The sequence below is a fragment of the Companilactobacillus kimchiensis genome (genome assembly GCF_001438805.1).
Lineage (GTDB): Bacteria > Bacillota > Bacilli > Lactobacillales > Lactobacillaceae > Companilactobacillus > Companilactobacillus kimchiensis.
Window position 1 is genome coordinate 1 of record NZ_JQCF01000003.1, and the last position, 115,343, is coordinate 115,343.

A 115,343-nucleotide genomic window follows, 5' to 3' on the forward strand; every position below is an offset into this window, starting at 1 on the left:
CTCGAGAGCTAACCATGTTATGTTCCACTCTCATTTTTTAGTATTTCTATAAGCTAAATCAATCACATCATCAACAGTTTCAGTTAGGAAACCACTAACACGTTTCTTAAACGTCTTGCTAGAAATGAATCCGGTCATTTGACCAACGATAAAGTTCAATAATACTTTGGGAGCATGAAAGCCTGCTATTTTTCCCATTATAGTGTTCCTTTCCGTAATTTATTAAAAATCTTCTTGAGAAACTTACTATCGGAATTCTGAGCTAAATGTTCAAAGGCTAGATAATGTAGTTGTTGTTTGGATAAAGTAGGGGATGTCTTTAGTTGAGCAGCTAGATAGCCATATAATTCCTTGGGTTTAAAGTCGATATTTTGTGTTTTAGTAAATTGATCCATCTTTTCGTCGACGACAGCTTCAATTTGTTCATGAATTGCGCCATAGAAAAATCCCCTGGGAAGTATTTTCTTGTGAGTTTCCAACTCATGTTCAACGTGAAGTTTGAGATTTAATTTGGTTTCGTGATTAAAATTAGCAATTTTTTGACTGACAATATTTAAACTTTCATCAATATGATTCATTTTTACCGCCTCAATTAAAATAACTCTTATAAATTAAATTATAGGAGCTTTAGAATTGAATGCAAAAAAATAGTTCAGCCAAAATCGACTGAACTGTAGGTATTAAAAAAGCCTCCTTGCTAGGAGACTTCTTCTATATTAGGGAGGAAGGTTATATTAGTTCGTTTATTATATATATCTTCTGTGTTTTCACACATTAGTAAATTATCATTCTTGTTTACCAAGTACAATAATAACCGCTAAATGTGAAGAAAGTGTGAAATACGAAAATATAATTATAACTATTCCCAATTATTGTGTTACTGATGTTGCAAATTCAGGTTCGCTTGTAACATCATTTTGATCAGCACTTTGATTTAATTGCATATTTGAACTTGGTGCCCATTCGTTATTAGAAACTTGATAGAAAGTATAGCCATATTTGTTTTTAACCATTTGACCGACTTTCCACTGAGTACCATCTTCCAATTGACGTCCTGAGAATGAATCCATCGAAGTGTCATAAACATTGGCTGGACCATTCACAACTGTACCAACAGTTTCCTGTGGTTGAGTTGCTTGAACAGCTTGAGCTGATTGTTCCGCTGCCGCAGTATTAGTTGCATCACTGGCAGCTTGGACAACAGTTAAATTACTAGCAGCGACATATTCGTCAGTAGCGATTTGGACATATGATGCACCATTGAGCGTAACAGTTGTGCCCATTTTCCAAGCACTACCTGCAGGTAACATTACCCCACTGATAGCTTGACCTTGACTGTTGACTACGGATGTAGCCCATTTAACTGTACCTGTTTGACCAGGGGTAACTGCGTTATATGAACTAGTTTGAGCTTCAGCTTGTGTTTGGGCTGAAGTGTTGCTGATATTCAAATTATTAGCAGCAATCCATTCATTAGTCGAAACTTGATAATAAGTGACACCGTTGAATTGCTTCGTGCTGCCAAGTTTCCAAGAACTATTTTCTGGAAGGAAAGTACTTGTAATGGTTTGTCCTTGATCATCTACCAGAACACCACTACCGCTAACAGTACCTACTAAACCGATTTCTGTTGTATCTGCCGCACTTACGGTTTGAGGTGACAAATTAGACAGAACGGTTGGAGCAATTAATAATGCTAATGCCGAGCCGATTAGAGCTTTATTCTTTTTCATCGTTTTAACCTCCTCGTTCTCTTTTGCGGTTCATATTAAACCTATAATGCAAACTGAAATTAAGCAATGGGTTTAAGAAACAGTTAATAGAAACGTTATGGATTCTTTAGAATTAGATATCAAATAGTGTTTTGGAAATTATAGAAATTTTCTTTTTAAAAGATTCATCAATAGTTTCAATATATTTAAAATCTCTATTATTTAAATCTAAAGATTTTACTTGATCAATTAAAATTTTGCCGTCAGTTAGGCAGTTGTTCGGCAGTGATAAATAATATGGATAATTACGATCAGTGTGACTTATAGGACAACAAACCCAAACATTTGAAAATTCAGATACGAGTGGGTTACTGATAATTATGGCGGGTCGAAATCCTTGTTGTTCATGACCCAATGAGGGATTGAAATTAACCTTTATAATATCGCCTTGTTCCGGTTTACCATTCTTCATGTCCTTTTTTCTCTCCCCAATCAATTTCGTTAGTTTTAAATTCTTCACCATCGTAATCCTTAAAAAGATCCTGAATTGTAGCAGGAGTATCTTCTTCCTTTTTTAAAATTAATTCGTCACCTTTAACTTGCACGGTTAAAATATCTCCAATTTTAATATTTAAGGATTCTTTTATGTCCTTAGAAAGTCGTATACCAGCAGAGTTGCCCCATTTTGTAACTTTAGTTTCCATGACATATACCTTCTTTTTTTATGAAGTATATACTTTGTTTATACATTAAGCAATTCTGAAATTTGCTACTAAAGATAGATTACGTAAAGGATGCCGTCTTCTGTAAAAATTGGATTTGACGGGGATATTGTTATTTATGATTGAATTAAAAAATTCCTTATATTAATTGGATGTGTATACCAACTAATACAAGGAATTCATTATATTGTAAGTTTTATAGAATAAGATTTTTAATTCTGATTAAGCTATTTAATTAATCTACTTATTAATATCAACCGAACCAACACACACACTAGCCTGGAACAAAAATTGAAATTGGCTCAGTAGTGAAGTTGTTCTTAGTGGGGAACCCACTTAGAACAAGGCCGAGCTTGAAGACAACATGGTTTTCGTTGGCTCCAAGTCGTGCCCACTACGTTCCAGTCAAATTTCAATTTTTGTGCCAGGCGGCAAGAAAAGAACAAGCAAAAAACTACCCATGATAATTCAAAAAATTAGAAAAATCTGATGAATAGCCTTTAATTGAAAACTTGTGATAACTCTTCAAATCCCGATCAGCCAATTTGACGATAATCGAATTAGTAATGATGTCATCTTTAGTTCGAATCTGTGGTCTGATTTTATAAATCAACCCATATTCAGAAGGTTTCTTCATCTTATATACGCTGATTGAAACATCCTGATAATTTTTCCAAACGAAAGGACCATCTTTTTGATCAACAGCTGTCCGAGCCATTTTGATAAATTGTTGTTTCTGATATTTATTTAATTTGTGGGTTTTAGAACTCTCTAACGTAATTTGGGAACCTGATGAATAACAGTAGGGTGCGGAGTGATAATTGCGATAAATTTGAGGAATTCCAAAGGCCATCATTAATATTAAAATGCAGGTGATCCAAATAGCTCTGGTTGTATGTTTTTTTACTTTATCATCTTTCATGACGATCTCCTATTTTTCAATAACCTAAACATTATACTAATTATTCAATATAAAAAAAATACCTCACGGTCATCTGACCATGAAGTATCACGCAATTATTTTAAAACTGTTGTAGCGAAGTCTGGTTCCAAAGCAGCTGAATCGGTAATTTCTTGAGTGACCGCTGAATTGTTGAAGACGTAACTACTGATAGGAATCCATTCGTTGGTCGAAACTTTGGCAAAGTATTGACCAAGTCTATTTTTAACCGCTCCGGAAACTTTCCAGGAGGTTCCTGAACCAAGAGCTCGGCTCATTGAGTTACTAGCAGTATCGTAGAGCGGTACTTCGGAGTTTAAGGTTACGATTACCGGACCACTGGCAAAAGCGGAAGTGTTCTGATCAGTTGTGGCTAAAACCCATTCGTCAGTCGCAACTTGATAATATTGATGACCAGCGATGATCTTAGTTTGACCGATTTTCCAAGCGGAACCTTGTGGCAGCGTAACGTTCATACTTTGACCATTTCCATTCACGACGTTGGCATTGTAGCGAAGGGTGATCGTTTTTTGAATTGGTGTGGTTGGTGTAGCTGTGTTATTTGGTGTTGTCATAAGACTGGCTAAAACATATTCGTTAGTGGCCACCTGATAATAGTTATTACCATTAATAGTAATTGATTGTCCCAATTGCCAACTGGAACCAGCTGGTAAAGTCAAACCAGTATCCTGACCACCACTAGTGATAACTTTGGCAGCATAACCTAAAGTACCAGTCTTTGATATAGTTTGCACAGCTTGAGTGACCGTTGTTTGTGGATTGATCAACCGACCATCCAAGTTTCGAATATCGATTGAATCAGCAGCTAGATAACCATTAGATGAAACTTGATAATATTGGCTACCAGCAATTTGGACGACTTTACCGAGTTTCCAACTACTACCAGTAGCTAAATAATTACCAGTCGTATCACCATTCAAATCGACAGCAATACCACCACCTTGACGAATTGAACCAATCAAACCACCAGTTGTATCAGTGTCAGCAGCCGATGCACCGTAATTATCAATAACCATCGAATCTTTGGCAACATATTCGTTGGTGGCAACTTGATAATAGGTGATACCGTTGATGACTTGAGATTGACCCAGTTCCCAAGAGGTGAAGTTAGGTAAGATAACTTTCGTCGTATTACCATAACTATCAACCACACTACCACGATCACGACGAATCGTACCGATAGCAGTATCAGCGCGAACTATTCGTTGAGGAGCGACTGTATTCAAAACAGCCGGAGCCAACAGAATTGTCATTGTTGATATTAAGAACGTTTTTTTACGAGACATTAATATTATTCCTCCGTTGCATAAAATTTCCTAAATTAAATATAATCACACACAGCCATTATCTTATGAAACTGATGGAATAAGCAATGACATGTGGTGTGGCTTAAAGATAATTTATGAATTGGTTTTTTTGATGAACGAATAAAGAATGAAAATTGGAATGGTTCTCCATTCTAAATATTATTGATTCAAAATATTCACGAGAACCATTGAATTTTGTTAGTTTATACGTAATGTTTTTTAGAAACTGGATACATAGAAAATAGTTAATGGGACAGATCAAATGTTAGAGAACGTTGGGGGTGATGTTTAATTTAATTGAAATAAGATTTTCTGGCGAATATACTTGTAACATAAAATATAAAGAGGAGTGATTAGTATGGCTGGTGGCATAGAAAAAATGATATTAACAGAAGCGGGTTATAAAAAAATAATCGAAAGAATTACTAATCCAGTTTCCAACTCTAGAAAAGAACAATTGAAAAAGTCTGCAAAAAGAATTGATGAAAAGGCACCATTTATAGATACTGGGAATATGTTTAAGTAGTTATGAGTAAATATAAATTACTCAATATATTAGATAACGATATGATAAACCTATCTACCTTCAACTGTATCCCCGAGAAAAGTGGTTATAATGTTGAAGATTTTAAAAGAATAAATGAGTTTCTGTTTAATGAAAATAAAGCATTAAAATATGCTCGAGATAATATATATAAGACATTTTTGTTGATAGATACGGCGGAAGGGAGAATTGCTGGATACTATTCGATATGTACAGGTAGTAAAACGACATATAAGGCTTTTAAAAAAGAAAAAAAGGTTCCAACGATTTCTAACAATAAGGAATTGCCAACGATAGATGTTATTTGGTTTGGTATTGATAAAAAATATCAAGGACAACATTTAGGATCTGCTCTTTTAAGAATAATATGTAAATCAGTATTTAGGGTTTCGCATGATATTGGTATTTGCTTTTTGGCTGTTGATTCACTTTATTCTTCTAAGGAATTTTATGAAAAAATAGGATTTATGGATATCGGTGAAAGTCATAAAAAGAAAGAAGACCTTTGGATGGGGTGGACCATTCCGGAAATAGAAATCTTTTTGAATGAATGATCAAATAGATTTTTACATATACTATAAGTTGATCTCGTATCGTAATATAAAAAAAGTTCCCCGTGTTAGCTGATATAAACACCAGTTAATATGGGGAACTTTTTGATTTTTAAGTACAGATCAGAATCTAATAATAAAGCGAGGATACGAAAACTCTAGCCTGGAGCAAAAATTGGAATTGGCTCAGTAGTGAAGTTTTTCTTAGCGGGTACCGCTTAGAAAAAAGCCGAGCTTGAAGACCGTAGGGCTCCAAGTCGTGCCCACTACGTTCCAGCCAAATTCCGATTTTTGCGGAAGGCGGCATCCTTAATGATTCAAATTAATTAACGAACTTTGGCATCAGAAGGTTTAATAGTTGTACGACCATCAGCAGCGGCATTCTTGATAGCACGGACAATATCATTATCGCTCCAAGCCCCAACAGTTGTGACACCTTGATCAGTTAATTGTTGTCTAGCCTTGGCAATGTCATCGGCGGTGATAGCTTTACCATCGACCTCTTTCTTTTCAACATCGAAGTGACCTTTAGCAGCGGGGTTATTGCTTTGGTCGTCAGTCCCAGCGGCAGAATTTGTCGTATCAGTTGACGTGTTACTACTATTATTAGTATCGGTAGTATTGGCATCAGTAGTTGTACTTGTTGCAGGTAATGATTGGATCAAAGTATTAGCTTCAGTGTAAAGGTCTGAATAGTACTTACCTTTAGCACCCTTGAACTTGGTAACTTGTTCCAATAGTGAACGAGCTTGGTCATTAGTACCAGCCTTGATCAAAACCTTTGCATTTTTGATATCTAACTTGAAGTTGTTACGGTTAGTCTGAATGGTTTTAACTTGTGTCAACATCGTCTTAGCACGAGTTGTCATTTTTTTATTGCCATTATCTTGGCTCTTAGCAATGGTCAAAGCTTTCTTAGCATCAGCGAATTGACGTTGATTCATTGATTTTTGTGCTTTAACTAGATTAGTAGCTTGTTTTTCAGATGCTGTGGCTTTGTCAGTCTTCTTAGCATCAACAGCTGATTCAAAGTGATCAGCAGCCTTAGCGTAATTCTTATCAGATACGGCGTTGTTTCCCTTAGTCATTTCCGTATTGTAGGTGTTGTTATTATTGTTACTACTTTTGCTTGATGATGAAGAATTACTACAGCCGGCTAGAATCAGTGCTAAACCAGTTGTTGCAAGTAATAGTGCTTTTTTCATTTCAAATTCCTCCATATAAGTTCTGGCTGAATTATAACATGTTCCAAGAAATTGAAAAATGTATTTCCGTTTTCGGGGTTCCGACTCGTTACTATATGTGTAAGTTACTTAAGCCGGCCGGCAAGTTCTTACTAATAAGAAAAAAAGAGGGCAGACAAATGAACTGGAAGAAAACATCAATTATCGTAACCATGGGAAATGACAAATATCCTAAGAAAGTTAAAGCTACTACCTATAATAATATCGTTCAAGATCCAACTGAAGAACAAATCAAAGCATTCGTTGACGGATTACTTCTATTATCTGACGGAGATGTCTATTACAGCACACAAGTTATCAAACATGATTTAGTAAATGTAGCAGAATAGGAAGAGGAGAATAGATAATGAAGAAATTACAATTGAGATTTAAAACTGCAGAAGGTCACAAAAAGAACTTTGTCTTGAGTTACGTTAAGGCTGATCTTGATCCCAAAATCGTCGAAACAGCCATGGATAAGATCAGAGATAGTAAGATTTTTGAAAAAAACACTGTCCAATTGTATCAAGAAGTACTTGGTGCCAGCTATATTGACCGCACTGAAACCCCGGTATTTCCGGCTGATTCAATATCTAAACAAAATAATTAAACTTTTTAGAGTATAAACCTTGAGCCTACGACTTAATTCGATTAGAATAAGAGTAGGCTCTTTTGGGTTAACCAGAATTCATTGAGAAATTGCTTTTGCGGTGTTTGTAATACTTTTGTAATTTTACGATTATTTATAGTCAAAAAGTTGCATAATATTTATAATTAACTGTCTTAATGTTACAGGACTGTGATATTTAATACAGAAATGTTACAAAAACAATGACTTTACGTTTTTTGGTTGATTCGTAAGCCAGAGTTTCATATAATGGTTGTCAGTGGGATAGCCCCACTAAACAATTAAAAAATAAATTCTTGTAGTCCAGGGGAGGATTATACATTGAAAAAATCTATTAAATACGCAGGAATCGCTGCTGCAACACTTCTAGCTGTTGCACCTATCGCTGCTCCTGCACTTGCTTCAAACGTTACAGTTGCTCAAGCTGCTGATAACACAGATACTCTTAAAGCTAATCTTGCATCTGCTAAAAGTGATCTAACAATTGCTCAAGACAAGTTAGCAGAAGCTAACAAAACTGCTGCTGCTGATACAACCGTTGCTGCTGCACAAAAGGTACTTGATGCTGCTAATGCTGCTAATGCTGCTAATGCTGCATCTCCTGTAGTTCCTGCTGATGTAACTAAAGCACAAGAAGATCTTGATGCTGCTAAGGCTGCTGTTAAAGCACCCGTTGATGCTGCACAAAAAGATGTAGATACTGCTCAATCAGCCGTTGATGCTGCACAAAAAGATGTAGATACTGCTCAATCAGCTGTTGATGCTGCACAAAAGGCTACTGGTAAGACTGATTACCTTTCAGATTCTGCTGTACAAACAAGAGCTTTGAACAAGTTCAATGGTCAATTTGGTGATCAAACTGCATCTACATTCTCAAAGAATACATACCTTAACTCTGTTAAAGATTTAACAAATGCTAACAAGTATTCATACAATGCCTTCATGAGTTCATCTGTTGCTTACTTCTTGAACAACAATGACAACAACTCATCAGCTATTACATTGGATTCAGAGAATGTTAATGGTATCAAGGTTAACCTTAACGATGCTTTGAGCCAAGCTAACGGTAAAGTCGGCGCTGGTAACATGAGAGATATCTATGTTACTGCTAAGGTTGGTAACACAGTTCTTAAGACACAAACTGAATTGAGAAATGTTCTTAAAGACAATACTCAAAAAGAAGTTGTCTTCACAATTAACTATACATACACTGATACAGAAGGTGCTGAACAAACAGGTTCAACTACTGTTACAGCAACACGTCCTACAGATGGTATGACAAAGGTTAGTGCTGATTTCACAACACCTTACAAGGTTGCTCTTAACCAAACTGTTACTGATTCTAAATTAACTTCAGCAACTGACTTCTCACTTGTTGATCAAGATGGTAAGAGTCTATTGGCAGATAGCTACGCAAATCCTAGTGATTCATACTATCACACAGCTTCAGGTGCTTTAAACAATACTAATCCTATCAATGATTCATCAATCATTGAAACAGGTAAAACTTCAGATGGTGGTAACGCCAAAGCTGATGTCTTCAAGAAGGCTGGTAACTATTACCAAGCAATCACTGTAAAGACAACTACAAGTTCAGCATTGTATCACTTCATTGAAGCTGCTAAGCAAGATCCTGATAATAACCCATTCTACATCAATGGTACTTTGTTCAAGGGTATCAACACAAGCAACTTTAACGAAACAACTAACGATTCAGATGTTACATTGACATTTGCTCGTGAAATCAATGTTTCAAACTCAACTTCATCATGGACAACTACTGACCAAAAGGGTGTAGTTACAACTAAATCAGACAAGAACTACTACACATTAGTTAACACAGATGGTACTCAAGAACCTAACCGTGCTTTAGCTAAGAACAGTGCTTGGATTACTGATAAGGTTCGTACAGACCAAAATGGTAACAAACAATACCGTGTATCAACTGACGAATGGATTGACGCTGATAGTGTTACATTCTCAGACAAGGCTACTACTCCTTCAACTGGTGCTTTAACTGATATTACACCCGTTGATGGTAAAGTAACTACTGCAGGTCCTGCTTCATTCTTATACCTACTATATAGTGCAGATGGTAAACAATCATCACGTGCTCTTCCTGGTTTAAGTGCATGGCGTACAGATAAGAAAGCAACTGACGCAAATGGTAACACTGTTTACCGTGTATCAACTGACGAATGGGTCATTGTTGATGGTGCCAAAGCTGTTTTCACTGCTTACTAGACCTTAGTTTGTAGATAATTAAAAAGACTCGTTTATAACGGGTCTTTTTTTTATGCACAAATTTTTCTTAAGAATTAATAAGCTGCTAGCATAAAGGGTTTGATTAAGCTATGATGAAGTATGTAATTAATAAAACAAGGGAGCTTTTTTATGTCACGTAAACTAAAGAGAGTAGCTATTATTGTTGCCGCGTTTCTTTTAATTGTTGGCTCATTACCTTTTATGGGTCTTACGGCTAAGGCTGATACAACTGCTACTGGTAAATATGGAAATGATAAGATGGTACTTGGTGTTCTGAAGAACACTGCTTCTATTCCTGCCATTATGGGTGATGCTAGTGGTGATTTTAATAAGAACAATGCTTCTGTGGAAGTGAAAATCTATAATTCTAATAATGAATTGAATACGGCTATTAAAAATGGTGAGGTTAATGGAGCGGTAACGGATTTAGTAAGTTATGCTTCATTGGTTAATACTAAAGCTAATAAGAATTGGAAGATGGTCGGATCATTACCTGGCTATTCTGGATTAGTGGCTAACAAGAAATACAAGAGCGTTAAGAGTCTTAAAGGCAAAACAGTTGCCATCGATAAAAAAGATGCATCTAAACAATATCTTGTAAATATTTTGAAGAAAAATAAAATTAAGTATTCAACTGGTATTAAGGTTAAGCAAATTGATTCTGAAAACGATCGTGTTGCGGCCTTGAAGAATAACGAAGTTGATGCAGCTGTCCTAAACGATCCAGCCATTAGTAATGCTAAGGGTAATGGCGCTAAGATTCTTAATCGTCAAAAGACTAGTGTTGCTCATAGTAATATTTTCATCGTTAATAATTCATTTGCTAAAAAGAATGCTTCTTCAATGGGAATTATCGTATATGTTATGAATAAGGGTATTAAGACACTTAATTACAGTACGACTTACGGTGCAGCTGGTAATGCACTTCGTAAGATGGACTACAATGACAAGGGTGCTAAGTATCTAACTGATATGGAGATTGATTTCCCTAAGATTCACAAAGTTAAGAAGTCTGAATTCAATTCAGCTTTCAAGTATGCTAAATCACACAAACTTTACAAGGGTAAGGTTAACTACAAAGTTCATACCTTAAAAGTTAAGGGTGTTAAATAATTAAATGAAAAATCGTAAGTTAAAAATAACTTACGATTTTTTTATTTTTAATGAATTGGTCAAAACTCCTGATAAAATATTAGTATTAATGAAATAGACTTGGGGAAGAATTTTGAAGAAAAAACGGTTAGTCTATATCGATGTAATTCGATTTTTCGCGATGATCTTAGTGGTCTTGGCCCATTCCTGTGCAGCAGCGATTGGTCGAAAACAGGGTAATTTTAACTGGTCCATGACTAATTCGATTGTGGTCATTACGGAAGTAGCGGTACCATTATTTTTTATGATCAGTGGTTCGACTATCTTAAACAGTGAAAAAACTTATAGCTTAAAATATTTGTTTCAACACCGCTTGCCGCGAATTTTAGTACCATTCGTCGTTTGGTCGGTTATCTCAGCGATTATTAATGGTTTGATCAATAATCATTTGAAGGATGACCCATGGGAGAACATCTTAATGATGTTCCATCGGCCCATCTTGATTGCTTATTGGTTTATTTATCCGCTAATTGTCTTATACCTCTTGTCACCGTTGTTAAAGGCGATGGTTAGTCGGGTTGACGATGGTCTGTTAACCTACTTGCTGATATTATGGTTGATTGCTAATATTATTTTACCGGAAGTGGTTAAATCAACTCCTAGTTCAATCGGTACTTACTTTGCTGCTTATCCAAGTGGGCGAGTGGTTATCTCAGAGAGTTTAGGATATTTTATATTAGGTTATCGAGTTACTCGAGGTAAACATCGACGAATCAATCCATGGATCAATTTATTATTAATAGTTGTTCTTTTGACGATTAATATCGTAATTAGTTTCGTTAGCTTAAATAAACAATTTGAATATTTGAATATCTTAGCAGTAATCAATATTCCATTAGCAGCGATTCTGATTTATTTATCTCTTCGAGCATTGGAACCACATTATCCACGGTGGTTTGCCAGTGTGATCGAAGCCGCTGCACCGTTAACTTATGGAGTTTATCTGATGCATGGGATTACTATTTTAACGATTCAACGGTTTGTTGAATATACTAATGTTGGTTATATTTTTGCCTTGTCGTTAGTGATCTCTTTACTGACAATTTTAATTTTGCACAGTATTCCATATGTTAGAAGAATTTTCACTTAATAGAAGAAAGGGCTCTGTATTATTTGGCATTTACGTCAATAATACAGAGCCTCTTTTAATTTTCAATTGTTGTAAATTTACGTCCAGAAGTTAGATAGCCCTTATCTATTAAGGCATTGTAAACATTTTGATCAACCGGCTCATATCCAGAATCAATCAAGTCAGTTGTGTAAAGTTTATTGTAAAAAAACGCAAAAATAATATTAAAGAGAAATAATCCACCACCCCAAGTCCATACACCCAAAGCGAGTTCCGCAAAGGAAATGATGATCAACCATCGCCAGTCAGTTCTGAAAATAGCCGTCCAAAATCCAAAAAATACATTCTGTCCATGAAAAACCGATTTTGATTTTCTTTACCTGTTTGGTATGTTTATTGACCAGTGTAGCGTGCATGATTACCCTCCAACAAAATATTTGACCCTCGATTTCAGTATAACAAAAATTGAGAGTGCTGGATTATTTTCTGAAATAATGAATAAATCATGTTGCTTCAGGAACGTAAGTTCGATATAATTCTCATGTTCATAAGAACGATCTTGTTTTGTTCTTAGTATAAATTTGATACCATAGTAATAGTAGGAGGTTTGAATGATGACAGAAGAATACGTATTTAATAATAAAGAAGATATTGTTTCGTATGTGTACCATTCATTATCTAACCCAACACCAATTAAATTACAAAAAACATTGTATTTCCTATGGGCATTTTATTCGGCAACATATGGGAATATTGTTTATGATAAAAATTCGGAATTTGATAGTGATGCAAGATACCCTAAGAACTTATTTAATCCGGAGTTTGAAGCTTGGCGATATGGTCCAGTTGATAATCAGGTTTACAGTTGGGATAAGGGAAATGTAATAGAAACATTTCGAAATAATTTTCAAAATAAATTTGATAAAAATAATCGATCAGATAATAGTCAAGACATGGAAATAAAGCTATTCATGGATGATTTAATAAAACAAATAGATTTAGTAAACGATTTCGGTCTAGTTGATAGATCACATGAGGATAAGGCATATAAGGCTGCTTATAAAGAAGGAGCTTACCATGTCCCAATGAATCCTGAAGCAATCAAGGAGGACTATTTAGGCTATGTCAAACATCAAGCCGAGATTTAGTCCAGAATTAATTGATAATCAGAATATATTAAATGTAAAATCAGCACCGAAGTTAATGTTAAATAGTGAAATAAATGAACTTAAAGCTCGAAATTCTGAAGCAAAGGTTTATTTTATGTCGAATTGTGGATGGTCAATTGATTCACCAAGTTTAGAGTTTACTAATTTCATTTCTAAGGTCAATGATCCCATGATTACCGATTGTCTAAAGATGATATTGAAAGATCCTCAGTGTATCTCCATGGATGTGTCAGCAATTAGAATGGGACAAAATAATACTCAAAAGTTAAAATTGATTTTAAAACAATATATGAATCAGGAATTAATTGATAGAATCAATGATCATTTATATGAATCTAAAATAGTTTCTAAGAATATGCCGCTTACTTATAAGGGACCCTTTAGGGTTTTTGTAGTGCATGATTATTCGGATAAAATTGGTAATATTCTATATACGGTTTTTTATGATCCATATCATTTAGTTTTTGTTAATGACAAGTTTAAGGATTCATATTCCAAAAAAAAGGGTTACTTTAGTGGCACGGAAATGATATCTATTTATGATAAGTATCATTCTGGTGTTTCAACAGAATTAATTAAGGAATTTGATGGTTTGGTACGTCATCGTCAATGATTAAATGATTTTCATATTAAAGGGCTGATTTTTCAGCCCTTTTTATTATCCAATTAATGTATAATAAAAGCAGTATTAACTCAAAAGGTGGTATTACAATGCTTAAAAATGTACACGGTATTGTTAAGGTCAACCAAGACAGTCGTTATGTGGTCTTCTTGTTTGATACTTATGAAGTAAACCGTAAGATGTTACAAGATAAATATGTTAAAGGTGATACAGCTTGGTATACTGATGCCAAAGCTTCTGGTGAAGATGGTAAGGAATTTTATCGTATTGCTGAAGATGGCGAATGGATCGAAGCTGAATACGTAACTTACGTCGATATGAAAGATTAAGGTTCCAAATCTTTATAATTTACTAAAAAATGTTTAAGTATCGCCCATTTTCTTAAGGTTTTATTGAGGTTAATCCGTTTACATAGTAGTCTACAGTTAGTTATATTTCTAATTGGAGGGAGACAATTATGAATAAGAAATGGGTTGCCTCAACTGCTTTAGCTAGCTTTTTAGCAGCAGTGGGTGTATCTTCAAATACTTCTCCAGTGAAAGCTGCGGCTTCATCTGATGATGGTAATACGGATGATCAAGATCAAAAATCAACCGATACTAAGGATTCTTCTGTTGCGAGTGTTATGGATCAACAGGGGGCTCCAATCAATGAAGATGCAGCTGATGCTATTGAAGCAGGTGAAAAAGATTCTGGGGCTAGTAGCGTTTTACCTGCCAGTGCGGTTGCTGCTGTAACGCAAGCATCAAGTACTGGAATATCGCCAGCTCAACAACAAGAATTTATTAATAAAGTTGGACCAATCGCTCAACAAGCAGCTTCTAAATATAATGTCTATGCTTCAGTTATGATGGCACAGTCGATTATTGAGAGTTCTTGGGGAACGTCAACGTTATCATCTAAATACAATAATTATTTTGGAGTTAAAGGTGATTATAATGGTTCATATGTGAATTTTCCTACTAAAGAATGGAGTTCAGATAAGGGCTATTATACAATTTATGCTAATTTTAGAAGTTATCCTGGTATTTATGAATCATATGCCGATAACGCTAATTTGTTGAGAAGTGGTATCAGTGGTGCCCCTGAGTTTTACAAGGGTACTTGGAAAGAAAATGCTGCCTCTTACAAAGATGCTACTGCTTGGCTTCAAGGACGTTATGCAACCAGTCCAATCTATGCAGCAACTTTGAATAATATAATTGGGACTTATAATTTGACTAAATATGATAGTGAAGCCAGTACTAATGGTACTGGTGATAGTTCAGTCAATGGTACTAAAACAGCCATTGATGATACAGCAACAGTTACAAATAAAAAAGTGGCACCAATCTATGTCAATGCCAATCCTAATCAAGTCGCAGCCAATCGTGCGTTAGGACCAGGGACACAATGGCATGTTTCGTCTAAGGTGGTTAAAGCCGATGGTTCGGTTTATTATCAAGTATCCTCAAACGAATATGTTAATGCCGTAGATGTGCAATTAGCTTCACAAAAATCCAATCCTAAAGTGGCTTTGACTGACACAGCAATTATTATTAATAATGCTGGATCAACCGTTTATAGTGCAGCTAATAAGAAAGCTGCTACATCAAGAGTTTTACCATATCAATCTTCTTGGATCACAACTGGTTATGTCGTGGATGATGATGGCGATACTTTCTATTATGTTGGTAATAATGCCTATGTTTTAGCAAATGATGTAACGTTGAAATCACAACAAGCTAATGAAGAATACAAGAATGACGTTATCAGTCCTTATCCAGATATTGTTCACGTAACAGCTACTCCAAGTGCCAGAGCTTATGATTCAAAGCACAATGTGATGGCAGTTAGTTTATTGAATGGTACCGACTGGAAAATTGATCAAAAGTCGACGCATTCCGATGGTTCAATTTGGTATCGTGTAGCTAGTGACCAATGGGTCAGTGCTAACGATGTCCAAGTTAAAGGCTCAAATTACGTAACCTCAATTGATGGTATGGTTAAAATCAATTACATTCCTGGTTATGGTGTTAACGTTTATAACAGTCCAGCAGCTAATAATAAATTTACTGGAACACGTTTGGCAGATGGAACAACTTGGCGAGTAACTTCTAAACAAATTGTCGACGGACAAACTTGGTATGAAGTGAATTCCGGTTGGGTAAATGGAACGTATTGTATCTATAACGCAAACTAAAGATGTTTCTTACTCATGATGGGTTAAAGCGTAAGTATACTTAACTTCCCGTCTTCCGCAAAAATTGGGAATAGGCTGGAACGCTGGGGGCATCGTTTGAAGCCAACTCAGGTTCAGAGTTGTCTCCAAATCGAGCCTTTTTCTAAATTGGCTAAGTGCGCCAATTAAGAAAAATTTCCCGGCTGAGCCTATTCCCAATTTTTACTCCAGACTAAATCCTACGATTATTTAATTGTTTTCTTAATGAAAATAATAGTATTAAATTTCAAAAAGCCCATATCACCATAGGATATGAGCTTTTTTGATATAAATTTTAATAAACCAATATTTCTAAAAAAAATTAAACCAAACTAAAAACATCCATCAAGCGTAATTTCATCTCAGTCTAGTTTCCTTAAATTTATAAATATTTAGTAGATTTTAAATATTCAATATTGAAAATAAAAGATTAGCTCGGAGCAAGGAAGAAAAATAGCTCAATAGCCAAATTTGACTTAGCTGGCGGGCTTGGCCAGTTTAGTCAAAGGCCAAGCTTTAAGACTCTTGGAACAAGAGGCTTAAAGTTGTGCCGGCTATGTTCCAGCTATTTTTTCTTCCTTGTGGAGAGTGGCAGGTTAACAACAACTCTATTAACTTACGCTTTAACCCATCGTAAGTAAGAACAAAAAACTTTTTTGATTTTCTGTAAATTACGCTAAAGAATTGTAAATTGTGTCAAATATTGTTTCTTGAAATTTAGTTTTCTGATATATTCAAATCGTATCCTAAGTTGATGCAAAATAAATATTAACAGGAGTTTTTATGATTTCTTTATTTCAGTTTCAAGATATAGAGATTAGTAAAGAACGTCTATTAAATAATTGTTTGGGCAGTTTATATCTGTATGAACCGTTTGAGGTTGATAATCAGATAATTGCACTTTTGGATATTTCCCAAGATAAGGATTCTCGTGGTAATTCGTTGGTTGTCCATGAAAGGTTAGGCGTGTTCTTTGATTCAAGAACAACTAAGGAATTAGTCAATGAATTTTATAAGATCAATGGGACTGGTTTTGCAACTGGAAAAATTTTGTCAGGCATTTTTAAATTGAGGCATACGCCATTTGTTTTTGCCTATGTATCTTATATGCCAATGACGGGTGGCAGTCGGAAAAATGTTGACTGGATTGGTTTACAATTTATTGACCGATATTCTCAAAAAGAAAAATTTGCACATTTTGTAACAGTTCATGGTTTTGAAATAAAGTTATCTTTTCCTCGTGGTGATCTAGAAAAAAGAATTCACGATGTTTGTATGTTAAGTGAAAAATCGGTTCTATTTTTTGAGAAATTATTGACAGGTGGGTTAGCCGAATTGAAACCTTCTAATATAACTGGAGTTTTACGTAGATTTGAAAAATGTGAATGCTTACGTCACAAAAAGATTGTAAGGAAAGTGTTAAATATTAATTCTGCATGTGACAAAATTTTGAAATACTTATTAACTCATATGGGAGTTGAAGAACCAGAGGCTGAAACACTGATTTCCTTTTATCGCCAGAATATTAATAAATGTAAAAAACTATACTGAAATAATTCAAAAAGCGCTCAAGATGGGCGTTTTTTATTTTGCCTGAATTTTTAAATCCCATCAGAACAAAGATTCTGATTTATTTTGGCAACTAATATTACAATGCTAAATTAGTTATATTAATTTATGCCACAAGCGCTTGTGAGTAAATCAAAGGAACTCACAGATATGGCTAATCTCGAATCAGGTTTTCAACATGCTCTCGACAATCAAAAATTGATCCATGGTGTCTTAAAACGGGTTCATATTTTTACGACTCGTTGTGATTATGATGACTATTTTCAAGAAGCAATGATTCTTTATGCCCAAACCTATGTAAAATACTGTCAGCATGAAGACGATTTGTCTAAATTCAAGGCGTATGTTTTTCAAAAATTAACATGGCGTCTGACGGATATGTTGCGACAAGAGAAAAAATATTATGATGTTCATAGTTTGGAGGAATTCGATTTTCAACGAGTCCCGGAGGAAGATATTAGAGCTGATTTGGAGTTTGTGAATTTTGCCGAACTAACGGAAATGGACCAAATTATATTGCAGGAGCATTTCATAGAAGAACAGCCGCTAGTAATATTGGCGAAGCGTTATAACCATAGTTCACGTAACCTGAGATACTGCCGCAATAGGCTTTTGCAAAAATTACAACATATGAGCGTTCGTTGAATTTTACCATCTGGTTACAGGTGTATTACTTTTATCAAATTTGTGAAAAAACTTGTTATAATTTATACGTTAAGGAAATTAACGGCGGGAAGGAAATATTATAATGGTATCAAAAAAGAAGATTATGACAACCATGGTTACATCAGTAGCTTTGGCTAGTATCAGTTTTACAGCAGTAGGACAAGTTGTTCCGCAATTAGGTTCAAACGTTCAGGCAACAAAGGCTGCTACATCAGCAATCAATGACTATATAAATAATAACAACATTCAACCAGTTGGAATAACTAACCAAGAGGGTACATTCACTCAATGGAATGGTTATGAAAATGGTGTTGGTAAGCCAGAAGGTGTTGTTATTCATGAAACAGCTACACCTGGCGCTACAGCACAAAACGAAGCTACTTATTTTAATCGTGAATGGTCAAACATTTACACATATGTTCATGCTTTCGTCGATAACAATGAAATTTTGAATATTAAAAACACTGACTATACAGTTTGGGGCGCTGGTCCTACAGCTAATGCTAAATTTGTCCAAGTTGAATTGTGTGAAGTTTCAACTACTGACGCTTTTGCCAGATCAGTCGCTAACCAAGCTTTCTACACAGCTTCAAAATTAGTTCAATATAACTTGCCATTTACACCTGGCGTAACTGTTATGTCACATAATGATGTATCAAAGAAGTGGGGCGAAACAACTCACACTGATCCCGTTGGCTACTTTGCAAACTGGGGTTACAGCATGGATCAATTCTATGATCTTGTTGGTAAGTATTATAACCAATTAAAGGGAACAACTAGTGGTGGTACCGATACTACAGATACTAATTCAGGTGGTACTGATATTGGTAACTCACATAACATCAGAGTTAAGAATTCCAACGGTGGTTTTGTTAAATTAGTTAGTTTCAAAGATGATGGAACAGCAGTACCTGTTGAAGTTCGTGCTTTAGCTAATAATACACTTTGGTATACTGATCAAACTAAGGATTACGACGGTGTTACATATCATCGTGTATCTACTAACGAATGGGTCGACAATAGTTACGTAATTGGAAATAACTAAACTAGGCCTATAATTGATATACTTTAGTAATAAATTTTAATTTCATAAAAGAATATTACAAAAGACGCGCTGAAAAGCGGGTCTTTTTTTGCTATCATTATTCATTAATAGAGAGTAATGGGGAAGTTGTATAATTGTTGTTAGAGAAAGGGCTTGTGAAGTGATATGGGAAAGAAATTTTATATTGTTCTGAGTCTTTTGTGTCTATTTGCCGTAATTTTAGTTGGCTGTAAACCAAAAGAAACTTCTAACATTGTCGCCGCGGATAAAACTTGGTATTTATATCAAGACCAGGGTGAGAATGATACGGTATCAATTAAATTTTTGAAGAACCAACGAGCTGAAGTGAAGGATACTTCAACTATTGACGGTAAAGTGGGGATCAATCGTTTTAACAGTCAATTTGATAATCCACAATATGTGTTGGATCGTGACGGTAAGACTATCACCTTCAAGACTGCCAAGACTAATTTGGTTTTAAAAATCGTCAAAACTTATCATGAAAATGTTTATGGAAAACATATGAAGGGTTATTTGGTTGAATCGGGGGGACAGAACTACAAGTTCGCTTACATTACCAAACGTGATAAACAGTCGAATGTTAGTAAATCACAGAAATCAAAATCACAGACAATAGCATATGATCAATTACCAGATCATGTCTTAAACGTTGATAACGACACCACACCATTGACGGAAAATAATGCGATGGTTGGAAATTATGACTTTTCTACGATTGTTGATTATCGGCGGACAGATGGTAACTTAACGATTAATCAAAATGGAACTTATCAAATGACTTTGACAGAACATTCAGCACAGAAGTTGTCTGATAAAACTGACAGTAAAGTTGTTATGACTACTTTGATTGAAAGTGGAAATGTTCAAAGTCTGTATGGAAAGGTCTATTTAACGGCTAAAAATTTATTGACGATTGATTATTATTATCATGGTCAAAATCAGGATCGACTTTTGCCTAAAAGTGTTAATTTGAAAGTCAATTCCAAAGTGACTGGTAATCAAATTGACCGTTCCAAGATTCGGATGGAGGAGGACTCGGGACAGTTGTACTTGTTCTCCAGTGACTATACGGTGCGTGTGAAGGATGGTCAGAGCAATACGAAGGCAAATCTACTAACTAAGTCTGATAGCACGCAAACAAGCTTAAAAGATGCCATAACGCAAACGAAAGATTATTATGATAAGTATGAGAGCAATCCTTTGTCTTCTAACGCTGATCTGATGCAATTAGTGGGGGCTATTTCAGATGATCACAACAAGAAAATTGGTAGTATTGGCGTTAATTTTGGTGACCAATATGGTACTAATTTACAACCCAATGACTATCAAGGGATAAGTGTTAATGGCAGTAAACAGCCATTGATGCAGTATATGTTTTTGGTATCGCCATCAGCTTATGCAGAAAGTGGTCCAGCTGTAACAACCACTAAAGGTAAGTTTTTGATTTATGGTTCACTAGATAATAAATTATTCCTATTAAAGCAACCAGATAAAGATTCAACAACGGTGACATGGACGATGGTCAAAGATTTCCCATTGAATGTACCTAAATTGAAATTCAGCTTGAACTAAGCTGTGGAGGGAAATATGAATTTTTTATTGATGATTGCTGTCACAGTAATCGAAGCGTTGATTATTTATAAAATTAGATTTGTCTATAGTCGCCAGCCGACTTGGGCAATTATTTTATCAAGTTCAACAATTTTTATTTTTTATCTTATTTCCCGATTAACGGTCAACAAGTTTGTGCGGGCCTATACGTTTAACTTTGCGACAATCAATTTGATTTTTTTAGTTGTCATGTTGATATACATGTGGCAACTGAATCGTGACTTGAGAGATTTGCGGGCCATGAGTGGAACGGATTTTTTGATTGTATTAGGTAATAAATGTATGAGTTCGCATGTGCCACCAATTTTAGCAGGACGCCTTGATAAAGCGATTGAATTGTACAGTGATACCAAGACTAAACCTAAGATAATTGTCAGTGGTGGTAAGAGTTCTTTGAAGTTGGATACTGAAGCTTCATTAATGAGAAATTATCTCCTTGATGCAGGGATTCCTGAGGAAATGATCATTGCTGAGACTAAATCAATCAATACAGTTCAGAATTTGGAATTTTCCGCAATAAAAATTCGTAAAATTTGGCAAAAAGATACTCGTCCAAGGGTTATCATAGTAACTAGCGATTATCATATTCCAAGAACCAAATTTCATGCCAAACGTTTGGGTTTAAAAGTTCAATTTGCGGCAGCTGCGACAGTTGAAATGCTGAAATGGCCAGCAATGTTTCGAGAATTCACGGCCATCATTTGGTATCACCGTTATTCATTGATTACAGTTCTGGGTATGGATATACTATTTTCGTTAAGTATGTGTATGTGAGGAGTATTTTATGAGTTTGTACGATAAGTTCGTTGAAAATAAGCGTCTAAGAAGATTCGTCTTGCTACTATTGGTAATAGCGTTATTTTATCTATTTCGTAGCATGATGAGTCTTTTCTTATTGACGTTTACCTTTACTTTTTTATCGGTTCAGTTAGTTCGGACCGTACAAAAGAAATTTCCCCGAGTCAAGCCGATTTGGGTAATGGTGCCAGTGTACTTGATAATTATTGCTTTACTGATTTTTGTTATTACTAATTACGTGCCACAATTGATCAGTCAAACGGTCAAAATGTTTACTTCGTTACAACACTTTTATGAGAGTAAGGAAGTTCGTTCTAATCCATATTTGGATGTGATTTATAACTATTTACAACAGATTAATCTTGATAACCAGATCAAAGCAGCGGTAACGCAGGTTGTTAATTATATTAGTAGTGTTGGTGCGATTGGCTTTAACATTGTCATTTCTTTCTTACTGAGTTTCTTCTATACCAGTCAGGTCGAACAGATGAATGCTTTTGGTCGTCAATTCTTAGACAGCAAGTATAGTTGGTTATTCTCAGACTTGTTCTACTATGGTAAGAAATTTGTGAATACTTTTGGAGTAGTTTTGGAAGCTCAATTAATGATTGCGGTCGTTAATACAGCTTTAACAACTATCACTTTATTATTCATGAAGATGCCTGGGGTAATTGCTTTAGCAGCGATGGTCTTTATTCTTTCATTGATTCCGGTCGCTGGAGTAATCATTTCCTTGATACCATTGAGTTTCGTCGCTTATTCAGTTGGTGGCATTCGTTATGTTATTTATATTGTGATCATGATCGTAGTGATTCACTTGATTGAAACATATTTCCTAAATCCACAATTTATGTCTAGCATGACACATTTACCAATTTTCTTTACCTTTGTCGTATTGATTGTTTCGGAAGAGTTGTTAGGAACATGGGGCTTAGTCATTGGTATTCCAATTTTCGTGTTCTTCCTTGATATTCTGGGAGTTCATTCAATTAGTAGTGGTGGAACTAAAAAGAAACGATTTAAATTTAAGAAATCGTTATAAATGAATTTAAGGTATACTTGTCATATATAATGAAGTTAATGCAGTCAACTGACGTAGATGGGAGATTAAGTTATGTCATTTTTCGATAGAAAAAACAAAGATAACGATGATAATTATTCTGGTCTAAATGATTCTTCGTACCAAAATCCTCAACCGGATCAAAATAGTTTTGATCAAGCACAAAATCAATTTAATAATGCACCAGGGATGGGGACACAGTTCGCGCCTGATGATCAAAATTTCAATAATACTAACAATAATAATGCCAATAATGGTAATAATTATTTCTTTGATCAAAATCAACCACAGCAACCGGTTCAACCTCAACCACAGTCTCAAAACCAACAACCACAAGAGCAAGCTCAGCCCCAACAGTCCTCTCAACCAATGATGGATAATGGTAGTGATGAATGGCAGTATACAGAACAAAGTTTGCAAAGTACCTTGGATCAAAGTAGTGACCTAAAGGCACAATTGCGTAGTCAACTATTGGCTGACCGTAGTTATTGCAATCATATTTTACGTAATGTTGGTAGTGACCAAGTTGATGCCAGAAAACAAGCCACTGATCAAATCAGTTCTATCAACGCTTCTTTGAAACAGTGGTTTGGTACTGATGAAATGGCTAATGAAGTCTATTTGGATAACAACCGTGAATATTACGTCTTTACTGACGATATTGCAGCTAACCCAGATACTACCGTTAGTTCAATGTGGCAACAAATAACAATGACTTTATCTGATAAGGGATTGTTGGCTAATGCTATTTCCGTTACCTATAATGATCAAGTTGATCAGACTTGGATGAACTATCAAAATGCTGGTTTTGTTGATGGAAACTCATTCTTGTTGAATATGTACAATGAATTGCAAGGTCGTAATACGAATGTACCAGTGACTCCAGCTGAAATTCCATTCGATGCGGATTATCAAGTACAACATACTAGTGATAAAGTCGATAAAATTTTGGATGCTGATGATAAATTGGTTATGGAAGTTTCTAGAAGTGCTAATCATCAATTACAAATTATTCGCCATTACAAGAGCAATAGCTTGTTGAGTCGTGATATTTTTGATGTTAATGGAGTTATTTCCGCAACTCAATTCTATGATCATCGTAATGCTAATAAAGTCGTCCGTGAGAACTTTTATCGTCAAGATGGAACACTGGTCTTGATTAAGAGTTATACCGCTGATGAGCCTTATATCCAACTATTCAGTGAAGGTAATGTTTTGATCAGTACCTTTGATAGTGATGAAGAATTAATTGTTTGGTGGATGAAGAATAAGGCTTTGAAACAAACTGATGCAACTATCTTTATTTCTGTAAATTCAGAATATTATAAGAAGATGCTAAGTCTACGTGATAATGGTATTGAAGTTATCCCAATCGTTATGAAACAGAGTGAGAACGCTGATGCTGTTTCTGATTTGATTGAGGGTAAAGACAAGGTAGCTGCTGTATTCGTAGGTTCTGATCAAGTAAATACTTACTTGAATAAGAGTTCGAAGAATAAATTAGATATCACAACTTTAAAAGAAATCGATACACCAATTTATAAACAATAGAATTTAAACAACTCTCAAAAAGATAATCATATTTGAGAGTTGTTTTATTTTCGCTATTTTCGTGTAAATTGAAGGTCACTCTCTTTTTTTTATGACTCAAATCGTGTAAAATAAATATTGTTAAAGAAATGAAAAGAGGATCATTACAAATGGCAAAATTAGTTTTCATTCGTCACGGACAAAGTGAATGGAATTTATCAAACCAATTTACTGGTTGGGTTGATGTTGACTTAAGTGAAGAAGGCGTTAAGCAAGCTCAAAATGCTGGTAAACTTCTAAAAGAATCTGGTATTTTATTTGATCAAGCTTATACATCAGTATTGACACGTGCTATCAAGACATTGCACTATGCTCTTGAAGGTGCTGACCAATTATGGATTCCTGAAACAAAGACATGGAGACTTAACGAACGTCACTACGGTGCACTTCAAGGTCTAAACAAGAAAGAAACTGCTGAAAAATACGGTGATGAACAAGTTCATATCTGGAGACGTTCATACGATACATTACCTCCATTGTTGAAAGCTACTGACGAAGGTTCAGCTGCTAACGACCGTCGTTACGCTAACTTGGACCCAAGAATTATTCCTGGTGGCGAAAACCTTAAAGTTACTTTGGAACGTGTAATTCCATTCTGGGAAGACGAAATTGCTCCTAAGTTATTAGATGGCAAGAACGTTATCATCGCTGCCCACGGTAACTCACTACGTGCTTTGACTAAGTACATCGAAAACATCTCTGATGCTGACATCATGGACGTTGAAATGACTACTGGTGAACCAGTTGTTTATGACTTGGACAAAGACTTGAACGTTGTAAGTAAGAAGAAGCTTAACTAATTTTTGATTAGTTGAATATTGATAAGACCGCACATTTGTGCAGTCTTATTTTTTTATAATCATCTGATTAATGTGTACAATGGAACTTATGAGAGGGGGCAAATAATATGGCAATGAAACCCCAGAAAATTATCAAGATCCTGAGACAAAATGGATTCGTCAAGAAATCTCAAAATGGATCACATTTAAAAATGTATAACCCTGAAACTAACGTAACGCTGCCGGTTCCGATTCATCACGATAAGGAATTGGAACATGGTATTGAAAGTAAAATTTTGAAACAGGCAGGCATAAATCAGAACGATTTATAATTTGTTTTCAAGATGGGGGAATTGGTATGAATACGACTAAAAATATTTTAGCTTATCCAGTGATTTTACATCCGGAAGATGATGGCAATTATTGTGTGGAGATTCCTGATATCAATGGTGGGACTTGGACCCAAGGTGAGAATCAAAATGATGCTTTGTTGATGGCTCATGATGCGATTGGTATTATGTTGGACGACGTTTCTGAATATCCCCATGCTTCAAATATAGCGGATATAATTGTCCATGATTCTGATATTAAAATTATGGTTTCCATTGATATGAATGAGTATAAAAAAAATAAAACTACATTTAAAGTGTAGTTTTATTTTTTTACGAAAGTATCTATTCGTCACACAATGATCGTTCAATTAATTTATGGTCAATATGGGTATCACCCCAATTACAAATAGCATCTAATATCGGAAAAAGTGATTTTCCATTCTCAGATAATCGATATTCAACGTGTGGTTCAGCGGTTTTAAAATCATGGCGAGTTATCAAACCATCATTTTCTAATTCCCGCAATTGATTGGTCAAAGTTTTGTGCGAAACATCTTTGATATGATGTTGTAATTCTCCAAAGCGACGTTCATCAGTTTCAGCTAATTCATACATGATCATAATTTTCCATTTACCTTGAATCATGTGCATGGTGGCATCAAATTCATTCAAATATTTTGGTTCCATGTGAGTCCTCGAGTTTTCCACAGCCAGTAGTTACCTTCATGTGCGTACTTGTTGTTCATAATATATGCCATTATACTGTAAATCGTTGAAAAAAACTTTTATTAGAAATGAGAATAATATATATGAAAAAATTAGTTGTAATTACCGGTGCCAGTTCAGGCTTTGGGGAACAAATTGCCAAGATTTTTAACGCTGATGGATATCCGATGTTGTTATTAGGTCGTCGCACTGAAAAACTAGAAACTGTTGCTAAAGGAATGGATAATGTCATGATCGATTCAGTTGATGTAACTGACTATGATCAATTTGAAAAAGCCATTCGTAAAGCTGAAGCTAAGTATGGCAAAACGGATCTGTTAGTTAATAATGCAGGCGTGATGTTACTTGGTAACGTCCAAAATCAAAATCCCAAAGAATGGCAAACAATGCTCGACACTAATGTCATGGGTGTTTTGAATGGAACTCAAATTGTTTTGAACGATATGCGTGAGCGCGAACATGGAACAATTTTGAACATGTCATCAATTGCTGGCAAGAAAACTTTCGTTAACCACGCAGCTTATGTGGCTTCGAAGTTTGGCGTTCATGGTTTATCAGAAACTATCCGGGAAGAAAGTTCTGCTAAGAATGTTCGTATCATGATGGTGGCTCCAGGTGCCGCTGAAACTGAATTGTTAACTCATGTTACAAGTAAATCTGCTTTAAAGGATTATGCTGCTTGGGAAGAAACAATGGGTGGCGTTGTGCTTGATCCAAAATATGTCGCTGAAACAGTTAAGTTTATGTATGACATGCCCCAAGAAGTTAATATTCGTGAAGTTGATATTGCAGCTACACGTCAAGATTCATAAAATAATAATCAAATTCTGACTTCACAAATTGTTGTGAGGTCTTTTTTTTCGGTATAATTACAGTTAATAAATAATAGAAGGTCTCGCAATGTTAAAAGCTTTCAAAAGAACCACCTTATATTTTGTCTATGAAGTAATTGTTTTAGGCGTTATCTATGATGCACTAATCGTATTTAAAATGATGACTAAGAATGTTAGTGGTATCGGAATTTTGATTGGACTGTCAATTATTTATCTAGTTCAGTTAGGTTATTTTTACTATAAGCGTTAATTATTAGGTCGACATATTAATATGTTGATCTTTTTTGTAGTTCGCAAAATTGTTTAACTTTTTTGACGATGCTAAACTTAATATACTTCCTAGCAAACAATTAAACTAAAAAGTGGGTGGAAATTATGTTTTTGGCGATTAAAGAGATCTTACATAATAAAACAAGATACCTATTAGTGATTTTTACCGTATTCCTAATTAGTTATATGGTTTTTTTTTTAACCAGTTTAGCTGTAGGATTGGCTCGTCAAAATCGAACTGCCGTTGATCAATGGGATGCTAAGACGGTCGTAGTTTCCAGTTATGCTAATAAAAGCTTAACAGTCTCGTCAATTCCAGAAGCCAAGTATCAAAAATATTTAACTGATAAAGATGTGGCACCAGTCGGTCAAATGACAGTTGTTTCACAATTGCGCAACTCTAGTAATAAAATTAATACTAATGTTTTTGGCGTTGATTGGAATGATTATCTTAGTCCCAAATTGACAGAAGGTCGATTGCCACAGACTAATCGTGAAGTAGTCGTTGATGATTCGCTCAAAAATGATGATATCAAATTGGGTTCTCAGATAAAAATCAATGGGAGTGATGATTACTACAAAGTTGTTGGTCTGACCAAGGATAATAGTTTCTTTACAATACCAATTATTTTTACTAATATGAAAACTTTTCGAACTTTGAAATATGGTTCCAGTCAGGTTAAAAATATTAGTGCCTTGGTTGTCCGTAATGATAAAAAAATCACAGAGACTGGTTTAACTCAAATTACGATTAAAGATTTAATTAATCATATTCCAGGTTATACAGCTCAGGTAATGGTTTTTAGTTTTATGATTATTGCGATGATAGTCATTACTTTTTTAATCATCGGAATTTTTATGTATATCATTACTATTCAAAAGATCAGTCTGTATGGTGTGATGCGAGCCCAAGGTATCAGAACAAGTAAGATTATCGAATCTTTATTCTATCAAATTTTGATTTTAACAGCTGCAGGTGCTGCCTTAGCACTAATCTTTATGGCTATTACTCAATTATTCTTGCCAAAGACAGTGCCGTTTTATAGTGATTGGCTAGCATACTTAGTTCTAACTCTGGCGATTATGGTTATGGCCGTTTTAGGTGGATCACTATCAATCCAACGAGTTTTAAAAATCGATCCTTTATCCGCAATTGAGGGGGAATAATTATGTCTTTAATTGAAATGATTAATGTGAACAGACAGTATGGTTCCGGTCGGACTTTGGTTGAAGCTTTACACCCAACTAATTTTTCCTTAAATAGTGGTGAGTTTATTGGAATTTATGGACCCTCGGGTTCTGGAAAAACCACTTTTTTAACTATCTTGGGATTATTGCAATCGCCGACGCAGGGTAAAATTCTGGTTAATGGGAAAGATACGACCAAAATGAATTCTCGGACGAAAACTGATTTACGATTCGATCAATTTGGCTTTGTTTTACAGGCCTCTAATTTAATTCCATTTTTAACGGTTAAGGAACAATTTAAATTAGTTGATAAGCTTTCAACTTCCAAAAAAGAAAAAATGAATCGGAATACTTTGTTACATTTATTGGATCTGCAAAGTGTAGTTAATAACTATCCCAGTAATTTATCTGGAGGTGAACGTCAACGGGCTGCTATTGCCAGAGCATTGTATAATAATCCTAATATTATATTGGCAGATGAACCAACGGCCAGTCTGGATTCAAGTCGAGCACAACAAGTGGTAGAATTTCTCACTCAGATAGCGCATGAGTCACAAAAGGGCGTCATTATGATCACTCATGATACGAGATTATTAGCAGCAACCGATCATGTATATGAAATGCGAGATGGCTATTTGAATCAGCAAAGATAAAGGAGGTAAATTTTATGACATCAATTTATGATTTTACGGAGACAGAAATGAATGGATTTACGATTGATTTTAAAGATTATCAAGGAAAAGTTTTGTTAGTGGTCAATACGGCCAGCAAATGTGGCTTTGCACCACAACTGGAAGGTCTGGAAACACTTTATAAAAAATATCATGATCAAGGCCTTGAAGTGATTGGTTTGCCATCGAATCAATTTCATCAGGAATTAGATTCTGATCAAGCAACTAGTGACTATTGTCAGATGCATTATGGAGTAACCTTTCCAATGACGCAAAAGGTAATGGTCAATGGTTCTAATGCAGATCCATTGTTTAATTATTTAAAAGATGCGATTGGACACGGTCGAATCAAGTGGAATTTCACTAAGTTCTTGATAGGTCGAGATGGTCAAGTAATAAACCGTTTTGCACCAATTACTAAACCAGAAAAATTTGAACCAGAGATAGTTAATGCATTAGAACAATGATCAATTTATATAAATATTTAAATTAGTTTTGGATATTTGAACATGTTATACTAAAGGTGCAAAAAATGAAGAAGCATCAAAACACCAAAACCCGAAGCGAGTGTGATCGCTTCGGGTTTTATAGTGGGCTAGATTGCCTTTGTATTTTACTTGCGGTGTTTGTGTTCTAACCAATTAGCAAACCAAGCGGTTATCAAGCCGACTGCAAGGGGGCCAAAAAATGAAGTCCACGTCATCAACACCTCCAATCCTTGTCAGATTGGTAAGGCAACGGTGTGAGTATAGCATCAGAGTTCAACTTTTAGATATGAAGTATAGCAAATATTTCCGCAAAAAAATCACGTTGATTTCGTTATAAAAACGGAATTTACGTGATTTTTTCTATTCTTCAACCTGGGCTTCTAAGTTAAATAGAGAAGCGGTGTTACTAAAGATATGTTTAGCAGTATCGGATTTATTCATTGTGTAAAGATGAACGCCATTGACGTCATTCGTAACTAAATCAACAATTTGATCCACGGCATAGGCGATACCAGCTTCTTTAAGTGAAACGGGATTGTCTTTATATTTGTCCAAAATATTAATAAATTTCTTAGGCAAATGGGCGGCACAATTTTCAATAACATGAAGTGCCTGCTTACGGTTCACAATGGGCATAATACCAGCCAAGATGGGAACGTTGATGTCAGCAATCGCACATTCTTCTTGGAATCGATAAAATTGTTCATTGTCATAAAAAAGTTGAGTAATTAATTGGTCGCAACCGGAATCAACTTTTTCTTTCAAATGTTTAACATCATCGATACGATTTTTTGAATCCGGATGAACTTCAGGATAACAGGCACCAGAAACTTCAAAATATGGTTTCTGCTGTTTGATGAATTTTGTTAAATCACTAGCATAAGTAAAATCTGTTTCAGGAGTGTAGCCGTCAACGATATCACCGCGAAGAGCTAATATTTGATTGATATGCATAGCTTCGAGTTGGTCAAGGATACTACTGACTTCAGCTTTGGTGACATAGGCAGCAGGCATATGAACCATTGTTGGACAATCTAAAGTATCGTTGACATATTTAGCTAAGTCGATGGTAGTTTTTTCGTAATTTAATTTATGGTTACTAGCCGTTACACTGATAAAGCTAGGGTTTAAACCCTTTAATTGATCCAAAGTATCAGTTAATTTCCCAACACCAACTTCTGAATTGGGTGGAAAAACTTCAAACGACAGAGTTGGAAAATTTTTAGTTTCTGTCATGGACTAGCAACTCCTCTCGAACTTCCTTAGCGGCTTGGGTTAAGTTTTCAACACTAGCCTTAGCTTCTTTGATGCCTCGAGTCTTGAGCCCACAGTCAGGATTGATCCAAACTTTTTCTTCAGGAACTTTGGCTAGAATCTTATGGATAGTTGTTTTGATTTCTTCAACTGATGGGATACGTGGTGAGTGAATATCATAAACACCAGGACCAACTTGAAGTTGGAAATTCTCTTTTTGTAAAGCATCCAAGATCTCCAAGTTTGAACGTGAGGCTTCAAAGGAAATTACGTCAGCGTCCAAATTTTGAATAGCGGGGATGATATCAGTAAATTCAGAATAACACATGTGAGTATGGATCTGTGTTGTTGGTTGAACCTTACTGTGAACCAAACGGAAAGCAGGAACAGCCCAGTCAAGGTATTCTGAATACCAGTCAGTTTTACGAAGGGGTAGTTTTTCACGCAAAGCAGCTTCATCAATTTGGATGATCTTAATGCCATTTTTTTCCAAATCTAGGACTTCATCTTGGATAGCCAAAGCAATTTGGATAGTTGAATCCTTGATTGAAATGTCTTCACGAGGGAAAGACCAGTTCAAAATAGTTACCGGACCAGTTAACATACCTTTGACGATCTTGTCAGTTTTACTTTGAGCGTATTTTGACCATTTAACAGTGATAGGATGATTACGAGCAACGTCACCCCAGATAATTGGCGGTTTAACACCACGAGTACCATATGATTGAACCCAACCATTTTTACTGAAGAGGTAACCGTCTAAGTTTTGACCGAAGTATTCAACCATGTCATTACGTTCGAATTCACCATGAACTAAAACGTCGAGGCCAATATCTTCTTGCCACTTCAACCATTCGTCAATGTGACCAGCAATAAATTTATCGTATTCAGCTTGAGAAATTTCATCGTGTCGGAATTGAGCACGAATCTTTTTAACTTCTTTAGTTTGGGGGAAAGAACCAATGGTAGTTGTAGGAAGTAATGGTAAATTGAATTCTTGCTTTTGAATGGTAGCACGCTCTGCCAAAGCAGGATGTCTGACAAATGAATCCTTAGTTAACTTAGCAACACGTTCATGAACAGCAGGGTTTGGTTGAACACGTGGCTTTTCGAATAGTTGTTTGTTCTTAGTTTCAGCAACTTGGCCATTACCATTAAGAATAGCCTGAATATCATCAAGTTCAGTTAACTTCTCTTTAGCATAAGCAAAATGTTGTTTAATTTCAGTTGAAAAAGTTTCGTTTTCAATCGTGAAGGGAACGTGGAGTAAAGAACATGAAGTAGAAATTACGATATTTTTAGCAGGAAGGCTCTTAATTAGTTCAGTTGTTTCTTCATAATGATTACGCCAGATATTTTTACCATTAACAACCCCGGCAAAGAGAATTTTATCGTCAGGGAAACCTGATTTAACAAGTTCGGCGGTCTTACGTCCTTCGTGGAAATCAAGACCAATTCCTTCAACGGGTAGCTTGATAAGGTCAGAATAAACGTCACGAACATCACCGAAGTAGGTTTGGAGAAGAACTTTTAAACCGGATTTGTTTTGTAATAGTTTAGCGTAGATATCTTCAAACAAGGTTTTCTTATCGCCAGTGACATCTTTAACTAGTTCAGGTTCGTCAAGTTGGATCCATTGGGCTCCTTGCTGAGCTAACTTTTCGAAAACAGCTTGGTAAGCTTGAACTAAATCATCAACAAAATCAGTTGCTTTGACATCGTGGAATTCACTTAAACTAAGCAACGTGAATGGTCCAACGATAACAGGACGAGTAGTGATTCCAGCATCCTTAGCTTCTTGGAATTGGTCAAAAATTTTCGTATCAGTTAATTTAATGTCAGTATCTTTTGAAAATTGAGGTACTAAATAGTGGTAGTTAGTGTTGAACCATTTTTTCATAGGGAGAGCTTTGATATCACCTTCATCACCTTGGTAGCCACGAGCTAGAGCAAAGTAACGGTCTAATTGTGATAAATTCAATTTTTTAACAGCTTCAGGAATGATGTCGAAAAGATAGGCTGTATCTAGGGTTGTATCGAAGAATGAGAAGTCATTACTAGGAATACCGTCGATACCAGTATCTTTGATCAAGTTCCAGTGTTTTAAACGTAAGTCTTTCGCAAAACTCTGCAACTGATCTTCGGTAATTTCTTTACGCCAATATTTTTCAGTGTTAAATTTTAATTCGCGGTTTTCGCCGATTCTTGGAAATCCAATAATTGATGTAGTCATAAGAAAGTCCCCTTTGTGTTTGTGGTAGTTATTATTATTTCGTTGTTTATAAATTAACATTGTATCGAGATATTGAATAACTGATAAAAGTAATGATAGGTTATAGTTTGAAACTATATAGTGGATTATAATTAAGAAAAAACTTTTAGGGGATACTATGCGAATCCAACAACTACAATATTTGGAGACAATCGTTGAAACTGGTTCAATCAATGAAGCAGCCAAACAACTTTATTTAACCCAACCTAGTTTGTCCAACGCTATCAAGGAGTTGGAAGCCGAAATGGGAATTCAGATTCTTTTGCGGAGTAAATTAGGGGTCACTTTGACTGATGAAGGTCGGGAATTCATGATTTATGCTCGGCAAGTTTTGGATCAAGTCCAATTATTAAAGGGACGTTATGAAAAAGATACTACCGTTAAACAAGCTTTTTCAGTTTCAGCGCAACATTATGCTTTCGTAGTGCATGCTTTTGTTGAATTGATCAAGACAGTTAAGGCTGACGAATATCAATTTACTTTACGGGAAACTGAGACTGAGAATATTTTGAAAGATCTCTCAAGTTTTAAGAGTGAAATTGGCATTCTTTATTTGAATAGTTTTAACAAGCAGATCTTGCAGAAACTATTTAAAGAATACGATTTAGAGTTCACACCTTTGTTTAAAGCCTTACCACATGTTTTTGTTGGTAGTCAGAATCCTTTGACTAAAAAGAAACGGGTTACTTTGGAAGATTTGGTCGATTACCCTTATCTATCATATGAACAAGGTGATAATAATTCTTTTTATTTCTCAGAAGAGATTTTGAGTACTCTAGATAGGAAGAAAAATATCAAGGTCAGTGATCGGGCGACAATTTTTAATCTGATGGTGGGTTTGAATGGTTATACAATCAGTTCGGGAATTATCAGTAATAAGTTGAATGATGATAAAATTGTGGCCATTCCGTTGGACGTTGATGATTCAATGACCTTGGGGTGGTTGAAACATCGGCAGCTGGAATTGAGCCCAATTGCCAAGAACTATTTGGATATGTTGAAAGAACACATTCGAGGATATGGATTTGAAATTATTAGTGATACGGATAAATGATTTAGTATTTCAGTTCACTGCTGCCTTCCACAAAAATGTAATTTAGTATTACTTTATAACACATAAGAAATTTATTGATCATTATTAGTTTTAAACAAAAAATCACACTATATTATTGCGAATTTCTTAATTGAGAATTCATAAACAATAATGTAGTGTGATTTATTTTTGATTAATTAGTTTTATCAAACGAATATTAACAATGATTATCGAAATTCCTGCGAAAGTAACGCGGCCTTTTTTGTAGTTAATTGATTCTAAAGTTCCCTTCAAATGTTCATAATAACCAGAAGCCTCATTAAAGTAGTTCACGTCGACTTCTAAGGAATGTTTCTGTAGGTAAGCCAATTGCCGATTAATTTGGTTTTCCAATGCAAAATCAGAATATTTCTTGCGAGCATAATTGCTGGTCTTCTCTTGAATCAAATCTTTAAATCCTCCCAAAGCTCCAAATGGAGCGAACTGAAAAGCTCGGTCTAATTGATTCATCTGGGGATGTCTTTTAGAAGGTCGATAGGGTAGATCCATAATATCTTGATAAGCTGAGGTATCATTAAAGATTTTCTGTTCAATTAATTTTTTCTCATCCATTAGGCGTGATGTCCTCCTATTTGGTTGTTACGTTCAATTGTAGTGGAACCTTTTTCGAGATCAGACGCTTTGAGAATGACATTTTTATTATCAAATCTTTTTTGTAAATTCAAAATGGTTTCCTGAATTTTGCGATCCCGTTGACGTTTTATTTGCGCATTATTATCCTGAACAATTTCGGCTTCAGCGTTACCAAATAAATTGGTCTGTTTGAATTTGATAGTTTGAACAGCCTTGGATTCATCGACTAGGTTAGTAGCAGTCAGGGTGATACGTCGAATCAACATTTTAGGATTGGCTGTTGATTCATATAGAGTTTTGAAAGTTGACCATAATTCACTGGAAGATGAGGTCGCAACACTCAATTTAACATGAGCATGATCTGGTTTGGGTGTTTTACGGCCATAATAATCGGTGACTAACTTGCCACTAAAACCGCTGTTGATTTGCAAACTAGTAATATCATAATCAAGGATAATTCCAATACAAGTGGTAACGGACCTTTTCTGAACCAGATCGAGTGCCATGTTATCGCTCATACCATGAGTAATCTTTAGTCCATCCTCATAGGAAGTAGGTTTCATCAACACTTGGCTAGAATAAAGACCATGGTCGTCAGCTCGATAGTTTTTGATATCAGCTAAGGTAGCAGTTTCGTGTCCCCAAGCGTGGTCAATAAGTAGCTCCGCATTTTTACCAAATTCTTGATAGAGGACTTCAGCATTCTGGGAATCTGACAAACTGCCTAAGGAGCAGCGAACAATATCACCCATTGTCTTTAAACCTAATTTTTCTAATCGATTGGAGGTTCCACGACCAATCCTCCAAAAATCTGTCAAAGGTTGATGAGCCCAGAGTAATTTACGGTACTGTTGTTCATTCATTTGGGCAATCCGAACACCGTCTTCATCACCAGGAATATGTTTGGCAACGATATCCATCGCTACTTTGGCTAGATAAAGATTAGTTCCAATGCCTGCGGTGGCAGTGATACCAGTTTCTGCTTGAATTTCTTGAATGATAGTTTTAGCAAGGACATGGGCAGTGATTTGATGTTGCTCCAAATAATCAGTAACGTCCATTAGGACTTCATCGATTGAATAAACATGAATATTTTCAGCGGCAATAAAACGTAAGTAAATTCCGTAAATTTCGGTACTCTTGTGCATGTAAAAATTCATTCGTGGTTTAATAACTTTATAACCGATTTTAAGCGTAGGGGAATTAAGCAGATGTTGTCGATTGATGGAAGAATATTTAGTTAAGTGATGCTGTGGGGAATCGTTGAACCGTTGGCGATTTAGTTTATTAACAATTTGTTCCACTTGATACAAACGAGGTCGACCGGGGACATTAAATTTTTTTAGGGCTGGAGAAACGGCTAAACAGATAGTTTTGTCTGTCCGGGAATTATCAGCCACTACCAAATTAGCATTGAGGGGGTCAAGCTCGTGGTCAATACATTCGACTGAGGCATAGAAGGATTTCAAATCAATTGCCATATATGTCCGTTGTTTTTCCATTAAATTACCCCCTCGGGAAAATAAAAAAGACGCTGAATTAGCGCCTCTTTTATTGTTAGATTGATTAGTAAAATGCAAACATATGTTCACTAAAATATTATACCATGTCTAAAAATATTTTAGTGTTTAAATTAAAGAGTTTTTAGATAAAATCCATCCATCGCACCACTGTGTTGACTGGTTTCTAAAGGGCCGCCATTCAACTTGGTAAAACCAGCTTTAGTGTAAACATGAATGGCAGCCTTAAGATTATGATGAGTTTCCAAATAAAGCTTTTGATAACCGGATTTTTGAGCAAAGTCTTCCACTAAGGTGATTAATTGATAACTCAAGCCATGACCACGAGCGGCTTTTGCTAAGTAAAGTTTTTGGAGTTCAGCGATTCCTTTGTCCATGTTAAATTCGGCACAACCAGCGCCACCAAGTACCATCTCATGATCATCAACGACGACATAATAGGCCCGTTTGTCATTGGCATCATAGAACTGACTTAAAGTATCAAGATTTTTGTCAAAATAGGCAGTCCCAGGAATATCTAAACCGACAGCCTGTAAATCAGTTTGTAAAATTTGTTTGAGAGCCTGATTATCGGATACTTTGATAGGACGAATTTTCATAAGCATAACCTTCTTTAATAGTAGTAATTAATTTTCCATAATAGCACATAATAATTTTTACGGTATCTGATTATGACTGACCGTATAATTTTTTCTTTACGGAAAGCGACAGTTAACAAATTTAGCAAACATACAAAAAATTCCAAAAGATGTATGATAACAGAAGAGACTTTATAGGAGGCAAGTAGATGGAATTCACAAAAATTGATTTAAATACTTGGACTAGAAGTGAAGTGTTCAATCACTTTATTGATCAAAAAACGACATATAGTATGACGCATAACATTTCTATTGATAAAGCATTGAAGTTTGCTAAGACTAATAATTACAAATTTTATCCATTATTTATTTATTCAGTTTTAAAAGTGGTTAATTCAAATTATCTCTATCGAATGGGTTTTAATGATCAAGGAGAACTTGGCTATTGGGACAGCATTGTTCCATTCTATTCAATCTTTGATAATAAAACTGAGTTGTTTTCCAATATTGATACCCAGGATACTTATACTTTTGCGGAATTCCATCGTGATTACCTAGATGATATTCAAAAATATCAAGGTACCGGTAAAATGTTTCCTAAACAACCGGTTCCTGAAAATGTGGTTAATATTTCGATGATTCCTTGGGCTAGTTTTACTAGTTTTAATTTAAATATTAATAATAACGATAACTATTTAGCACCAATTGTAACGGCCGGAAAGTTTGAAAAACACGCCGATGGTATTAAACTACCAGTGACTTTTCAAATTCATCATGCTGTTTGTGATGGTTATCAAACTGCTCAATTTTTCAATAAATTAGAAACCATTATGGATCATCCTGATGAATTATAAAATTCAGACTTGTCTTAAAGTATGCTTTAAGGATTATAGTTAATTGTATGATTTATTAAAGAAGCATATACTTGAAAACAAGAGCATCTTTTCAGTAAACAACAAAATGTTACTTAAAGGGTAAGGCGCTGCACATCGTGTGGGTCTTATTTTTTATTGGTAAATTAGATAGGGGAAATCGGGGAATGAGTCGAAATAGAAAAATATTAGTTACTTTTGCGTTAGTTTTGTCTAACATGATGGCCGGACTTGATGCAACAATAATTAATACCGCGTTACCAGCAATCATTAGTGATTTGCATGGTATTCAATATATGGGGTGGATCGTAGCCATTTTCTTATTAGGAATGGCTGTTTCAACGCCGTTATGGAGTAAATTTGGTGAAAAAAAGGGAAACAAGGTTGCTTATATAACAGCGACGATTGTTTTCATGATTGGGGCATTATTCCAAGGATTAGCACCGAATATTATTTGGTTCATTACCGCTAGAAGTGTCATGGGTATTGGTGCTGGTGGAATGAACACGATTCCTTTTATTATTTATTCACAAATTTTTAAGAATATTAAACGTCGTTCTCAGGTTATCGGAATTGCATCCGCGGGCTTCAGTGGGACTTCAATTGTTGGTCCGCTAATTGGTGGTTGGATTGTTGATACATTCAGTTGGCATTGGGTCTTTTATATTAATTTACCTTTGGCCTTATTGTCGATCACAATTGTAGCTTTATTCTTCAATAGTAAAGAGAAGTTGAATCAAGAGAAAGTCGATTACAATGGTGCTATCTTGATGGTCTTAGGATTATCATCGGTCTTAGTTGGGATTCAGTTGTTAGGTGTTTCGTCGATTTTTGTCACTTTGGCCTTTATCATCGTGGGATTATTATTGATCTTTTGGATGTCACGAGTTGAAAATAAAGTTGATGATCCCATTGTTCCGAACCGTTTGTTTAAAAATGAAAAATTAGTTATTGATTTAATTCTTTTTGCTTTATTGTGGGGCTCATTCGTGGCTTTCAATATTTATATTCCAATGTGGGCCCAAGGTATTATGGGATTAAGTGCTTTAGTCGGAGGGATGACTCAAATTCCTGGTGCTATTGCAAACTTTTTTGGTTCTGAAATCGAACCATTGATGCAACGAAAGATGAGCCGTTATAAGATTATTGCTATTGGAACCTTTGCCTTCTTGATCTCTTTTGCCGGTTTATACTGGGCCAAAGAAACGGCCAGTTATACCTTCTTATTGATAATGGGTGTTTTTGAAGGCTTCGGAGTCGGTGTCTGTTTCAATGCTTTGTTGATTGCCGTGCAATTTGATGTTGAAACTCGTGATGTACCAATTTCAACATCATTTGCTTATCTAGTTAGAATCTTAAGTCAAACCTTTATGTCATCTATTTATGGGGTTATTTTGAATTTAGCCTTGATCCGTGGGGTTCGTGAAAGTCATGGTCACATTACCATGAGTATGATGAATAAATTGAGTAACGCTGCTGATGCTAAATATTTGCCAAAAGCTTTTGTACCTGAAATGAGAAATATTTTCTTCCAAGGGATTCATAATATTATGTTGACTGCACTGATTTTGATTGTGTTGGTTATTATTATTTTAGGTTACTTGTTTAGACGTGAGGCTGTTAAAGCTAAGCGTGATTAGAATAGATAAGATTGCGCTGGTGCGTGGTCTTATTTTTTTGCTCTTATAAATAAAATAATACCGATGTCATTTAATAACCGTATTGATCAAATTTTAAATTCTAGTATAGTTGTACTTAAAGAGTTTAAAAATTTTGTATTAAGGAAAAAAGAAAAATGACGTCATTTATTGAGATTCCACAACCATCAAGATTTAGAATTGGTGAGTTATTTAGAGATAATAATTTTTCAGTACCGCTATATCAAAGAAATTACGCATGGCAAAGTAATGAAATCGTAGATTTTTGGGATGATTTATTAGATTTGGTAATGGGAAAAAGGAATAGTCACTTTTTTGGACAAATCGTTACCTACAAAAACGATGATGGCAATCAAGAAATCATTGATGGGCAACAACGTTTGACGACAAGTACTATTTTTATGGCTGCTATTCGGGACATATCTCAGAAACTATATGATGATAATTTTAAAGGTTCTAAGGATGAGGCTGAGTTAGATGTCGGAGATACTTTGCGTGATATTAAACGAGAAGTGAATAAATCAATTCGTGGGGTTAATGGAGAACAATCTTCTTTAACGGTTCAACAGAATCTTAAAAATGAAAAACAAGATTTACAGTCATTCTTTTATGATTTAACACATAGTATCTTGACGGCTCAATCGGAATCAACTAATTCTGAACCTAAGCAAAATATGCAACATGCTTATCGCGATATGACATTATGGATTAATAATTATCTAAAACAATATAAACAATTGGGTGAGCGGATCACAAAGCTGCAACTAATATTTGATTCGTTTTTTAATAATTTTTATATTGTTATGATTTCAGCACCAAGTAGACAGGATGCTTTTACAATTTTTGAAACCTTGAATAGTCGTGGTAAAGATTTGATGGCTTCAGATATTATCAAGAATCATTTGTTATCTTTGATGGGTAGTGATATTGAAGAAGGTAATGAAAAATGGAATAAATTAACTGATAAATTAGATAATAATAGTGGACGTATTACCCGTTTTATTCGAACTTGTTGGGCATCAAAAAAACGTATTGTACCAGAATCGAAATTATATCGAGAGGTCAGTACGGAAATTAATAATTTAAATGATGCACAGCTACTTTTAAATGATCTGGATAAATTAGTTGATCTGTATACAGTTTTGGAGTATCCAACTAGTCCTAAAGCACATTATGAATTTTTTACGAATAACTTAGTAACCGAAAATATAGATGTCCTTAGTCGCTTGAATGTAAAATTGTATTATCCGATTGTAATGGCGATGTACTATAAGAATTACCGAGAAGATGATATTTTAAAGGTTATTAATAAGATTATTTCAGTCTTTATTCGTCATCGTACAATTATTAATGACGGAACTAATAAGTTGGAAACTGGTTTTTCTGATATTGCGCATAAAATCTGGAACCTTGAATTGAAAAGTGTTGATGATATAAATACTGAATTAAATATAAAACTATTACCATCAGCTGAAGCAACTCATGCCAGCTTTACTGTTTTGAAAAAGAATGGTGGTCAACGTGGGGCAAAAAAATGGACCTTGGTTTACTTATTATCAGAACTATATAGTGTTGAGTACGAGGACTTTGAAGAAGGTAGCTATCAAAAGGTATTTAATGATGATGATTACCGTTTAGTACAAATCAGTACTGTTAGTGAATTGGGCGAACATCAAGATTTTATTGGAAACTGGATTATTATTGAAAAGAGCCTAAGTAAAGTAGATTTTAAAGATACTGATGAATTAGTTCAAAAATTATCTCGTTCAGGTTTAAAGGGAAATAAACAATTAGCTCAATATATTGGTGAGAATGGTTGGGTACAGGAAGATATTGATAAAAGACAATCAGCATTTTCTGAAGATGCTACGATAATTTGGTAATTAAAAAAAGGTAAAAAAAACAACGATGAGATTACTCATCGCTGTTTTTTTATCCACAGGTTAATAACTTCTAATGATTATAGATTTTTTTCAAACCATTCAAATCAGCTTCCGATAGTTTAGTTACACCCTGATCGATTGGATACATGACTGAATTAGTGTAAGAACTGTGTCCTAATCCTAAAGCATGTCCCAATTCATGCATGGCTACAGAATTCTTAACTGACATATTGGGGTAAGTCATATTTAGTCCAGCTCGTCCGCTATTAATAGCATAGTTATTTAATTGTAGGGCTGATGGACCGCCGTTACCCAATTCGACAGTGCTGGAAGTAATATTTTCAATCTTTTTATGATAAATAAAGAAGATAATATTATTCTGATTTGGTTCAGCTTTTTGAGGAATTAATCTGACAATGCCGGTACTATTATAAGAATAAATGGCATTTTGAAAAACCTGACGAGCATTTTGGGGAACATTATTTTTGAAGTGATAATAATAGGTATTAGCGGTATTCATATTTTTAAGTGGTTCTTCAATGGGAGTGGCAACTTTCCCGACCTGACGCTCATTAGTAGTTTTGGTGGTAGTGCCACTGATAGTTTTATCAATATTTGATTTAATTAAAAAAAGGTACGGTTGCATCTTGGTACTAGTAGTTTGAATTTCGTTTTTAACTTTAGGGACAATTTGAGGATGTGTTTCAACAACGACAAAAACCCCAGCAAGTAGGATTAACCAAGTAATCCATGAATGTCTCCTCATAATTACTCCTTAAAAATTCATTTTATAATCCTAGTAATCATAGGTTGTTCGGCGGCAATTGTCCACACAATTGTTCATATATGAAACTATTTATTATTTTGTAGGGAATGACGTTTGGGACTGACCCAGGTGCCCGAGCCAAAGCCCAGAATGGTTTTTAGTGCAGGAACGAAGGTGGCTACAACGGTAATAGGATTGATCATCCAATAGAACAACATATATAGTGGTGCAAAAAAGGCATATTTTAATTTGGCAGCCTGATGATCAAGTAATAGCGCGGTTAGTAACTGCAAGCAACCAGCCATTATTTCGAAGGTGACAAAGATAAATGAAATTACAAAACCATGGAATAATCTTTCGTAATTTCCGTGCAGGGCAAACCAAATCATGGTAATTAAGAAAATTACTGAGGTGATCAAAAAGAAAAATGACCAGATAATTGACAGGGTAGAATCAACAAACATCGACATTTGGTAACGCCTTTTAATAGGATGAAAGAGAAATTTTTTAAGGTTAGTCAGCCATACTTCAGTGCCACCTTGTGCCCAACGTTTGCGTTGATTATAAAGATCCTTAATAGTTTCAGGAACATTCATATGGAAGATTATATTGGGAGCAAAGCGTGGAACAGCTCCCATGGTTTGATGATCCCAAGCAATACTGATATCCTCAGTGGCTCGGTCTTGTCGAAAACCACCAACGTCAATTAAAAAATCTTTCTTGTATAGAGTATTAGCACCACTATATGCGTACATTGAATCGTTGATTGAAGTTTGACTTCGTTTGATAACACCAACAATGCTAGAAAATTCAACAGTTTGAGATTTTCCTAAAAGGGTACTTCGGTTTTGAACGTCCATATTAGCAGTGACCGCTGAAGTATTCATATCACGAGCATGAATAAAAAAATTCATATATTTCATCAAAGCATCAGGCTCAGGAAGTGTATCTGCATCGTTACTGAGAATGTATTCGCCTTTAGCAAAATGCATACCAATGTTAAAGGCATGAGCTTTACCCTTATTCTTGATGATATTGATTGTTCTTAAACCGGGGTAAGTTATTTGTAGTTGCTTGATAATATCGGCTGTGGAGTCGGCTGAACCATCATTCATTACTAAAACTTCGAAATTATCGTAATTTAAATTATCAAATAAATAAGTAATAGTTTCTTCAATTACGACTTCCTCGTTGTGAGCTGGAATCATGATCGTAATCATTGGCTGTTTATTCTTGGGTAGGATTTCCCAATCAGTATCATTTTTATTTGTCTTCAAAAAACGATAGCAAAGAGCCCCACTGAACCAGAAGAAAGAACCAACAATCGGATACAAACAGAGAATGAGTAGGCAAACATTGATTAGAGTAGCCATGGGGGTATTGCCAATGATGTGATCGATAAAAATATTTGTCATGTTTACTCCTTATTGATTTCGTCTAAATTATTTTGCGCATATAATTTTTGGATTTGATGGGTATCTAAGTTTTGTTCTGGCTGAACATCGTAAGTTTTAACATTCTCTCGAAATTCTTGATTACCAAAACGTTGATCAATAAAATTATCGATTGTCTGTTTACGTTTCTTTTGGTTAATGGGATTGAAGGTCGGCCATTGTTCCACAACTCGATCACGTTTCCGATTTTGGATCAGAGTCATACTGATTGAAAAAATTGTAGTCATTATCCACAAAAATATTAAGAGAATTCCGATAAATTTAATTTCGTAAATTCCTTCGTGATAGGACCAAATATGTGGGATTCGATTATCAAAGCTAGCCCAAAATGAAGTGATTGTAATAAGAATGGGAATAATTACAGCCAACCATCCCACAATGGAGATGAGAAATTGGCGGATTTTGAGTAAGAGATGGCCCTTTTCAAAATATTTATCAGTATATAGTTGTTGTCGTTCTTGATTGTTTTTCTTTTCCATGATTAGTCCTTAAAGTGTTTGGGGTTACGGGGATGTCCAAAAAGGTAGCCTTGACGAGTTTTAATATTTAATTGTTTTGCCAAAGCAGCATCATTTTCATCTTCAATTCCCATCAAAATTAAATTGATATTATTATCTTGAGAGATTTTATTCCAGGATTGTAAATTAAGATCTAGCCAAACATTGGGATCATCCTTTCTAAAATCACGCATTGAACATTTGATATTATCGACAAAAGGTAACATCCACTCAATGTCCTTCAAGCTCTTCAAATCAGAGCCAACGTTATCAATTCCAAATTGCATATTGTACCGCTGAGCTTCTCGAATACGTTTTTCAAATAGGCGTCGATTGGGGAATCTGGCGGTATTTCCAGTAGTATATTCAATTGATAATTTCATTGGCTCGATTTTTGAGATAGCCCAACGAACGAAATATTGAAAATCAGAACTGATGATTTGATTATATTCAAGATTGATTGAAAGCGTAATCGGTTCTGATGGTAGGGCCTTGAAGGTGTTTTCTAGCAAAAAAACGATTCGTTGTAAGGGAAGTGAGTCCAAATTGGAGGGTAATGACCAAGTGGCATCCGTATTTTGTTGACGCAGCAAGCATTCATAGCCAATGGTTTTTCCAGTGTAATCGACTTGTTTTTGGATAAAGTAACGTAATTTAAGTTCCTTATTCTCTAAATAATTATTATTGGATTTGCGAGAGCGCCAATAAAAAATAACGATTGTTACCGCCGCAATAATAATTGAGGCAATAACTAACCACATTAAGATTAATTCGAACTGTATAAAAGTCATATTTGTCCCCTAATTAATAAATATTATTACTATTATAGCGTATAGCTCATGAGTGGATGATGTTTTTTGCTTTAGTTGAAAAATGTTTAAATAAGGAAACTAAAATGTATTCGAAAATTAATGATAAATTAGTTCGAATAAAAATTGACTTCTAACCTGTATAAACATATACTGAAAGCGTAATCAAAATAATGTTTTATTAAAAAGGAATGAACGTTATGAATGATCAAACATTGATTTCATTAGCAGCACCCGCTGATGGTAAACTTTTGACCTTAACCAAAGTGCAGGATCCAGTTTTTTCACAAGGTTTGATGGGTCAAGGCTTTGCAATTGAACCCACGTCAGGTGATATTGTCGCTCCAGTTGATGGAACTGTGACATTAGTTTCAGAAACTAAGCATGCTTTTGGTATTAGAACCAAGGATGGCGCTGATATTTTAGTTCACTTGGGAATTGATACTGTTGAATTGAAAGGGGAACCTTTTGAAGTCGCCATTAAACAAGGCGATAAAATTGTTGCTGGGCAGCACGTGATCACGATGGATCTTAAGATGGTCAAAGATGCTGGTAAGCAAACAACAATTATTTTAGCGATAACTAATAGTAATGATATTTTAAAAGAGTTAATGACGACTGGTTTTGATAAGACAGTTGTTGCTGGTACGACTGTTGCAGTTGCTTCAGTTAAAGATGTTACCAATACTGTGGAAACAAAACCTAAGAATACTGGTAGTAAATATGATGCTTTAGCAGCAGATATTGTTAAAAATGTTGGTGGAGTAGAAAATATTAACAGTGTTATCCACTGTATAACTCGTTTACGGTTTTATTTGAAAGATGATAACAAAGCAAACGATGCAGTTATTGAAAATCTTGATGGGGTCATTACAGTGGCCAAAGCCGGTGGGCAATATCAAGTTGTGATTGGTCAAACGGTGGCGGATGTTTATGATGCCGTGATCGGTCAAATTGGTAGCAAGTTTTCAAATGACACAGCTACAGCTGAGGCAGTAGCAGAAACTACCAAGGACGCTAATAAAGTTCATGGGTTCTGGCCTAATGTTAAACAAGGAGCCAGCAATTTTATTGGAGTTTTAACGGCCTCAATGATTCCCATTATTGGGATCTTAGCTGGCTCTGGTATTTTGAAAGGTATTCTAGCAGCCTTAACCGGATTCAAAATTTTATCCACAACTAGTGGAACTTATGTAGTTTTAAATGCCATTGGTGATGCTACATTTTACTTTTTACCAATTATTCTAGGATTTACTGCCGCTAAAAAATTGGGTTCTGATCCGATCGTTATTGCCATTGTTGGTGGTATTTTAATTTATCCACAAATTGTCTTATTGGCTGGTAAAGCAGCGACTGCCAGTACTAATTTCTTGGGTATACCAACTACTTTGGTTTCGTATACATCTTCAGTTTTTCCCATTATCGTAGCTGCCTGGTTAGGTAAGTACATTGAGAGGTTCTTGAAGAGGATTATTCCAACTTATATTAGAAGTGTCTTTGTACCAATTTTAGAAGCTTTAATTCTTAGCTTAATTATTCTTATCGGAGTTGGACCCATCATCACACTCTTGAGTAAGGGACTTTCTAATGGTCTAGTAGCCATTTATAGCTTCAGTCCAACACTTTCCGGATTTGTTTTGGGTGGTGTTTATCAAACTATGGTTATCTTTGGTTTACATTGGGGACTTATTCCAATTGTTATCAATGATATTGCTACTAATGGTCACAGTTATATCAACTCAATTCTTTCAATTACAATGGTTGCTCAAGGTGGTGCCGTTCTAGCAGTCTTCTTGAAAACCAAGGATAAAAAACTGAAAGAAATGTCATTGGCCGCAGCCATCTCAGCTTTCTGTGGTGTTACTGAACCAGCACTTTATGGTGTAAACTTGAAATATAAGAGAATTTTTGTAGTTGCTAGTATTGCTAGTGCCTTAGGTGGTGCCTTGACTGGATTCTTACGAGTTGATAATTATGCATTGTCTGGTGCTTTGATCGGATTCCCAGCTTTTATCACTCCAGGTGTCGGTATTGGTAGCAACTTCTACAGCTACTTGATTTCTCATTATGGAACATTGTTAATTTCTGTAGTCTTAGTTTATCTCTTTGGATTTACTGATAAGATGTTAGCTAAGAAAAACGATCCAATGAATCTTAATAATGTAAAACTTGCTTAATAGTTAAGGAGATACAAGGATATGGAAACAAAAGAATACAATCTAGCTATCTCTAATCATGATTTTAAAGTTAAAGGTTATTGGCTTGATCAAGTCGAAGATTTTGGTCAAACCGTTGATTATCCGATAGTGATAATCTGTCCTGGTGGAGGATTTACCTTTCATTCTCAACGTGAAGAAGAACCAATTGCTTTAAGATTCAATTCATTTGGGATGCACGTAGTGGTTTTAGAATATAAATTGATTGATGATACACCAGTTTTTCCAACTGCTTTGCAGGAGATGGCCAAAACAATCGATTGGATCAATCAACAACCAGCATCACGTCATATTGATAAAAAACGAATTATTTTAGCCGGATTTTCAGCCGGTGGGCAAATTGTTTCGGCTTATAATGGGATTGGGACAGATCCTAAATTACGTAAAAAGTATCAAATTGATCAGTATAGTGGTGATTTTGCAGCAACAATTTTGGGCTATCCTGTTGTTGATATGACCGTCAAAGGCAGTTTTCCTGCAGATGATAAGATCAGACAACAGATCAGTACAGATGAAACTTTCTGGCAAACTCAGAATTATTTGAATGGAAATTCTAAACCAAGTTTTGTTTGGCAGACCCGAACGGATGAATTGGTAAATATTTCTAATTCATTGATGTATGTTGGTAAAATGAATCAATTGAATTTACCGGTTGAATATCACTTGTTTGGTTCAGGAATCCACGGACTGGCCTTAGGTACGTACGTTACTAAGAAACCGGGCAAAGATAAATACTTGAATGCTCGGGCGGCCGGTTGGATTGATTTGGCTATGAGCTGGCTGGAAATGATGAAATTATTAGGTTAATTAATGGGCTCCAGTTAATGGAGCCTTTTGTTGTGTTAAATAATATTGGGATAGTATTGTTTGATTTGAATATAAGTAAAATAAAGGTCGATGCCAACATTTGGGAAAAGGTTGGTATCGACCTTTTAATGTAAATTCTATGTAAATTCGTCTAAAAATGGTTTCTTGGAATAATTTTTTTTGATAGATTTTAAACAGAGGATTGGCTTTATGTCGCTAACGACATGGGTATAAATTTAATTCTATTAAGCAAGTTTTATGCCAAATAGAAGTATATTAAAATATTTCTGTTTATAATGTTATACTTATCCCGTTAACCATAAGGAAGGTGAATATTTATCGTTAATTGACAACGTAATATTTCGGCTATTTGCGAGAATAGCGTAGCAATGAATTCTGATTGAAATCAAAGCGAAGGGAAATATTACAAAAAATGTCTAAAAGAGTTTTAGGATCCATAGAATTAAGCATTGCCGCAGTTATTTGGGGCGCAATGTTCGTTGTAGTAAAAGTTATTGTTGATGAGGTACACCCAATCCAATTAGTTTGGTTGGAGTACTTGATCTCGTTAGTATTCTTAATAGGATATTCACTTATCAAAGGTGAGAAATGGCATATCAATTGGCCTGATTTGAAGTTGATCTTCTGGATCGGAATAATTGGAAATACTATTTCATTAGTTGCCCAAGAAATGGGTACCGGATTGTCAAATGCTCAAACTGGCTCCGTTATCACCTCAACTATTCCGGCTTTTATGATTATTTTTGGCTGGTTAGTTTTGAAAGAACCACTTGATAAAGTTAAGATATTCTCAGTTATCATCGCCGTTTTAGGTGTCGTGATGATCGTTGGACTAAAGATGTCAGGAACAAATGTTGTTTTAGGAGTTATTTTATTAATTCTTACAGCTATCACTTGGGCCCTGATGTCAGTTTTAATTAAAAAGGTAAAGACGTATAGTTCTTTACAAATTACTATTATGTCAACTGTAGTCGCTGTAGTCTGCTTGACGCCATTTATTCTAAGTGACATGTCATCATTAACAAGTATCAATTTCTTAGAGCCCAAAGTTATCTTCAGTTTGCTTTACATCGGAGGAGTTTCAACCGCTGTAGCTTATGTTATGTGGAACAAGGGTCTCAAAGTTATTAGTGCCAGTGCTTCAGGTGTGTTTTACTTGATTCAACCAATTGTGGGATCATTTCTAGGTTGGTTATTATTGGGTGAACAAATCTCTGTTGGGTTTGTTATCGGTTCAGCTATGATCCTAGCAAGTATTTGGATCTCAGTTAAATTCGAAGACAACAGTGCTGAAGCAATGCTTGCTGGAGACAGTCTTTAATCAAAAACTTAATTGAATCATTGAGGTGAATCCATCTGGATTCGCCTTTTTTAGTACGTAATTTTAAATAGAACAATTAGAAAAGGATAATAAGATGAACTTATTAACTCAATTAATTATTGCCTGTTTAAAAATACATCATGTGGGACCAATTAGTGTACGGAATTTTTTGAAGGAAAATTTAAATTTTGAAAGTGTCTTAAATGATTTTGATATGTTGCAAAGAAAATCTAAAGGAGCAATTCAACGTGCTATTAAGCAAGGAGATTTAGATGTATCTATTTGGAAAAGTTATGTTCAGGGAGCTCAAGAGGAGATTATCCTTGCTAAAATAGAAGGCATCCAACTGGTTAATTATCAGGAATTAAGTTATCCACAGCGCCTGTTAACTCTGCATAATTTTCCAGTAATTATCTATGCTAAAGGTAATTTGAAGTTATTAAATGCCAAAAGAAGTGTGGCAATTATCGGAACAAGAGAACCCAGTAAATTTAGTTTGGAAAGATCTCAACTGATTATTCAATATTTTGTGAGCAAAGGTTATGTAATTATTAGTGGTTTAGCGCAAGGATGTGATACGTACGCGCATCAAGTGACACTGGCTAATAAATGGAAAAACGATGGCTGTGTTGGCTGCCGGATTAGATCAGCCGATTTATCCACCAGGTAATATTGAATTAGCTCCTAGAATCATTCAAAAACAAGGATTGCTAATTTCAACTTATCCTTTAAAAACCAAATTATATGCTAAATTTTTGGCTGCTCGGGATGAATGGCAGAGTGGCCTGAGTGATGGCGTAATTGCATTAGAAACTAGACCCAACAGTGGAACAAATATTACTCTGGCATATGCTAAAAAACAAACTCGGCCAATAATGATTGTTAACGAGAATATCTCAATCGTTGATTTAGAACGATTTCAAAAAAAGATGTTATCAAATTTGTGATACAATTATTATCCATTAATGAAAAGAAGGTGTTCTTATGATCTATTCACCATTAAATGAATGTGATGTTCCAGCTGTCCGTTAATCAACGGATAGTTCCGTTGGTTAATTTCAGAAGAAATTAAAAGACGGAAGGAAATTTTTCATGAATTCAAATAAAGTATTAGGCTCAATTCTATTAAGTATGGCTGCCTGTATCTGGGGTGGTATGTTTGTTGTCGTTAAAATCATTGTTGGAGAAATTCATCCGATTCAATTAGTGTGGTTACGTTATTTAGTAGCAATCTTATTTTTAATTATTGTTTCAATCATTAAAAAAGAGCAATGGCATCTTAATTGGAAGGATTTACGCTTAGTTTTTTTGATTGGAATTATCGGTAATACAATTTCAATTGTGGCTCAAGAAACAGGAACTTGGTTATCTAGTGCTCAAACTGGAGCAGTGATAACTTCGGCTACGCCAACGTTTATGGTGATTTTTGCTTGGTTGATTTTAAAGGAAAAATTGAATCGAGTTAAAATAATCTCCGTTATTATGGCTACCTTAGGCGTGATATTGATAGTTGGGATTCATCTGACTGGAAGTAATATTTTGTGGGGAGTATTGTCATTGATCGTAGCAGCATTAACGTGGGCCTTAATGTCGGTGCTGATAAAAAAGGTCACTAGTTATAGTTCTTTACAGATAACGATTATGTCGACAATTGTGGCAATTATTTGTTTAACACCATTTGTGTTGACGGATACAGCATCACTAGGACGGATTAATTTTTTTGAACCTAAAGTGATCTTGTGTTTACTATATTTAGGTCTTATTTCAACAGCAATGGCATTTGTGATGTGGAATCAAGGTTTAACGATGGTTAACGCCAGTGCTTCGGGATTGTTCTTCCTATTACAACCAATTGTCGGGACCTTATTAAGTTGGTTATTGCTAGGTGAGAATATTACGATTGGTTTTATCATCGGAACAATTTTGATATTAGGCAGTGTCTGGGTCTCAATTAGATTTTCAGACTAAAAAAGACGATCTCTTCGGAGGTCGTCTTTTAAAATATCTTAATTTTCAGCATCATGAATTTCACTGAGAATATCCCAATCAGAGAAATCATAATTCATATAGTCTTTATTATAAACTGGTAAATGTTGTTCTAAAGTATCGAATTGTTGCAACTCTATTTTACCAGTGGCACCACCAAAGCCTAAGACATGACCGCCAAAATCATGAGCATCAGACATAAAGTGATGATGAAAACCACCAACAGCTGCACCATCGAAAATAGCAGGTGAGTAATAGCTTAATAAAGTTCCTTCAACTGATTCTTTGAGAAAAATACTTTGATTTTCAGCAGTTTTGCCAAGAGTAGCATATGGTTTGTGGGATTTTTTAACTGCTCGAGTTTTGATGTTGGTGAAGGTACCATGCATTCTAATGGAAAAGAAAGTATTGGCACTGGTCATTCCCAAAATTTTATCATCAAGTTCCTTTTGAGAAAGTTCAGTGACATCAGTCAAATTCCGATATTCGGCAAAATGACTGTTAGCAAAAGGTAAAGTGAAATCATCGGAAACAACGTTAACTTTTCCATCACTATCAACTTGATAGGGAACACCATCGAGGATAATTAATTCACCATCAAGACCTTCACCAGTACCGATTCCTGTATCGCCATGTTCTAAGAGTTCTTTCATGGTAATGGTACCGTCTAATAGGCCTGGTACCAATAAAGCAAGCGTTCCGTGTTGATAAAGCGTATGATTTTTTGACATAATTAACTTTCCTTTCTGATTAGTTCAAGACATCGTCAACAAGTTTAGATGATAGGGTGATGTTATCAGAGTAATCAACTGGAATATGTAGAACGACTGGTCCCTTAGTAGCAAAGGCCTTAGCAAGCATTGGTTCAAGATCTTCAGTTCTTTCAACGCGCATACCAGTGGCACCAAAACTCTCAGCATACTTAACAAAGTCGACTGAACCCAATTTTACTCCAGCATCATGACCATATTTAGCAATTTCTTGGAAACGAACCATATCATAATAACCATCGTCCCAGATTAATTGTACGATGTTTAATTTTAGACGAACAGCGGTTTCAAGTTCCTGTCCAGAAAAGAGAAAACCACCATCGCCGGCAACGGAAACTACTGGTTGTTCAGGACGTTCCAAAGCGGCTGCAATGGCCCAAGGAAGTGCTACACCGAGTGTTTGCATACCATTACTGAATAAGAGGTGACGTGGTTTATAACTTCTGAAATGACGAGCCATCCAGATATAAAGCGACCCTACGTCAACAGTAACAGTGGTGTCATCATTAACTTGGTTTTGAAGTGCATGGATAATTGCTAAAGGATGAATTCCGTTTTTGTCAGAGTGATTTTCAGGAATAGCATCTTTCTTTGTAAATTTTTCCTGTTGATCGACTAAATGTTCATGCATTTCAGGTGTCAAATCAATATCAGCAGGTAATTGTTCACTGATCTCGTCTAAGGTTTTAGCAATATCAGCTTGAACAATTAAATCAGGCTGATAATCATTAGTTATTTCAGGAGTAATACTATCCAGGTTGATAATTTCGCCAGTACGACCAACATTCCAATTACGGGCTTCGTATTCGATAGGATCATAACCGACAGCAATGATCAGATCACTTTCTTTGAGGACTGTATCACCGATTTGATTGCGGAATAAACCAACTCGTCCGTAGTAATTTTTTTCTAGATCTTGAGAAATCACACCGGCTCCTTGGAAAGTTTCGACCACGGGAATGGAGAATTTATGCAAAAATTTATGAATTTTATGAGTTACTTCATTGGTAGATGAACGCATACCAGCTAAAATTACAGGTAATTTAGCATGTTCAATTTTTTCAATGATTCGATTAACTGTTTCCTGATCAGCACCACCTTGAGTAACTGGTGAAAGAGTTCTGATAGTAGAACGGGAAACTGAGTCATTTAAAACATCTTGAGGAATAGAGATAAATGTCGCTCCGGCCTTAGGTGCGACTGCTGTTTGGTAAGCATTGGCAAATGATTCAGAAAGATTGTTGGCATCTTGAACTTCAACACTGTCTTTAGTAGCAGCAGATAATAGTTCTTTACTTGAGATGCTTTGGTGCGTTAATCTAGCAATATCATTACGAGGTACTTGACCACCAAGAGCAATCACAGGATCCCCTTCAGCAGTTGCAGTAATCAAGCCGGTTGCTAGGTTCGAAACACCAGGTCCAGATGTGGTTGCGACTACGCCGGGTTTACCAGTTAAACGGCCGATACCAGCAGCGATAAATGAAGCGTTTTGTTCATGTCGGGTAATAATTAATTTAGGAGTTTTAGGATTGTTATTGTGTTCCAGAGATTCAAAGAGTTGATCGATTTTGGCTCCAGGTAATCCAAAAACATACTTAACTCCTTGATTGATCATAGTTTGAATCAATGCTTGAGCGCCATTTGGTTGTTCTGTCATTGTTTCTGACCTCTTTTTATATTTAGTTTTGTTCTATAATTAAACTATTATAGCTAAAAAATAAAGCATTGGTGTTGAATTGTCAACACGAAAGTCTTTTCATTGGAGTGAAAGCAAATGAAAAATATCGGTTATTTAGCACAAGACATTTCTATCTTACATAGACAATATTACAAGGATACAAGGGACAAATTCAATCAAATCAACTTAAATCCGACCGCAGCTTGTATTTTATTAGCTGTGAGTGATTATGAAAATATTAGTCAAAACCAGGTGGCACGTTCTTTGGTTATTGATAAGGGTTTGGCAACTCGCGAAATTAATAAAATGGAAAAATTGAATTATCTGACTAAAGCTGATGGGGCAGGGAAAACTAAGATTTTAAACCTGACACCTGAAGGTGAAAAAGTAATTGATACTGTCCAAATGATTCGCAGTCAGTGGTGGGAAGATCGATTTGCTAAATCAGGTATCACTCCCGAAAGTCCACTAGTTTCTTCGATTGAAGCAGTTGTTTCTACTATTGTAGGTCCAATTAACGAGTAATTGTTTTCAAAGTAAAAAAATTCGGTTAAAGATTCCGTCTTCCACAACAAAGCTGATTTGGCTGGAACGCAGTAGGTCGACTTGAAGCCAATCAGCTTTGCTGTTCCAGACTAGATAGCTGGTTGATTGTGATTTATGTGGAGATGTAATTCATTTAATAACCGAACTTGAGTAAGAACAAAAAAAGAGCGTTTGACAACGCATGATTTTTTATAATCATGTGTCCTCAAACGCTTTTTTGCATTGCTGTGACTTTTTCAATGCGAATCATCTTAGTAATATTCTTAGGTAAAATTTGTTTCAAATTATTGCGTAAATTAAGTACTACCATTGAATGATCGTAACTGTTGATGTTCAAAATACGAATATCATCAGTTAATTTGATATCAATATTACTCAAAATTTTAAAGAGATAGTTATCTTCCGTGAAGTTAACTATTTTGAAAGTAGCATCCGAGATCTCCTGACTAGATAGGAGAGAATACTTTGTAAATTCAGGAATCGAGCAATTGATTGGGATGATATTCCCGTGTGGGCAAGTTTCTGGATATTCCAAATAGATATTCAATCGGTCGATTAAGAGTGAATCTGGATGATCGGACAGTTTAGCTGCCTTTTCATAAACCTCATTCAAAGGAATCTCCAATTTTTGGTAAAGCCACACTTCAAGCAACCGATGTTGTTGAACCAATGGAATAACAGCATTGAGTCCCTTTTTAGTCAGCTTAGTACCGTAATATTTCGTATATTTAACCAAGCCTAACTTTGACAAATGTTGCGTTCTATCTGAGATAGAAGCCTTACTGACATTAGCTTTGACAGCTAGATCGATGTTATTAACATTTTGAAAACTGCCACCTAATTCAAAGATTAATCTTAAAAAATTTAAATCGTTCAAAATTATTCACCACTTTTTTCTAATTAAACTGTTTCTTCTATAGAAGGGACGTTTTTTATTTGGAATGTCCTTTAAAAATTCGGTCATCAGATAGTAGTAAGTTGGTGAAGACCCTTGAATACATGCCAATCAATACCTCCGATGTGATCCAATTATTAGTTAGATACTCTTGGTCAGTGACATCGTTTATTACTTCTTCATTCGTATTATTCTTCATAATATATCCCCCGTAAGTAAATGAGCATGGTTAATTACTTAGTCGAACCTAATAACAATGGTAAAAAATAGTTGAAATTGCCTATCTATATACCCCATGTCTATAAAAAGATTGTTATTGGATTATTAAATAACCATAAACCCCGTCGTTAACGTTTTTAATATAGCATATTTATTTTAAATAAAATAGTTAAGTAGGGGGTAATCTTTTTGAAATATACCTCATTATTTTGTTGAATATCCCAGTATTATGGGCAAGTAAACGATTTCAGATTATTTTGAAAAATAATCGTTAAATATATTTTTTTATTAGGTACCCTTAAAAAATAGTTTACTTCTCTTTAAAATGCGGTAGAATGAATTTTGGAAAGACGAGCGGAACCAGATCTTGTCTTAAGAAAATATATTGGAGGACAGACCAATGACGAAGCAAAATACCAAGTTTGAACGTGTTCTAGTCGGTGTTGATGATTCAGATGATGCACAGTTGGCATTTAGATACGCAATGCACCGTTGTATCAAGGATGAATCAACACTAATCATTACTTCCATTTTGGAAAGTGACGAGATGAATGTTTATCAAGCACTTACTAGCGATTATGTTCATGGGGAACGTAAAGAACTAGAAGATCACTTGAGAGAATACAGTCAAGTCGCAGAAGATGCCGGAGTTAAAAAGGTAGAACTTATGGTTGCCGAAGGGGATCCCGGTGAAACAATTGTGAAGGATGTTATTCCTAAGTCAAATGCCGATCTTTTAGTAATCGGTTCAGTTTCAAAAAAAGGTATCAGAAAGTATTTCGGTTCTCAAGCCGCATACATGGCGAAATATTCACCTATTTCAATTATGATTATTCGCTAAAAACAAATTTATATAATAAGGGGAGATTAATATGGCTGAAAAACGCAAATTAATCCAATATGCCAATGGTCCTTCACTAGAAGAGATCAATGGTACGGTCGATGTTCCAAAAGATAAAGGTTTCTTCAAAACACTACTAGCATATTCAGGACCCGGGGCTTTAGTTGCCGTTGGTTACATGGATCCAGGTAACTGGTCAACATCAATCACAGGTGGTCAAAACTTCCAATACCTACTAATGTCAGTTATTCTTATGTCTAGTTTAATTGCCATGTTGTTACAATATATGGCCGCTAAACTAGGGATCGTGAGTAAAATGGATTTGGCACAAGCAATTCGTGCCAGAACAAGTAAGTCATTGGGTATCGTATTATGGATTTTAACTGAATTTGCCATTATGGCGACAGATATTGCCGAAGTTATCGGTGGTGCCATCGCTTTGTACCTATTATTCAATATCCCACTAGTAATTGCCGTATTTATTACTGTTGGTGATGTTCTAGTATTGCTATTATTGACAAAAATCGGTTTCAGAAAAATTGAAGCTATCGTTGTATGTTTAATTCTTGTTATTTTATTCGTTTTCATTTACCAAGTTGCTCTATCAGATCCTAACTGGGGAGCTGCCATCAAAGGCTTAGTACCCGTTAAGAAGACTTTCGCAACTGGTCCTACAATTGGTGGTCAAACACCTTTAACAGGTGCCTTAGGTATCATTGGTGCCACTGTTATGCCTCATAATTTATACCTTCATTCAGCTATTTCACAAACACGTAAAGTTGATCATTCTGACGAAAAATCAGTTGCACAAAATGTTCGTTTCTCAGCATGGGACTCAAATATTCAATTAACAGCTGCATTCTTCGTTAATGCTTTGTTACTAGTTATGGGTGTTGCCGTATTTAAGAGTGGTGCCGTTAAAGATCCATCATTCTTCGGTTTATACCAAGCTCTATCAGATACATCTACTTTAAGTAATGGTGTTTTGATTGCCGTTGCTAAATCAGGTATTCTTTCAACATTGTTCGCCGTTGCCTTGTTGGCTTCAGGTCAAAACTCAACTATTACTGGTACTTTATCAGGTCAAGTTATCATGGAAGGTTTCGTTCACATGAAGATGCCTTTATGGTTACGTCGTTTAGTTACACGTCTATTGTCAGTTATCCCTGTTCTTATCTGTGTTATGTTAACAAGTGGTAAGAGTTCAATTGACGAGCACGTGGCTTTAAATGATTTGATGAATAACTCACAAGTATTCTTGGCTTTCGCTTTACCATTCTCAATGTTGCCACTACTTCTTATGACAGATAGTGCTACAGAAATGGGTAACAGATTTAAGAATGCTAATTGGATCAAAGCTTTAGGTTGGTTCTCAGTTATTGCTTTAACATTCTTGAACCTTTATGGTTTACCTGGTCAAATCCAAGCCTTTTACGGTGACAAGATTACTTCTGCTCAAACACTTCAAGCTAACATCATTTCTTGGGTTTTGATTATTGCAGTTCTTGCCTTACTAGTATGGACTTTGGTTGATATGTATAAGGGTAATGAAAGATTGAAGACAGAATTAGCTGCTGAACATGTTGATTCAACATATGCTCACTTGGCTAAGTTATCCGCTGAAGCAGGTTCATCTGAAGAATTCGATAAAGAAGCTACAGAAGAAAGAAATGCTGAACAAAGATAATTTAATGTAATTAAAAAGACAATCGGAATGATTGCCTTTTTTTGTTGTAAATTTGTTCAATAATATATAAATTTATTTAAATAAATAAAACCCATTTGTTCGCAAAAATATGTTATGAGGTTAGCGTTTCCATATGATATATTCATATTCGGACAAAATTTCTAATGGGAGAAAAAATGAAGAAATCATTATACACATCAATTATCCTGGGAGTTGCAATTTTAGGATTAGGAACACAGATTACTAGCTTAACAACTGTACGTGCAGCTGAAGAAGTAAATGAATCACAGTCGCAGAAGGTCGTAAGTGAAGCGAAAGGAAATGCTGAAGTTAGTGATGTTAATGTTGTCAGTACCCCAGTAGAATCATCAGAAGAAAAAAGCGATGATACTGAATCACAAGAAGAACCACAAGCAACTGAATCACAAGAAGAACCACAAGCAACTGAATCACAAGAAGAACCACAAGCAACTGAAACAATTGAAACAACTAAAATAAATGAAAAAGATGTTTCTATTGATGAAGAAAGGTTTGATGATAAGGCTTCAAAAGAGAAACAAGAGAAAATTTCTGATGTCAATGTATATGGGCAGGCAAAGGATGATTCAGGTAACACATCACAACCAAGAACAGAAACAAAGATTATTAAAGTCAGGCCATTGAATATCAAGTTAGCAAATATTGATGATCCTTCAGATAAGGGTGATTTACTAGTACCTTATAAAATACGTGGGAATAGTGCAGTATATGTTTTAGATGAAAATAATAATCCAATCGAAGATTCTTCAAATGAAACAGGATATAAGATGAGATTTTCAGGTGATGTCTATAAAGATGATAATTTACATAATATAAGTGACCCTTATATGGGTGAAATCTATAGTGCAGGTGGCGATTTGGAAAAAGCACCACAAACCTCTAAAGTAAAAAAATTATTATCACTGGTCAAAGAAGCTAAATTTTTTATGGAATTTAGAAACTATGGTTATAGCAATGCAGCCGAATTAACTCAGTATATTAATGATTATCATGATGTTTATGCAAGATTAAATGCTCTAGGTGATGATGGTAATCCAATTTCGAAACCAGTTAAAGAATCAGTTAATGACTCAGTTAATATAGTTACACCTATTAAATCAAATACAACCACTAAAAGTAATAGACATAATAGTTACAAAACTGTTATTAATAATTTAACTATTACAACCATCAGACGAGCTCAATTGTTTACCGAAGATGGAAAATTAGTTAATGACAGATGTCTTGAAAACAATAGTACTTGGCAAGCTGATAAAATTTTAACCATCAATGGTCAAAAAATGTATCGTATTACCCCAACCGAATGGGTTAAAGCCAGTGATGTTCAATAGTAAATAATTCAAAGGCGACATTAAAGGTCGTCTTTTTTGTTGAAAAAAATCAATAATCAAAAGATATATTTCACCTAGAAAAAACATTACAATATATTTCATATTTACCTATTAAGGGAGCGTTATTGTATGGTATATTTTTTTAATACGAAAAAAATCCTTATAGGGGGAACTGTGAAACTATACTACAAACCAATTGTACTTGGCCTTGCAGCATTAGCTTTAGGATCACAAGTAATTAATACAACAACTGTTTTAGCTGGGGAAGTTGAAACAGACACAACTGATAAGAGTGATTTAGCAGAAATTGCCGCTGCTAAGTTGGCATTGAAAGAAAAAATGGACAAAGTAAGTGACTCATTAAAGAACCTTAATGGCTCTACACCTGCTACAACTACAATGGTAGGTTTATTAACTTACATACCACGTACAGTTTTGGATAAGGATAATAGTTCTTTAGCAACTCTCAAGAATCAAACAGCTAATTTTAATGAGACTTTGAACAAATATACTATCAATGACATTAAACTTTCAAATAATGGACAAGATATTATTTTGGCAAATGTACCTTTACAAGAAGGCTATACAACAATTGTTAAAGATGTTCCAGCCGGATTAGTACCTGATAATATGCATATTGAAGTTACTTCAAGTAAGACAGCTGATGGTCAACCTACAACAACAGTTGTTATGGTAGCTCAACATGTTATGGGACAAGATGATTCAAAAAGTATTTCTAAGATGGAAATTTCAGACGTAACAGTTTCTCAACAACCAGTAGTTGGGGTAGATCCTGCTACACCAGTAACTCCAGAGGAAAAACCAGTCACAGATCCAACGCCAGAAACTAAACCAGAATCAACTAAAGAAAATGAAAAACCAGTAGTAGAACCAAACAAACCTGCTAAAAAGCATCATACTACTACAGTTACTGCACCAAAGAACCAAAAGAATGATGATAAAGTTACTGAACCAACAGTTAAACCAGCTGACAACAAAGTAGTCGTTGAACAACGGACTGTTTTTGCCACTTCAGCGACCGATAATGTTTCTCTTTATAGTGAAGATGGAACGCTTGTTACTGGTCGTGCTTTAGGTAAAGATTCAGCTTGGGTTACTGATAAATTGATGACTTTAAATGGCGTTAAATACGTCCGTGTTTCAACTAATGAATGGGTTAAGCTAACTGATGGACTAGAGGATGAAAGCATTGATACAGCCATTAATACGAAGACTCAAGCTAGTCTATTTACTGCTAAGGGTGAAAGAGTCACTGACCGAGCCCTTGGTGCTGAGACTGCTTGGCGTACAGATAGATCAGCCATGATTAATGATCAAAAGATGTACCGCGTTTCAACTAATGAATGGGTTAAAGCAGCAGATATCCAATAATTTAGACAAATAAAAAGACGATCAAGTTAAGGTCGTCTTTTTATTTGTCTAAATAATAATACCTTCACAGTGGTCAATCTCATGCTGAATTATCTGGGCAATGAAATTGGAAAACTCTTGAGTATGTTCTTTGAAATCAATATCAAAATATTTTACCGTAATTTGTTTATAACGTTTGGTTGAACGTTCACCAGTTAATGAAAGACATCCTTCAGAAGTTGTATATTCATTTTCCTTACTTACAATAGTAGGATTTAACATTACAACATTCATCATTCCCATTGAAAAAATAACGATTCGTTTGTTAACGCCAATCATATTAGCCGCCATACCCACACAAACTTCAGCGTTATCTTTGAGGGTATCTTGTAAGTCTGTAACGACGTTATGGTCAGCTGGAGTTGCCAATTCAGCCTTCTGTGCTAAAAAAGTTTGGTCATGGTTAATAGGTTTAATCATTTATTTTCTCCCGTAAGATGTATTCACTAGTATAATTTACCATAGAAGGAATCTAATAGGAGGGGGAACCAATGAATTTACTATTTGCAATCGACGATAGAGTGACAGAACAACTGATTACGACCTTATATTCAATTAAGGTCAATTCGTCTACTAAGAATTATTCAGTGTATATACTTCAGGATAAGAAATTAACCGACACACCAAGAATCATCCAAGTCTGTAAGAAGTTAGGGATGACCTATCATCCATTGATCATTCGTGATAATCAATTTGCTAATGCACCTGTAACGGATCGTTATCCAAAAACAATTTATTATCGGTTATTAGCTTATAAATATTTGCCTCAAAATATGAAACGGATTTTATATTTAGATGTTGATGTTTTAGTTATCAATGATTTGAAAAAACTTTACAATATGGATTTTGATGATTATTGGTACGCAGCTGCTAGTCATGTGGCACTAGATGTCACTGATGCACTTAACAAAATTCGGCTAGGTAATTATGAAGCTGATACTTATTACAATTCAGGAATGATGATGATGAATCTCCCTGCTATTAGAGAACATGTTAAGGCGGAAGATATTGTCGGTTATATCCGTATTAAAAATTTAGCTTTATTCTTACCTGATCAGGATATTTTGAATGGTTTGTATGGTCAACACATCAAGCAAGTTCCTGATGAATTGTATAATTATGATGCTCGGATGAATCCCTTATATTATGCCAAAAGTAATGGTGAGTGGGATTTAGATTGGGTGATTGAGCATACAGCAATCTTACATTTCTGTGGGCGTGATAAACCTTGGCGTTCAGAATATAAAGAACGTTTTTCAGGATTGTATAAGCATTATCAACACCGAGCTAAGAGAATAAGATAGAATTCTATCGTCCATAGCAAAGACGATTTTACTGCTGTTCCAGGTTAAGCAACTCGTTGACGGTTATTAATTTTAAATAAAAATAACACTATATTAGTGTGAATTTCTTAATTGAGGATTCATAACAAATAATATAGTGTTATTTGTTTTTTAGGCATAACTCATTTAAGCGGTTAAATCAGATATATTAATAATTTCCAAACAACTAGTGACAACTCAATATTTGACGTTTTGCCTATATCAAAGTGATATCACACTGATATAAAAGCGGTATAATAAGGGTATGGCAGATAAGATGGTTGCATTAAGACTAGATAAAGATTTATACGATCGCATCGCTGAGGATGCTGGACGTGAAAATCGGAGTGTTAACAATTATATTGTCACTAAATTAAGTGAGGCAGTACCGACAGATAATCTCGAACAGCGCCAAATAGTTGGATCTGTCGTTCGAGGGGACAAGATCAATATGGCAAACGACTTGCTCGAGGTTAAGGGTACTTACTATCGTTATGACTTATTGGCAAATGATTTGGTTAACAAGGATGGCAGTTATCAGATTGTCAAAGCAAATGGTAACATTTTGACTATCCAGGAATTAAAATCAGAAAAGTAGGCGGATGAATATGTTAGGATTTAAAACGGTACATCAAAATCATGTGGGGTTAGTTGAAACTTTAGGCAAGTATAGTCGTGAGGTTGGTGCGGGATTAAATTTATATCTCCCCATCTTTCAAAAAATTCGAATTGTTGATTTAGCAATGATTCCTTTGTCACTCCAAGGATATTCTGTAATCACGAAAGATAATGCTGAAGTACAAACAACCGTGACTTTGAATTATCATATTACTAATGCTAGAAAATTCGAATATGAAAATAGTAATTCTGTTGAATCAATGATTCAATTAGTTCGTGGTCACTTGAGAGATATTATTGGTAAGTTGGATTTGAATGAAGCTTTAGGTTCAACTTCTAAAATTAATCAAGATTTAGCTGCGGCAATTGGAGATTTAACTGATACTTATGGGATCAAAGTTGATCGTGTCAATATCGATGAATTGAAACCATCAGCCTCAATTACCGAATCAATGGAGAAACAAATTCGAGCTGATCGTGAAAAGACTGCCGCCATTGCTAAAGCCAATGGTGATGCTCGTAGTATTGAAATTGAAACTAAAGCTAAGAACGAGGCCACTGTTTCAACCGCTAAGGCTGAAGCTGCCGCAACAGTTGCTCGTGCTGATGCTAAAGCTTACGAAATTAAAAAATTAAATGATATGTTGGCTTCAGCTGATTCCAAATACTTTACTAGTCAACAGATTCAGGCTTTCTCTGATATCGCTAAATCACCAGCTAATACAGTGGTAATGGATAAAGATGCGATTGCTAAGTATGCTGATATTCCTGCTATGGCTCAAGTTATGAATAAACTTGCTAATAAATAATTTAAATTAAACATCTACTAAAATGGTAGGTGTTTTTGTTTTACGGTTGACATTATGTCGTTATCGACATATACTATTTATTGTCGATAACGACATTAGGAGACAATAAACTATGACAAAACAATTTAAAACATTAGATGATTTTTTAGGAACACACTTTATTTATACGTACGATAACGGTTGGGAATATGAATGGTACGCTAAAAACGACCACACAGCTGACTACCGAATTCACGGTGGAATGGTTGCCGGTCGTTGGGTAACTGATCAAAAAGCTGATATTTTGATGTTAACAGAAGGTGTCTACAAGGTTTCTTGGACCGAACCTACTGGAACTGATGTGGCTTTGGACTTCATGCCTAATGAGAATAAAATGCATGGTACAATTTTCTTCCCTAAGTGGGTTGAAGAACATCCAGAAATTACCGTTACTTATCAAAACGAACATATTGATTTGATGGAAGAATCACGTGAGAAGTACGAAACGTATCCTAAGTTAGTCGTTCCCGAAATGGCTAAGATTACATACATGGGCGATGCTGGTCAAAATAACGAAGACGTTATTAGTGAAGCACCTTATCAAGGGATGCCTGATGATATTAGAAATGGTAAATATTTTAACGAAAACTACCAACGTATCAACAAATAGCATAAAATGATATACAGAGATGTATATCATTTTTTTGTGGAGATAATTATGCCTAAGAAACGAATATTACCGTATGTATTGCTCGGTTTGATCAATAATAAAGAACGCTTATCCGGATACCAAATTAGTCAGGAATTTAAAAATGAGGTCGGGGATTTTTGGCATGCTTCACATAGTCAAATTTACCCCGAGTTGGCTCGAATGAAAGCTGATGGTTGGGTCTCGGACGATGAAAGCGATAATAAATCTACCTATTATATAGTTACTGATCAGGGATCTGAGATTCTTCGTAACTGGATGAGAGAACCATTGGATGATAATGAGGAGCTATTCTCATTGAAATTATATTTTATTAAAGATAAATCTGATCCGTTATTAAAAGACTTGATTACACAAGAATTAGTTCTGAGAAAGCTAAAATATCAATATCTTCAAGAGCGGTTAAAAACAGTTTTTACTGATGATAAAAAAATTAAAAATAATTTTGGTCACTATTTAATTCTTACTCGGGCAATTGAACGAGAAAGGAATCATATTCAGTGGTTGGAAGATAAATTATAGAAGTCCACTTAGTTGTGGGCTTTTTTTATGGAATATTAATTGAAAAATGATGTATTTAATTATAAAGAAACATTGTGGCACTTTGCCAATAGGACTATGATTTTTTTATCAAGTTTTTATTTATATTTGAACGTTTTATGTATATGTTGATATTATTTTTTATATATTTCGGAGGGAAAAGTGGAATCAGAACAAACTATTAGTATGATCCAGATTTTTGGAATACTGCGTAAGCATATTAGAGCAATTATAGAAACGACTGTTGTAGTTACTTTAGCAGCAGGTTTTATTACTTTCTTTTTCATGACACCAAAATACAGTGCTACGACAGAAATCCTAGTCAATCGTAAATTGTCAGCTGATATGCAGGGGGCACAGTTTCAACAAGTGCAGGCTGATGTACAAATGATCAGTACTTATAAGGATATTATTACTAGTCCAACTGTTTTGAGGGATGTTAATAAACAAATTAAGAATTATCCAGGCTATCCAGGTTCAATGAGTGCTTTGAAAAAGTCACTCTCGATTAACAACTCACAAAATTCACAGGTCTTTTCAGTTACGGCCAAATCAACTGACCCAGGGACTGCAGCAGCGATTGCTAATTCAACCGCCAAGGTTTTCAAGAAAAAAGTTGTCAAAATCATGAGTGTTAATAATGTTTCGATTGTTTCTGAAGCAGAGATTAACCGAAAAGCAGTTAGTCCTAGAAAAACTTTGAATATTTTAATTGGTTTGATTCTGGGAGTTATCTTAGGTATCGCCTTGGCATTCATTCGTGAATTGACTGATAGAACTATCACATCAAGTACCTTCTTGACTGATAATCTAGGTCTGACTAATTTAGGTATCGTCAATGAAATTGATCAAAAAGATATTGAAAAGACTGTTGAACATAAGAAGTTACAGATCAAAGTTGATAAAAATGAACTCAGTGCTAGAAATCATAGAAGGGTTTAGGTATGAGGATGTCGTTATTTAAACGAAAGAACAAAAAACTAGATAATTACAGTTTGAAACATGGTGTGGGACTGATTACCTATGATGATCCTTCCAGTACGATTTCAGAGCAGTTTAATACGATCAGAACGAATATCCAATTTTCGTCAGTTGATAAAAAATTGAAGTCGATTTTGTTTACTTCGTCAGCACCATCGGAAGGGAAGTCTACCATTAGCAATAACGTCGCGGTAACTTGGGCTAAACAAGGTGAGAAAGTTATTTTGGTTGATGCCGATTTGCGTCGTCCAACAATCCATAAAACTTTTGATGTCAGTAATCGAATTGGATTATCAAGTTATCTTTTGGGTAATGCGACCTTAGAGGAAATTATTCAACCAACGATGGTTAAAGACCTCTATGTTATTGCCAGTGGACCAATTCCACCTAATCCTTCAGAATTATTGGGAAGTATGCGAATTAAGGGCTTGTTTAAAGCTCTAGAAGACAAATTCGGATTATTGATTTTGGATGCTCCACCAACGAATGCTGTGACTGATGCGCAAATTTTAGCAGCCCAAGTTGATGGTGTGATCTTAGTTGTACCACAAGGATTGGCAGAAAAAGCTGGAGTAGCACATGCAAAACAGGCCTTGGATACAGTTCACGCTAATATTTTAGGTGCCATTATGAACCGTGTTACCAAAGCAGAGTCACAAGGCTACTACGGTGGTTATTATGGCGGTTATTACGGAGTTGAGAAAAAATGAATTTGATTGATTTGCATTGCCACATCCTGCCGGGAGTAGATGACGGATCAAAAGACATGCAAATGTCACTAGATTTAGCTAAAGAAGCTGTTAATCAAGGAATTACTAATGCACTGATGACACCACATCATATGGATGGTGATTATACCAATCACAAGAACGATATTGTCTGGAGAACGGCCGAGTTTCAATCAGAGTTGGCTAATCAGCAAATTCCGTTAAAAGTTTATCCAAGCCAAGAAGTACATTTGACCGGTCAACTAATGGATGCAATAAGCAATAATGACATTCTTTTTATGGATGAAACTAATCGCTATTTATTACTGGAGCTACCTCATGAGATGGTTCCCGAATATACAGCCGATATGATTTTTAATTTAACAACGCAAGGGATAACACCGGTCATTGCCCATCCGGAAAGAAATTTGGGTATTCAAGAAGATCCAGATAAGTTATATAAGTTTATTCAAATGGGCTGTCTGTCACAATTGACAGCCAGCAGTTATTTAGGAGTCTTTGGGGAAAAAGTTCAGACCTTAACTGAACAAATAATAAAGGCTAATTTAGGATTCATCTTTGCTTCTGATGCGCATAACTTTGAAGGGAGAAAGTATCTGATGAAAGATGCTTTCGCTAAGTTAGAGGCTGAAGAAGGCAAACGGAAAGCACAATTGTTTAACTATAATGCCAAAAATATTATCAATGGTGATGATGTGGCGGAAGTTGATTTTAGTCATATTACTTCATTGAATAAAAAGAAAAAAAGATTTTGGATATTTTGATTAGAGAGTAGTTCTGGGGGGCATCAAATAGATGGAATATTTTGATGGTAAAAATGGCAGCGATGTCATTAACGTCGGTTATCAAGATGGACGTTATATTTATAAATTTTTTAAAAGAATATTTGATTTTGTAGCTAGTTTTTTAGGCTTGGTCATTTTATCGCCATTATTTTTGGTTGTAGCAATTGCTATTAAGATTGAGGATCCTAGGGGACCAATATTTTATTCGCAAATGCGTTTAGGAAAAAGACAGGAACCATTCAAGATGTATAAATTTCGATCGATGGTCGTAGGGGCTGATGATCGTTTAAAAGAACTCTTAGCCGATAATGAAGTCGATGGAGCCATGTTTAAGATGAAGGATGATCCTCGTGTTACGGGAATTGGTCAGTTCATTCGCAAGTATAGTATTGATGAATTGCCTCAATTGTTGAACGTATTGTTGGGTGAGATGAGCTTAGTTGGACCAAGACCACCATTGCCACGCGAAGTGAAGGATTATACCAGTTATGATAAACAACGTTTGAGCGTTAAACCTGGTTGTACTGGGTTATGGCAGATTACTGGTCGAAATGACGTTGGATTTCATGATATGGTCGAATTGGATCTTAGTTATATTAACCGTCGAAGTTTTTCTTTTGATTTATATGTTTTGTTTAAGACCGTTATTGTTTTTGTTAAACCTAATGGGGCTTATTAAAGATAGAAAGGTTAATTTTATTTATGAAAGTTGGGTTATTTATTCCCACGTATAATGCTGGGAATTCTTTTGATAATGTCCTGAAAGATATTGATGAATCGATTCAAAATTCGGGTATCGAAGTGAAGAAATTAATGATTGATACTTTTTCCAATGATAATACCGTGGAAAAGGCTAAAAGGTATGGATTTGATTCATATGAAATAAAAAAAGAAGACTTTACACATGGTGAAGTGAGGAAAAGAGCTGCTAATTATTTTAATGGGTATGACTATATAATCTATATGACCCAGGATGTAAGGTTACATTTAACGGCAATTGGTGAGCTGATTTCTTTTATATCTAAAAGTGATCATATGTTAGTGGCCTATGGCCGACAGATATCTGACCCTGCAGAAAGCACAATTTTTGAACAAAAGGCTAGAGACTTTAATTATCCTTCAAAAAGTATTATTAAATCTAAAAATGATATTAAGGCGTTGGGAGTTAAAGCAGCATTTTCTTCTGATGCTTTTTCAATTTATAGAAGAGGTCTACTTATGGATGTGGGTTCCTTTCCATCCAATATATTATATTGTGAAGATGAATATGTAGCGGCCCAAGGCATCATTAAAGGATATGAGGTTGGCTATTGTGCTGAAGCAGTAGTAACACATTCGAACCATATGAATTTAAAACAACAATATAAAAGATATAAGAGTATAGGTGATTTTCATAAACAGAATCAGTGGATTCAAAGGGAATTTGGTAGTAATGAATCAGAAGGTGTAAAGTCGGTTTTATCTGAATGGAAGTATTTAACTAAGAATAAAAAGGCGTATTTGATACCCTATTCTTTTTTAATAGCTTCCATAAAATATGTCGCTTATAAATTTTAACGTTAGATGAGGTTTTTCAATGTCGGACATAAATTTTAAAATAGATTTTGTTGTAACATGGGTAGATGGTCAAGAACCAAAATGGCTTTCTGAGTATTCTAAGTATAGACAGGAAGATAGTTTAGATGTAAAAACTGCGCGATTTAGAGATTATGGCATATTTAAATATTGGTTCAGAGCTGTTCAAGAATATGCACCGTGGGTTAATCATGTCTATCTAGTTACAGATGGTCAAAAACCAGAGTGGATAAATGATAATTGTAATTGGATTACCATTGTAGATCATAAGGAAATTATTCCGGAAAAGTATAGACCCATTTTTAATTCCAGTGCGATTGAGTTGAATTTATATAAGATTCCTAATTTGTCAGAACATTTTGTTTATTTTAATGATGATATGTTTCTTAATAAAAAGGTCATACCTGAAGATTTTTTCTCAAAAAAGGGTCTTCCGAAAGATACTGCGGGATTAAATGCGATTCAACCGATGTATGATTTTGATTATATACACGTTAACAATGTAAAAGTAATTAATGAACAATTTAAAAAACGGGAAGTAATGAGGAAACAATTTTTTAAATTCCTAAATATGAAGAATATGGAATTGAATATTTATACAATTCTTTTATTCTTTTGGCCTAAATTTACTAGATTTTTTGATTTACATTATCCGTATTCAATTCTTAAGTCCGAAATGAGCAATGTTATTCATGAAAATCCAAAAGAATATGTCAAAACAATGAGTGATCGATTTAGGTGGAAGGACGATATAACTATATGGTTAGTTAGGTATTACTCATTGGTTACTGGAAAATTTTCTCCACGAACACCTAGAGTTGGGAAAATATATGATTTGTTTGATCAATTTGAAGATGCAACGAAAGATATAGAGAATGGAAACCATAAAATGATTGTAATAAATGATGATTCAAATATTACAGATAAACAATTTGAAACTATTGCACAAGAATTAAAAAGAATCTACCAAAGAAAGTTACCAAATGAATCAGTATTTGAAAAGGAAAGAAAATATTGAAAATATTAGATAAATTTTTTTTGTATATCTTTTTGATTTTGCAGGTCAATTTTTTTGATCTAATAAATATCCGTAACTCATTCTTAAATGGATGGTCTTCTTATTCACAAAAAAAATTATTTTTGATCTTTGTTTTTATATATATTTTTTTGAGACTTATCTTATATAATGCACACTTTAATCCTAAAATAATGAGGAGACACTTTAGTCCGTTTATTATCTTTTTATTGATTTCGGTAGTTATTTTAATATTCGGAACCCTGTATAAGTTTGATCAAACGTTATTCGCCACTATTTTAATAGCATATTATTTTTTTATATTGCTATTATATTTCCCCTTTAGTGAATATCTTAATACGTGGGAAAATTGGAGATATATAATAAGGCGATTTATCATTTTTTCTTCGATAGTTTCGATAATAAAATTGGTGCAATCTTACATATTGCTTCATTTTGGAAAACTCATATTCTATTTAAATACTAATTTTGACTATTCAACCGCCTTACAGCGTAATTTTAATGTATTAGGATTTACTAGAATAGCTTCTTCGGTAGATTTTGTAGCATTCTCTGTCTTTATTATGTTGATTTACAAGGCTATTAAGGGGGCTATTTTCTCAAAATTAAAGGATAATGTAATTCTATTTTTTAATGTTCTCTTTTTAATCTGTGTTGGGCAATCACGTGGGTATCTAATAATAATAGTTGTCATAATCCTATCCATCTTATTGATGAGAGTACTAAAAAGTGTATCAAAATCAATTCAAATATTTTTTTTAGTTCTTATTTTGTTGATTGCAATGGTATGCGTCGGGATTTTAATAGATAAGGTGTTTTTTGTTGGTTCAAGATCAATTTCTATGAGTATTAGACAATATGCATATCAATATTACTTGAAAAATATTTTTAATAATGGATGGTTTGCGTTTGGATTTGCAAGAGATGATCTTTATGGAAGTCTGATTCATGGGCAATCTATAAATTATAATGGTCAAATAATATCTGCTAATTTCGATGATGTTGGGATTATTGGATTTTTAGGAAAATTTGGGATGCTAGGAGTATTAAATATAATAGTATTTCTATGGTCTTCAATTCAATGTTTTGCAGAATCCAAATATAAACAATTAAGTTTTTTGACTTATATATTCTTGTTTGGCTGTTGGATTAGTCTGTCACCATTTGATTCGCAAAGAATATTTTATTTGCCAATAATTTTAGTGTTTTTAGATTTCTTAACTACTCGTGATAAAGGTGAGGTTGAACATATTTGAATAAAATAAAGACCATCTTTCAGTGTTTTGGAATTATTAAAGGATCCAAATATATTTTATTTAAACTATATGGCTTAATTTTAAGATGTGTTTTTGTTGGTCTTGGTCGCAAGCCTAAAAAAATGGCTAAAATTCTTAAGCAAACAGCGGAAATAACTGATCAGATGGTACGAGATTATATTTATTATAAGTATAAAGGTATTTACCATAAGTTTGATTTTTGCAGTGATGACGGGAAAATACCCGTAAAGAAAATTATTTGGACGGCCTGGTTGCAAGGGGAAAAAAATAAGCCATTTGTAATTGAAAAAAGTATTATTTCCATGCAAAAAAACTCTAATGATTATGACGTTGTAGTTATAACATTTGAAAATATTGATCAATATTTAAATATTGATGAAAAAATCATGAATCTCATTAACAATGGGAAAATATCATATGCCCATTTTACTGATTATTTAAGGATTAGTTTATTGAAAAAATATGGTGGAATTTGGTTAGATGCCTCACAGTTTATGATTAGATCATTTCCGAAAGAAGTATGGGATTCAAACTTGCTTCTTTGGAATACTGTATATGACATCACGGATCGTAATTTGTATGCTTCAATTCCCTTTGTTGAGAAATTTAATAATGGATTTTTAATAGCAAAAAAGGATTCTCTCTTTTTTAAATTTGCTGATGAAATAACTACTGAATTGTTATTTGATCCAATTCTAAAAATAGATTATTTTACGTTTTTTAAAGCCTACCTTGCTGCATTTGAACATATTCCAGTATTAAATGAGGAATGGAGGAAGATGCGAGTATTTAACCCGTATGGGTTGATAACTAGACAGTTGTGGAATAAACCATTAACTTTGAAAACAAAGAAAATAATAAATTTGCCAGAAAATTATTTTTTTACTATGACTTATAAAAAGGAATGGAAAAAGGAAATTGATGGTGAACCTTCCGTAGAAGAATATATTTTGGAGAAATTTGAGAAATGAATATAGGGATAGTTTTGAATTATAAAAATTATTCCCAGAGTATTGATTGTACTAATAATTTATTAAATTCAGATATGGATAAAGTGGTTATAGTTGATAATGCTTCGGGAAATGAATCGTATCAGAAATTAAAAGAATATTTTAGGAATAACAAAAAGGTACATATTATTTCGTCGGATGTTAATTCAGGATATGCTCAAGGAAATAACATAGGATTGATATATGTACAAAATAGATTTGGAATCTCATCGAAAAATATTGTTTATATCATAAATCCTGATAGTAGAATAGATTCTTCTAACGTTGATGACATTAGAAAACACATTATCAATAATGAAAATTCTGGAATGGTTACGGTTAATCTTAATAACGATATAAAAAATTCATGGCACCACTTATCAGTAAAAAATATTTTCTTTATAAATTTTTGGTCCATCAGATGGTTGTTATTTAAATTTGGCAAACGTGAAGGTGGTTATTATAAAAAAGGAAATACGGCGATTCAAAAAGTGGATGTAGTTTCAGGGGCTTTTTTTGGGATTAATCAAAAGGTATTCAAAGAAATTGGTTATTTCGATAAGGGTACCTTCCTGTATTATGAGGAGGAAATCCTATATTCGAAATTAATTCAAAATGGTTTTCAAAACTATATATTAAATACTTCAAGTTTTGATCATATTGGTCGCGGATCAACTAGTTTTAAAAAAGTTCCGTTTAAAAAGATAAATGATAAAAGTAGATTATATGTATTGAAAAAATATTATGGTGTTGGTCCGTTATATGTATCTTTTTCAAAGTTTATTAATGTTATTGATGATTTCTTGTTAACCGTTCTAAAACGTTAATTATTAGATAGATGAGGTATTACTTTTAAGTGAAAATAATAAAAAATTATCTTTATAACAGTTCGTATCAATTATTTTTAATAATATTGCCTATTATTACTTTGCCTTATTTGTCTAGAATCCTTGGCCCAACTTATATGGGAATAAACTCTTATACTTATTCAATTATTAATTATTTCATTTTGATTGCGGTATTGGGAACTACGACTTATGGGCAACGAGAAATAGCTTATTTAAAAAATGATTGGTTCAAAATATCACATCTTTTTTGGGAAATTGAAATATTGAATGTCATAACAACTGTTATTTCATACGCTATTCTCTCAATTGTTATTATTTCATCCGGTAAGTATCAAATTTTTCTATGGGCGTATTCAATAAGTGTTATAGCAAATGTATTTGATGTTTCATGGTTATTTATGGGATTGGAAAATTTTTCGGCTTTAGCACTTAGAAACTTTTTTGTGAAGATAATATCTGTAATTATGATTTTTACATTTGTTAAAAATGAAAATGATTTGTTCATATATATACTGATAAATTCACTCTCAATTTTAGTTTCTAATCTATTATTATGGCCTTATGTAAAAAAATGGAAAATATTTATTGGAATTAAAGACTTTAAAAGATTGCATCCTTTTAGTCATTTAAAAGGTACAGTAGCATTGTTTATACCTCAAATATCAATAACACTTTATACAGTTTTAGATAAAGTGTTATTGGGTTATATGGGGGATATTAAAGGGGCAAGTTATTTTGACAATTCAGATAAAATTGTTAGGTTAACATTTACTCTTTTGACATCAGCATCTACGGTGTTAATGCCAATGATTGCTACTGAAATTTCTAAAAGAAATCTAAAAAAGATGAATGGTGTATTAAAAAAATCATTATCTTTCAGTTTATGTATTTCAATAGCATTATTCGCAGGAATTATTGGTGTATCTGATAAATTTGTACCCTTATTTCTTGGTTCTCAATTTGATGAAGTAAAAATCATTTTAAAATTGCAGGCTTTTATTTTAATACCTATGTCCATTGCCAATGTAGTTGGGAATCAATATTTGATACCTTCGAGAAAAAGTAAACAATTAAATGTTTCTATTATTTCGGGGAGTATCCTGAATGTAATTGTTAGTATCCCTTTAATAAGTATGGATGGAGCTTTTGGAGCATCCATTTCTGCAATGTTATCTGAAAGTGTAGTTACGATTACTCAATTATGGCAGGTTAGAAAAAGTTTAACGTTTAAAGGGATCAATAGCGATATTGCAAAGTATTTAATAGCAGCGATTATAATGTTTTTATTCTTGTACTTTGAGCAAATGTTTATACCAGGTTGGATATCGATTATTATAGGTGTTCTTTTAGGATCAGTTATTTACTTCTCCATATTGATAATTTTGAAAGCAACCATAGTGGATTTCGCGTATAGAATACTTATAAATAAATTGAAATCGTAATATTAAAGGAGAAGTAAATGAAAGGAATAATTCTAGCTGGCGGATCAGGAACCAGACTATATCCAATAACTAAGGCAGTCTCTAAACAATTAATACCCGTCTATGACAAACCAATGATTTATTATCCAATGTCAACGCTGATGCTAGCTGGAATAAAAGACATTTTAATCATTTCCACACCAGAGTTTTTACCGCAGTTTAAAGAGTTATTTGGAGATGGAAAACAAATTGGCTTAAATCTGGAATATGCTGTTCAAGATGAACCTAATGGTCTTGCGGAAGCTTTTATTATTGGTGCAGATTTCATTGGAGATGATTCTGTCTGCTTAGTTCTAGGAGATAACATTTTCTTTGGAGCAGGTCTTTCAGAGATACTCCAGCACGCTAGCTCCAAAGAATCAGGTGCTACTGTATTCGGTTATCACGTGAACGATCCAGAACGTTTTGGTGTGGTTGATTTCGATAAAAATATGCATGCTGAATCAATTATTGAGAAACCAGAACATCCAACAAGTAATTACGCTGTGACAGGATTGTATTTCTATGACAATAGAGTAGTTGATATTGCTAAAAATATTAAACCATCAGAACGTGGTGAGCTTGAAATTACTGATATTAATAAGGCTTATCTTAAGAAAGATGAATTAAATGTTGAGGTAATGGGACGTGGATTTGCCTGGCTTGATACGGGTACGCATGACTCTTTACAAGAGGCCAGTAGCTTTATTGAAACAGTTCAAAAGAGACAGAATCTCAAAGTAGCCTGTTTAGAAGAGATTGCTTATCGGATGCATTATATAAGTAAAGAGCAAGTAATCAAATTGGCTCAACCGTTAAAGAAAAACGATTACGGCCAATATTTATTAAGATTAGTAGGGGAGAAGTAATGGGAAAATTAAAAATAACAACAACCAAATTACAGGATGTAAAAATTATTGAACCAGCAGTTTTTGGTGACAGTAGAGGCTTCTTTACTGAAACATACTCTGATCGTGATTTTAAAGAAGCTGGAATTAATTTTGACTTCATTCAAGATAATCAATCATTATCAGCTGAAACTGGTGTATTACGAGGTCTACATTTTCAACGTGGTAAAGCCGCTCAAACAAAATTAATTCGTGTTGTTTCTGGTGCTGTTCTTGATTTAATTGTGGATGTTCGTAAATATTCACCAACATACAAGCAGTGGGAAGGTTATATCATCTCAGCAAGTAATCATCGTCAATTGTTGGTACCCAAAGGGTATGCCCATGGTTTTGTTACTTTAACTGATAATGTTAATTTCTTATATAAATGTGATAATTATTATGATGCTGCCGCTGATGGTGGTTTCTCGTTTAAGACACCTGAATTAGGAATTCAATGGCCAATCGATTTTGATCAAGCTATTACGTCTGAAAAGGATGCTGCTCAACCTACATTCACTGAATTTGAAAAAGATAATCCATTTGTTTATGGTGAGATTTAATTAAAGGAGACTATCAATGAAAAATATTGTCGTTACAGGTGGAGCTGGTTTTATAGGCTCCAATTTTGTACATTATATTGTTGAAAATCATCCTGATATTCATGTTACGGTGCTAGATAAGCTAACTTATGCCGGAAATCGGGCTAATTTAGCTGGTTTGCCAGAGGACAGAGTTAGATTAGTTGTGGGCGATATTTTAGATGCCAATTTGGTTGATGAATTGGTTAGTAAGGCTGATGCAGTAGTTCATTATGCAGCTGAGAGCCATAATGATAATTCATTAATTGATCCATCACCATTTATTCAGACTAATATCGTGGGAACTTATACTTTGTTAGAGGCTTGCCGTAAATACGATGTACGTTATCATCATATTTCGACAGATGAAGTATATGGTGATCTTCCTCTGAGAGATTCTGAAGGTAATGGAGCAAAGTTTGAACCTGAATCTCGCTACAATCCAAGTAGTCCTTATTCTTCATCAAAGGCTAGTTCAGATTTATTAGTGCGGGCATGGGTTCGTTCATTTGGGTTACGTGCAACAATATCCAATTGTTCAAATAATTATGGACCATATCAACATATTGAAAAATTTATTCCCAGACAAATTACAAATATTTTAAGTGGGATACGTCCAAAACTTTATGGATCAGGGACTAATGTGCGCGATTGGATTCATACTAATGATCATTCACGTGCAGTATGGTCCATTCTAAATAAGGGCAAGATTGGTGAAACATATTTAATTGGAGCCAATGGCGAAAAAAATAATAAAGAAGTTCTTGAGATGATACTGGAACTGATGAATAAGTCCAAAGATGATTATGATCTTGTGAAAGATCGACCGGGTCATGATATGCGTTATGCTATTGACTCTACTAAATTACGTGAAGAACTTGGATGGAAACCTGAATATACTGATTTTAAATCTGGATTAAAACATACGATTGATTGGTATACAGAACATGAAGATTGGTGGAAAGCTGAAAAATCAGAGGTTGAGGCTAAGTACGCCAAAAATGGTCAATAACCATAGGGAGATTTCAGAATGAAGATTTTAATAACTGGTGCCACGGGCCAATTAGGAACAGAGCTATGTCATTTACTTGATGAAAAACAAATTAAATATATCGGTGTAGGATCAAAAGATTTAGATATTACTGATAAAATGGCAGTTGATGATTATTTTTCAAAAGTTCAACCTGAGTTGGTTTATCATTGTGCAGCTTTTACAGCTGTTGATGATGCAGAAGAAGAACCTGGTAAAACAACTAATTGGGATGTTAACGCTACGGGTACTGAAAATATTGCTAATGCTTCCGAAGAATCAGGAGCTACTTTAGTTTACATAAGTACTGATTACGTTTTTGATGGAACCAATGACAATATGTATAATGAAAATTCAGAGACTAATCCTCAAAATGAATATGGACGAGCTAAGTTGGCAGGTGAAAAAGCTGTCGCTAATATCATGAACAAGTATTATATTATTCGTACTTCTTGGGTCTTTGGTAAATATGGAAAGAATTTTGTTTATACAATGCTTAACTTGGCTAAAACGCATGATCATTTAACGGTGGTAGATGATCAGATGGGGCGACCAACATGGTCTAGAACATTAGCTGAATTTATGTTGTATGCTACTGATAAAAAAATTTCATATGGTTTGTATCAATTATCAAATGAAGGTTCATGTACGTGGTATGAATTTGCTAAAGAGATTCTGAAGGATACTAAGGTGACGGTTGCACCAGTAACATCTGCCGAATATCCACAAAAAGCATACCGTCCAAGGCATTCCTTAATGAATTTGAAAAAAGCGAAAAATACGAATTATCAAGTAATTACTTGGAAAGATGCCTTGGTGGAATTTACTCGGCAAATTGATTTATGACTAGTTTTTAGTTGAAGTAAATATATTCGGTAGTATATCGTGGATAGTACTGTAAAAAAACGATAATAAAGTGAGCGTAAGTTTATTCTTTAGGTTAAGAGTCTGGAATGATTATTTTCCTATGGCTAGAAAGGCGGTTTGTGTTCAGGCTCAAAGAGGTAATAAGGGATGCTAAGGCGTTGAAAAATAATAGCGTAGCTTGATACAAAGGGAGAAATAAATCTATGAGAATTAAGTATATTGACCGTTGTAAGGCTGTGGGAATATTTTTAATAATTTTTTATCATACTATTTTTTTACATAATTTTGCAGATTCAACCTATATAGTAAATTTTATTTCTTTAATAATGCTACCAATATTCTTTATCTTGTCAGGGATTTTGAAGAATATTCATCCTATTATATTAACGAAAAAATTTATAAGGAAAAGGGTAATTCAACTTTTTATTCCATATATAATTTTTAGTTTGATAAGTATTTTTATTAAAGTTCTTTTTTTTCATAATGGGAAAACTGTATTTGAAATAATAAAAAATGGATTTTATTTAACTTTTTCTTTTCGAGGAATTGATGTTTTATGGTTTATACCGGTTTTGTTTTTTTCCGAAATTTTGTTTTTAATGTTATTTGAGTATAATAAAAATTTTATTATAGTATCTATTCCATTCATTATTATTCCATTATATATTGTTGCTAATAGTCATAGATTTTCTAATTTCCTTGTAACAGAGTCTATGATTCCACTGGCATCATATGTTGCATTAATATTTTTACTTCTTGGATATTATTCACATTGGATTATTTCCTTAATTGAAAAGAATACGGGATTTCAAATTGTCATTATTTCTATGTATATATACGGTGTAGGGTTATTTAAATCAAAAATTGATTTGCACTATTTTTTGTTTGGAAATAATTTTTTGATGTATATTTTTTTAGGGTTTATAGGATCTTTAGAATTAATTGTGATTTTTAAAAGAACAAATAAAATGAATTTTAAATACCTAGATTGGATTGGTGAAAATTCATTATATTATATGTGTCTACATTTAGGACTTGGAATAACCACCATAGCAACTGGATTTATTTTAAGTGACGATACAACATATGTATTGGCGTTAGGAATTATTTATACGATTATCCAATGCATAGTTTTAGTTTATCCTACAATTGTTTTTAATTATATAATTAAAAGATGTACTCAATTTAAAATCTCTTAATTAAATTTGCGGTTTCTAAAGAAATAATAATATCAAAGATTTACTATTTTTGGAGTTTTTCATTTCTAGAATTCATAAATAATTTTTTTATAATTAATATAATTTCACTCAAAAATTATTAATAGAGTTAAAATGGTAAGAGTATAGTCGGTTTTTGAAATCGACAATTTGATTTAATAGGGAGGAAAGTTTTTATGCATAATAATAAAGCAAAAAAGCACACATTTAGAAATCTAAGTATGTGGTTTGTATTATTATTTGTTTTAGGTGGGGCAACATTTGGTATGACACGTTATCGTAGTGTTAAGAGCTCTGCAAACAGTTCTTATGTACCATCAGGGGTAACTAGCAAACGTAATGTAAGTTCATTACTAAACAATAGTAAACCTGTCTCAATCTTGTTAATGGGTGTCGCAACTGATCAAACGATTAGTAATTACAATGGTGACACTAATAGCATGATGGTTCTTACATTGAACCCAAAGACAAATAAAACTACAATCACAAGTATTTCTGATGATCTAGCTATCAAGGGATCAGCTAAGACAATTGGTGCAGCTTATGCTAATGGTCAAACAAAGGCTGCTGTTACAGCGGTTGAGAATACATTGAATGTACCTGTTGATTTCTATGCACTTATTAATATGGGTGGAATGAACAAGGCTATCAATGATGCTAATGGCGTTACCGTTACACCAAATGCTACATTCACATCAAATGGTTATTCATTTACAAATGGTGTTTCCACTCACATGAATGGTGACAAGGCTACTGCTTACTTAGCAATGAAGAACGGCGACGATGCTGCTCGTCAACAACGTCAAAGAGATGTGCTTTCAGCATTAGTAAGTAAGAGTGCTTCTATCTCAACCTTGTTCAATCAAGATCTTATTGATTCAGTATCAGATCAAGTACAAACTGATATGACATTTGATAACATGACAGCTCTTGCAAAGAACTATAATTCTGTTGGTAAAAATACTACAAATAACAGTATTGCAAACAGCTCTGATGTAAAAGCTGCTACAAGTGCTATTAACAGTAACTTAGGTCTATAATTAATCATTTTTGATAATGTTTAAATGGTCATTCTTAATAGGGATGACTATTTTTATTTGCTTTTCTGAACACCTGTTCGTATAATAAGAGCGTGGGCAGGATAATATGTCATATTTGGAAAGGTTAATTGGTCAAATTACCCTAAAATATCACTTAATCATTGTGTATGATAGATTATAGGTTTAGAATAACCTGTTCGACAAGAATCAATTCAAAGAAGGTAACACAGAATGAATAGTAAGTACGATACTGATACCGAAATGGTGCAGACATTCTTTGATAGTTATTATCACGAGCGTGACAAAATGAAGTTGACCGATAATAGATCAACAGTTAATCAGCAAGATAACCCTAAGCATAAGCAATCTGATGAACAAATTACAAAGTTCCTTATGCAATCATTTACGTATAATCAAATTATCAAAGTAAAATTAAATAGAAATAGCGAAAGAAAAACCGATTTAACTGGAGAAGTCAGTGATTACAATGACGATTTATTCCATTTAGATAATGGTAAGAAGTTTCGCTTGGCCGAAGTCAAAAATATTGAGATCGTCGCATAAGACAGGGAAACCTGTCTTTTTTTGTGCAACAAAAAAACTGCTAAAAACTAGCAGTTTAAAAGTCATTTTCGTCTTCAATAATATGGTCCTGAGTTTGTTTAAAAATCGTCAGAATATGTTGATCACTCAGACGATAGTGGATGTTACGTCCGCGTCTTGCGTTAGAAACAAGATTCAATTGTTTTAGGATACTTAATTGGTGTGAGATTGAAGACTGGCTCATATCAAGGGTATCAGCGATTTCACCAACGCTTAATGGTGTTTCTGACAAGGCAAGTATTATTTTTACGCGAGTCATGTCACCGAAGGCCTTAAAAATATTGACCATGGCATCGAGATCATCATCACTGGGAAGATTCTGTTTTAAATTATGAAGAGCTTGTTGATGCTCAACTTCAAAATTTTGTTCTGGCATAAATTGTCCTCTTGTGGAAATGGGTTGAATTTCATTACGACCTATTATATTATAATTTATATATGAATGATTGCTCATATATTCAAATGAACATGTAAACCTTTTCAAGGAGGAAAATCTCGATGAAATTATACGATGTCCAAACTGAATATAAAACTAAAAAGAAAATTAAACGAATTAAAACTGAATTAAGTAAGGAAACTAAGCTGACGATTATTCGCTTGTTAGTTTCTTTCATTCTACTACTAGTAGGATCAAGTTCACTTTTGCCAACACCGATTGACGTAATATTTTTCATAATGGCCTATCTGGTAATTGGTGCCCGCATCGTTTATACCGCAGTTAAAAATATTTTTCATGGTGAGATTTTTGATGAAAACTTTCTAATGAGTATTGCTACAATTGGGGCAATTATTTTGGGACAGTATCCTGAAGCAATTGCGGTCATGTTATTTTACGAATTGGGAAATGTTTTTGAAGATGTCGCGGTCAATCGGTCTAAGAAATCAATTTCCGCTTTGTTGGAAGTTAAACCAGCTTTTGCCACATTAAAGATTGCTGGAAAAACTAAAACTGTTGATCCTAGTGTGGTTCAAATTGGACAAATAATTTTGGTTAAACCGGGCGAAAAGATTCCTTTAGATGGCAAGGTTGTTCTAGGTCAATCGTCAGTTGATACTTCAGCTTTGACTGGGGAATCAATGCCACAGAATATCAAAGTGGGTGATGATGCTTTGAGTGGTTCAATCAATCAGAATGGAACTCTCCAAATTAAGGTTAACAAAGTCTATAATGATTCAACCGTTGCTAAAATTTTAGATTTGGTCCAAAATGCCACTAGCAAAAAGGCTGATACGGAAAAATTCATTACCAAATTTGCTAAGATTTATACACCAATCGTTGTTTTCCTAGCGGTTGCCTTAGCAGTAGTTCCACCATTAGTTGCTCAAGGCGCCTGGGATGTTTGGGTTTATCGGGCTCTGATTTTCCTAGTTATCTCATGTCCATGTGCCTTGGTTATTTCAGTACCATTGAGTTTCTTCGGTGGTATCGGGGCTGCTTCGAAACAAGGCATCTTGGTCAAGGGGAGTAATTACTTGGAAGCTTTGAATGACGTTGATACAGTTGCCTTTGATAAGACTGGTACCTTAACCAAAGGTCAATTCTCAGTTGTAAAAGTAGCACCTCAAAATGGGATTACTAAAGATGAACTATTACAGATGGCAGCCAGTGTGGAAAAAAATTCAACTCATCCAATTGCGGTTTCAATTTTGAATGCTTATACGGGTAAAATTTTGCCAGTTGAGAATGCAATGGAACAAGCTGGTCATGGTTTGAGTGCTGAAATTAACGGACAAAGGGTAGTTGTTGGTAACGCCAAAGCTATCAAGCAGGCTGGAATTGAATTCACGGAGTCGACTGCCTTGGGTACGATCGTTTATGTAGCGGTGGCTGGCAAACTCTGGGGTGATATCGTAATTGCTGACGAACCTAAAAAGGATGCAAAAAAAGCCATTGAATTGTTAAATAATCGTGGCATCGATCAGACAGTTATGCTGACAGGTGATAATGAAAAAGTTGGTTCAGCAATTGCTAAAAAGTTACATATGAGTAATGTCTACACGAACTTGTTACCTGAAAATAAAGTGGAAATCGTTAATGATTTGTTAAAGAAGTCCCACCAGGCTAATAAAAAGGTTGCCTTTGTCGGCGATGGTATCAACGATATTCCCGTCTTAGCAACAGCCGATATTGGTTTCGCTATGGGTGGTTTAGGATCAGACGCTGCTGTTGAAGCAGCCGATATTGTTATCATGGGAGACGAACCTTCCAAAGTTGCTCGAGCAATGAAGATTGCCAAAAAAACTCGTCGCATCGTGATCCAAAATATTTCCTTTGCCTTAGTCATTAAAGTGATGTTCTTATTGATGGGTGCCTTTGGAATGGTCGACATGTGGCAGGCAGTTTTCGCTGATGTTGGGGTAACCATTATTGCCGTGCTGAATGCGATTAGATTACAGTTTATTAATTTTGATAATTAGACACAAAAAAATCGAAACCTTAATTGGTCTCGATTTTTTTGCTATTTAGCAGGTAAAATATTGATCGTGTAAAGTAACAGAATAAAGACGAAGAAGAGAATATACATAATTGGAGTAACTTCCTTACGGCGTCCAGCTGCCCACATTGTTAGAGGGTAGAAAAGAATTCCGAAGGCGAATCCGTAAGAGATGTTATAAGTTAGCGGCATACCAACGATAGTTAGGAAAGCCGGCATAGCAATTTCGAATTTGCTCCAATTGATTTGTTTCATTGATTGAGCCATCAAGATACCAACGATGATCAAAACTGGTGCAGTTACGTTGGAGGTAACGACGGTCAAAAGTGGTGAGAAGAACATGGCAATTGCGAACATGATACTGACAACTAATGAGGTCAAACCAGTTCGACCACCAACAGCGATACCTGCAGATGATTCAACGTAGGCAGCAGTTGGAGTAGTACCCATAACTGCACCACCTAGCATTGAAATTGAATCAGCCATCAAAGCACGACCGATACGAGGCATCTTGTTGTTCTTCATGAAACCAGCTTGTTCGGCCAAACCAATCAAAGTACCAGCGGTATCAAAGAAAGCAACTAACAAGAAGACTAAGACGACCGCCCAGAGTTTTGGATCAGCTAAGTCAGGTAAATGAGCGATACCAACACCAAAGGTTGGTTTCATACTTGGAATAGTAGAAATGATTTGGTGTGGTAAGGGAATTAACTTAGTTACTAAACCTAAGATAGTTGTCAAAACCATACCAATGAAGATTGAACCAGGAACTTTTTTAGCCATTAGTAAACCAGTTACGACTAAACCAAAGACTGTTAACCAAGTAGTAGGAACAGTTAATGATCCCATTTCAACTAAGGTAGCTTTACTTCCAACAACTAGACCACCACCTTGAAGTCCAACAAAGGCGATGAACAAACCGATACCAGAAGCCATGGCTAATTTTAAGTCATGAGGAATTGAATCAATAACTAATTCACGTAATTTTAAAACAGAGATCAATAAGAATAAAATACTGGACATGAACACTCCAGCCATCGCTGTTTGCCAAGGAATTCCCATAGCTAAAACAACGGAATAGGTGAAGAAGGCATTGTCACCCAACCCTGGAGCAATGGCGATTGGATAGTTGGCTAGAAGTGCCATCAAAACGGAACCTAAAATTGCAGAAAGAGCAGTAGCAGTGAAGACGGCACCTTTATCCATACCAGCAGTACCTAAAACCTGTGGATTAACGAATAAAATGTAAGCCATTGAAACGAATGTTGTCAGTCCAGCTAAAATTTCACGTCTGACAGTTGTATTGGCTTCTTTAAGATGAAAAAGCCTTTCGACGAAACTAAGATTATTTGTATCAGTTTCCACGATTGATAACCCCCTAAGGTTTCTTGATTACTTAGTAAGTATTACAGAGATTATGAAAAATTACAACTAAAATACGATTAATATTAGCTAAATGTATTTTATTGTTCGCAAAATGTGCTAAACATTTATATTTTTATCAAATTAAATAACTTGATGAATATAAATAACGAATTATTTATAAAAAGAGGCATCTCGCAATTATTAATTTGTGAGATGCCTCTTTTCAAGGTACGATTTAATTTTTCTTCCTTGCTCCGAGCTAGTTTGTTGTTTTCAATGTTATGTAGTTGAAAACTATTAGTTATGTTTTAAGTAAATCTGGATGTTATTTATCCTAAACAGGTAAGGAATGGAAGTAACTATTCTATATATCTTTTTTGATAGTAAGAATTAACATCAAAACATTCATTCAATCTAGTTATAGAAATATCCAATCAACAAATATATTAGCCTGGAACAAAAATTGAAATTGGCTCAGTAGTGAAGTTGTTCTTAGTGGGGAACCCACTTAGAACAAGGCCGAGCTTGAAGACACTTGGAACAAGAGTCTTCAAGTCGTGCCCACTACGTTCCAGCCAAATTTTAATTTTTTGTGGAAGGCGGCAGTGAACCCCAAATCTGAATTATCTAAAAACGTCTTCAGCGGGTTGATCACCACTAGCAAAGGTATATTCTTTACCAATTGTAGTTGAATTTTGAATTATTAAAGCAATAGCCTTAGCAACGTCAACTCGAGGGATACTACCCATTTCATTAGAACCAAGTAGTTTGACCTTACCAGTACCATCATCGTCAGTTAAACCACCGGGATGAATAATTGTGTAATCAAGGTTAGTCCCACGCAAGTGATCGTCAGCGTAATGTTTAGCAATCATATAAGGCTTGATACCTGATGCGTCCCATTTACTACGGTTGTCACTGAAAATCGAACTAACCATAATATAACGCTTGATACCAATAGCTTCGGCAACCATCATAGTTTTGATAGCACCATCAAGATCAATCTGTAGTGTTAAATCAGAACCAGCGCCCCCGGCACCAGCTGAAAAGACAATTACGTCAGCACCTGAAGCTTCAATCGAATCCTTGATATTATCAAGAGAAGCGGTTAAATCAATAAATTGAGTTTCAATGTTATTTTCGTTATAGGCCTTGATTTGTTCTTGACTACGCAATCCAGCAACAAAATCGATATTCCGTGATTGTAATTCGCCAATTAGTAGGTGACCAACTTTACCGTGGGCACCAATTATAAGAACTTTCATATTCACAAAACCTCCTTAGTTAACCATACTGTAGCAACAATATTTTAATAAAGCTAGTGTTTTGAATCTTATATCACGTTATATTAGACTTATATACAAAGGGGACAATGCGTATGAAAATATTAGGGATATTAGCATCGCATCAAGAACATGGGTTAAATGCCCAAATACTCGATGAAGTTCTGAAGAATGTCGATGAAGGTGTTGAAACAGAAACCATCTATTTAGAAAATTACGATATTACACCACATAAATACCATGAAAAAAATCCAGTTTTGGATGAATTAGCCGATAAAATGGCTGAAAGCGACGTCTGGGTCTTTGCGGCGCCAACATATTTTCGAGAATTATCGGGTGTATTGAAGAATTTCTTTGATTGTATGCGACCAAAACTAGTTTATTTTAAAGAGAATGGCGATACGATTCCAGGTAAGTTCAAGAATAAGCATTACTTGAGTATCAGTTCTTGCTACGTTTCTACGACCGAGAACTTCTTAACCGGGGTAACTGATGAAGCATTCAAGACGATTGATCGGGTCATGTCAGCTGCCGGTGTAATTAAAACTGGTGAAATTGTTTTGCCAGGAACTTTTGGCATGAAAAAAGTTCCGTATAATAAGAAGAAACTGTGCAAAAAATATGCCAAAAAGATTTCAATTAGAAAGAGAAAGGATGATTCGACTGTGAAAAGATATATTCAGCTCTTCTTTATGATTGCCATAATGGCGTTAATAACTATGGGGATTCAAGTACCATTGTCACCATGGATCTCTGGTAACTTCTGGTTGAATTATGCTAGTTTTACTGTGATCTTCTTTGTGTTGTTGGGATGTATTTTGCATTTTGTTACTTTTGTTAAACATCGTCGGAGATAAGGTTTTGTAGTTAAGGATGCCGCCTTCCACAAAAATCGGTATTGGGCTGGAACGCTGAGGGCACAACTTGGGGTCTTTTGTTCCAAGGGCCTTCAAGCTTGACCTTATTCTAAGTGGGTTCCCCACTAAGAATAATTTTTCGGCTGAGCCCAATACCGATTTTTGTTCCAGATTAGGGTGTTGATTTGTTGTTAGACTTCCATTAGTGAGAAGAACTGTTTCTGGGTTAATGGTTATAAATAGATATAATAAACAACTTATAAGGAGTGCTAAGAATGAACTGTTCTGATAATATGTACTCGAAACAATAGACCTTGATATAACTATTCTTGGGTTGAACGTAAGTGTTCAGCCTTTTTGTATGTCTAGTGTTTAAGACAAAAGAAAAAACAAAGCCCAAATTGACTTTGTTTTAATTGCTATAGTTCCATATAACTACATATTTTTGTGGAAGGCGACATTACATTTGGTTAACTTGATCGAGTACTTGTTCGTAATCAGGTTCATCAGTTTGAACGGGCATGATTTCAGAGTAAATGATCTGTTGGTTTTGATCGACTACCCAAACTGAACGTGCTAAGATATCGAGATCAGTAACCCAAAGATTAGATTTTTTACCAAAGTCATGGTTAACATCTGAAAGCATCTTCATATTTTGAACGTTTTCAGCAGCACACCAATGTGATTGGTCTTCAACGGTATTAGTTGAAATGGTAACGAAGTTGATTTCTGAATGTTTGCCAACTTCCTCATTAAAACGCTTAGTTTGGATACTACATACACGTGTATCAATATTTGGAACTGTACTGATAAGGAGAGGTTTGTCGAGCAAATCGCTTAATTTAACCTCATTATTATCTTTATCCAGAACAGTAAACTCAGGGAAGGTATCACCTACACTTAATGGTTTACCAACTGTTGAAATAGTATTACCTTTAAATTCCAAATCCATAAAAATCACACCTTTCATTTTAACTAGATTTATTATAAGGTACGTCGATATAAAAACCTAGAAATTGGATTGCAAATTAACTTATTATGAGGTCATGAAATGCTACTAATAGGAAGAACTGTAAAGATACGTAATTTTGAAGAGACCGATTTCCCAGAATTCATGGAATTGGTTCAGGATGAAACTAACCATGAATTGGCTGGACTAGAGTACACAGCCGATGTAAAATTTGGTCGTGATCTCCTTGATATGTATCGGAGAAGAGATGGTGCCTGCGCTGTTTCTTTGAAGGACAATAACAAATTGATCGGGATAATTGAATTGAACAAACGTGGTGAATCAGCGGAATTGTTGCCAACTCGAGAAATTGGATTCGTAATAGATAGGAAGTTTCGGAATCATGGTTATGCCAAAGAAGCAGTTAAGATACTGATAGACCAAGGCTTTAGCGAAGAGAGCTTGACCGAAATCTGGGCTTCAACTGAAGTAGGTAACCTAGCACCGCAGAAACTTTTGGAAAAATTAGAATTCAAATATATTTACGAAGCAGATCAAGCGCTTCCATACACGGGGCAGCACAATGTTGTTAAATATTACCTTTTAAAGAAATGATTCATTTCTTGTAAGAAATTCTTAATTATTTCGGAGTAGAAGGGGAGTGTACAGATGGTATTATACTTTTTGTAAGGAGAAAACAGACAGACTTTTGATGAGAGGTTTTTGATATGAAGAGAAAAATGAGATCCAAGAAAAGTCTCACAATCAAAAAGCGAGTAGTCGGTTTCTTCGCAATTGCCGTTATATTGTTGGGTGTGATTGGAGGATTTGGCTTTACACATGTAATTGCCGAATCTAACAGTTCTACTGGAGGTGGCTCCATTAGGTCACAGGCGGTTGTCGCCGCTGATTCAGAAGGTTCATCTGATATTGGTAGCGGTGGTACTTCAGAAGCAAACGTGTTGATGTCTAGTGATAATACGGGTACAAGTACAGGTAATCAGAATAAGACTACCCAAACTGGATATACTCCGTCAGTAAACATCAGTAACATGTCAACTTACCCACAAACGGGTGATGCACGTGACACCGGATTGATCATTACTGGTTTTTCTATTTTGATTGGTCTATTCGCTTTTTATGGTTATAAGCTCCGCAAAAGCTTAAGTTTTATACGAGCTTCAAAGTGATTCAATTCTGACAAATAACTTTTACAAATTATGAAGTGTACAGCTTGTAAAATTTGTTATTATCTAATTGTAATCAAGAAAGACAAAAACAAAAAATAATTTTCTATATCAGGGAGGATATATCATGAAATTATCAAGAAATGTTCTAGTAGGATCTTTAGCAACAGCAGGAATGATTTTAGGGGCAGTTGCCCCAGCACTAACAGCACAAGCTGCAACAACATCAGGTAAGTTTGTTGATGGTAAATTAACACAAGTTACACCTAATGAAGATGTTAATGGTTTAGGTTCAGATAATGCTGGCTTAGCAATTGCTTACGATGCAGGAGATGGCTCAACTGTTGGTACCGCAACTGCAGAATCAAATGCTAACGTTAAAGTTGTTAGTGGTATCTTAACATTGAATGCTGTTCCTGATCTTGGATTCGGTACAGCTGCAGCTGGCTCAACTGTTAAGTTGCAAGATAATACTGCTACTAAGTCAGAAGAAGATAGTCAAAATCAAGGACTATTATCAGTTACTGAATCACGTGCCGGTGCACCTGGATTTACATTGAGTGCTGGTTTGACAGCATTTAACGATGGAACAACAGATGCAGCTGATCCATTTACACTACAACTTAAAGCAACACCACTTAAAGATGATGAAGCTAAGAATGTATCAACAGGTGCTGATTTGAACTCTCAAGATGCTTCAATTATTGCTGATGGTAAGAGTACTGGTGAAGTTATTAATTTAGCTAAGGGCACATATAATACTGGTGCTATCAATGCTTCATTTACAAAGGCCGATAATGATGCATTATTGAAAGTTACAGGAGCAGCAACGGGTGCTAAAGAAGCTACAAATAAGTCATACAATTCTAAGATTACTTGGACACTAAAGGCAACTCCTTCAACTGATTCAACAGTTACAGAATCTGGTAAATAAGATAGTATTTTAAAATTAAAATAAGCTTAAAAACCACTACTATAGTAGTGGTTTTTATTTTATAATAGATATGGTTAAAGTTTTCCTAATGTGGTGGGAGGTTCTTATGAAAAAGATATACGCAAAAAGCTTAATTTTATTTGCATTTTTAATGGCTATTATTGTGGGTTCAAATAATATTACTAATGTTTCGGCAGCAACTTCAGGTGAATATGCACTAAAAGTTGGTGGATCAAATAATGATAATTTGAATATTGATAATGGTAGCTATGTTGTTACAGGTGATCCTGGACAAAAAATTGAATTAAAGTTATTGGTTCTTAATAAGTCTAAGGTTACAAGACAATTTACATTTTATGGTAATACGGCCTACACGACAAATAGTGGAGAATTGGCTTACGATAAAACAGACGTTAAAGATAGCTCTTTAAAATATCCAATGAGAAAATTGATTTCTCCTAATAAGAGTGTATTTAAGGTTCCTGGGTCAACCACTGCAACGCTGACATTTCATGTGACGATACCTGAGAAGAATTTTAAGGGAACATTAATGGGCGGTGTAACTGTAGCTCCTTATAAAGAAAAGGCCAAGGGTACTGTCGGTGAAAATGGTACTTTGATAAAAAATAAATTCAGCTATTCTATTCCAGTTCAGGTACATCAAAAGGGTGCTGATAATGCTGAAGCTAAGTACTCTGTTACTACGGTTACTCCTAACTTAGTAAATGGTAATGATGGTCGTACACAAGGCGTAAATGCTAACGTACATAATTCAACGAATTCATATACAGGTAATCTAACTGCAAAAGCAATCGTTACTAAAAAGGGAGATAAAAGCTTTAAAATAACTAAAATTACCCAAAACCAGCAAATTGCACCAACGTCTAATTTTAACTTTGCTATTCCCTGGGGGAAAAGAAGCTTACAGGCGGGAAGCTATCATTTGAAACTAACGTATAGTACTGCTGGTGGAATTAAGAGTTGGGTTATTGATAAAGATTTCACAATAACTAATGATGATGCAGCTAAGTACAATAAACTTGCAGGAATTAAGCCTAATTATCTATGGTTATATATCTTGCTGGCAATTCTAGCACTAGCTATTATTTTAGGATTAGGAATCTACCTAGGTAGAAGAAATAACAATAACAATAAGAATAATAACGGAAATAATAATTCTGGAAATACTTCAAGAAGACGTCGTCGTTAATAAAAAAATAAATTAGGCTGTTCCAAGACTTGGAACAGCTTTTTTAGTATTATAGATAATAGACCACATGTGATATCGAGGATTATTATGAAGAAGAAATTTGTGCTTTTTATAGTTATAGGTTTATTTTTTAATATATTCATTTTTTTTAATGGATCATTAGATGTTAAAGCTGACATTAATGGGGTCACTGTAACTCCATTAATTGAAGATGATAGTTCTGGTGTTACTGATAGATTTCAAATTGTTGGAAAACCTGGTGAAAAGCGAACTGTTAAAATATCGTTGGGTAATTTTAGTATCAATAGGTATAGAATAATTGTTCAGCCAACAAATGCAACTACGTCTATGACTGGGCAAATAGTATTTCATGATATGGTAAAAAAAAATCAGTATGGACTAAAACATTCTTTTGCCGACATGACTCAAAAAAAAGAAGTATCAATTGGTCCCAATAAAACAAAAGACGTTAGTTTTAATATTAAATTACCTAAGTCTGAAATAGATGGTCTTATCTTGGGAGGATTTTATATCTATGTAAAGGGTGATTCGTCTAAGGGGGCAGCTAACGTACCAGTATGGATTACTGATAATAATAAGGCTGTTGGTGGAATACTGACATTACGCAATTTATCATTAGATGTAATTCAAAAAAAGCCACATATTTTTGTCAATCTACAAAATAAAGAACCAGGTATGATGAAGAAAGTTATAGTACATGCAACTGTAAAACGAAAAAGTTGGTTGGATCGTTTTAACCTAGGTAATAAGACAATGATTGCAGATCTTACATATCCAAAAGTCGCCCCCAATTCTCGTATTCCAGTAGATTTTGATCAAAATACAACACCGATTTCTGCTGGTAAATACGTAGTAAAAGGTGCAGCCCGCAGTGGTAAAGCTACATGGACATTCCACAAGACATACACAATAACTCAGGATCAAGCCAATAATATTAACAAACGTTGTAAGGGTTTGATATATAATAAGACTACAACATACATTCTAATTGTCTGTGTTCTGGTTTCATTGATCTTCCTTATTTTTTGGGCAATTTGGTATTCAGGTAGGAGTTAAAATTTATGAAGAAACGAATAATTGTATTTCTTTCAACATTATTACTATTAGTAGCAACGTTTTTACCTTTTGCAACGACGGTAAAAGCCGCACCTGACAAATCTTATGCGATTCAAGCAATTTTGCCAGATAATCAGGTTAACAAGGACGAATCCTACTTTGACCTCAAAGTTGAACCTAACAAGGAGCAGTCTCTGAAGGTCCTGATAGCCAATACGGGTAGTAAATCGATAACTGTAACGGCGGAGGTAAACAACGCTTATACGGCTGATTCTGGCGTTATTGGATACGATAAGTACAATGCCAAATTGTACAAGGGGAAGAATCCCTCTTTGACATCCTTAGTTGATGGTAAACGTAAGCAGGTGGTTAGGTTAGCTACTGGTGAAAATAAGACAGTTGAGTTTAAAGTTAAATCACCTGCGTCTGAATTTACTGGGATCATTCTTGGTGGTGTTACTACGACTGCTTCGGTTAGTCCCACTAAGTCAAAGAATATCAACATCAAGAATCAGGTTCGTTATGTCAAAGGTGTTGTCCTCCGCTCCAAAGATGATGGTGTGATGCCGGATGTTAGTTTGACTTCAGCTGCTCCTAAAGCTGTGGCTGGATCGACGGGTATCGCTTATACGCTGAACAATACTGCACCGATAAACATCAATAAGGTGTCTTTAAACGCTCAGATCACCAATGGTAGTCAAGTTACCAACTATAAAGCAGATAACCTGCAGATAGCCCCTAGTTCCCAATTTAACTACTTTATTCCAATCAAAAAGTTAGGTTCAGGAACGTATAAAGCTCATATTGTATTGAAGAATGATAATGGTTTTGAGAAGTCATTGAATTACAATATCACCGTTAAACAACGGGAAGTTGATAGCGTTAATGATTCAGCCCAACCTAAAACTCAATCGAATAATAAACAATGGATCGGTATTATTATTGGAATCATTGTTTTGATTGCAATTGTTGTTTGGATGTACCTCTATTACTCACAACGTAATAAGGGTGATGGACCTAAGAATGGTCGTGGTAAGTTCAATTTGAAATTACCAAAGAAACCAACTGATGATTCACCAAAGAGTTCTAGATCTGGTAGTACGAGATCTTCACGTCGTAAAAAATAATAATAGATAATTAACAAAAGACGATTCGAATTGATAAATTTGAACCGTCTTTTTATTTTGCTCAATTTAAATTTTTGTGAATAATGACAATTGATAATAAATCAAAATATTTAGATTTCAATTAAAATTAATTTATTTCAATAAATAGTCCTGAAACTATTAGATTTGTTTTAAATTGAGATTGGTATATGCCAAAAAATGAATGTAATTATCAATCGAAAATTTCCAATTAAGTTAAAAAATAATGAACTTTTGATTAATAGAAATCATAGGAAAATTAATAAATCGTGCGTCATTTCACAAGAAAGCTCTTATAATATTTTGAACCAGAATGCACTTCTATAGATGATAAGCTTACAAAATCATTTTATGAGAGGTGTTTTGTGTTTATGAGAGGGATGAGAATTGCTTTAATCTTTGCTAGTGTATGGTTACTATTTTCTAGTTGTTTGACTACCACAATTAATGCCGAAACAACAGAAAATGCACCAATGACCAGCGCTGGTCTAGAAACTATTATTAAGAATAAAGATAATACTGAAGTTACGATCAGTTATGTACTTGAAAATAAAAAAGAATTGATTTTAAAGACAGATCAGGCAAATATGATTGATCTATCGGCTTTGAAAGCTGAATTAGGTGCGGACAAGGTTAAAGAGGATGCTGATAAAAAGGAGTTGATTTTAACTTTAGATAAGCCTGAGACAATTGATTTCAAAATTATGGTTGATAAAAAAATGCCATTCTTATTATCAGTCTTGGATGCTGACAGAAACTTATTGTTCGATTACCAATTTAATCAGGCTGAAAAATATGATTTGATCCTAGATGATGACGATGATCCGTCAGAAGAGGCCACTTGGACTCAAACTGGGAAAAATCGGCTTAGTAAAGGTCCCATTTTGGAACACGCTGATGGTTCAAGCACGCAACCGTATCTCTATTTTGGAGATTATGAAGAGGCAGTTCGCTCAACAGCTACATTAGAGTCCAGTTGGGGACCTAGAGGGAAATCCCGCCAAAATAGTTTGACGGCTCCGAATTCGGCTATTTTATATGCGGAACCAGGTAGTCGAATTGAAGATGGTCCTAAGTCGGTGACTAATCACGTTTATACGAGTCATTATGGTGATAATCAAAGAATGGACAATAGTGTTTTGCCAGATGATGAAGATGATACTTTTGGTGTTCCAACAAGTTATACCTCCAATAATATCTTTAATGAAATTAAACATACAGATGATTGGAACGGACTAAGACCGGGGGTCTCAGGTCCTAATAAGGTAGGAAAGTCATACGCAATGATCGATACGCCGAAACTTTATTATCGGACTGATCAAAAAACTGGTTTGGAAGAACAACGCTTAGTTTATAAACAACGAGCTTATTGGGAAGACAAAAAGGGACGATACAATCCAGAGATTACAACTAGTATCAAATTATCATTTAGTAAGACGGGTAAAGTAATCACTAGTTTTACATTTAAAAACACTGGAAAAGAAACGTTTAGCAATTTCAATGCTTTTTCTAATCATGATCTGTCACTAAACAAAGATGGTAATGAAATTACTGATCCAACTGGTAAAAAAATTGGTAACTTTATCCCGATGCGTGCTTTAGGAAATGAACGAGGAATGTATTTCCAGTCACCAAATAATGAAATTAGAACAAGTATTTATATGAATCGTCAAAATATGCCTCATGCTTGGGCAGCACGTTCAGCTAGTCGTTCATATTTGGCTACTAAAGGATTTATGTATAATCCGGGTATTCTGGGATTGATTGCAGCATCCAGTGAAACTTATTATCCCTGGAAGGTTGGTAAGAGTAAGGGAAATAGTAACTTTTACGATAAAAAAGAAAAACATTATAAATTTCCCTATACTCCTAAAGACCATCGTAATGCTTTTTATAATCAGCTAGATATGGGAGACAAGGATCAAGGAAAGGGTGCTAATACTAGACTAGGTACTAATAGCGAAAGTGATCCTCAATGGGATGCTGGGGTAACGATGAGAACTAAGCCACAGGATTTGGCAGTAGGCAAAACTGTTAAAATGGAATACGGAACGATGACTGATGTACCGGGGACAACTTTTAATCCAGTGGTTGAATTTGATAATTTAGGGACGGATGATGAACCACAAATTTTACCGTTGGATACTGAGAATTTGACATTAAGTGGTAATTGGTATGATTTTGATAGTAATCATGTAACGCTTTATTATGGAATTGACAGTGACGAAGAAGATAATATGCATAATGTGTTATTCCATCAAATGCAGACTGATAAAGAGGCTGAGGGTGGTGCCCTGCATGATTTCAAAAATGATATTCGAATCAAGGGGCTTGAAAAGGGTGCCCATAAAATATATATAATTGCTATTGATGAGGATAGTAATCAATCAGTTTTACAGGAACATGCTTTTAAACTGATCAAACCAGCAACTAAGGAACCACAAATTGATGTCACCTCACCAAGTGGAACTAAGAAAGATCCGTATGCTCCAACGACTGATCATTTTGCTTTAAATGGTTTTTGGTCAGACAAGGATAGCAAAAAAATCTCCACTATCACTTATAAAATAGATGACGGCGAAGAGGTTAATTATTCTAAAAATTTGGATAATTCAAAACCAGGGTCATTAGTTCCTTGGCGAATTGAAGACTTGGATGTTAAAAAGTTTAATGATTTTAAAATTCATACGGTAAAATTTAAGATTACTGATAGTGACGGAAATGTCGGTACCACTGAATTTTATTTCCGCCATATCGGTGGTGGAATTAACTTAGTAGCGCCAGAAGAAATTGATTTTGGACAATTGAGTGTTTCACCAACTTCACAGAATCAAGTTAAACCAAATATGCAAGAGGGGAAAGTCCTCCTTGATGATTTTAGAGAGAAAGGTGCCAACCAGATTGGGGTCAGTCTTTCAATTGGAAAATTCTATAAAACCGATGATTCTGGTACCGGTGGGGATGATGGTGACGACGGAGATGATAGTGGTTCATCCGGTGATCTAGACAGGGATGATAATAAGGAATCGTTGTTACATAATGTTTATTGGGATGGACAATTAGTTGATAACTTGAATCTGTTGGTGGGTAAAACTGAAGATGTTAAGAATCAAGATTGGCGTGAGACAACTGATTTTACTGACGAAATCGTCAAGAAATTAAAAATCAACTTTCGAGCTGGTGAAAATGGGGCACCGGTTGGAAAATATGTTAGCCGTTGGACCTGGAATATTGTGGATTCAATTCAATAATTATTAAATTGGCCTTTTCTTATTCAACATGTTAGCAAAATAAAAAATGAGCCATATCTTGTGATATGACTCATTTTTTATTTTGTCGGAGTTAATCCTTTGACGATGAAATCCGTCACATGTTCAATTTCTGAAGTTTCATTCCATTCAGTAGTATCAACAATAATATAATGTTGAATCAAGTATCCTAAAATGTTTGAGGCGAGGAAACGGAAAATTTCCAGGTTATCCCAGTTGATTAAAAGTTGCTTTTCTTTTAATTCATCAAGAACCTCATTGAACTGTTTAAATGATTTTTTAGGTATACTTTCAACTAATCTGTCGTGAATCTGTCGATTGTAAATGAATTCATTCAAGAAGATTTTCATTATTTTATGATTGTACTTAAATAGTTTAATTCGGTCGTTAATCATAGTAGTTAAAAAATATTTCAGATTGAGATTGCCATCTTGATAAGTGGTACGGGAAAATTCATCTAAATCCTGGGGTAGGATCTCATGAGTCAATGGTTCAAGAATAGCCATCAGTAAATCTTCTTTATTTTTAAACTTTCTGAAAATACTACCTTCAGAAACTCCGGCATGTTCGGAAATTTCTTTGGTCGAGGTATTGGCATAGCCTTGGTCGGAAAATAGTTCAATGGCCGATTGAAAAATCAATTTTTGTTTAGGCGTTAATTTTTCAGTTTTTTCTGCTTCACGATAAATATCAAATTGATTATCCATAGGCTTTACCTCTAATTAATTTATTACTAGCTCCATTCTATCCTAAAAGGAGCACAAGAGGTGAAACATTTCATTAAGCATGCTTGATACTGTGGTTATTTCTGTAGCCGTAATAGAATTGTACAGCAGCAAGAACGACATTGACGTAATTTAGAACATTAAACCAAGTATCGATGCCACCGACTTTTGTAACACCAAAGTAAACCCAGAAACCGACGATAGCTGCGACCACATTGATCCAAGCAAAAGTCTTTTGAAGATTTTGATTATCGGTTACGAACCACATCCAAATAACATTGATAATAAACCAAGCCATTAAAATCCAAAACATTGTTGTAAACATAATATCCACTCTCCTTTTGTTGTGATAGTGAGTAATCACTATCAACTTACAAATACGAGTATAGTTCTTTAATTTTAAAATGCAACAAAAAAAGCAATTTGAAATTAAAAAAATTTCAAATTGCTTTTTTGATAGCCCTATAAGGCTTTTTTCTTTTTATTACTGTCAATTTTTCTTTTCATTTTTTTAACATAGACTTGGTTCAATGGAACTAATAACCAAATATAATCTGGTCTAGTAGAAGATATGTCCCAAGGAATTACTTTTAAATTTTCCGGATATTTTTTCTGCTCAATATCTAATGGTAAGACGTCCAAAGAAGTTATCAAAACATCAACATTTTTATAAATGACACTTGGTACGACATTTACAAAGCCTAAAGTTTTAATATTTCTCAAGACAACTTCAGCGGCCTGATTACCAGGATCAATCAAGACTTTGACATTAATAATATCTTCTTGTCTGATAGTTGAAATATAACTGGGAAGGACTTGGAAAAGATTTCTAGAAATCAATTCAGCAGCATTATAAACGCCAGGGAACTCGTTTTGGTCCACGTTTGAGAAGAACTTATAGATATCTTTATAAAGGTCAGTATAGGTTCTTTCCTCGTCATTACTGTACATGGTATCAAGATGCATGATGGAGTAAGGCGCCATGATGTAATAAAAGACAATATCACGCGTGACATAGGTCATAATGTGTTTCAAAGTCTTTTGATCATGGTAAACCGTCATATCATCGTGATAATGTTCTTTCAAGAAATCTATAAAGTGATAAACGAGCGCATAGAATTTTGGATTGATTCTGGCGTTAGCGTTGATCGGTTGTTCGAAAGCTGTATCACTAGGTTGAAAGGCTGTTTTACTAAAGAGATTAATCAATTTATTTTCACTATCTAAAGCATCAACAGGTACGATGGGGTAATCTTCATGAGTTAAAAGATCGCCTCCAAGCATTTGATCACCAAAAACAACACTGTAATAAGGTAAGTCATCAATATAGTTGCGCTTGATTAAACGAATTCTGGAAATGGCTAAGAAATATTTCAATTGGAAATGTACGATTAGATTATCGAAAGTGATTCCAGAACGAGCAATTATTTGATCAATTGAATTCTCTTGAATCAGACCGAAAGGCCATTCTTGACCGTGATATGTGTACCAATAGACATAATATGCCATCCAACGAATGTTCTTCTCATTACCCTTAATTTCAAGAGTTGAGTTGGAAATCTTGAGACCAAAGTTTTTAAGGAAGGCTCTGAATTTTGACATTCGACGATTGAGAGTTGATTTACTAGTAAAGTGATCATTACTAAAACTCTCAAACGAAGGATTAGCACTGGTCAAACCATAGTTGAAGGCTTGAAATACTACCGAATTTTTGACCAAATATAAACGGTAAGTATCAATTGAGATCTTACTAAAATTGATTGATTCAATTTTAGTATCGCTGGGGTCGATATCAGGGGCTACGTCAGCAAGATCTTCCAGCAGTGCTTGAAAAATGTTATATGTTTTTTGATATGTAAATTGTAGCCTACTACTGATATTACTTAAGTTTACTTCACGAGGAGGTAATGATTTTATTACGGTAAGCATGCGATATTTTTCCACATCTTGCTTAACTAAGAAAATTTGCTCCAACATTTGTCGTCCCCCGGTAACATTTAAATTAAAAACCTTAATAATATATGAAACACTACTTGCTACTATCTTAACATTTATTTATAATGTTTTGTAATCAGATAGAGGTGCAATCTTTATTATTAGTATTTTGGAGTGCGGATAGGGTACTTTGAAAAAATATGAAAGGAAAGTTTGCCGAAATCAATTATCCCTACTTGGTAATTTGATTGGGCTACTGCTTAATAGGTGGTGGACTGTCGTATTGTGGAGAGTTAAGAATAACGGGAACTTCCGAGGTTTACCTGACTTCTTAAAGTGGACATGCCATTTGTGTGCCATTTTAAGAATTTAGTAATAGGAAGAATTCATTGTTTGCAACTCGCTTCTAAACGTTGAGCTATTGATTAGGGATATTATAATCCTTATTATCGGTAGTTCCTCTGATAATATGGGTTTTTTTTGTGCCCAAAAAGGGGAATTAAAGATGGAAAATGATAATGATATGAATAGGTCGCTAAAGACAAGACATTTGTCAATGATTGCACTTGGCGGTTCTATTGGAACGGGGTTGTTTGTTGCCAGTGGTTCGTCGATATCAACCGCTGGTCCTGGGGGAGCCTTGATAGCTTATGTGGCTATCGGTATCATGGTTTACTTCTTAATGACTAGTTTGGGTGAAATGGCAACGTTTATGCCTGTTTCTGGATCATTTGCAACTTATGCAACAAAGTTTATTGATCCTGCTTTTGGTTTTGCTTTGGGATGGAATTATTGGTTTAACTGGGCCATTACTTTAGCAGTTGATCTATCAACCATTGCCCTAGTTGTGAAGTATTGGTTCCCAAGTTGGACCTCATGGAAGATTAGTTTAACTTTCATGCTAGTGCTTTTGGTTATTAATTTTATCTCGGTTGGTTCATTTGGTGAAACTGAATATTGGTTATCATCAATCAAAGTAACAGCTGTAATTATTTTCTTAATTGTTGGTATTTTAACTATTATGGGTATTTTAGGCGGACACGGTGCTGTCGGCATGTCTAACTATACTTATAAGAAGGCCCCATTCGTTGGGGGTATTCCGGCCATTCTGAGTGTCTTCGTTGTTGCTGGGTTCTCGTTTCAAGGAACTGAGTTGATCGGTATTACAGCTGGAGAATCAGCTACACCTGAAAAGAGTATTCCTAAGGCTATCAAACAAGTTTTCTGGAGAATTCTTTTGTTCTATATTTTATCAATTGCCGTTATTGGTGCTTTGATTCCTTATACAAGTCCTAACTTGTTGGGATCAGGCGCCGGCGATATTGCCATCAGTCCTTTTACCATTGTCTTCAAAAAGGTAGGGATTCCTTTGGCTGCTGGTGTTATGAATGCAGTTATTTTAACTTCAGTTATTTCAGCCGCTAACTCAGGACTCTATGCTGCCAGTCGGATGCTGTGGTCAATGAGTAAAAATGGCATGGCACCAAAGGCTTTCCAAAAAACCAATAGTCGTGGTGTTCCAGTCTTTTCATTACTTTTGACAGCTGTTATTGGTGGAATTGCTTTGTTCACAAGTTTGTATGGTGATTCATTCTACGAATTACTAGTTGCCGCTAGTGGTTTAACCGGATTTATTGCTTGGTTAGGAATTGCTTTTTCACATTATCGTTTCAGAAAAGCTTACTTATATAAGGGTTACAGTCTGGATGATTTGAAGTATAAAGCTAAGTGGTTCCCATTTGGCCCATTACTGGCAATTGTTCTGGGAATTATTATTATCATGGGACAAGATGTTCGTTCAATGGTAGACTTCAATTTTGGACGTCTTTTGATCAGTTATAGTGGATTGATTATTCTCTTCATTTGTTGGGCTTATTATAAGATCAGATATAAGACTAAGTTCTTGAAACTTGAAGATATTGATGTAAAAGAAACTAAAAATGGTAACCACTACTAGTTGTATTTTGTAACATTTTAAATTATGATAATAAATGAATATAAAGCTAATAGAGTGCCTACTCAAAAAACCTTTCAGAGAGACGATGGTTGGTGTAAATCGTTATGGTTTTTATTCCAGCATTCTGGCAACGGGTAATTCCGTTCGGATTGATCCGATAAAGTCTGAAAGTGCAGTGTATTTCGTATACGCTGAAACTGGGTGGTACCGCGAATGGTCGATTCGTCCCTTTATTGGGATGATTCGGCCATTTTTTTGTTGGTTTTAAAGATAAGTTCTTTTTTTGTAGCGGAAGGATGCCGCTCTCCGCAAGGAAGAAAAATTGGCTGGAACATAGCGGGCACAACTTGGAGCCTCTTGTTCCAAGAGTCTTCAAGCTTGGCCTTTTACTAATCCGGCAAAATTCGCCGAATAAGTAAAACTTCGCTATTGAGCCATTTTTCTTCCTTGCTCCGAGCTAGGGTTTTGTTTTTAATGATATTCAATATTATTGTATTGGAAATGATTAATTACTAAATGTAGCAGTTGTTATTTTGTATATATATCATTAAGAATATAAAAATAAACAACCAAAACACTAGCCTGGAACAAAAATTGAAATTGGCTCAGTAGTGAAATTGTTCTTAGTGGGGAACCCACTTAGAACAAGGCCGAGCTTGAAGACTTTCGTCGAAGACAAAAGGCTCCAAGTCGTGCCCACTACGTTCCAGCCAAATTTCGATTTTTGTGGAAGGCGGCATCCACCAATCAACCAACTAAGAACTTGAATAATATACATGAGGGAGAAAAATATATGTTAGATATCAAGCTAATCAGAAAAGACCCTGAATGGATCAAAACAAAATTGGCATCACGTGGTGTTACTAGTGACGAAATCGATGAATTACTTTCATACGATGAAAAACGTCGTGAACTCTTAGTACAAACTGAAACTTTGAAGGAAAAGAGAAACAAGGTTTCACAAGGTATTGCTACTAAGAAACGTAACAAAGAAGATGCTTCTGATGAAATTGCTGCTATGAAACAAGTTGGTAGTGACATCAAAGAAATCGATACTGAGCTTCAAGATGCTGAAGGCAAAATGAACTATATTTTAGTTCGTCTACCTAATATTCCTGATGATTCTGTACCAGTTGGCCCTGATGAAAGCACTAATGTTGAAATCCGTAAGGTTGGTGCTATTCCTACTGAAGGATTCAAACCTCGTCATCACTGGGATATTGGTGAAGAATTAGGTATCCTTGATTTTGATCAAGCTACTAAGGTTGCTGGTAGTCGTTTCGTTTACTATCTTGGTATGGGTGCTCGTCTAGAACGTGCCGTTTATAACTTTATGTTGGATCAACATCAACAGGAAGGTTATACCGAAGTAATTCCTCCATACTTGGTTAACAACGGAGCAATGTTTGGAACAAGTCAATTTCCTAAGTTTACCGAAGATGTTTATACTGTAACCGTTGATGAAAACCCATTGACATTGATTCCTACAGCTGAAGTTCCTTTGACAAACTATTTTGCTGATAAAATTTTGGACGTTAAAGATCTTCCTAAGTATGTGACAGCTCTAACACCATGTTTCCGTTCAGAAGCTGGTAGTGCTGGCCGTGATACTCGTGGATTGATCCGTATGCACCAATTTAACAAAGTTGAAATGGTTAAGGTTTCAAAACCAGAAGAATCATACAATGAATTAGAAAAATTAACTGCTAATGCAGAAAATATTTTGCAAAAGTTAGGTCTTCCATATCACGTTATTGTGCTATCAAGTGGCGATGCCAGTTTCAGTTCAGCTAAGACATATGATCTTGAAGTTTGGATGCCTGCTCAAGACAAGTACCGTGAAGTATCAAGTTGTTCTAACTGTCTTGATTTCCAAGCTCGTCGTGCTCACATTCGTTACCGTGACGAAAATGGTAAGACAAAACTTGCTCATACCTTGAACGGTTCAGGTCTTGCTGCTGGTCGTACTGTGGCCGCAATTCTTGAAAATTACCAAAATGCCGATGGTTCTGTAACTATTCCTGATGTTTTAGTACCTTATATGGGTGGCGTAACAAAAATTACTAAAGAAAATGCCAAATAGTTATTGACCTTAGGTCTGTAAATTGATAAGATTTAATAGTTCTGTTAAAGAGCTGTTAAATTATTCCGGTTTAGCTCAGTTGGTAGAGCACCTGACTGTTAATCAGGTTGTCGTCAGTTCGAGTCTGACAACCGGAGTTATAATACTTAGGAATTACCTAGGTGTCACATAAATTACATCTAGTTCATTAGAATTAGATGTAATTTTTTTTTGCCGTGTTAGCTCAGTTGGTAGAGCATCGGTATCGTAAACCGGCGGTCACAGGTTCGACTCCTGCACACGGCATTCTTGATAATGAATTAAATATTTACCTCCCTGGAGAAACGTTGTTAATTCAACGTTTCTCTTTTTTTGTATCAAAAAAGGAATGCCACATGGACATTCCCAATGAATTACTAATTATTTAATTTGATTCAAAGCATTAGAGACGGCTTCTTTGATAGCTTTACTAGAAGCAGAAGCACCAGAAACGGTATCAACGTCAACGGAATTCTTGGCGACAATTTCTTGTGGTAATTCTTTGACAGCTTTCAAACCGTAGTCATCTGATTCACTTTGTTTTAGAATTTCAATACTTTGGATATTGTCTTTACTGTCAGCGGTAACTCGAACGACGATTTCATTACCCATACCAGCAGTTGATTTACCGATATATTGATTTTCCTTGGTTTCGTAATGTTCTTCAGCTACATCAGAACCCAAGCCTGATTCGTGGACACTGGCTGAAGATTTTGCATCGATTACTGGAGTATCGGTTTTGATTTCAGTTTTTTCACTGGCGGCATTTTCACCAGCAATTTTACCTAAAATAAGATTCTCAGCTAAATTACTACCACCGTTGTATTGGCGCCCCATGATACTACCCAATTCACCGATAGCGTAAAGATGAGGGATAACAACATTGTCATTGTCGACTACTTCAGCTTTGGCGTTGTGAACGGGTCCACCTTGAGTATTTAATAATCCTTGAACCATAGCTAAAGCGTAATAAGGACCATCATCAAAGGCAGTCAAAGTTTTGGCATCACGGTTATAGGCATAATCGCGTTTAATTTCAGCAAAATGATTAAAGTCTTTGATGGTATCAGTCAATTTAGCGACATCAACACCCATCACTTCGGCTAGACTAGCAAGATTATCAGCTTTAACAACTGATTTCAAAAATTCAGGATAAGGTGCATTTTGATCATTAACTAGTTCATCATATTTCTTTTGATCAAAAATTACGTAAGGATGACGTTGTGCCAGTGGGATTCTCCAGTTACCGTGATCTTTAATATGACCATGGCGATGAATCTCGTTTTCATCGAAGTAACGACTACCATCATCACCAACGACAATCAAGCTACCTTGATGGAATGCAGGCCAGTCGAATGGTAAGAATTGTGAGCGTTGACCGGCAGCTGGTTTAGGAGTTAGTCCATGGAAAATACCATATGATTCATAGTTGTCCATATTGAAAAGTTGGGCACCCACTTCACTAGCCATTTTGACACCGATACCTTTGTTATATAGGGAACCAATGGGATTAAGACTAGTTTCGCCAAGATAATTTTCAACCATTTCAGGATTATTCTCAAAACCACCAGTAGCCATAACGACACCATTTTTAGCGTGAACGTTTAATGATTTACCGTTACGTTTGATTTGAACACCGACAACTGCCTTGGTAGTAGGATTTTGAATCAAATGTTCAGCTGGTGTGTTGTAGAGGACATCAATTTTATCAGCACGTTTGAGTACTTGCTGACGGAGATTTTTCCATAAAGCTGAGTCGGCAACACCTTCATGCATGGCAACTAAATCGTGAGTTGCTTGACCAGGAAATTCAACATATTCGTGAGCCATAAAGTGTAAGGCTTTGGAAACGGGTGAGTCAGGATGTTGAGCCATGATAAACGGTTTAACACCAAGGTATTTTTCAATATAAGTTGGGATATCATATAGACCCTTGATATAGGTTTCCATCAAGTCATTGTCATATGATAAAGGAAAGGCTAAAGCTTGATAGTATTTTCTCAAATCGTTGAGATCAGAACCAGTTGAAATAACTTGGCCAGCGTAACGAGTATTACCACCTTCGTGACCCTCTGGAGCTGAGTCAGTTAGCAAAACTTTCGCATTATTATCAGCCGCAAAACGTGCAGCTGTGGCACCGGCACCACCAAAACCAAGAACGACGACATCATAAGTTGCGTCCCATGTTAATCTTGAATCCTCAAACATAATCTTCACTCCAATTCCTCTAAATGTTAGGATTAATATAACTCTATTTATGGATCTTGTGAATGAGTTCCTTTTGTCGAAAACGACATAAAAGACTATGCTGTAAGAGTTCATGGATATAAATTATTTTTTTAGATGAATTGAGGAAACTCTATGGGATTAATAAATAAAAATTATTATGCATTGGGAACAGTGATCAACTTAACTGTGGCAGAACCTGCAACTAAGGATGATTTAGATGTGGGGTATCAATTGATCCAAAATTTTGAAGATAAATTGACGGTCAATCGGACTGAATCAGAGGTCATGTCAATCAATCATAATGCCGGAATCAAGGCTGTTAAGGTGCCAGAGGATACTTATGGTCTGATTAAAACGGCCGTAAAAGTTAGTCGTAAAAACTTGGGATTTAATGTTGCAATTGGTCCCTTGGTTAAATTATGGAAGATTGGGTTTAAGGGTGCTAATAAACCTTCTGATGCTGATATCAAACAACGTTTGAAGTTGATTGATCCAGATAGAATTGAATTAAATGATGAATTGCAGACAGTTTTTCTATTGGATCAAGGAATGGAAATTGATCTAGGTGGTATTGCCAAAGGTTATATTGCTGATCAAATTAAACAATTGTGGTTAAAGCGCGGAGTTGAAACAGGAATTATTGATTTGGGCGGTAATGTCTTATTAGTTGGTCCAAGCCTTCATACTGATCAGATGTGGAATGTGGGAGTGCAGAATCCCATCAAACCACGCGATGTTTCTCTGGGAATGGTTCATATTTCGGCCAAATCAATCGGAACTTCAGGTATCTATGAACGAAAGCTGATTTTGGATGGTCATGAGTATCATCATATGTTTGATTCTAAAACGGGATATCCAATTAAAAATAATCTCGCCAGTGTCACGATTATTAGTGATAAATCGATTGATGGCGAAATTTGGTCAACGATTGGTTTTTATCAAGGTATTGAAAAGGGACGTGCTTTGATTGAAGCCCAGCCTGGGATTGAAGCGGTCTTTATTACGAAAGAATTAGAAACTTTTGCGACATCAGGTTTGAAAAACAATTTTAAACTAATATAATTATTTTATATATAAAATATATACAATTATTTATATTGCTTTCTTTAAGGAATCATTTTACAATAATTACGAAAAATAAAATATAAATGGGATGATTAACGATATGAATAAATTTATTGCTATTGTTGGATCAAATTCCAACAAGTCAACTAACCGTGAATTGTTGGAATATATGAAAAATCATTTTCAAAATCAAGCTGAGATTGAATTGGTCGAAATTAAAGGTCTACCTATTTTTAAAAAGAGTGCCGATAAATATGTACCGCAAGCTGCCAAAGATATTGCTATTAAAATTGAAAACGCCGATGGGGTTATTATTACCACTCCTGAATATGATCATTCAATTCCAGCAGTGTTATCAAGTGCCTTAGCCTGGCTATCTTATGGCATTCATCCACTATTGGACAAACCAGTGATGATTACAGGGGCATCATATGGTTCATTGGGTTCATCACGAGCCCAAGCTCAATTACGTCAAATCCTTGATTCACCAGAATTGAAAGCGCGTATCATGCCTAGTTCAGAATTTTTATTAGGCCATTCATTACAAGCTTTTGATGATAATGGAGATTTAAAAGATATGGCAGCTGCCAAACAATTGGATGGTCTTTTTAAAGACTTTTTGCAGTTTGTAAATATTTCAAAACAATTAAATAATGCTAATAGTGTCAATATACAAAAAGCAGAACAGTTTTCATGGGATAAAGATTAGGAGGAGTAATATGAAATTAGTTGGTATTGCAGGCTCGATTGCTGATCAATCATATAATCGGACATTACTAAATTTTATTGCTAAACATTTTAAAGGTATCGTTGATATTGATGTCTTAGATATCAATGAAGTGCCGATGTTTAATCAAGATGATGATCAAACAAACAGTGCCGTTATTCAAAATTTGAGTAAAAAAATCAGTGCTGCTGACGGAGTTATTATTGCAACTCCAGAACATAATCACAGTGTGCCTGCAGCTCTAAAGAATGTGATTGAATGGTTATCATATGAAATTCATCCATTAGATGGCAAGCCAGTGATGATCGTGGGTGCTTCATATCATACGCAAGGTTCATCACGGGCCCAATTACACTTGAGACAGATTCTGGAAGCTCCAGGTGTGAATGCCATTGTATTACCTGGTAATGAATTCCTATTGGGTGATGTTAAATCAGCTTTTGATGATAATGGTGATTTGAAGGATCAACGTACGATTGATTTTCTACAAACAACGCTTAAAAAATTTGTTATGTTTGCGAAGGTGATTAATATGATTGGAAAAACAGACGATTACGAAAATGAAGATCTATCTGCAAAAGCTGGGACTGATACTACAATTGAAGGTGTTGATATGAATGCCGACGACTGGTTGGATCAAGCTTCTAAGAAGGTCAATGCAGTTGAGGGCAAGACATATGTAAAACTCGACAGCGGTTTATTGACTGTGGATCAATTGAATTATTTCTTGAAGACGATTCCCATTGAATTAACTTATGTTGATGAGAATAATCAATTTATCTATTACAACCGAGCTTTACCAACAGAGGATATGTTGGCCAAAAGAACACCCGCTCAAGTAGGGGATGCTCTTGATAAAGTTCATCCAGCAATTAATCGTGTTATCACTCATGTTAAGCAAGTTATTAATGCTTTACGCAATGGCAAAACTGATCTCGTTTCAATGCCAGTACCTGGTGGTGACGAAGAAAAGCATCATGTGATGCATTATTATAAGGCCATGCACGATGAAGATAATAATTATAAAGGTGTTAACGAATGGGCTGTTGATATAAAACCAATCGTTGATGAATATCTCAAATCTACTGGTCAAAAATTAGTTAAAGATCCAGATGCAAAACTTGATACAACTTCTGGTGCATCCAAAGCACCCGCTAAAGCTGAAGTTGATGCTATTTCTGGTGCATCTGAAGAACCAGCTAAACCAGAAGTTAAAGCTGATGTCACTTCTGGCGCTTCGAAAGCATAATTAACCTCCCGTCTTCCATAAAAATCGGAAATAGGCTGGAACGCTGAGAGCATCGTTTCGATTTTCATTCCAGACTAATTAACACTTTGCTTATTTTTTTCTGTTAATGAAAAAACATATTTTTAACTCAAAAAGTCTGTATTAACTGATATTTTTCAGTCAATACAGACTTTTGCTTATTTTTAGAAAGATACATTTTAATACTAAATATTTAGTTAAAGTCAGTAATATAAAAAAATTTCCAATTATATATAGTATAAAAACTAACAACCTTGCGGAGAGCGGAACCATACTAATGACTCCATTAATTTATGCTCTAGTGGATCTTTTAGATTTTTGTAAAAAACGACAAAAAAAACAGCCTATCTGAGGGGACGGGCTTGTTTTTTTGCTACACGATTGCGCGTAACGGCATTACCAGTAGTGTCAGGGGTAAAAATATGAATGCTTGTGAGGTTTCCATATTTGTCAAATAGAGAGGGATTTGTTAATTAATGAAAGCATTCAAAGTAAATTATTGTAATGGGATACGCAATTTATAAGTGAGAATTGATTGAGGGGGGCAACTCTCATTTTCTTGCGAGTAATAAGGTAACGATATGAGGATGTGTATCGCAACCTTCATTAAAAGAGTTAAAAAGGAAGGAATTGCATTTCATATCTTTACCCCTTTCACAGTTACTAATATATCATATATGTTTAAACAACTATATTCATTTTGAGAAAATTTATTTGTTTTCATTTGACCTAATACTATTAATAAAGCATTTGATCTGTTATTAGTGAATTTTCTATATCGGAAAATAAAAAATAGCAAAAAAAAACAGCCTATCTGAGGGGGACGGGCCTGTTTTTTTGTTACACGATTGTGTGTAACGGCATTACCAGTAGTGTCAGAGGTAAGATATGAATGCTTGTGAGTTTCCATATTTGTCAAATAGAGAGGGATTCGTTAATTAATTATTGAAAGCATTCAAAGTAAATTATTGTAATGGGATACGCAATCGATAATGAGAATTGATTGAGGGGGGCAACTCTCATTATTTGCGAGTAAGCTTAAGGTTATGATATGAGGATGTGTATCACAACCTTCTTTAAGAGTTAAAAAAGGAAGGAATTGCATTTTCATATCTTTATCTCTTTCACGCCTATAATATAGCACATGTGTTTAAACAATTAAATTCATTTTGGAAGAAAAAATTTATTTGTTTTTAATCTCACAAACTAAATAATTTATGAGATTATAATAGTAACTTCATCCTTGGGTTCTTGGTATAAATAATACTCATATTGAGAAATTGTGGGGTGTAAGTTAACAAAATTATAGTTAACATTCCATTTTTTTATAATTCTGATATATTTTTTTAAATATCGTGTAAGCGCTTTTATTATGCAAGGAAATTAACTATAATATAAATAAAAAAGGGTGGCAGTTATTATGAAGGTAAGTATTGTAGGTTGTACTCATGCAGGAACTTTTTCAGCAATGAACATCTTAAAGGAACATCCTGATTGGGAAGTTTCTGTCTTTGAAAGAAATGATAATCTTTCATTCCTATCATGTGGGATCGCACTTTGGGTTAGTGATCGTGTTTCAGATCCTAACAAGATGTTTTATGCTAGTCCAGATGCTTTAACTAGCTTAGGGGCACACATGTATATGCAACACGACGTGACAGATATTGATTTTGATAATAAGAAACTTGCTGTGAAGAATTTGGTAAGTGGCGAAACATTTGAACAAGATTATGATAAATTAGTCATCACCACTGGTTCTGCTCCAGTTGTTCCCCCAATTCCAGGTATTGATTCAAGTCGAGTAATGCTCTGCAAGAATTGGACTAATGCTAATGAATTAAAAGAAAATGCTAAAGATATCAAGAGTGCCATTGTTATTGGTGCCGGTTATATCGGAGCTGAACTTGCTGAAGGTTATGCAACTCTTGGCAAAGAAACAACTTTGATTGATGCTTTACCAGATGTTCTATCAAAGAACTTTGACCCTAATATGTCAAAAGTCGCTGAAAAAGATTATACCGATAATGGCGTTAAATTAGGCATGGGTGAAAAAGTTGAATCATTTGAGGAGACTGATCACAGTGTGATTGTTAAGACTGACAAGAATACTTATGAAGCTGATATTGCTGTTACATGTATTGGTTTCCGTCCTAATACAAAGATGTTTGCTGATGAATTTGAAACACTACCAAATGGTGCTTTGATTGTCGACAAGTATATGCATACAAGTAAACCAGATGTCTTTTCAGCTGGTGATGCTGCTTCAGTACACTACAATCCAACTGATGATAATCAATATATTCCATTGGCAACAAACTCAGTTCGTCAAGGAATCCTTGTGGGTAAGAATATTGAAAAAGATACTGCTGCCTACATGGGAACACAAGCTAGTTCAGCGGTTGAGTTGTTTGGTAGAACTTATGCCGCAAGTGGTTTGACAGCCGAACATGCCGCAGTTTTAGGTAAAAAAGTTGAGACTGTTTCCTTGGAAGATAATTATCGTCCAGAATTCATGTTATCAACAACTCCCGTTTTGATGAACTTGGTTTGGGATCCTGAGACTAGAGTTGTTTTAGGTGGTGCTTTGACAAGTAAGTATGATGTTTCACAATCAGCAAATCTTTTGTCATTGGCTATTCAAAAGAAGGTTACAATTGATGAATTATCAATGGTCGACTTCTTGTTCCAACCAAACTTTGATAAACCAGTGAACTACGTCAGTGCTCTAGCAGGAGCAGCTGTGGAAAAGGCTGATGCTGCTAAGTAATTGATGGCAACTCCCTGATCATATAATATAAAATATCACGAATCAGCAGCCAGTGAGGCTGCTTTTTTGTTGCCGTTTTGGCCTATCTTAATGCCTGGTATAGATGCTATAGAAGGTTTTGGTTTTATGGTGGGTAAAAAAGGTGCTAATAAGACTGAAGTGGTTTTTGAACAGAAGCAAAATCAGAAGGGCAAACTTTTTACTGATTTAGATAATTTATTGTTGCACCAAAAGTATGAAGCAGCTGTCCATTATGTTTATGCCCAGGAATTTAATCTGGATCGAGGGAGTTATTATCAATTGGGGCTGTGGCTGATTGCTAAGTTACAGCGAATACCTGAAGTTGATGCAGTGATGTTGGCTGAATTTGTACATAATATTAAAAAATATCAGGGATCAATAATTCAAAAATAAACTTCACAAATTATTCGTATTTAAGAAGAATTCATTTCATAAATTAAAGTTATTATGTATACATAGTCAAATATGGCTATATAAAAACGAGGTGAAGCTTATGAAAAAACATCCTATTCTTGTTTTAACGGGTGTATCAGTCTTAGCTACTGTTTGTACTAAGATGATCAAAAGTCATAACGAAAAAAGATTTTTGAACTAAATTCGAACTAGCCATAAATACAAAAATACATGAATTAAAACCATTCAAAATAAAAACAACTAATAACAACTCGAGGTAAACTATATGAAAGAAAATATGAGACAAGGCTTGCGTAAGCAAGCCTTTTTTGATGTTTTCTTTTTGCATTTGTTCGAATAATCCCATATGATTTGAATAGTTAGTAAGGAGAAATTATTATGTCAAAACGTCTTATCCGGTATTACCTTGGAGCGTTTTTTCTTAATCTGGTTATTATTTCAATTATATTTGCCTATTCAGGATTGGTTCCTTTTGGGAGTAATAATTTTTTGAGTAGTGATCTGGGGACCCAATACTTGGCGTTCTTAACTGAATTAAGACGGCAGTTGGTTACTGGTAACTTTCATCTGTACTTGTTTAGTCAGTCTTTGGGAGATAACTTTTTCCCGGTCATCAGTTATTATTTACTGTCACCATTCAACTTATTGTTGGTTTTGTTCAGTTCGAAGGGTGTTCCTGCAGCAGCAAATATTATTATTATGCTCAAGATTTCAACCATGGGTGTGACGATGGCGTATTTTTTGAAGGAATATTTTCAAAAAGATAATAGCGCTAATTATATGTTTACCTTGGCTTACAGTTTCTGTGGTTTCGTAGCATCTTATTTCTATGATTTGATGTGGTTAGATGCATTGATTATGTTGCCACTAGTAGCAGTCGGAGTAATGCGGGTTATTAAACAACATAGATATGTCCTGTATTATTTTACGATATTATTTTCAATTATTTTTAATTACTATTTGGGTTATATGCTTTGTATTTTTTCACTCTGTTTCTTCATTTACATTGCTTTAGAACAGAATCTTTTTCAAGCTCATGACAAATGGATCGTAATGAGAAATTATCTAATAACCTCTATCTTGGCCGGTCTGAGTTCAGCAGTTGTTTTACTGCCAACTTTGGTAGGAATGCTGAAGACGGCCAAAACTTCATTTGATATTTTTAATTATTTACCATCAGCTCGCTTTGGATTAGAGGCTTTAACCGAACTGGGAATTGGTGGAAATACCTTCGAGCAGCGTTTGGAACATGGACCATCTGTTTTTATGACTTCAGCTATCTTAATTCTTCTATTGAGTTATTTTGTCAGTGCTCGGGTTAGTAATAAAGATAAGCTTAATTCAACCATGCTTTTAGGAATATTATTGATCAGCATGTTTGTGACAACCTTCAACACAATTTGGCATATGTTTCAAAATCCTGCTGGTTTTCCATTTAGAAATAGTTTTATTTTTTCATTCGTTTGCATATTTATTGCTTATAAGGCGTTTGATCTTGGCGTATTCAAAGATATTGGAACAATTATAAAAGGCACTTGTTTAGCTGGTATATTAATTTGCTTAGGTTATTCAACGGAATGGTTATTACCAAAGATTATTGAGCAATTAGGTTTTGGAACTCCCAACAATCAATATGATGGTCGTTATTTCTGGCTAAGCTTAATTTGTATCATTATTTCTGGAACGATCCTCTTAACTTTGAATTTGAATAAAAACTTTTTATTCTTGATGTTATTAATGATGTCATTTGAAGTAATTGCTAATTTTAATTCAGTAATGAGTACTGCTAGCTTTGGGAATCAGTTGGTCTACCGCAAGGAATTTGACCGTGAGGATGATATTCTTCAGAGTGTGAAGAATCGGAGTCACAAAGGACACCGAATTATTGTTTCTAAGTCAGGTTTGAATAAGGCTTTTCCAGAAAAATATAATAATTATAATGATCCTATTCTTTTTAATATTAATGGTGTCAGTCTATATAGTTCTACATTGAATCAGAATACTTTAGAGATGATGCATAAGTTAGGTTATTTCAGTTTAAATGTCCGCCGGGTCAGCTATTATGGAGGAACTAATTTAACCAATGCTTTGTTAGGAGTCTATTATCGAGTCCGTCAGTGGGATGATCATTATTATGTCGAAGAGAATTATAATGCTCCCACATTGGGATTTTTGGTCAATCCAAACGTTTATGGTTTCAAGATGCACTCTAAACAGGCTTTGACCAATCAGGACCGTCTCTGGCAAGCTCTGAATGGTAATAATTCTGAATATTTGAAAAATGCTCTATTGAGTAGCATGCAACAGAGTGATGTTAATAATAAAACGATGTATACCTATCAGTTGACGACTCGAGCAAGTGGACCGTTGTATTTCTACGCCACACCGATGAATTACGCTACAGCAAAAATTTATGTTAATGGAAAAAGAATCACAACTGCACCAATCAATGTTTATAGTGCAGCCACGTTACATTTGGGCCACTTTAAGAATAAACAGAGGGTTGAAGTTAAAATCTTAACTGATAAAACGCTTGATGTTAATCCAGAATATTTCCAATCACTTGATCAGGCTAAATTTTTACAAACAATCGCACAATTTAGAGCTAATTCATTGAAGATAACATCTGATTTGAATCATGATACTGTTCGTGGAACAATTAAAGTACCAACGGATTCACCGATGTTACTCAGTATTCCATATGATAGCGGTTGGAGTGTTAAGGTTGATGGACAAAAGGTTAAGGTTCATCGAGTAGTTGATAATCTGATGGCAGTTGATTTAAAGACGGGTTATCATAAGGTGGTTTTAAATTATCAAGTTCCAGGATTAAAAATGGGTTGGGTTATTTCGATAGTATCGATTCTTCTATTTATTGGATTTATTTACATATTAAAGCCTAAAAAGAATATTAAATAGTCTAAAAATTAATATTTATAACAAAATAATGAAAATTCAGCAAAAATATTTGCAATATTATGTAGATGTTATAATATTTTGATATGAACCGTTTACATAAAAAATGAGGTGAAGTAATGTCAAGTGAATATATTATGGCAATTGATGAAGGTACAACAAGTACTCGAGCAATTATCTTCGATCAATCTGGAAGTAAAGTGGCTGATGCTCAACGGGAGTTTACACAACACTTTCCTGAACCAGGTTGGGTGGAACATGATGCTAATGAGATTTGGAATGCCGTTCAGTCAACGATAGCTAATGTTTTTATTGAATCTGGCATTAAACCAAAACAAATCAAGGGAATCGGGATCACTAATCAACGTGAAACCACGATTGTCTGGGACAAAAAAACTGGTCTACCAATTTATAATGCCATTGTTTGGCAAAGTCGACAGACCTCTGAAATTGCTAATAAGTTAAAAGAAGCCGGTTATGGTGACATGATCCATGAAAAAACTGGTTTGCTGATTGATCCATATTTTTCAGCAACTAAAATTCGTTGGATCTTAGACCATGTTGATGGTGCACAGAAGCGAGCCGAAAATGGTGAACTATTATTTGGAACCATCGATACTTGGCTTTTATGGAAGCTTTCTGGTGGAGCTGCTCATGTAACGGATTACTCTAATGCCAGTCGAACAATGTTATTTAATATTCATGATCTCAAATGGGATGATGATATTCTAAAAGCTTTGAATATTCCTAGAGCTATGTTGCCAGAGGCACGTCCTAATTCAGAGGTTTATGGAAAAACTAAGAGTTACCATTTCTATGGTTCCGAAATTCCAAT

General features: G+C 34.9%; 113 protein-coding genes, 2 tRNA genes and 1 riboswitch (1 of these 116 running past the window's edge). Of the genes, 83 read left to right on the forward strand and 32 right to left on the reverse strand.

Going from position 1 to position 115,343, the window contains the following annotated elements; translation table 11 throughout:
* Positions 1 to 30 precede the first annotated feature (30 nt).
* The 7 genes from IV57_RS13115 to IV57_RS02380 all read right to left on the reverse strand — a co-directional run bounded on the left by IV57_RS13115 (position 31) and on the right by IV57_RS02380 (position 4,681).
* Positions 31 to 198, reverse strand: a complete 168-nt coding sequence (locus IV57_RS13115; RefSeq protein WP_157051887.1) for a hypothetical protein — start codon at positions 196 to 198, stop codon at positions 31 to 33.
* On the reverse strand, positions 198 to 578 hold the full coding sequence (locus IV57_RS02355) for a hypothetical protein (RefSeq protein ID WP_057879891.1): 381 nt from the start codon (positions 576 to 578) through the stop codon (positions 198 to 200). Before IV57_RS02355 ends, IV57_RS13115 begins: the two co-directional genes overlap by 1 nt.
* 291 nt (positions 579 to 869) lie before the next feature.
* On the reverse strand, positions 870 to 1,733 hold the full coding sequence (locus IV57_RS02360; protein ID WP_057879892.1) for an SLAP domain-containing protein: 864 nt from the start codon (positions 1,731 to 1,733) through the stop codon (positions 870 to 872).
* A gap of 112 nt (positions 1,734 to 1,845) precedes the next feature.
* The gene (locus IV57_RS02365) at positions 1,846 to 2,184 is read right to left on the reverse strand and encodes a type II toxin-antitoxin system PemK/MazF family toxin (protein WP_057879893.1); all 339 of its coding nucleotides are present in this window, start codon (positions 2,182 to 2,184) and stop codon (positions 1,846 to 1,848) included.
* Positions 2,171 to 2,416: an AbrB/MazE/SpoVT family DNA-binding domain-containing protein gene (locus IV57_RS02370; protein WP_057879894.1), complete on the reverse strand. Its 246-nt coding sequence runs from the start codon at positions 2,414 to 2,416 to the stop codon at positions 2,171 to 2,173. The genes IV57_RS02365 and IV57_RS02370 overlap by 14 nt, the downstream gene beginning before the upstream one ends.
* A 472-nt stretch (positions 2,417 to 2,888) precedes the next feature.
* The gene (locus tag IV57_RS02375; RefSeq protein WP_057879895.1) at positions 2,889 to 3,356 is read right to left on the reverse strand and encodes a hypothetical protein; all 468 of its coding nucleotides are present in this window, start codon (positions 3,354 to 3,356) and stop codon (positions 2,889 to 2,891) included.
* A gap of 95 nt (positions 3,357 to 3,451) precedes the next feature.
* Positions 3,452 to 4,681, reverse strand: a complete 1,230-nt coding sequence (locus tag IV57_RS02380; RefSeq protein WP_057879896.1) for an SLAP domain-containing protein — start codon at positions 4,679 to 4,681, stop codon at positions 3,452 to 3,454.
* Between the two features lie 379 nt (positions 4,682 to 5,060).
* On the opposite strand from IV57_RS02380, the gene IV57_RS13120 reads away from it, so the two are divergent.
* Together IV57_RS13120 and IV57_RS02385 are read left to right on the forward strand one after the other, a co-directional pair.
* The gene (locus tag IV57_RS13120; protein WP_157051888.1) at positions 5,061 to 5,228 is read left to right on the forward strand and encodes a hypothetical protein; all 168 of its coding nucleotides are present in this window, start codon (positions 5,061 to 5,063) and stop codon (positions 5,226 to 5,228) included.
* Positions 5,229 to 5,230: 2 nt separating this feature from the next.
* Entirely contained in the window at positions 5,231 to 5,800 is a 570-nt protein-coding gene (locus IV57_RS02385; RefSeq protein WP_057879897.1) for a GNAT family N-acetyltransferase, read from the forward strand.
* Between the two features lie 323 nt (positions 5,801 to 6,123).
* Here IV57_RS02385 and IV57_RS02390 read toward each other — a convergent pair whose 3' ends face one another.
* Entirely contained in the window at positions 6,124 to 7,002 is an 879-nt protein-coding gene (locus tag IV57_RS02390; protein WP_057879898.1) for a hypothetical protein, read from the reverse strand.
* Positions 7,003 to 7,160: 158 nt separating this feature from the next.
* On the opposite strand from IV57_RS02390, the gene IV57_RS02395 reads away from it, so the two are divergent.
* The 5 genes from IV57_RS02395 to IV57_RS02415 all read left to right on the forward strand — a co-directional run bounded on the left by IV57_RS02395 (position 7,161) and on the right by IV57_RS02415 (position 12,155).
* Complete coding sequence (locus IV57_RS02395) at positions 7,161 to 7,370, forward strand: DUF1659 domain-containing protein (RefSeq protein WP_057879899.1); 210 nt, start codon at positions 7,161 to 7,163, stop codon at positions 7,368 to 7,370.
* Between the two features lie 17 nt (positions 7,371 to 7,387).
* Positions 7,388 to 7,630, forward strand: coding sequence for a DUF2922 domain-containing protein (locus IV57_RS02400; protein ID WP_057879900.1), 243 nt, complete (start codon positions 7,388 to 7,390; stop codon positions 7,628 to 7,630).
* Between the two features lie 339 nt (positions 7,631 to 7,969).
* Positions 7,970 to 9,892 (forward strand): hypothetical protein, encoded by a 1,923-nt coding sequence (locus IV57_RS02405; protein WP_057879901.1) that lies wholly within the window; start codon positions 7,970 to 7,972, stop codon positions 9,890 to 9,892.
* Positions 9,893 to 10,042: 150 nt separating this feature from the next.
* Positions 10,043 to 11,026, forward strand: a complete 984-nt coding sequence (locus IV57_RS02410) for an ABC transporter substrate-binding protein (RefSeq protein ID WP_057879902.1) — start codon at positions 10,043 to 10,045, stop codon at positions 11,024 to 11,026.
* 112 nt (positions 11,027 to 11,138) lie between these two features.
* Positions 11,139 to 12,155, forward strand: coding sequence for an acyltransferase (locus IV57_RS02415; RefSeq protein ID WP_057879903.1), 1,017 nt, complete (start codon positions 11,139 to 11,141; stop codon positions 12,153 to 12,155).
* 55 nt (positions 12,156 to 12,210) lie between these two features.
* On the opposite strand, the gene IV57_RS13320 is transcribed toward IV57_RS02415, so the two are convergent.
* Positions 12,211 to 12,399: a hypothetical protein gene (locus tag IV57_RS13320; protein ID WP_057879904.1), complete on the reverse strand. Its 189-nt coding sequence runs from the start codon at positions 12,397 to 12,399 to the stop codon at positions 12,211 to 12,213.
* A gap of 346 nt (positions 12,400 to 12,745) precedes the next feature.
* Between IV57_RS13320 and IV57_RS02425 the strand changes: the two genes are divergently transcribed.
* The 14 genes from IV57_RS02425 (at position 12,746) to IV57_RS02490 (ending at position 25,916) form a co-directional block, all read left to right on the forward strand.
* Positions 12,746 to 13,282, forward strand: a complete 537-nt coding sequence (locus IV57_RS02425; RefSeq protein ID WP_236704306.1) for a Panacea domain-containing protein — start codon at positions 12,746 to 12,748, stop codon at positions 13,280 to 13,282.
* Positions 13,257 to 13,916 (forward strand): hypothetical protein, encoded by a 660-nt coding sequence (locus IV57_RS02430; protein ID WP_057879906.1) that lies wholly within the window; start codon positions 13,257 to 13,259, stop codon positions 13,914 to 13,916. The genes IV57_RS02425 and IV57_RS02430 overlap by 26 nt, the downstream gene beginning before the upstream one ends.
* Before the next feature lie 98 nt (positions 13,917 to 14,014).
* A complete protein-coding gene (locus IV57_RS02435; protein WP_057879907.1) occupies positions 14,015 to 14,254 on the forward strand; it encodes a hypothetical protein in 240 nt (79 codons plus the stop codon).
* Positions 14,255 to 14,382: 128 nt separating this feature from the next.
* Positions 14,383 to 16,107, forward strand: a complete 1,725-nt coding sequence (locus IV57_RS02440; protein WP_057879908.1) for a glycoside hydrolase family 73 protein — start codon at positions 14,383 to 14,385, stop codon at positions 16,105 to 16,107.
* An 801-nt stretch (positions 16,108 to 16,908) separates the two neighbouring features.
* Positions 16,909 to 17,676 (forward strand): hypothetical protein, encoded by a 768-nt coding sequence (locus IV57_RS02445; RefSeq protein ID WP_057879909.1) that lies wholly within the window; start codon positions 16,909 to 16,911, stop codon positions 17,674 to 17,676.
* Positions 17,677 to 17,844: 168 nt separating this feature from the next.
* Positions 17,845 to 18,339, forward strand: coding sequence for a sigma-70 RNA polymerase sigma factor region 4 domain-containing protein (locus tag IV57_RS02450; RefSeq protein ID WP_057879910.1), 495 nt, complete (start codon positions 17,845 to 17,847; stop codon positions 18,337 to 18,339).
* Between the two features lie 103 nt (positions 18,340 to 18,442).
* Positions 18,443 to 19,405 carry a peptidoglycan recognition protein family protein gene (locus IV57_RS02455; protein ID WP_057879911.1) on the forward strand — a complete coding sequence of 321 codons (963 nt, stop codon included), beginning with the start codon at positions 18,443 to 18,445 and terminating at the stop codon, positions 19,403 to 19,405.
* Between the two features lie 165 nt (positions 19,406 to 19,570).
* On the forward strand, positions 19,571 to 20,998 hold the full coding sequence (locus IV57_RS02460) for a hypothetical protein (RefSeq protein WP_057879912.1): 1,428 nt from the start codon (positions 19,571 to 19,573) through the stop codon (positions 20,996 to 20,998).
* A 15-nt stretch (positions 20,999 to 21,013) separates the two neighbouring features.
* Positions 21,014 to 21,811, forward strand: coding sequence for a YdcF family protein (locus IV57_RS02465; RefSeq protein WP_057879913.1), 798 nt, complete (start codon positions 21,014 to 21,016; stop codon positions 21,809 to 21,811).
* Between the two features lie 10 nt (positions 21,812 to 21,821).
* Positions 21,822 to 22,877 carry an AI-2E family transporter gene (locus IV57_RS02470; protein WP_057879914.1) on the forward strand — a complete coding sequence of 352 codons (1,056 nt, stop codon included), beginning with the start codon at positions 21,822 to 21,824 and terminating at the stop codon, positions 22,875 to 22,877.
* A gap of 72 nt (positions 22,878 to 22,949) precedes the next feature.
* Positions 22,950 to 24,446 (forward strand): hypothetical protein, encoded by a 1,497-nt coding sequence (locus tag IV57_RS02475; protein WP_057879915.1) that lies wholly within the window; start codon positions 22,950 to 22,952, stop codon positions 24,444 to 24,446.
* 149 nt (positions 24,447 to 24,595) lie between these two features.
* Entirely contained in the window at positions 24,596 to 25,285 is a 690-nt protein-coding gene (locus IV57_RS02480) for a 2,3-diphosphoglycerate-dependent phosphoglycerate mutase (protein ID WP_057879916.1), read from the forward strand.
* 107 nt (positions 25,286 to 25,392) lie between these two features.
* The gene (locus IV57_RS02485; RefSeq protein WP_057879917.1) at positions 25,393 to 25,596 is read left to right on the forward strand and encodes a type II toxin-antitoxin system HicA family toxin; all 204 of its coding nucleotides are present in this window, start codon (positions 25,393 to 25,395) and stop codon (positions 25,594 to 25,596) included.
* A gap of 26 nt (positions 25,597 to 25,622) precedes the next feature.
* On the forward strand, positions 25,623 to 25,916 hold the full coding sequence (locus IV57_RS02490; protein WP_057879918.1) for a type II toxin-antitoxin system HicB family antitoxin: 294 nt from the start codon (positions 25,623 to 25,625) through the stop codon (positions 25,914 to 25,916).
* Between the two features lie 22 nt (positions 25,917 to 25,938).
* Here the strand turns inward: IV57_RS02490 and IV57_RS02495 are convergent, their stop codons facing one another.
* Entirely contained in the window at positions 25,939 to 26,283 is a 345-nt protein-coding gene (locus IV57_RS02495; protein ID WP_057879919.1) for a winged helix-turn-helix transcriptional regulator, read from the reverse strand.
* A 122-nt stretch (positions 26,284 to 26,405) separates the two neighbouring features.
* On the opposite strand from IV57_RS02495, the gene IV57_RS02500 reads away from it, so the two are divergent.
* From IV57_RS02500 to IV57_RS02520, 5 genes are all read left to right on the forward strand, one after another.
* Complete coding sequence (locus IV57_RS02500) at positions 26,406 to 27,134, forward strand: SDR family oxidoreductase (RefSeq protein WP_057879920.1); 729 nt, start codon at positions 26,406 to 26,408, stop codon at positions 27,132 to 27,134.
* Between the two features lie 88 nt (positions 27,135 to 27,222).
* Positions 27,223 to 27,405: a hypothetical protein gene (locus IV57_RS02505; protein WP_057879921.1), complete on the forward strand. Its 183-nt coding sequence runs from the start codon at positions 27,223 to 27,225 to the stop codon at positions 27,403 to 27,405.
* Positions 27,406 to 27,530: 125 nt separating this feature from the next.
* Complete coding sequence (locus tag IV57_RS02510; RefSeq protein WP_057879922.1) at positions 27,531 to 28,592, forward strand: ABC transporter permease; 1,062 nt, start codon at positions 27,531 to 27,533, stop codon at positions 28,590 to 28,592.
* The gene (locus IV57_RS02515) at positions 28,592 to 29,266 is read left to right on the forward strand and encodes an ABC transporter ATP-binding protein (protein ID WP_201782898.1); all 675 of its coding nucleotides are present in this window, start codon (positions 28,592 to 28,594) and stop codon (positions 29,264 to 29,266) included. The genes IV57_RS02510 and IV57_RS02515 overlap by 1 nt, the downstream gene beginning before the upstream one ends.
* Positions 29,267 to 29,280: 14 nt before the next feature.
* Positions 29,281 to 29,751: a glutathione peroxidase gene (locus IV57_RS02520; RefSeq protein ID WP_057879924.1), complete on the forward strand. Its 471-nt coding sequence runs from the start codon at positions 29,281 to 29,283 to the stop codon at positions 29,749 to 29,751.
* A gap of 381 nt (positions 29,752 to 30,132) precedes the next feature.
* Here IV57_RS02520 and metF read toward each other — a convergent pair whose 3' ends face one another.
* Together metF and metE are read right to left on the reverse strand one after the other, a co-directional pair.
* Positions 30,133 to 31,008, reverse strand: coding sequence for a methylenetetrahydrofolate reductase [NAD(P)H] (gene metF, locus IV57_RS02525; protein ID WP_057879925.1), 876 nt, complete (start codon positions 31,006 to 31,008; stop codon positions 30,133 to 30,135).
* The gene (gene metE, locus IV57_RS02530) at positions 30,995 to 33,259 is read right to left on the reverse strand and encodes a 5-methyltetrahydropteroyltriglutamate--homocysteine S-methyltransferase (RefSeq protein WP_057879926.1); all 2,265 of its coding nucleotides are present in this window, start codon (positions 33,257 to 33,259) and stop codon (positions 30,995 to 30,997) included. Before metE ends, metF begins: the two co-directional genes overlap by 14 nt.
* A 157-nt stretch (positions 33,260 to 33,416) precedes the next feature.
* Between metE and IV57_RS02535 the strand changes: the two genes are divergently transcribed.
* Positions 33,417 to 34,352 carry a LysR family transcriptional regulator gene (locus IV57_RS02535; protein ID WP_057879927.1) on the forward strand — a complete coding sequence of 312 codons (936 nt, stop codon included), beginning with the start codon at positions 33,417 to 33,419 and terminating at the stop codon, positions 34,350 to 34,352.
* Positions 34,353 to 34,514: 162 nt separating this feature from the next.
* Here the strand turns inward: IV57_RS02535 and IV57_RS02540 are convergent, their stop codons facing one another.
* The 3 genes from IV57_RS02540 to IV57_RS02550 form a co-directional block, all read right to left on the reverse strand.
* A complete protein-coding gene (locus IV57_RS02540; protein ID WP_057879928.1) occupies positions 34,515 to 34,943 on the reverse strand; it encodes a hypothetical protein in 429 nt (142 codons plus the stop codon).
* Positions 34,943 to 36,466: a Y-family DNA polymerase gene (locus IV57_RS02545; protein WP_057879929.1), complete on the reverse strand. Its 1,524-nt coding sequence runs from the start codon at positions 36,464 to 36,466 to the stop codon at positions 34,943 to 34,945. Before IV57_RS02545 ends, IV57_RS02540 begins: the two co-directional genes overlap by 1 nt.
* A 131-nt stretch (positions 36,467 to 36,597) precedes the next feature.
* Positions 36,598 to 37,083, reverse strand: a complete 486-nt coding sequence (locus IV57_RS02550; RefSeq protein WP_083488872.1) for a GNAT family N-acetyltransferase — start codon at positions 37,081 to 37,083, stop codon at positions 36,598 to 36,600.
* A 188-nt stretch (positions 37,084 to 37,271) separates the two neighbouring features.
* On the opposite strand from IV57_RS02550, the gene IV57_RS02555 reads away from it, so the two are divergent.
* The 3 genes from IV57_RS02555 (at position 37,272) to IV57_RS02565 (ending at position 41,475) form a co-directional block, all read left to right on the forward strand.
* Positions 37,272 to 37,916, forward strand: coding sequence for a CatA-like O-acetyltransferase (locus IV57_RS02555; protein WP_057879931.1), 645 nt, complete (start codon positions 37,272 to 37,274; stop codon positions 37,914 to 37,916).
* Positions 37,917 to 38,101: 185 nt separating this feature from the next.
* Entirely contained in the window at positions 38,102 to 39,574 is a 1,473-nt protein-coding gene (locus IV57_RS02560) for an MFS transporter (protein WP_057879932.1), read from the forward strand.
* 155 nt (positions 39,575 to 39,729) lie between these two features.
* Positions 39,730 to 41,475, forward strand: a complete 1,746-nt coding sequence (locus IV57_RS02565; protein WP_057879933.1) for a DUF262 domain-containing protein — start codon at positions 39,730 to 39,732, stop codon at positions 41,473 to 41,475.
* A gap of 70 nt (positions 41,476 to 41,545) precedes the next feature.
* On the opposite strand, the gene IV57_RS02570 is transcribed toward IV57_RS02565, so the two are convergent.
* The 4 genes from IV57_RS02570 to IV57_RS02585 all read right to left on the reverse strand — a co-directional run bounded on the left by IV57_RS02570 (position 41,546) and on the right by IV57_RS02585 (position 44,983).
* Positions 41,546 to 42,241, reverse strand: coding sequence for a M57 family metalloprotease (locus IV57_RS02570; protein WP_057879934.1), 696 nt, complete (start codon positions 42,239 to 42,241; stop codon positions 41,546 to 41,548).
* An 86-nt stretch (positions 42,242 to 42,327) separates the two neighbouring features.
* A complete protein-coding gene (locus IV57_RS02575; protein ID WP_057879935.1) occupies positions 42,328 to 43,656 on the reverse strand; it encodes a glycosyltransferase family 2 protein in 1,329 nt (442 codons plus the stop codon).
* Positions 43,657 to 43,658: 2 nt separating this feature from the next.
* Positions 43,659 to 44,174 carry a hypothetical protein gene (locus tag IV57_RS02580; protein ID WP_057879936.1) on the reverse strand — a complete coding sequence of 172 codons (516 nt, stop codon included), beginning with the start codon at positions 44,172 to 44,174 and terminating at the stop codon, positions 43,659 to 43,661.
* Between the two features lie 2 nt (positions 44,175 to 44,176).
* Complete coding sequence (locus IV57_RS02585) at positions 44,177 to 44,983, reverse strand: EAL domain-containing protein (protein ID WP_057879937.1); 807 nt, start codon at positions 44,981 to 44,983, stop codon at positions 44,177 to 44,179.
* A gap of 209 nt (positions 44,984 to 45,192) precedes the next feature.
* Between IV57_RS02585 and IV57_RS02590 the strand changes: the two genes are divergently transcribed.
* The 6 genes from IV57_RS02590 (at position 45,193) to IV57_RS02615 (ending at position 51,334) form a co-directional block, all read left to right on the forward strand.
* On the forward strand, positions 45,193 to 47,178 hold the full coding sequence (locus tag IV57_RS02590) for a PTS sugar transporter subunit IIABC (RefSeq protein WP_420806316.1): 1,986 nt from the start codon (positions 45,193 to 45,195) through the stop codon (positions 47,176 to 47,178).
* A 21-nt stretch (positions 47,179 to 47,199) separates the two neighbouring features.
* A complete protein-coding gene (locus IV57_RS02595; RefSeq protein ID WP_057879939.1) occupies positions 47,200 to 48,024 on the forward strand; it encodes an alpha/beta hydrolase in 825 nt (274 codons plus the stop codon).
* A 433-nt stretch (positions 48,025 to 48,457) separates the two neighbouring features.
* A complete protein-coding gene (locus IV57_RS02600) occupies positions 48,458 to 49,366 on the forward strand; it encodes a DMT family transporter (RefSeq protein ID WP_057879940.1) in 909 nt (302 codons plus the stop codon).
* A 94-nt stretch (positions 49,367 to 49,460) separates the two neighbouring features.
* On the forward strand, positions 49,461 to 50,036 hold the full coding sequence (locus IV57_RS13410; protein ID WP_057879941.1) for a DNA-processing protein DprA: 576 nt from the start codon (positions 49,461 to 49,463) through the stop codon (positions 50,034 to 50,036).
* Positions 49,987 to 50,313, forward strand: coding sequence for a DNA-processing protein DprA (locus IV57_RS13415; RefSeq protein ID WP_057879942.1), 327 nt, complete (start codon positions 49,987 to 49,989; stop codon positions 50,311 to 50,313). Before IV57_RS13410 ends, IV57_RS13415 begins: the two co-directional genes overlap by 50 nt.
* Before the next feature lie 145 nt (positions 50,314 to 50,458).
* A complete protein-coding gene (locus tag IV57_RS02615; protein WP_057879943.1) occupies positions 50,459 to 51,334 on the forward strand; it encodes a DMT family transporter in 876 nt (291 codons plus the stop codon).
* Positions 51,335 to 51,372: 38 nt separating this feature from the next.
* Here the strand turns inward: IV57_RS02615 and budA are convergent, their stop codons facing one another.
* Positions 51,373 to 52,083, reverse strand: a complete 711-nt coding sequence (gene budA / locus IV57_RS02620; RefSeq protein ID WP_057879944.1) for an acetolactate decarboxylase — start codon at positions 52,081 to 52,083, stop codon at positions 51,373 to 51,375.
* Between the two features lie 19 nt (positions 52,084 to 52,102).
* A complete protein-coding gene (alsS, locus tag IV57_RS02625; protein WP_057879945.1) occupies positions 52,103 to 53,782 on the reverse strand; it encodes an acetolactate synthase AlsS in 1,680 nt (559 codons plus the stop codon).
* A 117-nt stretch (positions 53,783 to 53,899) separates the two neighbouring features.
* Between alsS and IV57_RS02630 the strand changes: the two genes are divergently transcribed.
* Positions 53,900 to 54,328: a MarR family winged helix-turn-helix transcriptional regulator gene (locus IV57_RS02630; protein WP_057879946.1), complete on the forward strand. Its 429-nt coding sequence runs from the start codon at positions 53,900 to 53,902 to the stop codon at positions 54,326 to 54,328.
* 226 nt (positions 54,329 to 54,554) lie between these two features.
* Here the strand turns inward: IV57_RS02630 and IV57_RS02635 are convergent, their stop codons facing one another.
* Both IV57_RS02635 and IV57_RS13130 read right to left on the reverse strand, forming a co-directional pair.
* On the reverse strand, positions 54,555 to 55,226 hold the full coding sequence (locus tag IV57_RS02635) for a metal-dependent transcriptional regulator (protein ID WP_057879947.1): 672 nt from the start codon (positions 55,224 to 55,226) through the stop codon (positions 54,555 to 54,557).
* Between the two features lie 55 nt (positions 55,227 to 55,281).
* Positions 55,282 to 55,443 carry a hypothetical protein gene (locus tag IV57_RS13130; protein ID WP_157051889.1) on the reverse strand — a complete coding sequence of 54 codons (162 nt, stop codon included), beginning with the start codon at positions 55,441 to 55,443 and terminating at the stop codon, positions 55,282 to 55,284.
* A gap of 420 nt (positions 55,444 to 55,863) precedes the next feature.
* On the opposite strand from IV57_RS13130, the gene IV57_RS02640 reads away from it, so the two are divergent.
* From IV57_RS02640 to IV57_RS02655, 4 genes are all read left to right on the forward strand, one after another.
* Positions 55,864 to 56,304, forward strand: coding sequence for a universal stress protein (locus IV57_RS02640; protein ID WP_057879948.1), 441 nt, complete (start codon positions 55,864 to 55,866; stop codon positions 56,302 to 56,304).
* Between the two features lie 31 nt (positions 56,305 to 56,335).
* Positions 56,336 to 57,991, forward strand: coding sequence for an Nramp family divalent metal transporter (locus IV57_RS02645; protein ID WP_057879949.1), 1,656 nt, complete (start codon positions 56,336 to 56,338; stop codon positions 57,989 to 57,991).
* A 176-nt stretch (positions 57,992 to 58,167) separates the two neighbouring features.
* Complete coding sequence (locus IV57_RS02650) at positions 58,168 to 59,361, forward strand: dentin matrix protein 1 family protein (protein WP_057879950.1); 1,194 nt, start codon at positions 58,168 to 58,170, stop codon at positions 59,359 to 59,361.
* A 174-nt stretch (positions 59,362 to 59,535) separates the two neighbouring features.
* Positions 59,536 to 60,753 carry an SLAP domain-containing protein gene (locus IV57_RS02655; RefSeq protein WP_057879951.1) on the forward strand — a complete coding sequence of 406 codons (1,218 nt, stop codon included), beginning with the start codon at positions 59,536 to 59,538 and terminating at the stop codon, positions 60,751 to 60,753.
* Positions 60,754 to 60,801: 48 nt separating this feature from the next.
* On the opposite strand, the gene IV57_RS02660 is transcribed toward IV57_RS02655, so the two are convergent.
* A complete protein-coding gene (locus tag IV57_RS02660) occupies positions 60,802 to 61,212 on the reverse strand; it encodes a peptide deformylase (RefSeq protein ID WP_057879952.1) in 411 nt (136 codons plus the stop codon).
* Positions 61,213 to 61,283: 71 nt separating this feature from the next.
* Here IV57_RS02660 and IV57_RS02665 point away from each other — a divergent pair, with 71 nt between their 5' ends.
* The 22 genes from IV57_RS02665 (at position 61,284) to IV57_RS02770 (ending at position 80,634) form a co-directional block, all read left to right on the forward strand.
* Positions 61,284 to 62,096, forward strand: coding sequence for a glycosyltransferase family 8 protein (locus IV57_RS02665; RefSeq protein WP_057879953.1), 813 nt, complete (start codon positions 61,284 to 61,286; stop codon positions 62,094 to 62,096).
* A gap of 283 nt (positions 62,097 to 62,379) precedes the next feature.
* On the forward strand, positions 62,380 to 62,712 hold the full coding sequence (locus IV57_RS02670; RefSeq protein WP_057879954.1) for a hypothetical protein: 333 nt from the start codon (positions 62,380 to 62,382) through the stop codon (positions 62,710 to 62,712).
* A gap of 10 nt (positions 62,713 to 62,722) precedes the next feature.
* Positions 62,723 to 63,541, forward strand: a complete 819-nt coding sequence (locus IV57_RS02675) for an SPFH domain-containing protein (RefSeq protein ID WP_057879955.1) — start codon at positions 62,723 to 62,725, stop codon at positions 63,539 to 63,541.
* 112 nt (positions 63,542 to 63,653) lie between these two features.
* Positions 63,654 to 64,190, forward strand: coding sequence for a phenolic acid decarboxylase (locus IV57_RS02680; RefSeq protein ID WP_057879956.1), 537 nt, complete (start codon positions 63,654 to 63,656; stop codon positions 64,188 to 64,190).
* A 48-nt stretch (positions 64,191 to 64,238) separates the two neighbouring features.
* Positions 64,239 to 64,751, forward strand: coding sequence for a PadR family transcriptional regulator (locus IV57_RS02685; RefSeq protein ID WP_057879957.1), 513 nt, complete (start codon positions 64,239 to 64,241; stop codon positions 64,749 to 64,751).
* Between the two features lie 180 nt (positions 64,752 to 64,931).
* Entirely contained in the window at positions 64,932 to 65,711 is a 780-nt protein-coding gene (locus IV57_RS02690) for a YveK family protein (protein ID WP_057879958.1), read from the forward strand.
* Positions 65,712 to 65,719: 8 nt separating this feature from the next.
* Positions 65,720 to 66,460 carry a CpsD/CapB family tyrosine-protein kinase gene (locus tag IV57_RS02695; RefSeq protein ID WP_057880027.1) on the forward strand — a complete coding sequence of 247 codons (741 nt, stop codon included), beginning with the start codon at positions 65,720 to 65,722 and terminating at the stop codon, positions 66,458 to 66,460.
* Positions 66,457 to 67,242, forward strand: a complete 786-nt coding sequence (locus IV57_RS02700) for a tyrosine-protein phosphatase (RefSeq protein WP_057879959.1) — start codon at positions 66,457 to 66,459, stop codon at positions 67,240 to 67,242. The genes IV57_RS02695 and IV57_RS02700 overlap by 4 nt, the downstream gene beginning before the upstream one ends.
* A 31-nt stretch (positions 67,243 to 67,273) precedes the next feature.
* Complete coding sequence (locus tag IV57_RS02705) at positions 67,274 to 67,942, forward strand: sugar transferase (RefSeq protein WP_057879960.1); 669 nt, start codon at positions 67,274 to 67,276, stop codon at positions 67,940 to 67,942.
* 23 nt (positions 67,943 to 67,965) lie between these two features.
* On the forward strand, positions 67,966 to 68,820 hold the full coding sequence (locus IV57_RS02710) for a glycosyltransferase family 2 protein (protein ID WP_057879961.1): 855 nt from the start codon (positions 67,966 to 67,968) through the stop codon (positions 68,818 to 68,820).
* A gap of 19 nt (positions 68,821 to 68,839) precedes the next feature.
* Positions 68,840 to 69,856, forward strand: coding sequence for a stealth family protein (locus tag IV57_RS02715; RefSeq protein WP_057879962.1), 1,017 nt, complete (start codon positions 68,840 to 68,842; stop codon positions 69,854 to 69,856).
* Positions 69,853 to 71,130 carry a hypothetical protein gene (locus tag IV57_RS02720; RefSeq protein WP_057879963.1) on the forward strand — a complete coding sequence of 426 codons (1,278 nt, stop codon included), beginning with the start codon at positions 69,853 to 69,855 and terminating at the stop codon, positions 71,128 to 71,130. The genes IV57_RS02715 and IV57_RS02720 overlap by 4 nt, the downstream gene beginning before the upstream one ends.
* Entirely contained in the window at positions 71,127 to 72,122 is a 996-nt protein-coding gene (locus IV57_RS02725; RefSeq protein WP_057879964.1) for a capsular polysaccharide synthesis protein, read from the forward strand. Before IV57_RS02720 ends, IV57_RS02725 begins: the two co-directional genes overlap by 4 nt.
* Complete coding sequence (locus tag IV57_RS02730; RefSeq protein ID WP_057879965.1) at positions 72,119 to 72,967, forward strand: glycosyltransferase; 849 nt, start codon at positions 72,119 to 72,121, stop codon at positions 72,965 to 72,967. The genes IV57_RS02725 and IV57_RS02730 overlap by 4 nt, the downstream gene beginning before the upstream one ends.
* A gap of 29 nt (positions 72,968 to 72,996) precedes the next feature.
* Complete coding sequence (locus IV57_RS02735) at positions 72,997 to 74,430, forward strand: oligosaccharide flippase family protein (RefSeq protein ID WP_057879966.1); 1,434 nt, start codon at positions 72,997 to 72,999, stop codon at positions 74,428 to 74,430.
* A 17-nt stretch (positions 74,431 to 74,447) separates the two neighbouring features.
* Positions 74,448 to 75,317, forward strand: a complete 870-nt coding sequence (rfbA, locus tag IV57_RS02740; RefSeq protein ID WP_057879967.1) for a glucose-1-phosphate thymidylyltransferase RfbA — start codon at positions 74,448 to 74,450, stop codon at positions 75,315 to 75,317.
* Positions 75,317 to 75,898, forward strand: a complete 582-nt coding sequence (gene rfbC, locus IV57_RS02745) for a dTDP-4-dehydrorhamnose 3,5-epimerase (protein WP_057879968.1) — start codon at positions 75,317 to 75,319, stop codon at positions 75,896 to 75,898. The genes rfbA and rfbC overlap by 1 nt, the downstream gene beginning before the upstream one ends.
* Positions 75,899 to 75,914: 16 nt before the next feature.
* The gene (gene rfbB, locus IV57_RS02750) at positions 75,915 to 76,928 is read left to right on the forward strand and encodes a dTDP-glucose 4,6-dehydratase (RefSeq protein WP_057879969.1); all 1,014 of its coding nucleotides are present in this window, start codon (positions 75,915 to 75,917) and stop codon (positions 76,926 to 76,928) included.
* 18 nt (positions 76,929 to 76,946) lie between these two features.
* Positions 76,947 to 77,792 (forward strand): dTDP-4-dehydrorhamnose reductase, encoded by an 846-nt coding sequence (gene rfbD / locus IV57_RS02755; RefSeq protein ID WP_057879970.1) that lies wholly within the window; start codon positions 76,947 to 76,949, stop codon positions 77,790 to 77,792.
* Between the two features lie 224 nt (positions 77,793 to 78,016).
* Positions 78,017 to 79,012 carry an acyltransferase family protein gene (locus IV57_RS02760; protein WP_057879971.1) on the forward strand — a complete coding sequence of 332 codons (996 nt, stop codon included), beginning with the start codon at positions 78,017 to 78,019 and terminating at the stop codon, positions 79,010 to 79,012.
* A gap of 194 nt (positions 79,013 to 79,206) precedes the next feature.
* Positions 79,207 to 80,070 (forward strand): LCP family glycopolymer transferase, encoded by an 864-nt coding sequence (locus tag IV57_RS02765; protein ID WP_057879972.1) that lies wholly within the window; start codon positions 79,207 to 79,209, stop codon positions 80,068 to 80,070.
* Between the two features lie 231 nt (positions 80,071 to 80,301).
* Entirely contained in the window at positions 80,302 to 80,634 is a 333-nt protein-coding gene (locus IV57_RS02770; protein ID WP_057879973.1) for a hypothetical protein, read from the forward strand.
* A gap of 55 nt (positions 80,635 to 80,689) precedes the next feature.
* On the opposite strand, the gene IV57_RS02775 is transcribed toward IV57_RS02770, so the two are convergent.
* On the reverse strand, positions 80,690 to 81,049 hold the full coding sequence (locus IV57_RS02775; protein ID WP_057879974.1) for an ArsR/SmtB family transcription factor: 360 nt from the start codon (positions 81,047 to 81,049) through the stop codon (positions 80,690 to 80,692).
* Between the two features lie 122 nt (positions 81,050 to 81,171).
* Here IV57_RS02775 and IV57_RS02780 point away from each other — a divergent pair, with 122 nt between their 5' ends.
* A complete protein-coding gene (locus tag IV57_RS02780; protein ID WP_057879975.1) occupies positions 81,172 to 83,091 on the forward strand; it encodes a heavy metal translocating P-type ATPase in 1,920 nt (639 codons plus the stop codon).
* A gap of 41 nt (positions 83,092 to 83,132) precedes the next feature.
* Here IV57_RS02780 and IV57_RS02785 read toward each other — a convergent pair whose 3' ends face one another.
* The gene (locus tag IV57_RS02785; RefSeq protein WP_057879976.1) at positions 83,133 to 84,473 is read right to left on the reverse strand and encodes an NCS2 family permease; all 1,341 of its coding nucleotides are present in this window, start codon (positions 84,471 to 84,473) and stop codon (positions 83,133 to 83,135) included.
* Between the two features lie 623 nt (positions 84,474 to 85,096).
* Positions 85,097 to 85,738: an SDR family oxidoreductase gene (locus tag IV57_RS02790; RefSeq protein ID WP_057879977.1), complete on the reverse strand. Its 642-nt coding sequence runs from the start codon at positions 85,736 to 85,738 to the stop codon at positions 85,097 to 85,099.
* A 113-nt stretch (positions 85,739 to 85,851) separates the two neighbouring features.
* Between IV57_RS02790 and IV57_RS02795 the strand changes: the two genes are divergently transcribed.
* Positions 85,852 to 86,613, forward strand: a complete 762-nt coding sequence (locus IV57_RS02795; RefSeq protein ID WP_057879978.1) for a flavodoxin family protein — start codon at positions 85,852 to 85,854, stop codon at positions 86,611 to 86,613.
* A 460-nt stretch (positions 86,614 to 87,073) separates the two neighbouring features.
* On the opposite strand, the gene tpx is transcribed toward IV57_RS02795, so the two are convergent.
* On the reverse strand, positions 87,074 to 87,565 hold the full coding sequence (tpx, locus tag IV57_RS02800) for a thiol peroxidase (protein ID WP_057879979.1): 492 nt from the start codon (positions 87,563 to 87,565) through the stop codon (positions 87,074 to 87,076).
* Positions 87,566 to 87,664: 99 nt separating this feature from the next.
* On the opposite strand from tpx, the gene IV57_RS02805 reads away from it, so the two are divergent.
* The 7 genes from IV57_RS02805 (at position 87,665) to IV57_RS02835 (ending at position 96,366) form a co-directional block, all read left to right on the forward strand.
* Positions 87,665 to 88,177, forward strand: coding sequence for a GNAT family N-acetyltransferase (locus IV57_RS02805; protein ID WP_057879980.1), 513 nt, complete (start codon positions 87,665 to 87,667; stop codon positions 88,175 to 88,177).
* Between the two features lie 113 nt (positions 88,178 to 88,290).
* Positions 88,291 to 88,752, forward strand: coding sequence for an LPXTG cell wall anchor domain-containing protein (locus IV57_RS02810; RefSeq protein WP_057879981.1), 462 nt, complete (start codon positions 88,291 to 88,293; stop codon positions 88,750 to 88,752).
* Between the two features lie 124 nt (positions 88,753 to 88,876).
* Positions 88,877 to 89,683, forward strand: a complete 807-nt coding sequence (locus tag IV57_RS02815) for a WxL domain-containing protein (RefSeq protein ID WP_057879982.1) — start codon at positions 88,877 to 88,879, stop codon at positions 89,681 to 89,683.
* Between the two features lie 106 nt (positions 89,684 to 89,789).
* The gene (locus IV57_RS02820) at positions 89,790 to 90,893 is read left to right on the forward strand and encodes a DUF3324 domain-containing protein (protein WP_057879983.1); all 1,104 of its coding nucleotides are present in this window, start codon (positions 89,790 to 89,792) and stop codon (positions 90,891 to 90,893) included.
* An 87-nt stretch (positions 90,894 to 90,980) separates the two neighbouring features.
* Positions 90,981 to 91,970, forward strand: coding sequence for a WxL protein peptidoglycan domain-containing protein (locus IV57_RS02825; protein ID WP_057879984.1), 990 nt, complete (start codon positions 90,981 to 90,983; stop codon positions 91,968 to 91,970).
* 5 nt (positions 91,971 to 91,975) lie between these two features.
* The gene (locus IV57_RS02830; RefSeq protein WP_057879985.1) at positions 91,976 to 93,097 is read left to right on the forward strand and encodes a DUF916 domain-containing protein; all 1,122 of its coding nucleotides are present in this window, start codon (positions 91,976 to 91,978) and stop codon (positions 93,095 to 93,097) included.
* A 398-nt stretch (positions 93,098 to 93,495) separates the two neighbouring features.
* Entirely contained in the window at positions 93,496 to 96,366 is a 2,871-nt protein-coding gene (locus tag IV57_RS02835) for a hypothetical protein (RefSeq protein ID WP_162261207.1), read from the forward strand.
* Positions 96,367 to 96,443: 77 nt separating this feature from the next.
* On the opposite strand, the gene IV57_RS02840 is transcribed toward IV57_RS02835, so the two are convergent.
* The 3 genes from IV57_RS02840 to IV57_RS02850 all read right to left on the reverse strand — a co-directional run bounded on the left by IV57_RS02840 (position 96,444) and on the right by IV57_RS02850 (position 99,086).
* On the reverse strand, positions 96,444 to 97,091 hold the full coding sequence (locus IV57_RS02840) for a TetR/AcrR family transcriptional regulator (protein WP_057879987.1): 648 nt from the start codon (positions 97,089 to 97,091) through the stop codon (positions 96,444 to 96,446).
* Between the two features lie 73 nt (positions 97,092 to 97,164).
* On the reverse strand, positions 97,165 to 97,434 hold the full coding sequence (locus tag IV57_RS02845) for a hypothetical protein (RefSeq protein ID WP_057879988.1): 270 nt from the start codon (positions 97,432 to 97,434) through the stop codon (positions 97,165 to 97,167).
* Positions 97,435 to 97,571: 137 nt separating this feature from the next.
* Positions 97,572 to 99,086, reverse strand: a complete 1,515-nt coding sequence (locus IV57_RS02850) for a helix-turn-helix domain-containing protein (protein ID WP_057879989.1) — start codon at positions 99,084 to 99,086, stop codon at positions 97,572 to 97,574.
* Positions 99,087 to 99,177: 91 nt separating this feature from the next.
* Positions 99,178 to 99,364, forward strand: a riboswitch (Lysine riboswitch).
* A 185-nt stretch (positions 99,365 to 99,549) separates the two neighbouring features.
* Between IV57_RS02850 and IV57_RS02855 the strand changes: the two genes are divergently transcribed.
* From IV57_RS02855 to IV57_RS02870, 4 genes are all read left to right on the forward strand, one after another.
* The gene (locus IV57_RS02855; protein WP_057879990.1) at positions 99,550 to 101,001 is read left to right on the forward strand and encodes an amino acid permease; all 1,452 of its coding nucleotides are present in this window, start codon (positions 99,550 to 99,552) and stop codon (positions 100,999 to 101,001) included.
* Positions 101,002 to 101,794: 793 nt separating this feature from the next.
* On the forward strand, positions 101,795 to 103,084 hold the full coding sequence (gene serS / locus IV57_RS02860) for a serine--tRNA ligase (protein ID WP_057879991.1): 1,290 nt from the start codon (positions 101,795 to 101,797) through the stop codon (positions 103,082 to 103,084).
* A 64-nt stretch (positions 103,085 to 103,148) separates the two neighbouring features.
* A tRNA-Asn gene (locus IV57_RS02865) sits at positions 103,149 to 103,221 on the forward strand.
* 75 nt (positions 103,222 to 103,296) lie between these two features.
* A tRNA-Thr gene (locus IV57_RS02870) sits at positions 103,297 to 103,369 on the forward strand.
* Positions 103,370 to 103,483: 114 nt separating this feature from the next.
* Here the strand turns inward: IV57_RS02870 and IV57_RS02875 are convergent.
* The gene (locus IV57_RS02875) at positions 103,484 to 105,310 is read right to left on the reverse strand and encodes an FAD-binding protein (RefSeq protein WP_057879992.1); all 1,827 of its coding nucleotides are present in this window, start codon (positions 105,308 to 105,310) and stop codon (positions 103,484 to 103,486) included.
* Between the two features lie 153 nt (positions 105,311 to 105,463).
* Between IV57_RS02875 and IV57_RS02880 the strand changes: the two genes are divergently transcribed.
* From IV57_RS02880 to glpK, 7 genes are all read left to right on the forward strand, one after another.
* Positions 105,464 to 106,393, forward strand: a complete 930-nt coding sequence (locus tag IV57_RS02880; protein ID WP_057879993.1) for an FAD:protein FMN transferase — start codon at positions 105,464 to 105,466, stop codon at positions 106,391 to 106,393.
* Positions 106,394 to 106,496: 103 nt separating this feature from the next.
* Positions 106,497 to 107,105, forward strand: a complete 609-nt coding sequence (locus IV57_RS02885) for an NADPH-dependent FMN reductase (protein ID WP_057879994.1) — start codon at positions 106,497 to 106,499, stop codon at positions 107,103 to 107,105.
* A 10-nt stretch (positions 107,106 to 107,115) separates the two neighbouring features.
* On the forward strand, positions 107,116 to 108,372 hold the full coding sequence (locus tag IV57_RS02890) for an NAD(P)H-dependent oxidoreductase (RefSeq protein ID WP_057879995.1): 1,257 nt from the start codon (positions 107,116 to 107,118) through the stop codon (positions 108,370 to 108,372).
* Between the two features lie 1,438 nt (positions 108,373 to 109,810).
* On the forward strand, positions 109,811 to 111,157 hold the full coding sequence (locus IV57_RS02895; protein WP_057879996.1) for an FAD-dependent oxidoreductase: 1,347 nt from the start codon (positions 109,811 to 109,813) through the stop codon (positions 111,155 to 111,157).
* Positions 111,158 to 111,283: 126 nt separating this feature from the next.
* Positions 111,284 to 111,571: a hypothetical protein gene (locus IV57_RS02900; RefSeq protein WP_157051890.1), complete on the forward strand. Its 288-nt coding sequence runs from the start codon at positions 111,284 to 111,286 to the stop codon at positions 111,569 to 111,571.
* A 399-nt stretch (positions 111,572 to 111,970) separates the two neighbouring features.
* Positions 111,971 to 114,511, forward strand: coding sequence for a YfhO family protein (locus tag IV57_RS02905; protein WP_057879998.1), 2,541 nt, complete (start codon positions 111,971 to 111,973; stop codon positions 114,509 to 114,511).
* 116 nt (positions 114,512 to 114,627) lie between these two features.
* Positions 114,628 to 115,343: the start of a glycerol kinase GlpK gene (gene glpK / locus IV57_RS02910; RefSeq protein WP_057879999.1), read on the forward strand. It continues 793 nt past the right edge of the window; only the first 716 of its 1,509 coding nucleotides appear in the window; it begins with the start codon at positions 114,628 to 114,630; its stop codon lies off the right edge, out of view.

Excerpts from the sequence above, each read along its gene's own strand:
- IV57_RS13115 (WP_157051887.1), bottom strand. The coding sequence starts at position 198 with ATGGGAAAAATAGCAGGCTTTCATGCTCCCAAAGTATTATTGAACTTT.
- IV57_RS02355 (WP_057879891.1), bottom strand. The coding sequence starts at position 578 with ATGAATCATATTGATGAAAGTTTAAATATTGTCAGTCAAAAAATTGCT.
- IV57_RS02360 (WP_057879892.1), bottom strand. The coding sequence starts at position 1,733 with ATGAAAAAGAATAAAGCTCTAATCGGCTCGGCATTAGCATTATTAATT.
- IV57_RS02365 (WP_057879893.1), bottom strand. The coding sequence starts at position 2,184 with ATGAAGAATGGTAAACCGGAACAAGGCGATATTATAAAGGTTAATTTC.
- IV57_RS02370 (WP_057879894.1), bottom strand. The coding sequence starts at position 2,416 with ATGGAAACTAAAGTTACAAAATGGGGCAACTCTGCTGGTATACGACTT.
- IV57_RS02375 (WP_057879895.1), bottom strand. The coding sequence starts at position 3,356 with ATGAAAGATGATAAAGTAAAAAAACATACAACCAGAGCTATTTGGATC.
- IV57_RS02380 (WP_057879896.1), bottom strand. The coding sequence starts at position 4,681 with ATGTCTCGTAAAAAAACGTTCTTAATATCAACAATGACAATTCTGTTG.
- IV57_RS13120 (WP_157051888.1), top strand. The coding sequence starts at position 5,061 with ATGGCTGGTGGCATAGAAAAAATGATATTAACAGAAGCGGGTTATAAA.
- IV57_RS02385 (WP_057879897.1), top strand. The coding sequence starts at position 5,231 with ATGAGTAAATATAAATTACTCAATATATTAGATAACGATATGATAAAC.
- IV57_RS02390 (WP_057879898.1), bottom strand. The coding sequence starts at position 7,002 with ATGAAAAAAGCACTATTACTTGCAACAACTGGTTTAGCACTGATTCTA.
- IV57_RS02395 (WP_057879899.1), top strand. The coding sequence starts at position 7,161 with ATGAACTGGAAGAAAACATCAATTATCGTAACCATGGGAAATGACAAA.
- IV57_RS02400 (WP_057879900.1), top strand. The coding sequence starts at position 7,388 with ATGAAGAAATTACAATTGAGATTTAAAACTGCAGAAGGTCACAAAAAG.
- IV57_RS02410 (WP_057879902.1), top strand. The coding sequence starts at position 10,043 with ATGTCACGTAAACTAAAGAGAGTAGCTATTATTGTTGCCGCGTTTCTT.
- IV57_RS02425 (WP_236704306.1), top strand. The coding sequence starts at position 12,746 with ATGATGACAGAAGAATACGTATTTAATAATAAAGAAGATATTGTTTCG.
- IV57_RS02430 (WP_057879906.1), top strand. The coding sequence starts at position 13,257 with ATGTCAAACATCAAGCCGAGATTTAGTCCAGAATTAATTGATAATCAG.
- IV57_RS02435 (WP_057879907.1), top strand. The coding sequence starts at position 14,015 with ATGCTTAAAAATGTACACGGTATTGTTAAGGTCAACCAAGACAGTCGT.
- IV57_RS02440 (WP_057879908.1), top strand. The coding sequence starts at position 14,383 with ATGAATAAGAAATGGGTTGCCTCAACTGCTTTAGCTAGCTTTTTAGCA.
- IV57_RS02445 (WP_057879909.1), top strand. The coding sequence starts at position 16,909 with ATGATTTCTTTATTTCAGTTTCAAGATATAGAGATTAGTAAAGAACGT.
- IV57_RS02450 (WP_057879910.1), top strand. The coding sequence starts at position 17,845 with ATGGCTAATCTCGAATCAGGTTTTCAACATGCTCTCGACAATCAAAAA.
- IV57_RS02455 (WP_057879911.1), top strand. The coding sequence starts at position 18,443 with ATGGTATCAAAAAAGAAGATTATGACAACCATGGTTACATCAGTAGCT.
- IV57_RS02460 (WP_057879912.1), top strand. The coding sequence starts at position 19,571 with ATGGGAAAGAAATTTTATATTGTTCTGAGTCTTTTGTGTCTATTTGCC.
- IV57_RS02465 (WP_057879913.1), top strand. The coding sequence starts at position 21,014 with ATGAATTTTTTATTGATGATTGCTGTCACAGTAATCGAAGCGTTGATT.
- IV57_RS02470 (WP_057879914.1), top strand. The coding sequence starts at position 21,822 with ATGAGTTTGTACGATAAGTTCGTTGAAAATAAGCGTCTAAGAAGATTC.
- IV57_RS02475 (WP_057879915.1), top strand. The coding sequence starts at position 22,950 with ATGTCATTTTTCGATAGAAAAAACAAAGATAACGATGATAATTATTCT.
- IV57_RS02480 (WP_057879916.1), top strand. The coding sequence starts at position 24,596 with ATGGCAAAATTAGTTTTCATTCGTCACGGACAAAGTGAATGGAATTTA.
- IV57_RS02485 (WP_057879917.1), top strand. The coding sequence starts at position 25,393 with ATGGCAATGAAACCCCAGAAAATTATCAAGATCCTGAGACAAAATGGA.
- IV57_RS02490 (WP_057879918.1), top strand. The coding sequence starts at position 25,623 with ATGAATACGACTAAAAATATTTTAGCTTATCCAGTGATTTTACATCCG.
- IV57_RS02495 (WP_057879919.1), bottom strand. The coding sequence starts at position 26,283 with ATGGAACCAAAATATTTGAATGAATTTGATGCCACCATGCACATGATT.
- IV57_RS02500 (WP_057879920.1), top strand. The coding sequence starts at position 26,406 with ATGAAAAAATTAGTTGTAATTACCGGTGCCAGTTCAGGCTTTGGGGAA.
- IV57_RS02505 (WP_057879921.1), top strand. The coding sequence starts at position 27,223 with ATGTTAAAAGCTTTCAAAAGAACCACCTTATATTTTGTCTATGAAGTA.
- IV57_RS02510 (WP_057879922.1), top strand. The coding sequence starts at position 27,531 with ATGTTTTTGGCGATTAAAGAGATCTTACATAATAAAACAAGATACCTA.
- IV57_RS02520 (WP_057879924.1), top strand. The coding sequence starts at position 29,281 with ATGACATCAATTTATGATTTTACGGAGACAGAAATGAATGGATTTACG.
- metF (WP_057879925.1), bottom strand. The coding sequence starts at position 31,008 with ATGACAGAAACTAAAAATTTTCCAACTCTGTCGTTTGAAGTTTTTCCA.
- metE (WP_057879926.1), bottom strand. The coding sequence starts at position 33,259 with ATGACTACATCAATTATTGGATTTCCAAGAATCGGCGAAAACCGCGAA.
- IV57_RS02535 (WP_057879927.1), top strand. The coding sequence starts at position 33,417 with ATGCGAATCCAACAACTACAATATTTGGAGACAATCGTTGAAACTGGT.
- IV57_RS02540 (WP_057879928.1), bottom strand. The coding sequence starts at position 34,943 with ATGGATGAGAAAAAATTAATTGAACAGAAAATCTTTAATGATACCTCA.
- IV57_RS02545 (WP_057879929.1), bottom strand. The coding sequence starts at position 36,466 with ATGGAAAAACAACGGACATATATGGCAATTGATTTGAAATCCTTCTAT.
- IV57_RS02550 (WP_083488872.1), bottom strand. The coding sequence starts at position 37,083 with ATGAAAATTCGTCCTATCAAAGTATCCGATAATCAGGCTCTCAAACAA.
- IV57_RS02555 (WP_057879931.1), top strand. The coding sequence starts at position 37,272 with ATGGAATTCACAAAAATTGATTTAAATACTTGGACTAGAAGTGAAGTG.
- IV57_RS02560 (WP_057879932.1), top strand. The coding sequence starts at position 38,102 with ATGAGTCGAAATAGAAAAATATTAGTTACTTTTGCGTTAGTTTTGTCT.
- IV57_RS02565 (WP_057879933.1), top strand. The coding sequence starts at position 39,730 with ATGACGTCATTTATTGAGATTCCACAACCATCAAGATTTAGAATTGGT.
- IV57_RS02570 (WP_057879934.1), bottom strand. The coding sequence starts at position 42,241 with ATGAGGAGACATTCATGGATTACTTGGTTAATCCTACTTGCTGGGGTT.
- IV57_RS02575 (WP_057879935.1), bottom strand. The coding sequence starts at position 43,656 with ATGACAAATATTTTTATCGATCACATCATTGGCAATACCCCCATGGCT.
- IV57_RS02580 (WP_057879936.1), bottom strand. The coding sequence starts at position 44,174 with ATGGAAAAGAAAAACAATCAAGAACGACAACAACTATATACTGATAAA.
- IV57_RS02585 (WP_057879937.1), bottom strand. The coding sequence starts at position 44,983 with ATGACTTTTATACAGTTCGAATTAATCTTAATGTGGTTAGTTATTGCC.
- IV57_RS02590 (WP_420806316.1), top strand. The coding sequence starts at position 45,193 with ATGAACGTTATGAATGATCAAACATTGATTTCATTAGCAGCACCCGCT.
- IV57_RS02595 (WP_057879939.1), top strand. The coding sequence starts at position 47,200 with ATGGAAACAAAAGAATACAATCTAGCTATCTCTAATCATGATTTTAAA.
- IV57_RS02600 (WP_057879940.1), top strand. The coding sequence starts at position 48,458 with ATGTCTAAAAGAGTTTTAGGATCCATAGAATTAAGCATTGCCGCAGTT.
- IV57_RS13410 (WP_057879941.1), top strand. The coding sequence starts at position 49,461 with ATGAACTTATTAACTCAATTAATTATTGCCTGTTTAAAAATACATCAT.
- IV57_RS13415 (WP_057879942.1), top strand. The coding sequence starts at position 49,987 with ATGGCTGTGTTGGCTGCCGGATTAGATCAGCCGATTTATCCACCAGGT.
- IV57_RS02615 (WP_057879943.1), top strand. The coding sequence starts at position 50,459 with ATGAATTCAAATAAAGTATTAGGCTCAATTCTATTAAGTATGGCTGCC.
- budA (WP_057879944.1), bottom strand. The coding sequence starts at position 52,083 with ATGTCAAAAAATCATACGCTTTATCAACACGGAACGCTTGCTTTATTG.
- alsS (WP_057879945.1), bottom strand. The coding sequence starts at position 53,782 with ATGACAGAACAACCAAATGGCGCTCAAGCATTGATTCAAACTATGATC.
- IV57_RS02630 (WP_057879946.1), top strand. The coding sequence starts at position 53,900 with ATGAAAAATATCGGTTATTTAGCACAAGACATTTCTATCTTACATAGA.
- IV57_RS13130 (WP_157051889.1), bottom strand. The coding sequence starts at position 55,443 with ATGAAGAATAATACGAATGAAGAAGTAATAAACGATGTCACTGACCAA.
- IV57_RS02640 (WP_057879948.1), top strand. The coding sequence starts at position 55,864 with ATGACGAAGCAAAATACCAAGTTTGAACGTGTTCTAGTCGGTGTTGAT.
- IV57_RS02645 (WP_057879949.1), top strand. The coding sequence starts at position 56,336 with ATGGCTGAAAAACGCAAATTAATCCAATATGCCAATGGTCCTTCACTA.
- IV57_RS02650 (WP_057879950.1), top strand. The coding sequence starts at position 58,168 with ATGAAGAAATCATTATACACATCAATTATCCTGGGAGTTGCAATTTTA.
- IV57_RS02660 (WP_057879952.1), bottom strand. The coding sequence starts at position 61,212 with ATGATTAAACCTATTAACCATGACCAAACTTTTTTAGCACAGAAGGCT.
- IV57_RS02665 (WP_057879953.1), top strand. The coding sequence starts at position 61,284 with ATGAATTTACTATTTGCAATCGACGATAGAGTGACAGAACAACTGATT.
- IV57_RS02670 (WP_057879954.1), top strand. The coding sequence starts at position 62,380 with ATGGCAGATAAGATGGTTGCATTAAGACTAGATAAAGATTTATACGAT.
- IV57_RS02675 (WP_057879955.1), top strand. The coding sequence starts at position 62,723 with ATGTTAGGATTTAAAACGGTACATCAAAATCATGTGGGGTTAGTTGAA.
- IV57_RS02680 (WP_057879956.1), top strand. The coding sequence starts at position 63,654 with ATGACAAAACAATTTAAAACATTAGATGATTTTTTAGGAACACACTTT.
- IV57_RS02685 (WP_057879957.1), top strand. The coding sequence starts at position 64,239 with ATGCCTAAGAAACGAATATTACCGTATGTATTGCTCGGTTTGATCAAT.
- IV57_RS02695 (WP_057880027.1), top strand. The coding sequence starts at position 65,720 with ATGTCGTTATTTAAACGAAAGAACAAAAAACTAGATAATTACAGTTTG.
- IV57_RS02700 (WP_057879959.1), top strand. The coding sequence starts at position 66,457 with ATGAATTTGATTGATTTGCATTGCCACATCCTGCCGGGAGTAGATGAC.
- IV57_RS02705 (WP_057879960.1), top strand. The coding sequence starts at position 67,274 with ATGGAATATTTTGATGGTAAAAATGGCAGCGATGTCATTAACGTCGGT.
- IV57_RS02710 (WP_057879961.1), top strand. The coding sequence starts at position 67,966 with ATGAAAGTTGGGTTATTTATTCCCACGTATAATGCTGGGAATTCTTTT.
- IV57_RS02715 (WP_057879962.1), top strand. The coding sequence starts at position 68,840 with ATGTCGGACATAAATTTTAAAATAGATTTTGTTGTAACATGGGTAGAT.
- IV57_RS02730 (WP_057879965.1), top strand. The coding sequence starts at position 72,119 with ATGAATATAGGGATAGTTTTGAATTATAAAAATTATTCCCAGAGTATT.
- rfbA (WP_057879967.1), top strand. The coding sequence starts at position 74,448 with ATGAAAGGAATAATTCTAGCTGGCGGATCAGGAACCAGACTATATCCA.
- rfbC (WP_057879968.1), top strand. The coding sequence starts at position 75,317 with ATGGGAAAATTAAAAATAACAACAACCAAATTACAGGATGTAAAAATT.
- rfbB (WP_057879969.1), top strand. The coding sequence starts at position 75,915 with ATGAAAAATATTGTCGTTACAGGTGGAGCTGGTTTTATAGGCTCCAAT.
- rfbD (WP_057879970.1), top strand. The coding sequence starts at position 76,947 with ATGAAGATTTTAATAACTGGTGCCACGGGCCAATTAGGAACAGAGCTA.
- IV57_RS02760 (WP_057879971.1), top strand. The coding sequence starts at position 78,017 with ATGAGAATTAAGTATATTGACCGTTGTAAGGCTGTGGGAATATTTTTA.
- IV57_RS02765 (WP_057879972.1), top strand. The coding sequence starts at position 79,207 with ATGCATAATAATAAAGCAAAAAAGCACACATTTAGAAATCTAAGTATG.
- IV57_RS02770 (WP_057879973.1), top strand. The coding sequence starts at position 80,302 with ATGAATAGTAAGTACGATACTGATACCGAAATGGTGCAGACATTCTTT.
- IV57_RS02775 (WP_057879974.1), bottom strand. The coding sequence starts at position 81,049 with ATGCCAGAACAAAATTTTGAAGTTGAGCATCAACAAGCTCTTCATAAT.
- IV57_RS02780 (WP_057879975.1), top strand. The coding sequence starts at position 81,172 with ATGAAATTATACGATGTCCAAACTGAATATAAAACTAAAAAGAAAATT.
- IV57_RS02790 (WP_057879977.1), bottom strand. The coding sequence starts at position 85,738 with ATGAAAGTTCTTATAATTGGTGCCCACGGTAAAGTTGGTCACCTACTA.
- IV57_RS02795 (WP_057879978.1), top strand. The coding sequence starts at position 85,852 with ATGAAAATATTAGGGATATTAGCATCGCATCAAGAACATGGGTTAAAT.
- tpx (WP_057879979.1), bottom strand. The coding sequence starts at position 87,565 with ATGGATTTGGAATTTAAAGGTAATACTATTTCAACAGTTGGTAAACCA.
- IV57_RS02805 (WP_057879980.1), top strand. The coding sequence starts at position 87,665 with ATGCTACTAATAGGAAGAACTGTAAAGATACGTAATTTTGAAGAGACC.
- IV57_RS02810 (WP_057879981.1), top strand. The coding sequence starts at position 88,291 with ATGAAGAGAAAAATGAGATCCAAGAAAAGTCTCACAATCAAAAAGCGA.
- IV57_RS02815 (WP_057879982.1), top strand. The coding sequence starts at position 88,877 with ATGAAATTATCAAGAAATGTTCTAGTAGGATCTTTAGCAACAGCAGGA.
- IV57_RS02820 (WP_057879983.1), top strand. The coding sequence starts at position 89,790 with ATGAAAAAGATATACGCAAAAAGCTTAATTTTATTTGCATTTTTAATG.
- IV57_RS02825 (WP_057879984.1), top strand. The coding sequence starts at position 90,981 with ATGAAGAAGAAATTTGTGCTTTTTATAGTTATAGGTTTATTTTTTAAT.
- IV57_RS02830 (WP_057879985.1), top strand. The coding sequence starts at position 91,976 with ATGAAGAAACGAATAATTGTATTTCTTTCAACATTATTACTATTAGTA.
- IV57_RS02835 (WP_162261207.1), top strand. The coding sequence starts at position 93,496 with ATGAGAATTGCTTTAATCTTTGCTAGTGTATGGTTACTATTTTCTAGT.
- IV57_RS02840 (WP_057879987.1), bottom strand. The coding sequence starts at position 97,091 with ATGGATAATCAATTTGATATTTATCGTGAAGCAGAAAAAACTGAAAAA.
- IV57_RS02845 (WP_057879988.1), bottom strand. The coding sequence starts at position 97,434 with ATGTTTACAACAATGTTTTGGATTTTAATGGCTTGGTTTATTATCAAT.
- IV57_RS02850 (WP_057879989.1), bottom strand. The coding sequence starts at position 99,086 with ATGTTGGAGCAAATTTTCTTAGTTAAGCAAGATGTGGAAAAATATCGC.
- IV57_RS02855 (WP_057879990.1), top strand. The coding sequence starts at position 99,550 with ATGGAAAATGATAATGATATGAATAGGTCGCTAAAGACAAGACATTTG.
- serS (WP_057879991.1), top strand. The coding sequence starts at position 101,795 with ATGTTAGATATCAAGCTAATCAGAAAAGACCCTGAATGGATCAAAACA.
- IV57_RS02875 (WP_057879992.1), bottom strand. The coding sequence starts at position 105,310 with ATGTTTGAGGATTCAAGATTAACATGGGACGCAACTTATGATGTCGTC.
- IV57_RS02880 (WP_057879993.1), top strand. The coding sequence starts at position 105,464 with ATGGGATTAATAAATAAAAATTATTATGCATTGGGAACAGTGATCAAC.
- IV57_RS02885 (WP_057879994.1), top strand. The coding sequence starts at position 106,497 with ATGAATAAATTTATTGCTATTGTTGGATCAAATTCCAACAAGTCAACT.
- IV57_RS02890 (WP_057879995.1), top strand. The coding sequence starts at position 107,116 with ATGAAATTAGTTGGTATTGCAGGCTCGATTGCTGATCAATCATATAAT.
- IV57_RS02895 (WP_057879996.1), top strand. The coding sequence starts at position 109,811 with ATGAAGGTAAGTATTGTAGGTTGTACTCATGCAGGAACTTTTTCAGCA.
- IV57_RS02900 (WP_157051890.1), top strand. The coding sequence starts at position 111,284 with ATGGTGGGTAAAAAAGGTGCTAATAAGACTGAAGTGGTTTTTGAACAG.
- IV57_RS02905 (WP_057879998.1), top strand. The coding sequence starts at position 111,971 with ATGTCAAAACGTCTTATCCGGTATTACCTTGGAGCGTTTTTTCTTAAT.